This is a genomic window from Pseudomonas khavaziana, assembly GCF_036704165.1.
Lineage (GTDB): Bacteria > Pseudomonadota > Gammaproteobacteria > Pseudomonadales > Pseudomonadaceae > Aquipseudomonas > Aquipseudomonas khavaziana.
The window spans coordinates 1,338,631-1,453,973 of record NZ_CP129946.1 but is presented as its reverse complement, the minus strand read 5'-3'; the positions used below and the strand labels follow the sequence as shown (position 1 = coordinate 1,453,973).

General features: G+C 59.1%; 100 protein-coding genes (2 of these 100 only partly in view). 43 read left to right on the top strand and 57 right to left on the bottom strand.

What is annotated here, in order from left to right; translation table 11 throughout:
- Window positions 1–37, top strand: the end of a protein-coding gene (locus tag QYQ93_RS06390) for a siderophore-interacting protein (RefSeq protein WP_338476552.1). Its footprint begins 731 nt before the window's first position; only the last 37 of its 768 coding nucleotides appear in the window; its start codon lies beyond the left edge, outside the window; it ends in the stop codon at window positions 35–37.
- 505 nt (window positions 38–542) lie between these two features.
- On the opposite strand, the gene QYQ93_RS06385 is transcribed toward QYQ93_RS06390, so the two are convergent.
- The gene (locus QYQ93_RS06385; protein WP_338476551.1) at window positions 543–1,172 is read right to left on the bottom strand and encodes a Pr6Pr family membrane protein; all 630 of its coding nucleotides are present in this window, start codon (window positions 1,170–1,172) and stop codon (window positions 543–545) included.
- 4 nt (window positions 1,173–1,176) lie between these two features.
- A complete protein-coding gene (locus QYQ93_RS06380) occupies window positions 1,177–1,410 on the bottom strand; it encodes a VF530 family DNA-binding protein (protein ID WP_043048686.1) in 234 nt (77 codons plus the stop codon).
- 68 nt (window positions 1,411–1,478) lie between these two features.
- Here QYQ93_RS06380 and QYQ93_RS06375 point away from each other — a divergent pair, with 68 nt between their 5' ends.
- The 4 genes from QYQ93_RS06375 to QYQ93_RS06360 all read left to right on the top strand — a co-directional run bounded on the left by QYQ93_RS06375 (window position 1,479) and on the right by QYQ93_RS06360 (window position 7,025).
- The gene (locus tag QYQ93_RS06375) at window positions 1,479–1,643 is read left to right on the top strand and encodes a hypothetical protein (RefSeq protein ID WP_161796512.1); all 165 of its coding nucleotides are present in this window, start codon (window positions 1,479–1,481) and stop codon (window positions 1,641–1,643) included.
- A 437-nt stretch (window positions 1,644–2,080) separates the two neighbouring features.
- A complete protein-coding gene (locus QYQ93_RS06370; protein ID WP_043048685.1) occupies window positions 2,081–4,498 on the top strand; it encodes a glucose/quinate/shikimate family membrane-bound PQQ-dependent dehydrogenase in 2,418 nt (805 codons plus the stop codon).
- A gap of 222 nt (window positions 4,499–4,720) precedes the next feature.
- Window positions 4,721–5,566 carry a 2OG-Fe(II) oxygenase gene (locus QYQ93_RS06365; RefSeq protein ID WP_043048684.1) on the top strand — a complete coding sequence of 282 codons (846 nt, stop codon included), beginning with the start codon at window positions 4,721–4,723 and terminating at the stop codon, window positions 5,564–5,566.
- Window positions 5,567–5,600: 34 nt separating this feature from the next.
- Complete coding sequence (locus QYQ93_RS06360) at window positions 5,601–7,025, top strand: pyridoxal phosphate-dependent decarboxylase family protein (RefSeq protein WP_338476550.1); 1,425 nt, start codon at window positions 5,601–5,603, stop codon at window positions 7,023–7,025.
- Here QYQ93_RS06360 and QYQ93_RS06355 read toward each other — a convergent pair.
- Window positions 7,018–9,354 carry a putative bifunctional diguanylate cyclase/phosphodiesterase gene (locus QYQ93_RS06355; RefSeq protein WP_338477239.1) on the bottom strand — a complete coding sequence of 779 codons (2,337 nt, stop codon included), beginning with the start codon at window positions 9,352–9,354 and terminating at the stop codon, window positions 7,018–7,020. The genes QYQ93_RS06360 and QYQ93_RS06355 overlap by 8 nt on opposite strands.
- A gap of 351 nt (window positions 9,355–9,705) precedes the next feature.
- Between QYQ93_RS06355 and lon the strand changes: the two genes are divergently transcribed.
- The 5 genes from lon to cmoB all read left to right on the top strand — a co-directional run bounded on the left by lon (window position 9,706) and on the right by cmoB (window position 15,107).
- On the top strand, window positions 9,706–12,126 hold the full coding sequence (lon, locus tag QYQ93_RS06350) for an endopeptidase La (RefSeq protein WP_225923948.1): 2,421 nt from the start codon (window positions 9,706–9,708) through the stop codon (window positions 12,124–12,126).
- A 200-nt stretch (window positions 12,127–12,326) separates the two neighbouring features.
- The gene (locus QYQ93_RS06345) at window positions 12,327–12,716 is read left to right on the top strand and encodes a protease inhibitor I42 family protein (RefSeq protein WP_043048680.1); all 390 of its coding nucleotides are present in this window, start codon (window positions 12,327–12,329) and stop codon (window positions 12,714–12,716) included.
- Between the two features lies 1 nt (window position 12,717).
- On the top strand, window positions 12,718–13,374 hold the full coding sequence (locus tag QYQ93_RS06340; protein WP_043048678.1) for a lysoplasmalogenase: 657 nt from the start codon (window positions 12,718–12,720) through the stop codon (window positions 13,372–13,374).
- Window positions 13,375–13,410: 36 nt separating this feature from the next.
- Window positions 13,411–14,154: a carboxy-S-adenosyl-L-methionine synthase CmoA gene (cmoA, locus tag QYQ93_RS06335; RefSeq protein WP_043048677.1), complete on the top strand. Its 744-nt coding sequence runs from the start codon at window positions 13,411–13,413 to the stop codon at window positions 14,152–14,154.
- Window positions 14,151–15,107: a tRNA 5-methoxyuridine(34)/uridine 5-oxyacetic acid(34) synthase CmoB gene (cmoB, locus tag QYQ93_RS06330; protein WP_338476549.1), complete on the top strand. Its 957-nt coding sequence runs from the start codon at window positions 14,151–14,153 to the stop codon at window positions 15,105–15,107. The genes cmoA and cmoB overlap by 4 nt, the downstream gene beginning before the upstream one ends.
- A gap of 132 nt (window positions 15,108–15,239) precedes the next feature.
- On the opposite strand, the gene tadA is transcribed toward cmoB, so the two are convergent.
- From tadA to lptF, 10 genes are all read right to left on the bottom strand, one after another.
- Entirely contained in the window at window positions 15,240–15,737 is a 498-nt protein-coding gene (gene tadA, locus QYQ93_RS06325; protein ID WP_217880185.1) for a tRNA adenosine(34) deaminase TadA, read from the bottom strand.
- Window positions 15,737–17,119, bottom strand: coding sequence for a multicopper oxidase family protein (locus QYQ93_RS06320; RefSeq protein WP_043048671.1), 1,383 nt, complete (start codon window positions 17,117–17,119; stop codon window positions 15,737–15,739). Before QYQ93_RS06320 ends, tadA begins: the two co-directional genes overlap by 1 nt.
- A gap of 250 nt (window positions 17,120–17,369) precedes the next feature.
- Window positions 17,370–18,113: a pyridoxine 5'-phosphate synthase gene (pdxJ, locus tag QYQ93_RS06315; RefSeq protein ID WP_148853384.1), complete on the bottom strand. Its 744-nt coding sequence runs from the start codon at window positions 18,111–18,113 to the stop codon at window positions 17,370–17,372.
- A 51-nt stretch (window positions 18,114–18,164) separates the two neighbouring features.
- Entirely contained in the window at window positions 18,165–18,854 is a 690-nt protein-coding gene (gene recO, locus QYQ93_RS06310) for a DNA repair protein RecO (protein WP_043048669.1), read from the bottom strand.
- 163 nt (window positions 18,855–19,017) lie between these two features.
- Window positions 19,018–19,920, bottom strand: coding sequence for a GTPase Era (gene era / locus QYQ93_RS06305; RefSeq protein WP_029297473.1), 903 nt, complete (start codon window positions 19,918–19,920; stop codon window positions 19,018–19,020).
- Entirely contained in the window at window positions 19,913–20,602 is a 690-nt protein-coding gene (gene rnc, locus QYQ93_RS06300; protein WP_043048668.1) for a ribonuclease III, read from the bottom strand. The genes era and rnc overlap by 8 nt, the downstream gene beginning before the upstream one ends.
- 152 nt (window positions 20,603–20,754) lie before the next feature.
- A complete protein-coding gene (gene lepB / locus QYQ93_RS06295) occupies window positions 20,755–21,609 on the bottom strand; it encodes a signal peptidase I (RefSeq protein ID WP_043048667.1) in 855 nt (284 codons plus the stop codon).
- Window positions 21,610–21,614: 5 nt separating this feature from the next.
- Complete coding sequence (gene lepA, locus QYQ93_RS06290) at window positions 21,615–23,414, bottom strand: translation elongation factor 4 (protein WP_043048666.1); 1,800 nt, start codon at window positions 23,412–23,414, stop codon at window positions 21,615–21,617.
- Between the two features lie 258 nt (window positions 23,415–23,672).
- Window positions 23,673–24,752, bottom strand: coding sequence for an LPS export ABC transporter permease LptG (gene lptG / locus QYQ93_RS06285; protein WP_043048665.1), 1,080 nt, complete (start codon window positions 24,750–24,752; stop codon window positions 23,673–23,675).
- Entirely contained in the window at window positions 24,745–25,863 is a 1,119-nt protein-coding gene (gene lptF, locus QYQ93_RS06280; protein WP_338476548.1) for an LPS export ABC transporter permease LptF, read from the bottom strand. Before lptF ends, lptG begins: the two co-directional genes overlap by 8 nt.
- 282 nt (window positions 25,864–26,145) lie before the next feature.
- On the opposite strand from lptF, the gene QYQ93_RS06275 reads away from it, so the two are divergent.
- The 5 genes from QYQ93_RS06275 (at window position 26,146) to rlmF (ending at window position 32,871) form a co-directional block, all read left to right on the top strand.
- Window positions 26,146–27,636 (top strand): leucyl aminopeptidase, encoded by a 1,491-nt coding sequence (locus tag QYQ93_RS06275; RefSeq protein WP_043048663.1) that lies wholly within the window; start codon window positions 26,146–26,148, stop codon window positions 27,634–27,636.
- Window positions 27,637–27,780: 144 nt separating this feature from the next.
- Window positions 27,781–28,209: a DNA polymerase III subunit chi gene (locus QYQ93_RS06270; protein ID WP_043048661.1), complete on the top strand. Its 429-nt coding sequence runs from the start codon at window positions 27,781–27,783 to the stop codon at window positions 28,207–28,209.
- A gap of 7 nt (window positions 28,210–28,216) precedes the next feature.
- Entirely contained in the window at window positions 28,217–28,588 is a 372-nt protein-coding gene (locus QYQ93_RS06265; protein WP_043048659.1) for a hypothetical protein, read from the top strand.
- A gap of 212 nt (window positions 28,589–28,800) precedes the next feature.
- A complete protein-coding gene (locus QYQ93_RS06260) occupies window positions 28,801–31,647 on the top strand; it encodes a valine--tRNA ligase (RefSeq protein ID WP_338476547.1) in 2,847 nt (948 codons plus the stop codon).
- Between the two features lie 204 nt (window positions 31,648–31,851).
- Window positions 31,852–32,871: a 23S rRNA (adenine(1618)-N(6))-methyltransferase RlmF gene (rlmF, locus tag QYQ93_RS06255; protein ID WP_338476546.1), complete on the top strand. Its 1,020-nt coding sequence runs from the start codon at window positions 31,852–31,854 to the stop codon at window positions 32,869–32,871.
- Between the two features lie 105 nt (window positions 32,872–32,976).
- On the opposite strand, the gene QYQ93_RS06250 is transcribed toward rlmF, so the two are convergent.
- Complete coding sequence (locus QYQ93_RS06250) at window positions 32,977–33,366, bottom strand: hypothetical protein (RefSeq protein ID WP_338476545.1); 390 nt, start codon at window positions 33,364–33,366, stop codon at window positions 32,977–32,979.
- 259 nt (window positions 33,367–33,625) lie between these two features.
- A complete protein-coding gene (locus tag QYQ93_RS06245) occupies window positions 33,626–33,907 on the bottom strand; it encodes an HU family DNA-binding protein (RefSeq protein ID WP_005785131.1) in 282 nt (93 codons plus the stop codon).
- Window positions 33,908–34,304: 397 nt separating this feature from the next.
- Here QYQ93_RS06245 and yejK point away from each other — a divergent pair, with 397 nt between their 5' ends.
- A complete protein-coding gene (gene yejK, locus QYQ93_RS06240) occupies window positions 34,305–35,309 on the top strand; it encodes a nucleoid-associated protein YejK (protein ID WP_003171997.1) in 1,005 nt (334 codons plus the stop codon).
- Window positions 35,309–35,659, top strand: coding sequence for a glutaredoxin family protein (locus tag QYQ93_RS06235; protein WP_043048652.1), 351 nt, complete (start codon window positions 35,309–35,311; stop codon window positions 35,657–35,659). Before yejK ends, QYQ93_RS06235 begins: the two co-directional genes overlap by 1 nt.
- Before the next feature lie 89 nt (window positions 35,660–35,748).
- Here the strand turns inward: QYQ93_RS06235 and QYQ93_RS06230 are convergent, their stop codons facing one another.
- From QYQ93_RS06230 to QYQ93_RS06205, 6 genes are all read right to left on the bottom strand, one after another.
- Window positions 35,749–37,989, bottom strand: coding sequence for a TonB-dependent receptor (locus QYQ93_RS06230; protein WP_338476542.1), 2,241 nt, complete (start codon window positions 37,987–37,989; stop codon window positions 35,749–35,751).
- Between the two features lie 154 nt (window positions 37,990–38,143).
- Entirely contained in the window at window positions 38,144–39,121 is a 978-nt protein-coding gene (locus QYQ93_RS06225; RefSeq protein WP_338476541.1) for a FecR family protein, read from the bottom strand.
- Window positions 39,118–39,696: an RNA polymerase sigma factor gene (locus QYQ93_RS06220; RefSeq protein WP_043048649.1), complete on the bottom strand. Its 579-nt coding sequence runs from the start codon at window positions 39,694–39,696 to the stop codon at window positions 39,118–39,120. Before QYQ93_RS06220 ends, QYQ93_RS06225 begins: the two co-directional genes overlap by 4 nt.
- A 7-nt stretch (window positions 39,697–39,703) precedes the next feature.
- Complete coding sequence (locus tag QYQ93_RS06215) at window positions 39,704–40,030, bottom strand: DUF3325 domain-containing protein (RefSeq protein WP_338476540.1); 327 nt, start codon at window positions 40,028–40,030, stop codon at window positions 39,704–39,706.
- Complete coding sequence (locus tag QYQ93_RS06210; RefSeq protein ID WP_338476539.1) at window positions 40,030–41,604, bottom strand: PepSY domain-containing protein; 1,575 nt, start codon at window positions 41,602–41,604, stop codon at window positions 40,030–40,032. The genes QYQ93_RS06215 and QYQ93_RS06210 overlap by 1 nt, the downstream gene beginning before the upstream one ends.
- A complete protein-coding gene (locus QYQ93_RS06205) occupies window positions 41,601–41,903 on the bottom strand; it encodes a DUF3649 domain-containing protein (RefSeq protein ID WP_043048646.1) in 303 nt (100 codons plus the stop codon). Before QYQ93_RS06205 ends, QYQ93_RS06210 begins: the two co-directional genes overlap by 4 nt.
- 170 nt (window positions 41,904–42,073) lie before the next feature.
- Here QYQ93_RS06205 and QYQ93_RS06200 point away from each other — a divergent pair, with 170 nt between their 5' ends.
- The 3 genes from QYQ93_RS06200 to fecA all read left to right on the top strand — a co-directional run bounded on the left by QYQ93_RS06200 (window position 42,074) and on the right by fecA (window position 46,036).
- Window positions 42,074–42,562 carry a sigma-70 family RNA polymerase sigma factor gene (locus tag QYQ93_RS06200; RefSeq protein ID WP_338476538.1) on the top strand — a complete coding sequence of 163 codons (489 nt, stop codon included), beginning with the start codon at window positions 42,074–42,076 and terminating at the stop codon, window positions 42,560–42,562.
- On the top strand, window positions 42,559–43,500 hold the full coding sequence (locus QYQ93_RS06195) for a FecR domain-containing protein (protein WP_338476537.1): 942 nt from the start codon (window positions 42,559–42,561) through the stop codon (window positions 43,498–43,500). Before QYQ93_RS06200 ends, QYQ93_RS06195 begins: the two co-directional genes overlap by 4 nt.
- Window positions 43,501–43,699: 199 nt before the next feature.
- Window positions 43,700–46,036: a TonB-dependent Fe(3+) dicitrate receptor FecA gene (fecA, locus tag QYQ93_RS06185; RefSeq protein WP_338476536.1), complete on the top strand. Its 2,337-nt coding sequence runs from the start codon at window positions 43,700–43,702 to the stop codon at window positions 46,034–46,036.
- 135 nt (window positions 46,037–46,171) lie between these two features.
- Here fecA and QYQ93_RS06180 read toward each other — a convergent pair whose 3' ends face one another.
- Window positions 46,172–47,044, bottom strand: a complete 873-nt coding sequence (locus tag QYQ93_RS06180; RefSeq protein ID WP_043048642.1) for a LysR family transcriptional regulator — start codon at window positions 47,042–47,044, stop codon at window positions 46,172–46,174.
- A 105-nt stretch (window positions 47,045–47,149) separates the two neighbouring features.
- Here QYQ93_RS06180 and QYQ93_RS06175 point away from each other — a divergent pair, with 105 nt between their 5' ends.
- Complete coding sequence (locus tag QYQ93_RS06175; RefSeq protein WP_338476535.1) at window positions 47,150–48,661, top strand: MFS transporter; 1,512 nt, start codon at window positions 47,150–47,152, stop codon at window positions 48,659–48,661.
- A 220-nt stretch (window positions 48,662–48,881) separates the two neighbouring features.
- Here QYQ93_RS06175 and QYQ93_RS28520 read toward each other — a convergent pair whose 3' ends face one another.
- The 3 genes from QYQ93_RS28520 to QYQ93_RS06165 form a co-directional block, all read right to left on the bottom strand.
- Entirely contained in the window at window positions 48,882–49,625 is a 744-nt protein-coding gene (locus QYQ93_RS28520) for a DUF2797 domain-containing protein (RefSeq protein WP_419178673.1), read from the bottom strand.
- 119 nt (window positions 49,626–49,744) lie between these two features.
- Window positions 49,745–50,866: a DegT/DnrJ/EryC1/StrS family aminotransferase gene (locus QYQ93_RS06170; protein WP_043048638.1), complete on the bottom strand. Its 1,122-nt coding sequence runs from the start codon at window positions 50,864–50,866 to the stop codon at window positions 49,745–49,747.
- Window positions 50,832–52,124, bottom strand: a complete 1,293-nt coding sequence (locus QYQ93_RS06165) for a hypothetical protein (protein WP_338476534.1) — start codon at window positions 52,122–52,124, stop codon at window positions 50,832–50,834. Before QYQ93_RS06165 ends, QYQ93_RS06170 begins: the two co-directional genes overlap by 35 nt.
- Window positions 52,125–52,992: 868 nt before the next feature.
- Here QYQ93_RS06165 and QYQ93_RS06160 point away from each other — a divergent pair.
- Genes QYQ93_RS06160 through QYQ93_RS06150 form a run of 3 tightly spaced genes read left to right on the top strand, consistent with a single transcriptional unit; the run spans window position 52,993 to window position 56,068 of the window.
- The gene (locus QYQ93_RS06160; protein ID WP_043048636.1) at window positions 52,993–54,087 is read left to right on the top strand and encodes a hypothetical protein; all 1,095 of its coding nucleotides are present in this window, start codon (window positions 52,993–52,995) and stop codon (window positions 54,085–54,087) included.
- Between the two features lie 2 nt (window positions 54,088–54,089).
- Window positions 54,090–54,767, top strand: coding sequence for a dTMP kinase (locus QYQ93_RS06155; protein ID WP_043048635.1), 678 nt, complete (start codon window positions 54,090–54,092; stop codon window positions 54,765–54,767).
- Between the two features lie 5 nt (window positions 54,768–54,772).
- Window positions 54,773–56,068, top strand: a complete 1,296-nt coding sequence (locus tag QYQ93_RS06150; protein WP_338476533.1) for a hypothetical protein — start codon at window positions 54,773–54,775, stop codon at window positions 56,066–56,068.
- A gap of 83 nt (window positions 56,069–56,151) precedes the next feature.
- Here the strand turns inward: QYQ93_RS06150 and QYQ93_RS06145 are convergent, their stop codons facing one another.
- The 3 genes from QYQ93_RS06145 to QYQ93_RS06135 form a co-directional block, all read right to left on the bottom strand.
- On the bottom strand, window positions 56,152–56,811 hold the full coding sequence (locus QYQ93_RS06145) for an HD domain-containing protein (protein WP_338476532.1): 660 nt from the start codon (window positions 56,809–56,811) through the stop codon (window positions 56,152–56,154).
- Between the two features lie 534 nt (window positions 56,812–57,345).
- Window positions 57,346–57,756, bottom strand: a complete 411-nt coding sequence (locus tag QYQ93_RS06140) for an HPF/RaiA family ribosome-associated protein (protein ID WP_032877636.1) — start codon at window positions 57,754–57,756, stop codon at window positions 57,346–57,348.
- A gap of 213 nt (window positions 57,757–57,969) precedes the next feature.
- Window positions 57,970–58,917 carry a LysR substrate-binding domain-containing protein gene (locus QYQ93_RS06135; RefSeq protein WP_043048632.1) on the bottom strand — a complete coding sequence of 316 codons (948 nt, stop codon included), beginning with the start codon at window positions 58,915–58,917 and terminating at the stop codon, window positions 57,970–57,972.
- A 137-nt stretch (window positions 58,918–59,054) separates the two neighbouring features.
- On the opposite strand from QYQ93_RS06135, the gene QYQ93_RS06130 reads away from it, so the two are divergent.
- Window positions 59,055–60,431 carry an L-serine ammonia-lyase gene (locus QYQ93_RS06130; protein WP_043048630.1) on the top strand — a complete coding sequence of 459 codons (1,377 nt, stop codon included), beginning with the start codon at window positions 59,055–59,057 and terminating at the stop codon, window positions 60,429–60,431.
- A gap of 272 nt (window positions 60,432–60,703) precedes the next feature.
- A complete protein-coding gene (locus QYQ93_RS06125) occupies window positions 60,704–61,021 on the top strand; it encodes a DUF3509 domain-containing protein (protein WP_043048629.1) in 318 nt (105 codons plus the stop codon).
- On the opposite strand, the gene QYQ93_RS06120 is transcribed toward QYQ93_RS06125, so the two are convergent.
- Together QYQ93_RS06120 and QYQ93_RS06115 are read right to left on the bottom strand one after the other, a co-directional pair.
- Complete coding sequence (locus tag QYQ93_RS06120; RefSeq protein ID WP_043048628.1) at window positions 61,018–61,506, bottom strand: phosphate-starvation-inducible protein PsiE; 489 nt, start codon at window positions 61,504–61,506, stop codon at window positions 61,018–61,020. The genes QYQ93_RS06125 and QYQ93_RS06120 overlap by 4 nt on opposite strands.
- Window positions 61,507–61,678: 172 nt before the next feature.
- Window positions 61,679–61,924: a DUF6124 family protein gene (locus QYQ93_RS06115; RefSeq protein WP_338476531.1), complete on the bottom strand. Its 246-nt coding sequence runs from the start codon at window positions 61,922–61,924 to the stop codon at window positions 61,679–61,681.
- Window positions 61,925–62,346: 422 nt separating this feature from the next.
- On the opposite strand from QYQ93_RS06115, the gene QYQ93_RS06110 reads away from it, so the two are divergent.
- Complete coding sequence (locus QYQ93_RS06110) at window positions 62,347–62,607, top strand: YebG family protein (protein ID WP_003188807.1); 261 nt, start codon at window positions 62,347–62,349, stop codon at window positions 62,605–62,607.
- A gap of 55 nt (window positions 62,608–62,662) precedes the next feature.
- Here QYQ93_RS06110 and QYQ93_RS06105 read toward each other — a convergent pair whose 3' ends face one another.
- Entirely contained in the window at window positions 62,663–63,682 is a 1,020-nt protein-coding gene (locus tag QYQ93_RS06105) for a Glu/Leu/Phe/Val dehydrogenase family protein (protein WP_043048625.1), read from the bottom strand.
- A gap of 187 nt (window positions 63,683–63,869) precedes the next feature.
- Between QYQ93_RS06105 and QYQ93_RS06100 the strand changes: the two genes are divergently transcribed.
- The gene (locus tag QYQ93_RS06100; RefSeq protein WP_338476530.1) at window positions 63,870–64,673 is read left to right on the top strand and encodes a SirB1 family protein; all 804 of its coding nucleotides are present in this window, start codon (window positions 63,870–63,872) and stop codon (window positions 64,671–64,673) included.
- A 102-nt stretch (window positions 64,674–64,775) separates the two neighbouring features.
- Here the strand turns inward: QYQ93_RS06100 and QYQ93_RS06095 are convergent, their stop codons facing one another.
- From QYQ93_RS06095 to hmgA, 4 genes are all read right to left on the bottom strand, one after another.
- Window positions 64,776–66,140 carry an aromatic acid/H+ symport family MFS transporter gene (locus tag QYQ93_RS06095; RefSeq protein ID WP_338476529.1) on the bottom strand — a complete coding sequence of 455 codons (1,365 nt, stop codon included), beginning with the start codon at window positions 66,138–66,140 and terminating at the stop codon, window positions 64,776–64,778.
- A gap of 154 nt (window positions 66,141–66,294) precedes the next feature.
- Window positions 66,295–66,930, bottom strand: a complete 636-nt coding sequence (gene maiA, locus QYQ93_RS06090) for a maleylacetoacetate isomerase (RefSeq protein ID WP_043048620.1) — start codon at window positions 66,928–66,930, stop codon at window positions 66,295–66,297.
- 12 nt (window positions 66,931–66,942) lie between these two features.
- Window positions 66,943–68,229: a fumarylacetoacetase gene (fahA, locus tag QYQ93_RS06085; protein ID WP_338476527.1), complete on the bottom strand. Its 1,287-nt coding sequence runs from the start codon at window positions 68,227–68,229 to the stop codon at window positions 66,943–66,945.
- A gap of 3 nt (window positions 68,230–68,232) precedes the next feature.
- Window positions 68,233–69,516 (bottom strand): homogentisate 1,2-dioxygenase, encoded by a 1,284-nt coding sequence (gene hmgA, locus QYQ93_RS06080; protein WP_043048617.1) that lies wholly within the window; start codon window positions 69,514–69,516, stop codon window positions 68,233–68,235.
- A 121-nt stretch (window positions 69,517–69,637) separates the two neighbouring features.
- On the opposite strand from hmgA, the gene QYQ93_RS06075 reads away from it, so the two are divergent.
- Window positions 69,638–70,417 (top strand): IclR family transcriptional regulator, encoded by a 780-nt coding sequence (locus QYQ93_RS06075; protein WP_043048616.1) that lies wholly within the window; start codon window positions 69,638–69,640, stop codon window positions 70,415–70,417.
- A gap of 1 nt (window position 70,418) precedes the next feature.
- On the opposite strand, the gene dacB is transcribed toward QYQ93_RS06075, so the two are convergent.
- From dacB to QYQ93_RS06040, 7 genes are all read right to left on the bottom strand, one after another.
- On the bottom strand, window positions 70,419–71,876 hold the full coding sequence (dacB, locus tag QYQ93_RS06070) for a D-alanyl-D-alanine carboxypeptidase/D-alanyl-D-alanine endopeptidase (protein WP_338476526.1): 1,458 nt from the start codon (window positions 71,874–71,876) through the stop codon (window positions 70,419–70,421).
- Between the two features lie 157 nt (window positions 71,877–72,033).
- Window positions 72,034–74,448 carry a TonB-dependent receptor gene (locus QYQ93_RS06065; protein ID WP_338476525.1) on the bottom strand — a complete coding sequence of 805 codons (2,415 nt, stop codon included), beginning with the start codon at window positions 74,446–74,448 and terminating at the stop codon, window positions 72,034–72,036.
- 109 nt (window positions 74,449–74,557) lie between these two features.
- The gene (locus tag QYQ93_RS06060; RefSeq protein WP_043048612.1) at window positions 74,558–74,830 is read right to left on the bottom strand and encodes a GIY-YIG nuclease family protein; all 273 of its coding nucleotides are present in this window, start codon (window positions 74,828–74,830) and stop codon (window positions 74,558–74,560) included.
- Between the two features lie 36 nt (window positions 74,831–74,866).
- Window positions 74,867–75,337 (bottom strand): nuclear transport factor 2 family protein, encoded by a 471-nt coding sequence (locus QYQ93_RS06055; RefSeq protein ID WP_043048610.1) that lies wholly within the window; start codon window positions 75,335–75,337, stop codon window positions 74,867–74,869.
- A gap of 101 nt (window positions 75,338–75,438) precedes the next feature.
- Window positions 75,439–76,083 (bottom strand): DUF1120 domain-containing protein, encoded by a 645-nt coding sequence (locus QYQ93_RS06050; RefSeq protein ID WP_043048609.1) that lies wholly within the window; start codon window positions 76,081–76,083, stop codon window positions 75,439–75,441.
- A 226-nt stretch (window positions 76,084–76,309) separates the two neighbouring features.
- Window positions 76,310–76,945, bottom strand: a complete 636-nt coding sequence (locus tag QYQ93_RS06045) for a response regulator transcription factor (RefSeq protein ID WP_043048608.1) — start codon at window positions 76,943–76,945, stop codon at window positions 76,310–76,312.
- 190 nt (window positions 76,946–77,135) lie between these two features.
- Complete coding sequence (locus QYQ93_RS06040; protein WP_338476524.1) at window positions 77,136–77,909, bottom strand: response regulator; 774 nt, start codon at window positions 77,907–77,909, stop codon at window positions 77,136–77,138.
- Window positions 77,910–78,373: 464 nt separating this feature from the next.
- Here QYQ93_RS06040 and QYQ93_RS06035 point away from each other — a divergent pair, with 464 nt between their 5' ends.
- The 7 genes from QYQ93_RS06035 to QYQ93_RS06005 all read left to right on the top strand — a co-directional run bounded on the left by QYQ93_RS06035 (window position 78,374) and on the right by QYQ93_RS06005 (window position 85,465).
- Window positions 78,374–78,994 carry a DUF1120 domain-containing protein gene (locus tag QYQ93_RS06035; protein WP_043048606.1) on the top strand — a complete coding sequence of 207 codons (621 nt, stop codon included), beginning with the start codon at window positions 78,374–78,376 and terminating at the stop codon, window positions 78,992–78,994.
- 36 nt (window positions 78,995–79,030) lie between these two features.
- The gene (locus tag QYQ93_RS06030; protein WP_043048605.1) at window positions 79,031–79,654 is read left to right on the top strand and encodes a DUF1120 domain-containing protein; all 624 of its coding nucleotides are present in this window, start codon (window positions 79,031–79,033) and stop codon (window positions 79,652–79,654) included.
- A 4-nt stretch (window positions 79,655–79,658) separates the two neighbouring features.
- Window positions 79,659–80,372 (top strand): DUF1120 domain-containing protein, encoded by a 714-nt coding sequence (locus QYQ93_RS06025; RefSeq protein ID WP_080889052.1) that lies wholly within the window; start codon window positions 79,659–79,661, stop codon window positions 80,370–80,372.
- Window positions 80,373–80,402: 30 nt separating this feature from the next.
- Complete coding sequence (locus tag QYQ93_RS06020; RefSeq protein WP_043048603.1) at window positions 80,403–81,095, top strand: fimbria/pilus chaperone family protein; 693 nt, start codon at window positions 80,403–80,405, stop codon at window positions 81,093–81,095.
- Between the two features lie 117 nt (window positions 81,096–81,212).
- Complete coding sequence (locus QYQ93_RS06015) at window positions 81,213–83,651, top strand: fimbria/pilus outer membrane usher protein (protein WP_338476523.1); 2,439 nt, start codon at window positions 81,213–81,215, stop codon at window positions 83,649–83,651.
- 11 nt (window positions 83,652–83,662) lie between these two features.
- The gene (locus QYQ93_RS06010; protein WP_043048601.1) at window positions 83,663–84,802 is read left to right on the top strand and encodes a DUF1120 domain-containing protein; all 1,140 of its coding nucleotides are present in this window, start codon (window positions 83,663–83,665) and stop codon (window positions 84,800–84,802) included.
- A 12-nt stretch (window positions 84,803–84,814) separates the two neighbouring features.
- On the top strand, window positions 84,815–85,465 hold the full coding sequence (locus QYQ93_RS06005) for a DUF1120 domain-containing protein (protein ID WP_043048600.1): 651 nt from the start codon (window positions 84,815–84,817) through the stop codon (window positions 85,463–85,465).
- On the opposite strand, the gene QYQ93_RS06000 is transcribed toward QYQ93_RS06005, so the two are convergent.
- Entirely contained in the window at window positions 85,462–86,727 is a 1,266-nt protein-coding gene (locus QYQ93_RS06000; protein ID WP_338476522.1) for a CynX/NimT family MFS transporter, read from the bottom strand. The two genes, QYQ93_RS06005 and QYQ93_RS06000, sit on opposite strands and share 4 nt — an antisense overlap.
- Window positions 86,717–87,376, bottom strand: coding sequence for a FadR/GntR family transcriptional regulator (locus QYQ93_RS05995; protein WP_043048597.1), 660 nt, complete (start codon window positions 87,374–87,376; stop codon window positions 86,717–86,719). The genes QYQ93_RS06000 and QYQ93_RS05995 overlap by 11 nt, the downstream gene beginning before the upstream one ends.
- A gap of 159 nt (window positions 87,377–87,535) precedes the next feature.
- On the opposite strand from QYQ93_RS05995, the gene QYQ93_RS05990 reads away from it, so the two are divergent.
- Together QYQ93_RS05990 and QYQ93_RS05985 are read left to right on the top strand one after the other, a co-directional pair.
- The gene (locus tag QYQ93_RS05990; RefSeq protein WP_124399435.1) at window positions 87,536–87,847 is read left to right on the top strand and encodes a type II toxin-antitoxin system MqsR family toxin; all 312 of its coding nucleotides are present in this window, start codon (window positions 87,536–87,538) and stop codon (window positions 87,845–87,847) included.
- On the top strand, window positions 87,844–88,338 hold the full coding sequence (locus QYQ93_RS05985; RefSeq protein WP_057013005.1) for a type II toxin-antitoxin system MqsA family antitoxin: 495 nt from the start codon (window positions 87,844–87,846) through the stop codon (window positions 88,336–88,338). Before QYQ93_RS05990 ends, QYQ93_RS05985 begins: the two co-directional genes overlap by 4 nt.
- A gap of 51 nt (window positions 88,339–88,389) precedes the next feature.
- Here QYQ93_RS05985 and QYQ93_RS05980 read toward each other — a convergent pair whose 3' ends face one another.
- From QYQ93_RS05980 to QYQ93_RS05965, 4 genes are all read right to left on the bottom strand, one after another.
- A complete protein-coding gene (locus QYQ93_RS05980) occupies window positions 88,390–89,154 on the bottom strand; it encodes an amino acid ABC transporter ATP-binding protein (RefSeq protein WP_003171943.1) in 765 nt (254 codons plus the stop codon).
- A gap of 11 nt (window positions 89,155–89,165) precedes the next feature.
- On the bottom strand, window positions 89,166–90,263 hold the full coding sequence (locus QYQ93_RS05975) for an amino acid ABC transporter permease (RefSeq protein ID WP_043048592.1): 1,098 nt from the start codon (window positions 90,261–90,263) through the stop codon (window positions 89,166–89,168).
- A 10-nt stretch (window positions 90,264–90,273) separates the two neighbouring features.
- On the bottom strand, window positions 90,274–91,455 hold the full coding sequence (locus QYQ93_RS05970) for an amino acid ABC transporter permease (RefSeq protein WP_043048591.1): 1,182 nt from the start codon (window positions 91,453–91,455) through the stop codon (window positions 90,274–90,276).
- Window positions 91,456–91,527: 72 nt separating this feature from the next.
- Window positions 91,528–92,559, bottom strand: coding sequence for an amino acid ABC transporter substrate-binding protein (locus tag QYQ93_RS05965; RefSeq protein ID WP_005785045.1), 1,032 nt, complete (start codon window positions 92,557–92,559; stop codon window positions 91,528–91,530).
- Window positions 92,560–92,904: 345 nt separating this feature from the next.
- Between QYQ93_RS05965 and QYQ93_RS05960 the strand changes: the two genes are divergently transcribed.
- Entirely contained in the window at window positions 92,905–93,561 is a 657-nt protein-coding gene (locus QYQ93_RS05960) for an alpha/beta hydrolase (protein ID WP_043048587.1), read from the top strand.
- Window positions 93,562–93,656: 95 nt separating this feature from the next.
- Window positions 93,657–95,123, top strand: coding sequence for an ATP-dependent RNA helicase RhlB (gene rhlB / locus QYQ93_RS05955; protein WP_043048586.1), 1,467 nt, complete (start codon window positions 93,657–93,659; stop codon window positions 95,121–95,123).
- Window positions 95,124–95,343: 220 nt separating this feature from the next.
- Here the strand turns inward: rhlB and QYQ93_RS05950 are convergent, their stop codons facing one another.
- From QYQ93_RS05950 to QYQ93_RS05910, 9 genes are all read right to left on the bottom strand, one after another.
- The gene (locus QYQ93_RS05950) at window positions 95,344–100,101 is read right to left on the bottom strand and encodes an RHS repeat-associated core domain-containing protein (RefSeq protein WP_338476521.1); all 4,758 of its coding nucleotides are present in this window, start codon (window positions 100,099–100,101) and stop codon (window positions 95,344–95,346) included.
- 60 nt (window positions 100,102–100,161) lie between these two features.
- Window positions 100,162–101,136 (bottom strand): hypothetical protein, encoded by a 975-nt coding sequence (locus QYQ93_RS05945; protein ID WP_043049796.1) that lies wholly within the window; start codon window positions 101,134–101,136, stop codon window positions 100,162–100,164.
- A 22-nt stretch (window positions 101,137–101,158) separates the two neighbouring features.
- Entirely contained in the window at window positions 101,159–103,114 is a 1,956-nt protein-coding gene (locus QYQ93_RS05940) for a hypothetical protein (RefSeq protein ID WP_124421677.1), read from the bottom strand.
- A 174-nt stretch (window positions 103,115–103,288) separates the two neighbouring features.
- The gene (gene moaE, locus QYQ93_RS05935) at window positions 103,289–103,741 is read right to left on the bottom strand and encodes a molybdopterin synthase catalytic subunit MoaE (RefSeq protein WP_338476520.1); all 453 of its coding nucleotides are present in this window, start codon (window positions 103,739–103,741) and stop codon (window positions 103,289–103,291) included.
- A 2-nt stretch (window positions 103,742–103,743) separates the two neighbouring features.
- Complete coding sequence (moaD, locus tag QYQ93_RS05930) at window positions 103,744–103,986, bottom strand: molybdopterin converting factor subunit 1 (RefSeq protein ID WP_338476519.1); 243 nt, start codon at window positions 103,984–103,986, stop codon at window positions 103,744–103,746.
- Window positions 103,983–104,456, bottom strand: coding sequence for a cyclic pyranopterin monophosphate synthase MoaC (gene moaC / locus QYQ93_RS05925; protein WP_043049793.1), 474 nt, complete (start codon window positions 104,454–104,456; stop codon window positions 103,983–103,985). Before moaC ends, moaD begins: the two co-directional genes overlap by 4 nt.
- 115 nt (window positions 104,457–104,571) lie before the next feature.
- Entirely contained in the window at window positions 104,572–108,300 is a 3,729-nt protein-coding gene (locus QYQ93_RS05920; protein WP_338476518.1) for an autotransporter domain-containing protein, read from the bottom strand.
- A 300-nt stretch (window positions 108,301–108,600) separates the two neighbouring features.
- Entirely contained in the window at window positions 108,601–109,995 is a 1,395-nt protein-coding gene (locus QYQ93_RS05915; RefSeq protein ID WP_032877681.1) for a PhoH family protein, read from the bottom strand.
- Between the two features lie 340 nt (window positions 109,996–110,335).
- Window positions 110,336–111,460 carry a polysaccharide deacetylase family protein gene (locus QYQ93_RS05910; RefSeq protein ID WP_338476517.1) on the bottom strand — a complete coding sequence of 375 codons (1,125 nt, stop codon included), beginning with the start codon at window positions 111,458–111,460 and terminating at the stop codon, window positions 110,336–110,338.
- Window positions 111,461–111,580: 120 nt separating this feature from the next.
- On the opposite strand from QYQ93_RS05910, the gene yaaA reads away from it, so the two are divergent.
- The 3 genes from yaaA to alg8 all read left to right on the top strand — a co-directional run.
- Window positions 111,581–112,360: a peroxide stress protein YaaA gene (gene yaaA / locus QYQ93_RS05905; protein ID WP_338476516.1), complete on the top strand. Its 780-nt coding sequence runs from the start codon at window positions 111,581–111,583 to the stop codon at window positions 112,358–112,360.
- 903 nt (window positions 112,361–113,263) lie between these two features.
- On the top strand, window positions 113,264–114,580 hold the full coding sequence (locus QYQ93_RS05900; protein WP_043049799.1) for a nucleotide sugar dehydrogenase: 1,317 nt from the start codon (window positions 113,264–113,266) through the stop codon (window positions 114,578–114,580).
- A gap of 83 nt (window positions 114,581–114,663) precedes the next feature.
- On the top strand, window positions 114,664–115,343 hold the beginning of the coding sequence (gene alg8 / locus QYQ93_RS05895; RefSeq protein ID WP_161796517.1) for a mannuronan synthase. 802 nt of this gene lie beyond the right edge of the window; only the first 680 of its 1,482 coding nucleotides appear in the window; its start codon is at window positions 114,664–114,666; its stop codon lies off the right edge, out of view.

Genomic DNA, 115,343 nt, shown 5'->3' with positions numbered 1-115,343 from the left:
GGGCTACTGGCGGGCCGAGGGTAGCGAAGAAGAATAAATAGCCATGGATATCTACAACATTGGGTAGGCCCTGGACCTGTGGGATGGGGCTTGCCCCCGATGAGCATGGGTATCTATACAACTGCGCCGTAGCGACCATCAGTAACCACGATGCGAAGCGAGTCGCTCTTGATCTGCTTTTGATCTTGATCTTAGGCGCCCCGTTAAACCACGCTGGCCCAAATCCGTGTCGGATTACGGGCACACCGAGCCTGGGCGAGGTGCCGAGTGGTGGGGCATGCGTTTTGCTTACTTTTGCGCTTTTCAAAAGTGAGCCGCTGTAAAAGCGGAACCCTAAGTGGCCGTTACCGCAGCAATGGATATGTACTCGCTCTGATCCAACATACTGGTCGGCCCTGAGGCCGCCATCGGGAGCAAGCCCCCTCCCACAGGTACAGCGCCATACCAGAAGTTGTGTAGATACCTATGCCCCGATGAGGAAGTATCAGTAAATACATCCAAGGCTGACCCACCGCCATCGGGGGCAAGTCGAATCAGCTATATCAGTTGGAGTGCGCCCGGCCCAGGCGTTTATCCAGCCCTACCACCACCAACGCCACCAGCACAAACCCCGCCAATAGTCCCCCGGCATTCACAAACACCTGTGGGTAACCCAGAGTCAGCACATCAATGAACGGGTACTGATACTGCCCGAGTAAATCCCCGCGCAGCAGTGCATAACCGAAGTACACCAATGGGTAGATCACCCAGGCGCCAATATGCCTGAAACGCAGCTGCCCCTTGGGCACGCACTGCCACCAATAAATCACAAACAGCAACGGCATCACGTCATGCAGCAATTCATCCGCAATAAATTGAAAGCCTTCGGGGCTCCACAAATGCCGCAACAGCAGGTTGTACGCCAGGCTCACCACAATGATGCTCACGGCGATTGCGCTGCTGACCACCGGCGCCAGGAAAAAGCGTTTCATCGCTGAGTCGCGCTTGACCCCTGCATAACTGAGCACCACCACCGCCAGGGTGTTGGTCAGCACCGTAAAGAAACTGAAAAAGCTGATCAGCCCGCCCAGCAGGCTGGCATCGATAATCCAGCGTGAATAGAAGATCAGGTATTGCTGGATCGCCAGCCCCACCCAACCGGCCAGCGCCGCTGCCGCCACAAAGCGCTTCATGGCCTCAATCCAGCGGGCGTTTGGTACGCATCAGCTTGACGTAAAGGCTTTCGACTTTCTCCCGCGCCCACGGGGTCTTACGCAGGAAGGTCAGGCTCGACTTGATGCTCGGGTCGCTCTTGAAGCAACGGATATCAATGCGCTCGGCCAGGCCGCTCCACTCATAATGCTCCACCAGGGTAGTGAGCACGTGTTGCAGGGTCACACCGTGAAGCGGGTCGTTGCTTGTCGCGGTCATGCCGGGCCTTTTGCAAATAGAGGAAACACAGCCGCGCACCTTAGCCGACGAGGCGTACAGGTGGAAGCATGGCATTTAATAATAGCCAGCAAGAAAAAGGCAGCCTCGGCGCCGGGGAGTTGCGCTGCGGCGGCACCGACACCACTTGCAGCAGCGCGGGGTATGACTTCAATTATGCCAGTTTGATCCTGCGCGACATCGCGCCTGCACCGGGGCATAGTGTGCAGTCCTGACCAATACAGCAAATCCTCTGTGGGAGGGGGCTTGCCCCCGATGGCGGTGGGTCAGACATAAATAGATCGACTGACCGCTATCGGGAGCAAGCCCCTCCCCCTTCGATTTTGCAGCGACACTCAGTCACTGTTACAAAAACTGAAATGATGCATCTTGCGATTCACCCTTTCTCAAAACGTCCCGCCGCATTATCCTTTGCAACAATCTGAAACGCTTCACCTCCTGGTCAATCCCCTTTGCCAATTTTACCTATACGCAAAGACAGCGCTGTCTTACCTCGACCAGCGCTGGAGGGGTTATTGCCCGCCTGTGGATAACTCAGTTATCCACAGAAAAAACCAAAAATAACGATGAACCAAGCCCGAGCTGAATCGTCATCTACAGTGAGTGAAGCACGGGGTTACATAATTATTCCAACGTCACGGAGAAACACACTATGAGCACTGATGGTGCTTCAAGCCCAAGCCGCCTGCTGCCCAGGCTGCTGGGGATCTTGCTGCTGATCATGGGTCTGGCCTTGCTGGCCGGTGGCGTCAAGCTGAGCATGCTCGGCGGGTCGCTGTACTACCTGCTGGCCGGTATCGGCATCGCCTTGACCGGCGTGTTGCTGCTCGCCACCCGCCGCGCCGCCCTGGGCCTGTACGCACTGGTGTTGTTCGCCAGCACCGTGTGGGCACTGTGGGAAGTCGGCCTGGACTGGTGGCAACTGGTGCCGCGCCTGGCGCTGCTGTTCGCCCTGGGCATCGTCATGTTGCTGCCGTGGTTTCGCCGTCCGTTGTTGCGTGGCCAAGCCGCGCCGCTGGGCACTGGCGCGCTGAGCGTAGCCGTGGTGCTGGCCGGTGCTACCGCCCTGGCCAGCCAGTTCACCAACCCAGGTGAAATGGTCAAGACCGGCCAATTGGACCGCGACGCGGTGCCGGGCATGGCCAGCGCTGCACCGGCCCAGGCTGATGGCGACTGGAATTCCTATGGCCGTTCCGCCCACGGTGATCGTTATTCGCCACTGGCGCAGATCACCCCGGAAAATGCGCATAAGCTGGTACCCGCGTGGACCTTCCGTACCGGCGACATCCCTGGCCCAGGCGATCCCGGTGAAACCACCGCGGAAAACACCCCGCTGAAAGTCAACGGCATGCTTTACGTGTGCACACCGCACAGCCAAGTGATTGCCCTGGACCCGGACACCGGCAAGGAAATCTGGCGTTTCGACCCGAAGATCACCACCCAGGGTGCTGAAAGCTTCAAGGGTTGGGCGCACATGACTTGCCGTGGCGTGTCGTACCACGATGACGCTGCCTACGCTTCCGAGCAGAGCCCCACCGGCAGCGCCAGCCCGGCTGCCGCGCCGAATGCCTGCCCAAAACGCATCTTCGTCCCTACTGCTGACACTCGCCTGATCGCCCTGAACGCCGACACCGGCAAGATGTGCGAAGACTTCGGTGACAAAGGCCAGGTCGACCTGCGTGCCAACATCGGCAGCTTCGCCCCGGGCGGTTACTACTCCACCTCGCCACCGGCCGTGACCAAGAACCTGGTGGTGATCGGCGGTCATGTGACCGACAACGTTTCCATCGACGAACCAAGCGGCGTGATCCGTGCGTTCGACGTGCACACCGGCAAACTGGTGTGGAACTGGGACAGCGGCAACCCGGACGACACCACCCCGTTGGCCGAGGGCAAGACTTACACCCGCAACTCGCCGAACATGTGGTCCATGTTCGCCGTGGATGAAAAACTCGGCATGCTCTACCTGCCGATGGGCAACCAGATGCCCGACCAGTACGGCGGCGACCGTACCGACGATTCGGAAAAATACGCCGCTGGCCTGACCGCCCTGGACATCGACACCGGCCACGTGAAGTGGACCTTCCAGTTCACCCACCACGACCTGTGGGACATGGACGTCGGCGGCCAGCCTTCGCTGATCGACATCAAGACCGAAGCCGGCGTCAAGCAGGCCGTGATGGCGTCGACCAAGCAAGGCAGCATCTACGTGCTGGACCGCGCTACCGGCCAGCCGGTGGTGCCAATCCACGAAGTTGCCGTACCCCAAGGCGCAGTGGCGGGCGACCGTACCTCCCCTACCCAGCCCAAGTCCGACCTGAACTTCATGCCGCCGCCGTTGAAAGAACGCGACATGTGGGGCGTTACGCCGTTCGACCAACTGATCTGCCGGATCGACTTCAAGTCGATGCGCTACGACGGCCCGTTCACCCCGCCATCGCTGCAAGGCTCGATCGTTTACCCGGGTAACTTCGGTGTGTTCGACTGGGGCGGCATCTCGGTGGATCCGGTCCGCCAGATCGCCTTCGTGAACCCGAGCTACATGGCGTTCAAATCGAAGCTGATCCCGGCTGCCGACATCGCCAAGCAAGGCCCACGCGTCAGCGAAACCGAAGGCGTACAGCCGAACAAAGGCGCGCCGTACGGCGTGATCCTCGAAGCGCTGCTGTCACCGATGGGTCTGCCGTGCCAGGCACCAGCGTGGGGCTACGTGGCAGCGGTCGACCTGACCAACCACCAGACCATCTGGATGCACAAGAACGGCACCGTGCGTGACAGCTCGCCGGTTCCGATCCCGCTGACCATGGGTGTGCCGAGCCTGGGCGGTACGTTCACCACCGCCGGTGGCGTCGCGTTCCTCAGCGGCACCCTCGACCAGTACCTGCGTGCCTATGACGTGAAAAACGGCAAGCAACTGTGGGAAGGCCGCCTGCCTGCAGGCGCGCAAACCACACCGATGACCTACACCGGCAAGGACGGCAAGCAATACGTGCTGGTCATGGCTGGCGGTCATGGTTCCCTGGGTACCAAACAGGGTGACTATGTGATGGCGTTCAAACTGCCGGATTAAGTGGAACCGGCGGTAAAACAAAGGCGGCTACCTGATGGGTAGCCGCTTTTTTTTCGTCTGACAAAAATTAACGATCGTTAAAGCGCGATTCATCAGCCGGCTAAAAAACCGGCGGTTCAAGAAAAGTCCTATCGGTCCCCTGCGCCCTTAAAACTAATTTAGTGCACACGCCCTGCGTACCCTATACGCACACTGATAAAACTTTAAAGGGAGCTTTTGAACATGATGGACCATGCTGCGACAAAACCAACCACGTCCAAATCAGCAAAAATTATAGAACTTGAATACCTCGACACTTTAAGTCTGAAACAACTGATCAGTGGAGAAGTACTTGCCATCCGAATACCTGAGTTTGCGAACGCCAAAACCAGCGAGCGGTTAAATCAAATCATCGGTGAGGCCGACACGCTGGAACAATACAGCCATGAAACCTACGAGGATGGCCACGTCGTACAACACTTCTATGGCGTGCATCGCTGGGGCACCCCGTTCAACTCCACCTACGGCAAGGCTGCCGGCAGCGATGCCCAAGCCAAATATTATGCTGACGCGGCCCATATGCGCAGGGTGATCGACAGCATCTGCGCCCCTGAAAAACCGCCCATTCAACACCTGATGGACCAGCTCCAGGAGATCTGGCCGCAAGGCGCAGTCGCTGCGGCTTTTCAAGGCCAACCGATGTTCAGCGGAATTATCCGCGCCATGTTTCCCGAGACCGCGCACCTCTCGGAAACGGTTCCCCATGTTGATTGCCTCCCCCTGTCGATCGCGGAACTGGAACACCAATTCAGCGCCAATATTTATCTGGAAACGCCGCCGTCAGGCGGAGAGTTGATCATCTGGGATACCGAAGCCTTTGCCTATGACGAGGTCAAGCGTTTCGAAGGAGCCCAACTGCCCGAGGACCGTTTGCAGAAGCCGTTGCGTATCCAACCGCGCAACAACGAATTGGTGATCATCAATACCCGCCGGCCCCACGCCATTTGCGGATTCGAGTCGGGGAAACGTATCAGCATGCAGTCGTTTATCGGCTATACCGCTGGCGAACCGTTTTATTTCTGGTGCTGATACTTTTAACCCGCTTGCAAATGGATATTTTTTTATGACTCCCGAAGAATTCCGTCGCCATGGCTACGCCATGATCGATCTGATCGCAGACTATCGACAAAACATCGAGCAACGCGGCGTGCAGCCCACGACTGTTCCTGGCGAAATCAAAGCCGCTCTGCCGGTGAGCCCGCCTGAAAGCGCCGAACCCTTTGAACAGATCATGGGTGATGTGGAAAAACTGATCATGCCCGGGCTGCTGCACTGGCAACATCCGAGTTTTTTCGGATTCTTCCCCTCCAACGTGGAACTGTCTTCGGTACTGGGCGATTGCCTGAGCACCGGCTTGGGTGTGGTGGGATTGTCTTGGCAATCCAGCCCGGCGCTTACCGAAATTGAAGAAGTGACCACCGATTGGCTGCGTGACATGATCGGCCTGAGCCGCGAATGGAGCGGCGTGATCCAGGATTCCGCATCCATCTCCACCTTAGTGGCACTCATCAGCGCCAGGGAACGCAGCTCCCAGTACGCGCTGATGCATGACGGCCTGCAAGACCGCGGCGCGCCCCTGATCGTCTACACCTCAGCCCACGCCCATAGTTCAGTGAACAAGGCGGCTATTCTCGCCGGATTCGGCCAGAACAATATCCGCACGGTCGCCACTGACGAACGCAACGCCATGTCGCCCCAGGCATTAGCGCAAGCCATCGAGCAGGACCTGGCCGCCGGCAACCGCCCCTGCGTGGTGATTGCCACCACCGGGACCACGGCCGCCATGGCGATCGACCCCCTGGATGCGATTGGCGAACTGACCCAACGCCATGGCTTGTGGCTGCATGTCGACTCGGCCATGGCCGGCGCTGCGATGATCCTGCCGGAATGCCGGGCGCTGTGGCGTGGTATCGAAAACGCCGACTCCATGGTCCTCAACCCGCATAAATGGCTGGGCGCGGCCTTCGATTGCTCGGTGTACTACGTTCGCGACCCCGAGCATCTGATTCGCATCATGACCACCAACCCGAGTTACCTGCAGTCCAACGCCGACGGCCAGGTTAGAAACTACCGCGATTGGCGAATTTCCCTGGGCAGCCGCTTCCGCGCCCTGAAGCTGTGGTTCCTGATCCGCGAGCAAGGCGTCAGCGGCCTGCAAGCGCGGCTGCGGCGAGACCTGGCCAATGCACGTTGGCTGGCCGAGCAGATTGAAGGCAGTGCGCATTGGAAACTGGTGGCCGCACCGGCACTGCAAACCCTGTGCATTCGCCATGAACCGCCAGGGTTGAACGGCGAAGCGCTGGATAAGCACACCCGCGCCTGGGCAGAAGAGCTCAACCAGTCAGGCCGTGCCTACGTCACCCCTGCGATCCTCGATGACCGCTGGATGGTGCGCGTATCCATCGGCGCGCTGGGCACCGAACGCCAGCATGTCGAAGGGTTATGGGCGCTATTGCAGTCCCTGGTGACTGAGATGCCTGCTAAGTAGGCATCCGTTCACGCCTCATCCACATCTCAAACGCCATGGCATTCAAGGGCCGGCTGATCAGGTAGCCCTGGGCTGTGTCGCATTTCCAGCGTTTGAGCAGGGTGAGGCTGTGCTCGAATTCCACGCCTTCGGCCACCACCTTGAGGCCCAGGTTATGGCTCATCTCGATGGTGGAACGCACGATCACCCCATCGCCGCTGGTGCTGTCGAGGTTGCGCACAAAAGACTGGTCTATCTTCAACTCCTGCACTGGCAGGCGCTGCAATTGGGCGAGGGATGAGTAACCGGTGCCGAAATCATCCACCGACAGGCTGATCCCGCAGTCGCGCAGTTGCTCCAGTACGCTGAGAGCTTGCTGTGGGTTGTGCATGATCGCGCTTTCGGTAATCTCGAAAATCAAGTGCTCGGCCGCCACGCGGTATTGAGCCAATAGCGCAGTGACGCGAATGGCCAAGTCGTCATCGGCCAAGTCGTTTACGGAAATATTCACCGACAGCTGGATAACCAGTCCACGCTGCGCCCATTCGGCGATCTGGCGGATAGCCTCTTCGATCACCCACAACGTCAGCCCGCCCATGCTGCCAGTGCGTTCGGCCAGAGGAATGAACTCATTGGGTAACACCTGCCCAAGGGTCGGATGTTGCCAACGCAGCAAGGCTTCGGCCTGGTCGACATGGCCGTGCGTGAGGTCGAGTTTGGGCTGGTAGCACAGGAACAGTTCGCCCTCCACCACCGCACGGCGCAGATCGCGGATCAGGGTGATCTGGCGCTGGTGAGCAAGGTCGCGATCAGGCTGGTAGATCTGCAAATGTCCCGGCAGGTTGGCCGCGTCATGCCGGGCGATGGCCGCGCGACTGATCAGCTCTTCCACCTGCTGCCCGTGTGCGGGGTAGGCGGCAATGCCGATGCTCACTTCATGGCGCACTTCGTCGTTGCCGATGCGCTGGGGCTCGGTCAGTAGCCCATAGAGACGATCGGCGCGGGACACGGCGCAGTCGACCCCGGTGTTCTCCAGCAACAGCAAAAACTCACTACCGGCGATGCGTGCCGCAGTGTCGCTGGCCAGCAGGCTCATGGACAAGCAACGACTGGCTTCGCACAACATATCCTCGACGCCTTGGGGGCCGAAGCCTTCATTGATGACCCGATAGTTTTCAATCCCCAGGTACAGTAACACCACTGGCCTGCGTGCGCTGATCGCACTGCCCAGGCGCTCCATGGCCAGGGCACGATTGGGCAGGCCGGTGAGCGGGTCATGCAAGGCATTATGGGCCAACTGCCGTTCGCGCATGGCGATGCCGCTTTGCATGGCATTGAAGGCCCGGGCCAGCAAACCGAATTCATCGTGACTGCGTACCCGTACCGGCGTGCGGTAGTCACCGGCACCGATGCGTTCAGCGGCCTGCACCAATGCATTGAGCGGGCGTGAGACACGCCGTGCAAGGAACAACGCCGCCGCCAGCGAGACCAGCAGTACCGCCAGGGCGATCCCGAGGAATTGTCGGTCCAGCGGCGCAAAGGATTCCAGGGCATGGTCCAGGGGGCGTTGCAGCAGCACCCGCACCTCGTCGCCCTCACCGCTGTTGGCCAGGGATAACACCTGGCTGAGCACGCGCTGGCCATGGAAAGGGTGGATGTGCCCGTCGGGATTGGTGGATGGACCATGCAGGAGGCCGATGATACTCGGCTGGAAAATGCCCGGCTGGGTGCTGAAAAGTTGCCCCACAAGGCCGTCCTGCACGCTGAGGAACGACACCTCAAGGTTGCTCATGGAGCGCAGTTCATAGGCAAATTGCGTGTCCATGGGAAAGCCCATGATCACCCGGGCGACAGGTGCAGGGCCGAGCACCTCTTTTTGCACCAGCAAATAGGGACGCCCGGCCATGGCAACTATCAACATCTGCTGGCCGCTGCGCCGCGCCTTGCGCAAGGCATCGGCATAGGGGAAGGATTGGCCTTGACTCAGTACCGGCAAGGTACTGACCGTGACTTTGTCATCCAGGCCCAGCACAAACACTTCGCTGGAACTGACACCGTTACTATGTCGTCCCAGGGCCTTCAGGATCGGTACAGTTGCGCCAGCAGCCACAGCCCGCTTGAACGGGCCATCGGTGGTCAGCCAATCCAACCCGTATTGCAAGCGGCGCCCGCGCAGGTCCAGCAGGCGCTCGAATACTTGCCGCCCAGTGTCCAACTGCACCTCGGCCTGGTTCTCCACCGCGCGGGTGGTGGCGGCCTTGACGGCAAAATAGGTGCCGCACACGACCCCCAGCAGCAACAATGCAAGCACCCCCGCGATGCGGGTTTGAAAGGTGTGGCGCCACTGCATCGCCGCGCCCGCGGGCAGCATTCGTCGCTCTGTGCTGTACCTGACTTTTGTCATACGCGTCCCTGCCGACCGCTAGGCTGGCGTCAAAAAAACGTCCATTCTCATGCAGTACTTTGCTAAAGCAGATTAGCTGGGACTATGGATAAGTAAAACCAATAAACACTGGGCGCGCGCCGCCATATTATTGACACTCCAGCCATTGGGCTCGCACACTGCCAGGCACGCGCAGTTCAGAATATCGCAGGCGCCATTCCGGACATTTCATGCAATATGTTGCTAATGCACCCGCACCATTGAAACCACCGCAACCCCGCCCCATCTAACCTGCATACTTCCTTATGCAGGTGCCCCATGAGCGACCAGCAAGACGTCCCTGATTACGACCTCAACGACTACGCCGATCCCGAAAACGCTGAAACCGCCTCGTCCAACACCGGCCTGGCCCTGCCAGGGCAAAACCTGCCGGACAAGGTCTACATCATCCCGATCCACAATCGGCCGTTTTTCCCGGCACAAGTGTTGCCGGTGATCGTTAATGAAGAGCCCTGGGCCGAGACCCTGGAGCTGGTGAGCAAATCCGACCATCACTCTCTTGCCCTGTTTTTCATGGACACGCCGCCCGAAGACCCACGGCATTTCGACACCTCGGCCCTGCCGCTGTACGGCACCCTGGTCAAGGTGCACCACGCCAGCCGCGAGAACGGCAAGCTGCAATTCGTGGCCCAGGGCCTGACCCGCGTGCGCATCAAGACCTGGCTCAAGCATCATCGTCCACCCTACCTGGTGGAAGTCGAATACCCGCACCAGCCCAGCGAGCCGACCGACGAGGTCAAGGCCTATGGCATGGCGCTGATCAATGCGATCAAGGAACTGCTGCCCCTCAACCCGCTGTACAGCGAAGAGTTGAAGAACTACCTCAACCGCTTCAGCCCCAATGACCCATCGCCGCTTACCGATTTCGCCGCCGCGCTGACCTCGGCGACCGGCAACGAGTTGCAGGAGGTGCTGGACTGCGTGCCCATGCTCAAGCGCATGGAAAAAGTCTTGCCGATGCTGCGCAAGGAAGTCGAAGTTGCGCGCCTGCAAAAAGAACTCTCCGCCGAAGTGAACCGCAAGATCGGCGAGCACCAGCGCGAGTTCTTCCTCAAGGAACAACTCAAGGTCATCCAGCAGGAGCTGGGCCTGACCAAGGACGACCGCAGCGCCGACGTCGAGCAGTTCGAGCAGCGCCTGGAAGGCAAGGTGCTGCCGGCCCAGGCGAAAAAGCGCATCGATGAAGAACTGAACAAGCTATCGATTCTCGAGACCGGTTCGCCGGAATACGCAGTGACGCGCAACTACCTGGACTGGGCCACCTCGGTACCGTGGGGCGTGTACGGCGCGGACAAGCTCGACCTCAAGCATGCGCGCAAGGTGCTGGACAAGCACCACGCAGGACTGGACGACATCAAGAGCCGCATCCTCGAATTCCTCGCCGTCGGCGCCTATAAAGGCGAAGTCGCCGGCTCCATTGTGCTGCTGGTGGGCCCGCCGGGCGTGGGCAAGACCAGCGTGGGTAAATCCATCGCCGAATCCCTGGGCCGACCGTTCTACCGTTTCAGCGTCGGCGGCATGCGCGACGAGGCCGAGATCAAGGGCCACCGCCGCACCTACATAGGCGCACTGCCCGGCAAGCTGGTGCAGGCGTTGAAAGACGTGGAAGTCATGAACCCGGTGATCATGCTCGATGAGATCGACAAGATGGGCCAGAGCTTCCAGGGCGACCCGGCGTCGGCGCTGCTGGAAACCCTGGACCCTGAGCAGAACGTCGAATTCCTCGACCACTACCTGGACCTGCGCCTGGACCTGTCCAAAGTGCTGTTCGTGTGTACCGCCAACACCCTCGATTCGATCCCAGGCCCGTTGCTCGACCGTATGGAAGTGATTCGCCTGTCGGGCTATATCACCGAAGAAAAAGTCGCCATCGCCAAGCGCCACCTGTGGCCCAAACAGTTGGAAAAAGCCGGCGTGGCCAAAAACAGCCTGACCATCAGCGACGGCGCCTTGCGTGCGTTGATCGACGGTTATGCGCGGGAAGCCGGCGTGCGCCAGTTGGAAAAACAACTGGGCAAACTGGTGCGCAAGGCGGTGGTCAAGCTGCTGGATGAGCCCGACCGCGTGATCAAGATCGGCAACAAGGACCTGGAAAGCTCCCTGGGCATGCCGGTGTTCCGTAACGAGCAAGTCTTGTCCGGCACCGGCGTGATTACCGGCCTGGCCTGGACCAGCATGGGCGGCGCTACGTTGCCGATTGAGGCGACGCGGATCCACACGCTCAATCGCGGCTTCAAGCTCACCGGACAGTTGGGTGAGGTGATGAAGGAGTCCGCCGAAATCGCCTACAGCTACATCAGCTCGAACCTGAAGTCATTTGGCGGTGATCCGAAGTTCTTCGACGAAGCCTTCGTGCACTTGCACGTACCGGAAGGCGCCACGCCGAAAGACGGCCCGAGCGCGGGCGTGACCATGGCCAGTGCATTGCTCTCCCTGGCGCGCAACCAACCGCCGAAGAAAGGCGTGGCGATGACCGGTGAACTGACGCTGACCGGGCATGTGCTGCCGATTGGCGGGGTGCGCGAGAAGGTGATTGCGGCGCGGCGCCAGAAAATTCACGAGTTGATCTTGCCGGAGCCGAACCGTGGCAGCTTTGAAGAATTGCCCGATTATCTGAAGGAGGGCATGACGGTGCACTTCGCCAAGCGCTTTGCGGATGTGGCGAAGGTGCTGTTCTGATAGAGCTCTAGCGCCTGAACCGGCCTCATCGGGGGCAAGCCCCCTCCCACAGGGGACCCGCGTCGTGAATGACAACGCGGTCAAATGTGGGAGGGGGCTTGCCCCCGATGGCGTCAGTGGCCGCAACACATATCCTGCTTGTCACACCCTGTCTCATCTTCGGTTATGCTCGCCCTTCGTCGTGTATAAACGGAGCCCCCATGACCGCTGCCCGCCTGCTTCTCCCCTTGAGCCTTGCCCTGCTGGCCGCTTGCGCCAGTGCTCCCAAGCAAAACATCAGCGTGGAAAACCAGAGCAGTTGCCCAATCCTGCTTAAAACCGGACAAAACCTGATTCTCACCCTGCCAAGCAACCCCACCACCGGTTATCGCTGGGCCATCCAGGATTCCGCTGGCGGTGTACTGCGTGCCTTGAGCCCCGAGGTCTACAGCAGCAGCGAATCCGGTGTGATCGGCGGTGGCGGGCAGTCCACCTGGCGCTTCCAGGCGTTTGCCGCGGGCAAGGGCCGTTTGCGACTGACCTCCCAGCAACCTTGGGAGCCGGAAGCCGAGCCCGTCGAAACCTTTGACTGCGCCATTACGGTGAACTGATATGCCATGGCTGATCCTTGCCTTGATGGGCGCCGGCACCTTCATCTACGGCCTGGCGACCCATGCGACGCTGCTGTGCCTGCTGGTCAAGCCGCTGCCGGTACTGGCGTTGCTGGGTTGGCTGCATGACGCACCGCCCACTGACTATCGGCGCTGGATCAGCCTGGGGCTGATTTTTTCCCTGGTGGGCGATGTACTGCTCGCCTGGCCGGGGGACCTGTTCATCTTCGGCCTGGGCGCATTCCTGTGCGCGCACCTGGCCTATCTCAAAGCCTATCTCAGTGATTGCCGGCGCCTGGCGGTGCTGGCGCTGATGCTGGCCCTCGGCGTCGGGACGATCCTGTTGAGTGTTCTGATTGCCCATGGCCTGGGCGACCTGTTGGTACCGGTAGTGGTTTACGCGCTGGTGATCAGCGCCATGCTCTGGCGTGCATTGGCGCGCTTGGGCAGCGCTGTGCCGAAACGCTCGGCACTGCTGGCGGCGGCGGGTGCAGTGTCGTTTGTGTTTTCCGACACGTTGATCGGTATCAATCGGTTTGTACTGGCGTTCGATGCGGCCCCCTATCTGCTGATCACCACCTATTGGCTCGGGCAATGGGGCATCACCGCCTCTGCTTTCCATCAGACAACCCGCGCATCCGAAGACCAACTTGGCTAAAATGCCGGCCTTTCCCCCATCGTCGCCGGAACAGCCGTGAGCAAAGAACCCGATCGCCTATTCGCCCAGCCCCTGCCCCAGGTGCCGGACTTCGCCTTTAACGAGGATGTGGTGCGGGTGTTCCCGGACATGATCAAGCGCTCGGTGCCGGGTTACCCGACCATCGTCGAGAACCTCGGCGTGCTGGCCGCGCAATTTGCCCAACCCAACAGTGTGTTGTATGACCTGGGTTCATCCCTGGGTGCCGTCACTCAGGCCCTGCGTCGCCATGTACGCACCGATGGCTGCCGGGTCATCGCTGTGGATAACTCGGCGGCGATGGTCGAGCGCTGCCGGGAATACCTCAATGGCCAGGACTCGATGTTCCAGGAGCTGCTGCCGGTCGAGGTGATCGAGGGCGATATTCTCGCCCTGCAGTTCCAGCCCGCCTCGGTGGTGGCGCTGAACTTCACCCTGCAATTTGTCGTCCCTGACGAACGCCTGGCGTTGCTAGGGCGTATCCGCCAATCGTTGCTGCCGGGCGGGGCGTTGATTCTTTCGGAAAAGCTGCGCTTCAACGATGTCGAAGAACACGCACTGCTGACCGACCTGCATATCGCGTTCAAACGCGCCAACGGCTACAGCGAACTGGAAATCGCCCAGAAGCGCAGCGCCATCGAAAACGTCATGAAGCCCGACAGCCTCGAAGAACACCGCGAACGCCTGCTGGCGGCGGGGTTCTCGAAAGTCGTGCCGTGGTTCCAGTGTCTTAACTTTGCCTCGTTGATTGCCTTGCCATGATTGATTTGTCCCCCCTCGCCCGCCACCTGGTCGGCACTCCCTTGGCCGTGTGGGCCCAAGGTCTGCAAGCGCAGCTCGATAGCAAGATGGAAAAGGGCCACGGCGATCTGGAACGATGGCAGAGCGCGCTGGATGCGCTGCCGCAGATCCAGCCCAGCGAAGTCGACCTGCTCCATGGCCTGGTGCTGGATACCGACTGCGACGACGCCACCCGTGCGCAAATGCACACCGCCCTGATGGGCCTGAGCCCCTGGCGCAAAGGCCCATTCCACCTGTTCGGCGTGCATGTTGATACCGAATGGCGTTCGGACTGGAAGTGGTCGCGGGTCGCGCCGCACCTGGACCTGAACGGCAAGCGCATCCTCGATGTCGGTTGCGGCAACGGGTACTACATGTGGCGCATGCTCGGCGCCGGGGCCGACAGCGTGATTGGCGTAGACCCGAACTGGTTGTTCTTCTGCCAGTTCCAGGCGGTGCAGCGTTACCTGTCCGAGCCCCGGGCCTGGCACCTGCCATTCCCGTTCGAAGATTTGCCGGCGAACCTGGAAGGCTTTGATACGGTGTTTTCCATGGGCGTGTTCTACCACCGCCGCTCGCCCATCGAGCATTTGCTGGCGTTGAAAGACACCTTGGTCAAGGGCGGCGAACTGGTTCTGGAAACCCTGGTGGTGGAAGGCGATCAGCAGCAGGTACTGGTGCCGGAAGATCGCTACGCACAGATGCGTAACGTGTGGTTCCTGCCCTCGGTGCCGGCGTTGATGCTGTGGCTGCGCCGTGCCGGATTCAGTGAGGTGAGGTGCGTAGATGTGAGCGTGACCACGGTTGAGGAACAGCGTGGGACGGAGTGGATGAAGTACCAGTCCCTGAGTGACTTCCTCGATCCAGAGGATCACAGCAAGACCATCGAGGGGCTGCCGGCGCCGATGCGGGCGGTGATCATCGCCAAGAAGTAATCACTGAATAGATGAAGATCCAAATGTGGGAGGGGGCTTGCTCCCGATAGCAGAGTGTCAGCCACCACATTTATGGCTGATACACCGCTATCGGGAGCAAGCCCCCTCCCACATTTTTGTCCTCAGTGTTCTTTAGAGTGGTGGCTTGGCCCGGCGAGCCTTGAAGAACTCACTCAACACCATGCCGCACTCCTCGGCCAGCACGCCGCCTTCAAACAGCACTTTATGGTTGAGAAAGCCCTGGGTAAAAAACTGCCCCTGACTCTGCACGATCCCGGCCTTGGGCTCCAGTGCGCCGTACACCACCCTTGCGATGCGCGAATGCACGATCAACCCGGCGCACATGCTGCACGGCTCCAGGGTCACATACAGCGTGCTGCCCACCAGGCGATAGTTACTGATCGCCTGGGCGGCAGCGCGGATCGCGACCATTTCGGCATGGGCGCTGGGGTCGTTGCCGCTGATCGGGCAATTGAAGCCGCGCCCGATGATTTCACCGTCCTGCACCAGCACCGCACCTACCGGCACTTCGCCCAACGCCGCTCCTTGGGCAGCAAGGGCAAGGGCTTCGCGCATGAAATCCTGGTCGCGGCTGCGATCGATAATCGCCGCGGGGCGAATCTGGCGCATCACACCACCTCGATGGCGGCCATCAGGCCGGTTTCCATATGGTCGATCACATGGCAATGGAACATCCACACCCCCGGGTTATCCGCCACCAACGCCACACGGGCGCGTTCGTTCTTGCCCAGCAGGTAGGTGTCGGTGAAATACGGAATCACCTTGTGGCGGTTCGAAGCGATCACCTTGAAGCTCATGCCGTGCAAGTGGATCGGGTGCTGGTACTGAGTCATGTTCTTCAATTCGAAGATGTAGCTCTTGCCCTTCTCAAGCTTGGCAATCGGGCGGTCGGCGCAGGTCTTGTCGGTGATGTCCCAGGCCTGGCCGTTGATCTGCCACAGGCTTGGCGGCTTGCCGTTGTCGACGTTGACCGACACCGAACCGACCCATTCGAAATTGAAGTTGAGTTTCTCCGCATTGGCCAGGTCCGGCTCGGCAATCGGATTAGCCGGTAATGCCGGAGGCCATTGGGTGGGCGCGTCGGTATTGGCGACCGAACGGAAGGTGCCAAGGCGCACCGGGCCGTTGCGGATCGACAATTCTTCACCCGCCGGCGGTGCCTTAATCGCCAGGCAGATACGCATGCCCGGGCCCAGCCAGTATTCCTTGCCCAACGGGCGCGGCTCGATGGGGTTGCCATCCAGCGCGTAGATCTGCGCTTCGACGCCGGGGATGTTAAGACGATAGGTCAGGGTGTTGTCGAGGTTGAGCAGGCGCACCCGGGTAATCTGCCCGGCGGGGAGATCGACGACCGCCTGGGACACCCCGTTGATTGTCGACAAGCGCCCCGCCGTACCGCCACGCGCTGCTTCACGGGGGATGCTGAAGGCGACGAAGGCGCCCTCTTCGTCCACATGCCAGCTTTTCAGGCTGAGGGTGCGCTCGTAGTTGAAACCGGTGGGCTCGCGCTCTTCGATGATCAGCGGGCCGACCAGGCCACGGCCGAGTTCTTCGCTGCTGTTCACATGGGGGTGATACCAGTAGCTACCGGCGTCGGGCACACGGAATTGGTAGTCGAAGTATTCGCCTGGCAATACCGGCAACTGCGAGACGTAGGGCACGCCGTCCATTTCCAGCGGCAGGCGGATGCCATGCCAGTGAATGGTGGTGGCAACCGGCAGGTGGTTGATGAAGCGTACCCGCAGCCATTCGCCTTGGCGCACACGCAGCTCGGTGCCAGGCGCCGAAGGGCCGAATGCCCAAGCCTCGGTCTTATGGCCCGGCACCAGCTCCACATCCAGGGGCGCGGCAATCAGTTGGTAATCGCTTCCTGCGTTGGCATCGGCAACCTTGCCCAGCCAGTAGCGGTAGGCGCCACCAGCACCCACACCGACTACTGCCAGGCCGGCAAGGCCACCGAGGATCTGTCGACGGGAAAACGATTGGGACACAACAACCTCACGTATTTGCCGCAGGCACGGGGCCTGCAAAGGGCAGATACGATACACCTGCGGGGGCTAAACAGTAAGGGTTCGCATTGCCGCACAGCGCAATTGTGGATGTCGATAAAGATCAACATGTGAGAGGGGGCTTGCTCCCGATGGCGGTGGGTCAGCTAAAAACATGCTGACTGACACACTGCTATCGGGAGCAAGCCCCCTCCCACATTGTGAACTTCATTGTGGCTTATATTGTGTTTGCTTAGGTTCTGGCAGCCGCCAGGATCAGCGCCTTCATCTCAGCAACCGCACCTTTGAAACCAACGAACAACGCATGCGCCACCAGCGCATGGCCGATGTTCAGTTCGTTGATGCCCTTGATCGCGGCCACCGCTTCGACGTTGTGATAGTGCAGGCCATGACCGGCATTGACGATCAGGCCTTCGTTGAGCCCGCAGTTCACGCCGTCGATGATGCGCTGCAGCTCATCAGCCACTTCGGTCGGGGTGGTGGCATCGGCGTAACGGCCGGTGTGCAGTTCGATGGCCGGGGCACCGACACGGCGCGAGGCTTGGATCTGGCGTTCGTCGGCGTCGATAAACAAGGATACTTCGCTGCCGATCTTCGACAGCCGCTCCACCGCGGCCTTGATCCGTGCTTCTTGACCTGCGACATCAAGGCCGCCCTCGGTCGTCAGTTCCTGGCGGGTTTCCGGCACCAGGCAGATATGCGCCGGGCGGATGCGTTCGGCAAACGCCATCATTTCTTCGGTAACGCCCATTTCGAAATTCATGCGCGTTTGCAGCACGTCCTTGAGCAGCAACACATCGCGCTCCTGGATGTGGCGACGATCTTCGCGCAGGTGCACGGTGATGCCGTCAGCACCCGCTTCTTCGGCGTCCAGCGCAGCTTTGACCGGGTCAGGGTAACGGGTGCCCCGGGCCTGGCGCAGGGTGGCGACGTGGTCGATGTTGACGCCAAGAAGAATGCGATTGCTGGTGGTCACGGAAGCGCTCCTGAAAAGGGAAAGAATCGGTGCACAGCATACACGGGGATGTCAGGGCTTTCGAAACAACTCGCGACTGACCAGCGGCCGCCCGCCCAGATGCACGGCCAGGGCCTGGCGCATCAAACGCTTGGCGGCGGACAAGGCACCCGGCGCGGTCCAATCCGCTTCGCTCATGGCCAGCAGCTCGCAGCCCTGGAACAGGCCCGGTTGCAGCAGGAACACGCGCTCCAGGCCAGCGTCCACTTGCAGGCGGTACATGCCATCGGCGGCGATGGGCTCGCCGTGCATGTCATTGCTCAACTCAAAGCCGTAGCCAAGGTCGTCGAGCAAGCGCCATTCGAAGGCGCGCAGCAACGGCTCCAGGGGCCGGCCTTCGGCCAGGGCCAGCAACGTGGCGGCGTAGTGATCGAAGACCGCCGGGTGCGGGTCTTCGGCGGGCAACAGGCGGATCAGCAGTTCATTGAGGTAAAGGCCACTGAACAGTGCATCGCCGTTGAGCCAGGCAGAGGTGCCGACGCTTTCCAGGCGGCCGACGTTTTTCAGCTCGCCTTTGCCACGAAACTCCACATCCAGGGCCACGAATGGCCGCGCCAACGTCCCCGCCTTGCCTCGCGCACTGCGCAACACCGCACGCAGGCGGCCCTGGGGCGTGAGGAAGTCCACCAAAGCGCTGGTCTCACGATAGGCGCGGCTGTGCAGCACGTAGGCGAGTTGGCTGGGAGGCGGGGATTGAGACATGGATGCTCACTGTTGGAATGCATTTTTGAAAACGACACAAACCCAATGTGGGAGGGGGCTTGTCCCCGATTGCAGTGTGTCAGTCACTTAATGGTTAACTGACCCACCGCTATCGGGAGCAAGCCCCCTCCCACATTTTCAGCCCTGTGGTGCATTCGAGACCTTACAGGTCGCCATAGCCCAGGGAGCGCAGTGCACGCTCGTCATCGGACCAGCCGCCCTTAACCTTCACCCACAGGTTAAGCATGATCTTGGAGTCGAACAGCAATTCCATATCCTTGCGCGCTTCGGTGCCGATGCGCTTGATGCGCTCGCCCTTGTCGCCAATGATGATTTTCTTCTGGCCGTCACGTTCGACGAGGATCAGCGCATGGATATGCAGGGTCTTGCCCTGCTGCTTGAACTCTTCGATTTCCACGGTGATCTGGTACGGCAGCTCGGCGCCCATCTGGCGCATGATTTTCTCGCGCACCAGTTCGGCGGCAAGGAAGCGGCTGCTGCGGTCGGTGATCTGGTCTTCCGGGAAGAAATGCTCGTTCTCCGGCAGGTAACCGGCGATCACACGCTCCAGGGCTTCGAGGTTGTGGCCGTGCTGGGCCGAGATCGGCATGATCTGGGCGTTCGGCAGTTGTTCCTGCAGCCAGCTCAGGTGCGGCATCAGCTCGGCTTTGTCTTCGATACGGTCGGTCTTGTTCAACGCGACGATCAACGGGCCGGTGACGTACTGCACGCGTTCGAGGACCATCTGGTCTTCGTCGGTCCACTTGGTGCGGTCGACCACGAAGATCACCACGTCGACGTCTTTCAACGCCGCCGAAGCGGTCTTGTTCATGTAGCGGTTCAGGGCTTTCTCGCCGCCTTTGTGCATGCCCGGGGTGTCGACGTAGACCGCTTGCACGTTGCCTTCGGTCTTGATGCCCAGCATGTTGTGGCGGGTGGTCTGGGGCTTACGCGAGGTGATCGCGAGCTTCTGGCCGAGGATGTGGTTGAGCAGCGTGGACTTGCCCACGTTCGGGCGGCCGACGATGGCAACATAGCCACAGCGTGTTGCGGTTGAATCAGTCATGGCCATTCTCCACGCCCAGGGCAATCAGTGCTGCAGCGGCCGCTACCTGTTCGGCAATACGACGGCTCACACCCTGACCTCGGCTTTTTTCGTTCAATAAGGTGACTTCACATTCCACGAAGAACACGCGGCAATGAGGCTCACCCTGGATATCCACCACTTCGTAGCGTGGCAGTTCGCAACCGCGGGACTGCAGGTATTCCTGCAGGCGGGTCTTGGGATCTTTGTTGGTGTCGACCAGTGTCAGGCTTTCGATTTCCGAAGCCAGCCAGGCAACCACGCGCTCCTTGGCCGTCTCCATGCCTGCATCAAGGTAGATCGCACCGATCAATGCTTCCAGGGCATCGGCCAGAATCGACTCGCGACGAAAACCGCCGCTTTTCAACTCACCGGAGCCCAGCCGCAGGTACTCGCCCAGGCCGAACCCCCGGGCCAGCACGGCCAGGGTCTCGCCTTTCACAAGGCGAGCCCGCAGGCGCGAAAGCTGGCCTTCACGTGCTTGCGGAAAACGCTCGAACAGCGCCTCACCGGCGGCGAAATTGAGGATGGCATCACCGAGGAATTCCAGGCGCTCGTTATTGCGCCCTGCAAAGCTGCGGTGTGTGAGGGCAAGGACCATCAATTCCTGGTCCTTGAAGGTATAGCCGAGCTGGCGCTCGAGACGGCTTAGAGAAACGGTCACGGTTTACCCATATCTAGTTGGTGGCACCGGCGGCCATCGACGATTGACGCAATGTTCAAATTCACATCCTGATTGGTGCTGCATGAGGCCGGACGGTTAATTGTCCAAGCCCCAGAAAAGCATTCGGCGCTGTGTTCACAGCGCCGCCTGTATTACTTGATCAGCCCGACCCGCGAGAAGTTCGGCAGGTGGCTGAGCTTGGGTTCCGGCCAACTCATCCAGACCGCGAAGGCTTTGCCGACGATATTCTCGTCGGGCACCATGCCCAGCAGGTCCTTGGGAATATTGGGATCGTCCCAGTAACGGCTGTCGTTGGAGTTGTCGCGGTTGTCGCCCATCATGAAGTAGTGCCCGGCAGGCACTTTCCACTCGCCATCAGGCATCGCGCGGTAGCGGCTCATTTCCTTGCGGATTTCATGCTCTACCGTACCGAGTTTTTCCTGGTACAGCTCGGCGCTGCCCAGGGTGTTGGGCTCGGCGCCCAGCAGCTTCTCGGCCACCGGTTCACCGTTGATCAACAGGCGCTTGTCGCTGGTGTAGCGCACCACGTCGCCCGGCAAGCCGACGACACGCTTGATGTAGTTGACGTTCGGGTCGCTTGGGTAGCGGAACACCATCACATCGCCGCGCTGCGGGTCACCGACCGGGATGACTTTCTTGTCGATCACCGGCAGGCGAATCCCGTAGGAAAACTTGTTCACCAGGATGAAGTCACCCACGTCCAGGGTCGGTTTCATCGACCCCGAAGGGATCTGGAACGGCTCCACAAGAAACGAGCGCAGCACCAGCACGATGAACAACACCGGGAAGAACGACTTGCCGTATTCAACCAGCAAGGGCTCTTTGTTGAGTTTCTCGACCACCACCGCATCGGGCTGGCTGACGCTGCCCTGATAGGAAGCGATGGCTGCCCGCCGACGCGGGGCGAAGAACACCAGATCGAGCAACGCCAGGAAACCACAGACGGCAACGGCGATGACCAGCAACAGCGGGAAATTTAGTGACATAGGACCTAACTATCCAACCTGAGCACCGCAAGGAAGGCTTCTTGTGGAATTTCCACGTTGCCCACTTGCTTCATGCGTTTTTTACCGGCCTTTTGCTTCTCAAGCAGCTTGCGCTTACGGCTAACGTCACCGCCGTAGCATTTGGCCAGTACGTTCTTTCTGAGAGCCTTGACGGAAGTCCGCGCAATGATCTGCCCGCCAATGGCGGCCTGGATCGCGACGTCGAACATCTGGCGCGGAATCAGTTCTTTCATCTTCTCGGTCAACTGGCGACCTTTGTAGTGCGCGTTGTCCTTGTGCACGATCAGTGCCAGGGCATCGACCTTGTCGCCGTTGATCAACACATCCAGTTTCACCAGATTAGCCGATTGGTAACGGTCGAAATGGTAATCCAGCGAAGCATAGCCGCGACTGGTGGATTTGAGTCGGTCGAAGAAGTCCAGGACCACTTCGTTCATCGGCAAGTCGTAGGTCACTTGCACCTGGGTACCGAGGAACAGCATGTCGTGCTGTACGCCACGCTTTTCGATACACAAGGTAATCACGTTGCCCAGGTGTTCCTGTGGCACAAGAATATTGGCGCGCACGATCGGTTCGCGCATGTCTTCGATGGAAGACAGGTCTGGGAGTTTGGACGGGTTGTCGACGTAAATCGTTTCACCGGTTTTCAGCGCCAGCTCAAAAATAACGGTCGGTGCCGTGGTGATCAGGTCCAGGTCGTATTCGCGCTCGAGGCGCTCCTGGATGATTTCCATGTGCAGCATGCCCAGGAACCCGCAGCGGAAGCCGAAGCCCAGGGCATCGGAGCTTTCCGGGGTGTACTGCAACGACGAGTCGTTGAGGGTCAGCTTCTGCAGGGCTTCACGGAAGTCTTCGAAGTCGTCGGAGCTGACCGGGAACAGGCCGGCGTAGACCTGCGGCTGGATACGCTTGAAGCCCGGCAGCATGGCGACGTCGGGGGTAGAGCTCAAAGTCAGGGTGTCACCTACCGGCGCACCGTGGATGTCCTTGATACCCGCGATGATGAAGCCTACTTCACCGGCTTTCAGATCAGTGGTGGCGGTGTGCTTTGGGTTGAATACACCGACGCTGTCCACCAGGTGGATCTTGCCGGTGGACTTGACCAGGATCTTGTCGCCCTTCTTCACCCGGCCATGACGCACGCGTACCAGGGAAACAACCCCCAGGTAATTGTCGAACCAGGAATCGATGATCAACGCTTGCAGCGGATCTTCGTAGTTGCCGGTTGGCGCGGGAATGGTCTTGACCAGGCGCTCGAGCACTTCGTCGACGCCCAGGCCGGTCTTGGCGCTGCACTCGACGGCGTCGGTGGCGTCAATACCGATGATTTTCTCGATTTCTTCCTTGACGCGGTCAGGATCGGCCTGAGGCAGGTCGATCTTGTTCAGTACTGGCATGACCTCCAGGCCCTGCTCGATGGCTGTGTAGCAGTTGGCCACGGACTGGGCTTCAACGCCCTGACCCGCGTCAACTACCAGTAATGCACCTTCGCAGGCTGCCAGGGAGCGGCTGACTTCATAGGTGAAGTCGACGTGGCCTGGGGTGTCAATGAAGTTCAGCTGGTACTTGATACCGTCTTTGGCGGTGTAGTACAGCGTCACGCTGTGGGCCTTGATGGTGATGCCGCGCTCGCGCTCAAGATCCATGGAGTCCAGGACCTGGGCTTCCATTTCACGCTCGGCAAGGCCGCCGCACATCTGGATAAACCGATCGGCCAGCGTCGACTTGCCATGGTCAATGTGGGCGATGATGGAGAAATTGCGGATATGACTCAAATCACTCACGGATCAACACTCAAAAAGGCTGCAGGCAGATTGCCCGCTGAAAAATAGCCGGGAATTGTACCTGATGCTCGGGCCAGGCGTCATCTTTGGTGACCGATACAAAAAAGCCCCACTTTAATGGGGCTTAAGACTGTAGGAGCGAGCTTGCTCGCGAAAATCGCCAACGATAACGCGCTTATTCTGGATAAACGCGGCGTTTCGCAGACTTTCGCGAGCAAGCTCGCTCCTACAGTCAGTGGCATCTCGAGAGCTCGGCTTTCAACCGGCCCGGCGCAGCAGCCAGAACCCGGCCAGGGTACAGATGGCCGTCGGCACCAGCACCGCAAACAGCGGCGAGAAACCGAACACCAGGCTCGAGGGCCCGAGCAAATCCTGGGCGATGCGGAAGGTAAAGCCCACCAGCACGCCGGTGAATACCCGCTGGCCCAGGGTCACGGAGCGCAACGGCCCGAAGATAAAGGAGATCGCCATCAACACCAGCGCGGCGGTAACCACCGGCTGCAGCACCTTGACCCAGAACGCCAGCCAGTAGCGGCCGTTGTTCAGGCCCTGGTCCTTGAGGTAATGGATATAGCTCCACAAACCAGAGATCGGCAGGGCTTCCGGAACCATGACCACCGTATTGAGCAATTCCGGCTTCAGGGCGATATCCCATTGCTCGGTCGGCACGTTGATCACTTCGGTGCTGGACTTGGTGCCCTGGCCCACATTACGGAAATAAGTGGTGGTGACATCGCTCAACTGCCATTGCTCGGCGCTGTATTGCGCGCGCTTGGCAAAGCTGGAGGACAGCATGTGCCGCTCTTTATCGAACGTGTAGCGGGTCACCCCGATCAGCAGGCCGCCTGGCTGCACGGCGTTGATGTGGATGAACTCGTCACCCTGGCGGTGCCACAGGCCGTGCTTGGCGCTTTGCGCATCGCCCGACCCCTGGGCCAGGGCGCGATTGGCCTGGGCGGTGGCTTCCGCCGGAGGCGCGACGTATTCGCCGATCAGCACACTGCACGCCATCAGCAGCAGCATCGGCTTCATCACCGCCCAGACGATACGACCAATGGAAACGCCAGCGGCGCGCATGATGGTCAGTTCGCTGTTGCTGGCCAGGGTGCCCAGGCCGATCAGACAGCCAATCAGCGCGGCCATCGGCATCATGTCGTAGAGGCGACGCGGCGCAGTCAGTGCCACGTAGCTCAGTACATCCGAGACCGTGTAGGTGTCGGTGACGTTGCCCACTTCATCAATGAAGGCGAACAGCAAGGCCAGGCCGAGGATGATGCCCAATACCGCCAGGATGGCGATCAGTACGCTGCTACCAATGTAGCGATCAAGCTTAGCCACGAGCCAACTCCTTCAGGCCACGACGGCTCTTCATTTTCAAACGGATAGGTTCCCAGTAGAGCAGCCCCAGGCCGATCATCAGGAAAACCCCGTGTACCCACCACAGGCCCAGGGCCGGCGGCAACTTGCCCTTCTCCAGGGAACCACGGGCAGAAATCAGGATGGTCAGGTAGGCCATGTACAGCAGGATCGCCGGCAGCAACTTGAGGAAACGCCCCTGGCGCGGATTGACGCGCGACAGCGGCACGGCCATCAGGGTCACGATAAACACCAGCAGCGGCAGAGACAGGCGCCATTGCAACTCGGCGATGGAGCGCAATTCCGGGCTGCCGAACAGCGATGAGGTGGGCAGCGCGTCGCGGTCGGTGACCTCGTCACTGATCTCGGCCTTGGGCAGCATGACGCCGTAGGTGTCGTACTTGATCGCCCGATAATCCGCCAGGCCAGGGCTGCCGTCGTAGCGGTAGCCATTTTCCAGGATCAGGTAGCGGTTGCCATCGGGGCGGATTTCCTGGCGCCCGCTGTCGGCCACCAGGATCGAAATGCCACGGTCCTTCTGATTCTGGCCGAGGTTCTTCTGGGAGATGAACACGCCGCCGAGGTTGGAACGGTCATCGGTCATGGTTTCGGTATAGGTCACCCGCGTGCCATCGTTGAGCGCCTGGAAGCGGCCGGGCTCGAGGGTGTCGAACTCAGTCATCGCATCCTGCTTGTTCAGCAGCAACTGGAATTGCATGGCCCCCTGGGGCGCCAGGCTCATGCTCAACCAGGCGACCACCAGGGCAACGCCGGCGGCCGGCACCATGGTCATGGCCAGCAGGCGCTGCTGGCTCATGCCGGTGGCCGACAGCACGGTCATTTCACTCTCGAGGTACAGCCGGCCATAGGCCAGCAATATGCCGAGAAACAGCCCGAGCGGCAGGATCAGCTGCAGCATGCCGGGCATCCGGTAGCCCATGATCAGGAACAGTGAACCTGGATCCAGGGCGCCAGCGGCGGCCTGGGCCAGGAACTTGACGAAACGACCACTCATGATGATGACCAGCAATACCGCACTCACGGCACTCAGGGTCAACAGGACTTCGCGGGACAGATAACGGAAGACGATCAAACCAGACACTCCAGGGTTGTCAGGCTAAGGCGGCCAAACAAGCAAGCATACCGAGTCAGCCCGTTTGCGCGGGCCGGCTAAAAAGATGGGGCATTATCCTGTGATTGTTCGCGCCTGTCACGGAGCTTACTCATGCGCACGCACAAAGCGTGCGCCAAGGGTTGTCAGGCTCCGCTGGCGAGGTTCAAACTGCGGCCTTTGTCGCGGGCGGCTTACAACGCCGCCAAGCTTTAAAGCCTGGGTACAAACGCCAGGCTCACCGACCTTATAAGGGACCCGAAAATGGAATTGGTTGTAAAAAGCGTTAGCCCCGAAACGTTGAAAACCGCCACCCTCGTGGTCGCTGTCGGCGAAGGCCGCAAACTCGGCGTCGCCGCCAAGCAACTGGACGAACTCAGCGGTGGCGCGATCAGCGCCGTGCTCAAGCGCGGCGACCTGGCCGGCAAGGTCGGCCAGAGCCTGCTGTTGCAGAGCCTGCCGAACCTCAAGGCTGATCGCGTTTTGCTGGTGGGCGTGGGCAAGGACGCCGAACTGGGCGACCGTCCATTCCGCAAGATCGTCAGCGGCATCCTCAGCACCCTCAAGGGCCTGGGCGGCACCGATGCGGCACTGGCACTTGACGAAATCATCGTCAAGGGCCGTGACAGCTACGGCAAGACCCGCCTGTTGGCCGAAAGCCTGGTGGACGGCGGCTATACCTTCGACCAGTTCAAGAGCCAGAAGGCCGAACCCCGTGCGCTGAAGAAGATCACCCTGCTGACCATCAAGGCGGCCCAGGCTGAAGTCGAGCGCGCCGTGACCCACGCCCAGGCCATCGCCAAGGGCATGTCGTTCACCCGCGACCTGGGCAACCTGCCGCCGAACATCTGCCACCCGACTTTCCTCGGCGAACAGGCCAAGGCGCTGGGCAAGGAGTTCAAGGGCCTGAAAGTCGAAGTGCTCGACGAGAAGAAGATCAAGGAACTGGGCATGGGTTCGTTCTATGCCGTGGGCCAGGGCAGCGATCAGCCGCCACGCCTGATCGTGATGCAATACAACGGCGCCAAGAAGTCCGAAAAGCCTTATGCCCTGGTGGGTAAAGGCATTACCTTCGACACCGGCGGCATCAGCCTCAAGCCGGGCGCCGGCATGGACGAGATGAAGTACGACATGGGCGGCGCCGCCAGCGTATTCGGCACCCTACGTGCGGTGCTGGAACTCAAGCTGCCGGTCAACCTGGTGTGCATCCTGGCGTGCGCCGAGAACATGCCGAGCGGCGGCGCGGCCCGCCCTGGCGATATCGTCACGACCATGAGCGGCCAGACCGTGGAAATCCTCAACACCGACGCTGAAGGCCGCCTGGTGCTGTGCGATGCCCTGACCTATGCCGAACGCTTCAAGCCACAAGCAGTGATCGACATCGCGACCCTGACCGGTGCCTGCATCGTTGCCCTGGGCTCCCACACCTCGGGCCTGCTGGGCAACAACGACGAACTGATCGAGCAACTGCTCAGCGCGGGCAAGGCCGCCGATGATCGCGCCTGGCAACTGCCGCTGTTCGATGAGTATCAGGAACAGCTGGACAGCCCGTTCGCCGACATCGCCAACATTGGTGGCCCGAAAGCCGGCACCATCACGGCGGCCTGCTTCCTGTCGCGTTTTGCCAAGAACTTCAACTGGGCGCACCTGGACATCGCCGGCACGGCCTGGACCAGCGGCGGCAAGGACAAGGGCGCCACTGGCCGCCCAGTGCCGCTGCTGACCCAGTACCTGCTGGACCGCGCCAAAGCCTAAGCGCCACCGGCCCATCTGTAGGAGCGAGCTTGCTCGCGAAGATCGCCAACGATAACGCGCCCATCCCGGATGAACGCGGTGTCTCTGGTTTTTCGCGAGCACGCTCGCTCCTACAGGACTGGCGGGCCAGCACCAGGAACTGCAATGACCCAAGTCGACTTCTATATATTGCCCAGCGCCGATCCCCTCGCGCGCCTGGACTTTGCCTGCAAGCTCACCGAAAAAGCCTGGCGCATGGGCCACCGCATCTACCTGCATTGCAGCGATGCAACCCAACGTGACGAACTGGATGCCCGCCTGTGGCGCTTCAAGGGCGAAAGCTTCGTGCCCCACGGCCCCGCCGAATCCGAACCCGAAAGCCCGATTGTCCTGGGTTTGGGGGACAGTTGCGGCGATCACCAGGACCTGCTGGTCAACCTTGACCTGAAAGTACCGGCCTTTGCCAAGGCGTTTGCCCGCGTGGCGGAAGTGGTGGTGGAAGACCCGGCTATTCGTCAGGCCGCGCGGGAGAGTTTCCGTTTCTACCGTGAACAGGGCTATTCTTTGCAGGATCACCGGCTACAACGACTCTGAGTACACGATGGACACTCCCAACCCGCTGAAAAAAGACGACCACCTGCTGGACGACCTTGAGTCGATCCGCCAGTTGCTGGGTGATGACAACTTGCAGCCGCCGCTGCTGACCGACACGGTGGACGGCGAGGTACAGATTCCGCTGTTGTTCGATATGGTCAGCGGCAAGCCCGCCGCGCCGGAGCCTGTCGCCGAGCCCGCGCCAGCAGCTGAAAAAGCACCCGACGCCCTGCTGCTGCACCTGGACAACGAACTGCGCGCTGCCGCCCAATTGATCATGCAGGACGTGATCGATGATTTTGCGCCGCATATCGAAACCGAGATCAAGCGGCGGATGGATGCGCGCATGGAACGGTTGCTCAGCCAATACCAGTCCTGAGCCACACTGATATTTCCTGTGGGAGGGGGTTTGCTCCCGATAGCGGTGTATCAGCCGATGATTCGGTGGCTGACACTCAGCAATCGGGAGCAAGCCCCCTCCCACATTAGTTTTGCATCAGCCTTAAGTCCGTCTTCAACTCGCCCTCCTCGTCCTGCCCCGTTATACTTGCCGGCTTTCCTGAATAAATGCCAACTAGGGTCCCGCCGCGCATGGATAAGACCTATCAGCCCCACGCTATCGAAACTTCCTGGTACAACACCTGGGAGTCCGAGAACTATTTCGCCCCACAAGGTGCCGGCGATTCCTACACCATCATGATTCCGCCACCGAACGTCACTGGCAGCCTGCACATGGGCCATGGCTTCAACAATGCGATCATGGATGCTTTGATCCGTTTCCGCCGCATGCAGGGCCGCAACACCCTGTGGCAACCGGGCACCGACCACGCCGGTATCGCCACCCAGATGCTGGTGGAACGTCAACTCGAAGCCACCGGCCAGAGCCGCCACGACCTGGGGCGCGAGAAATTCCTGGAAAAAATCTGGGAATGGAAAGACCAGTCCGGCGGCAATATCAGCCGTCAGATCCGTCGCCTGGGTTCGTCCGTAGACTGGAGCCGCGAGCGCTTCACCATGGACGATGGCCTGTCGGAAGCCGTTAAGGAAGCTTTCGTGCGCCTGCATGAAGACGGCCTGATCTACCGCGGCAAGCGCCTGGTCAACTGGGACACTAAGTTGCACACGGCCATTTCCGACCTCGAAGTGGAAAACCACGACGAAAAAGGCTTCCTGTGGAACCTCAAGTACCCGCTGGCTGACGGCGCCAAGACCGCCGAAGGCAACGACTACCTGATCGTCGCCACCACGCGTCCGGAAACCATGCTGGGCGACGCCGCCGTCGCGGTTAACCCAAACGACGAGCGCTACCAGGCGCTGATCGGCAAGTTCGTCGAACTGCCGCTGGTTGGGCGTCGCATCCCGATTATCGCCGACGACTACTGCGACCCTGAATTCGGCACCGGCTGCGTGAAAATCACCCCGGCCCACGATTTCAACGACTACGAAGTCGGTAAGCGCCACAACCTGCCGCTGCTGAACATCTTCGACAAGAACGCCGCCGTGTTGCCGGCCTGCCAGGTATTTAACCTGGACGGTACGCTGAACGACAGCGTCGACGGCAAGATCCCGGCCGAATACGCCGGTCTCGACCGCTTCGAAGCGCGCAAGCAGATCGTTGCCGCGTTCGACGCTGCCGGGTTGCTGGTCAGCGTTGACGACCACGGCCTGAAAGTGCCGAAGGGCGACCGCTCCGGCACCGTGATCGAGCCGTGGCTGACCGACCAGTGGTACGTATCCACCAAGCCGCTGGCCGAGCCTGCGATTGCCGCCGTGGAAGATGGCCGTATCCAGTTCGTGCCCAAGCAGTACGAAAACATGTACTTCTCGTGGATGCGCGACATCCAGGATTGGTGCATCAGCCGCCAGCTGTGGTGGGGCCACCGCATCCCGGCCTGGTACGACGAGTCGGGCAAGGTCTACGTTGGCCGCGACGAAGCCGAAGTACGTGCCAAGCACAACCTGGGCCCGGACATTGCACTGCAACAGGACAACGACGTACTCGACACCTGGTTCAGCTCGGGCCTGTGGACTTTCTCCACCCTGGGCTGGCCGCAGCAGACCGAGTTCCTGAAGAAATTCCACTCCACCGACGTGCTGGTTACCGGCTTCGATATCATTTTCTTCTGGGTTGCCCGGATGATCATGCTCACCATGCATTTGGTGAAGAACGAAGACGGCACCCCGCAGGTACCGTTCAAGACCGTGTACGTGCACGGCCTGGTACGCGACGGCCAGGGCCAGAAGATGTCCAAGTCCAAGGGCAACGTCCTGGACCCGCTGGACATCATCGACGGCATCGACCTGGAAACCCTGGTGCAGAAACGCACTTCGGGCCTGATGCAGCCGAAGCTGGCGAAAAAGATCGAGAAGCAGACCCGCGATGAGTTCGCAGATGGCATCGCCAGCTACGGCACCGACGCCCTGCGCTTCACCTTCTGCTCCCTGGCCTCTACCGGTCGCGACATCAAGTTCGACATGGGCCGCGTCGAAGGCTATCGCAACTTCTGCAACAAGATCTGGAACGCTGCACGCTACGTGCTGGACAAAGGCGAAGACTGCGGTCAGAACGGCGAAGCCTATGAGCTGAGCCTGGCCGACCGCTGGATCATCTCGCAGCTGCAACGCACTGAAGCCGAAGTGACCCGCCAGCTCGACCAGTTCCGTTTCGACCTGGCCGCACAGGCGCTGTACGAGTTCATCTGGAACCAGTATTGCGACTGGTACCTGGAACTGTCCAAGCCCGTGCTGTGGGATGAAAACGCACCGGTCGAACGCCAGCGCGGCACCCGTCGTACCCTGGTGCGCGTGCTGGAAGTCGCGTTGCGCCTGGCGCACCCGTTCATGCCGTTCATCACCGAAGAAATCTGGCAGCGCCTGGCGCCGCTGGCCGGTATCGAAGGCAAGACCATCATGCTGCAACCTTGGCCGGTGGCCAATGAAGCACGCATCGATGCGGCCGCCGAAAGCGATATCGAGTGGCTCAAGACCCTGATGCTCGGCACGCGCAACATCCGCGCCGAGATGAACATCGGCCCGGGTAAGCCATTGGCGGTGTTCGTCAAAAACGCCAGCGCTGAAGATCAGCGTCGCCTCAGCGAGAACGACGCGCTGCTCAAGAAGTTGGCGAAGCTGGAGTCGATCACCGTATTGGCTGCCGATGCCGAAGCACCGTTGTCTGCCACCGCGTTGGTCGGCGATATGGAAGTGCTGGTGCCGATGGCCGGGCTGATCGACAAGGACGCGGAACTGGCCCGTCTCGACAAGGAAATTGCTCGCTTGCAAGGCGAAGTACAGCGCGTGGGCGGCAAGCTGTCCAACGCGGCGTTCGTCGACAAGGCACCGGCCGAAGTGATCGACAAGGAACGCGCCAAGTTGGCCGAAGCTGAACAGGCTTTGGGCAAGTTGGCCGAGCAACATGCGCGGATCTCCAGCCTGTAAGGTTTGACTCGCGTGAAAAAAGAGACCTCCGGGTCTCTTTTTTTTGCCTATGCGGGAGGGGGCTTGCTCCCGATAGCGCTGGATCAGTCTCAATATTCTTGACTGTCACACCGCTATCGGGAGCACGCCCCCTCCCACATTTGACCGGGTTGAGCTCAGGATGTGTGACAATGGCCGCCACTTTGAGCCAACACCAGAATCAACATGACCGCCCCCACTACGCCTAAACCTCCGCGCAAGAAGCCCAAATCCGCTACCCCGGCCAAGCCCGTGGCTCCGCGCAAAGAGGCTACCCTGCACCCGCGCAACCGCCACACGGGCCGTTACGACTTCCCGGCGTTGATCAAGACCACGCCAGAGCTGGCGCAATTCGTGATCATCAATCCCTATGGCAAGGAGAGCATCGACTTTGCCAGCCCGGATGCAGTGCGCGTGTTCAACCGGGCCTTGCTCAAGTCGTTCTATGGCATCGAGCATTGGGACATCCCGGCCGATTACCTGTGCCCGCCGGTGCCGGGGCGTGCCGACTATGTGCATTTTCTCGCCGACCTGCTGGCCAGCGTCAACGACGGCAAGATCCCGCGCGGCTCCATCGTCAAGGTGCTGGACATCGGCATGGGCGCCAACTGCGTCTACCCGCTGATTGGGTATATGGAGTACCGCTGGAACTTCCTGGGCTCGGAAGTCGACCCCATCGCCGTGGCCGCCGCCAAGGCCATTGTGCAGTCCAATGACCTGGGCAAGGTCATCCAACTGCGCCAACAGCCCAACCCCAAGCAGATCCTGCTGGGCTTGCTGGAGCCGGGCGAGCGCTATGACCTGACCATGTGCAACCCGCCCTTCCATGCGTCCATGGACGAGGCCACCAAAGGCAGCGAGCGCAAGTGGCGTGCCCTGGGCAAGGCCGATCCGAAACGCAAGTTGCCAGTGCTCAACTTCGGTGGCCAATCGGCCGAGCTGTGGTGTGAAGGCGGCGAAGCGCGCTTTGTGACGCAGCTGATCGCCGAAAGTGCGCATTTTGCCCACAAGGTGTTGTGGTTCAGCACCCTGGTGTCAAAAGCGTCAAACCTGCCCGCGATCCAGACCGCACTGAAAAAAGTCGGCGTGCTGGAAAGCCAGGTGGTGGAGATGTCCCAGGGGCAGAAGCAAAGCCGGTTTGTGGCGTGGACGTTCCAGACCAAGAATGAGCAGCAGATCTGGCGAGCATCTCGGTGGGTCAGGTAGAACATTGAGTATGGCGTTCAGTTGAAACGCCCAAAGTGCCAGCAAATCGATTAAACGCGCCCTTACTCGATCACACGATAGACCGGTAAGGGCGCTGGAGGCCAGTTAGGAGAATTCGCAAATTCCACCGCTAGACAAAGTCAGGTCAAGACGCACCGTTTTAACAGGCGAATGAGCGACATTACCGCTCGCGTCGGCATACGAATAACTTAACTTCAACTCACCACGCCGCACCGGGGCAAGTATCTCGCTATAAGGCCCCAGGAATATCTGATTATTAGCGTCTGGCTTTGCAGGAATGTCGCTGTTGACGTTCGTCCCTCCTGACGCTGAGTCTGCGGTGGCCTTCCAATGGAATGCCACCTCGTGCTCGATGCCGGGCACCTGAACCAAGATACCGAAAGCAGCATCTTCTTTTCTAATGGTGGCACAGGAAATAAAGCCGCTTTCACTCAGATGCAAAATTTCGGGTACAGGAAGCTGTTCGTTGGACATGTTCGCCTCTCAAATAAGCGGTTGTCAGCCCCGCTCATCTTCAAGCAGGGCATTGATCCATAGGACTTAAAAGCACCGGTCGCGACTTGATTAACTGCTTTTGATCGGCACGCGTCTACTGTGAACCTTGACAGTGGTGAACCATCCAAATAGCTGTTACCCCGACTCATCCGGTTGAATATCCCTGCTTGCACTTTCCATCAGGCAACAAAAAACCGTGCCCGGATCACTCCGAAGCACGGTTTTTTTTTACTGCGTCTTACTTGTTAACAGCGTCGGTCAGGCCTTTAGCCACAACCAGCTTGATAACTTTCTTGGCAGCGATTTCGATGGCAGCGCCAGTCGAAGGGTTACGGCCAGTACGGGCAGGACGCTCGGTCACTTTCAGCTTGCCAATGCCTGGCAGAGTGATTTCGCCGCCGTTTTCCAGCTGATCAGCAACGATCTGGCCCAGTTGGTCCAGAGCAGCACGCGCGGTGGTTTTTGGCGCGTCGATAGCTTCAGCGATATCAGCGATCAGTTGGTCTTTAGTCAAAGCCATTGTGGTGTTCCTTCCCTATCAAATTCATATGGATTGCAGAGTGCAGTGTCAGCCGTCGAGCCTGGCCGTCATGGCCTGGCATCCCCGGCCATAACCACGGAGATCGGGGTTATAGATGCTTGAAACGGGGATTGGTTCGACCTGACAAATGCTGAATGCACGCTTAACGCCGAGACTTGGCGTAAGACCGGGCAAAACTAGCACAGAGACGGGGAAATATCCGCCTCAACATACCCATTTGGTCAGCTTTATCGCTCTAAACCGTGAAAAAAAGGCATATGGCCGGTCGGACGTCGTCCAAAACGCCCTTCGAGGCACGTCTTGACCAATGGGTGCGGTACACTGGGCGACTTTTCGGGGAGGCCAACCGCTCCCCCTTCAACCAGCCGAGAAGCCTATGCCGATCCGTCATTGCATCGTCCACCTGATCGACAAAAAACCCGACGGCACACCCGCAGTTCTCCACGCCCGCGACTCCGAGCTGTCCGAGTCGGCCGCCATCGAGAACATGCTTGCCGACCTCAACGAGAGCTACAACGCCAAACAAGGCAAGGCCTGGGGTTTCTTCCATGCCGAGTCCGGCGCGCACCCGTTCAGCGGCTGGTTGAAGGAATACTTTGACGGTGGCCAGGATTTCACCACTTTCAGCCGTACCGCCGTGGAGCACCTGCAGAAGCTGATGGAGGAATCCAACCTCTCCACCGGCGGCCATGTGCTATTTGCCCACTACCAGCAAGGCATGACCGACTACCTGGCGATCGCCCTGCTGCACCACAGCGAAGGCGTGGCGGTGACCGACGAGCTGGACGTGACCCCCTCGCGCCACCTGGACCTGGGCCAGTTGCACCTGGCAGCACGCATCAACGTCTCCGAGTGGCAGAACAACAAGCAGTCCAAGCAATACATCTCCTTTATCAAAGGCAAGAACGGCAAGAAGGTCTCGGAATACTTCCGCGACTTTATCGGCTGCCAGGAGGGCGTCGACGGCCCGGGCGAAACCCGCACCCTGCTCAAGGCATTCAGCGACTTCGTCGAAAGCGAAGACCTGCCTGACGAATCCGCCCGCGAAAAGACCAAGACCCTGGTGGACTACGCCAGCAGCCAGGCCAAGCTCGGCGAGCCCATGGGCCTGGAAGAACTTTCCGGCCTGATCGATGAAGATCGGCCAAAAGCGTTCTACGACCATATCCGCAACAAGGACTACGGCCTGTCGCCGGAAATCCCGGCGGACAAACGCACCCTCAACCAGTTCCGCCGTTTCACCGGGCGCGCCGAGGGCTTGTCCATCAGCTTTGAAGCACACCTGCTGGGCGACAAGATCGAGTACGACGAAGCTGCCGGCACCTTGATCATCAAGGGCCTGCCGACCCAACTGACCGACCAGCTCAAGCGCCGTAATTGATGCTGGGCGGGGTCTTCAAGAAAGTCCTGCTGGTATTGCTGGTGGTGGTGGTGATCCAGAACTGGGGCAAGGTCGAGCGGCTATTCAACCCGTCCCAGGTGGTTTCGGAACAGGTACGCAGCTCGGCGCGTGTGGTGCTTTATTCCACTGACTGGTGTGGATACTGCAAACAGATCCGGCGTTTTCTGGACCAGAAAGGCATTCCTTACCAGGCGCTGGATATCGAGAAAGACGCTCAGGCGCGCAAGGCGTATGAGGCGTTGGGTGGTGGCGGAATTCCATTTGTGGACGTCAATGGCACGTTGATCCGCGACTACAACCCGGATGCGATCATGGCGGCGCTGAAATAACCCAGTTCCTGAAACACCGTGGATCAAATGTGGGAGGGGCGGTGCGACGATTCGACTTGCTCCCTCCCACATTTGGTTTTGTGGTGGTCTTAGAAGTTGGCCTCTAGAGACACCATCGCCGTGCGCTCCTCCCCTACGTTGTAATACGCCGTGCTCGGCGCCAGGCCGTTGACCGGTGTCGAGTTGAACGCCACGGTGCGGGCCGAGCTGAGGTATTCCTTGTCGAAGACGTTGAGCATCGACAAGCGCAGGGTCGCCGACTTGATGACCTTCTTGTCCACCGGCAAATAGATACCGGCATTGAGGTCAAACACCGTACGGCCTTCGATCTTCTCCTTGTTGGTCAAATCACCGTAGAAGCTGCCGACATACTTGCCCGCCACGTTGCCGTAGAACCGCGAGTCGTCATAGCCAAACACCAGGTTGAACATATTTTCCGGTACGTTGGCCAGTTGCTTGCCAGAGGTGGGCAACAGCACATTCTTGCTGAGCAGGTCGTCCTTCTGCTCGGACTGGGTGTAGGTGTACGAGGCGTAGTAGTTGAAGTTGTGGGGCAACAAACCACTCCATTCCAATTCCAGGCCTTTGTTAGCGACGCTGCCTACGTTGAGCACCATGTAGTCGCCGCTGGCATCGGTGGTCGACACCTGACGATCCTTGAAGCTGATGTAGAACAGGGTCGCGCTCAAGGCCATGTCGTCTTCGGTGTAGCGCCAGCCCAGCTCCTGGTTCCAGCTCAACTCGGACTTGAGGCTGACGGAATCGCCCTTGTTGTACAGCACGTAGTTGGGAGGCGTGCGCATGTTGCGGGTGACGTTATAGAACGCCTGGTTGCTCTCGTCGACCTGGTACTTGGCGCTGAAGTTGGGCAGGAATTGGTGGTAACGGGTGTTACGTTTTTCCGGCTTGTCGTACAGGCTGCCGAGGTTGTTGCCGTCACGTTCGACGTATTGGTAGGCCACGCCGCCGACAAAACTCAGGTCCGGCGTGGCTTGCCAACTGTCCTGTACCCAGAGCTTCTGCGATGGGGTGACGGTGTAGTAATGACGACCTTGTACCGTCGCACCGTTCTTGTCGACCACCTGGCCGCCGCTGTTGTAGTCGCCCCACACATCATCCGGCGCGCCCTCGCCGTTAATGCCGATAAACGGCTGGGTCTGGCGCTGGCGTGCGCGTTCATACCAGTAGCCGTAGTCCAGGCTGTGTTCTTCGTTGATGTCCCACTTCATTTTGGCCGTGACGCCGGGGCGCCAGGTCTCGGTCCACGAAGGGCGATAGTAGTTGGCCGATTGCAGGTTGCCGAGGTCGTAATTGCCGGCTTTGTCGGATCTCGGCCCCAGGTTGGAGGCCGTCTGGCCGCTGAAGCTGCCACCGTTGGACCAGTAGTAATACGGCGTGACCGTCAGCGACAGATTGTCTTGAAGCTGCCAGCGCTGGGTCAGCGTGGCGTTGACGCTTTCAAAGGGGTTGCGATTGAGCTTGTAGGACGCAGATAACAAACCGGCTTTGTACACTGGGCTTTCAGCGTAGTCCTTGCGCCGTCCTTCATTGTCGAATTGCGACTTGCTAAGGCTGTTGTAATTGTAGTTTTCCTGCTTGTTGTACTTGACCGTGGCCAACGTGGAATTGCCGTTGTCACCTTCGAACAGGCTGCTCCACTCGATTTTATCGCTGCGCAGGGTGCCCTTGCCGCGCCACTTGTCACCTTCCAGGTGCGATGCCGAGACCCAGGTCTTGAGGCCACCGAAATCACCGGTATTAGCCCGCACGAAAGTTTTGCGCAGGTTATTGGTCCCCATAGTCTGCTTGGCAAAAAACCCCGCCTCCTTGGTTGGCCGCAGCGTAATCATGCCGATGTTGCCGCCGCTGGAACCGATGTGCGGGCCGTCGGCCTCGGAGGAGCCCTGGGTGGCGAACACTTCGGCGAGGTTTTCCGGGTCGCCCAGCTGGTTGGAATACACGCTGTAGTTGCCAGAATCGTTGATCGGCACGCCGTCCACCGACACCCCGACCTGGTCCGAACTCATGCCGCGCATAGTGAAGTTGGTGCCGCTGGTTCCGCTGGCGTCATCGCTGGAAACGTTGATGCCCGGGGTGTATTTGAGCTTGTCGATGGCGTTGGCGGTGGCCGACATTTCGTCCATGGCCTCCTTGGTCACCGTCGAGCGCGCCTTGGCACTTTCTTCGCGAATCATGTGGCCGTTGCCCAGGGTCTGCTTGCCGGCAACGTTCACCGAACCTACGTCCTGGGTGTCATCGGCCATCACCAGCGGTGCAAAGCCGCCCAGGCCCGATGCCAGAAGCAAGGCATAAAGAGAGTTGTAGTTCACGTGTAGATCCCTTACTGACATTGTTGTGTTGTATGGGGCAGAAGTGCTCTTCCTGACCACTTGCTCAGGAACCCAGGGATGATCCACGGCACGTGTAACCGTTTGGTGACAGGTTTTGGCGATTGCGATGAAGGTTCGGTGAACGGCGCTGCGACTAGCGCAACACGATGATGCGACCCAGCAGCCTGTGTTGTTCAAAGCCCAGCACCGCTTGCAAGGCGTTCAATACCGCCAACGGGTCCTTGCTCGGGAAACTGCCGCTGACGCGTTTGGCGCCCATCTCTTCATTGAGCAGAAGCAAGCGGCCAGGGTAATAACGACCCAAGTCCCGGACCACGTCGGCCAGCGGTGCCTGGTAGTAGTTGAGCCAGCCATCGCGCCAGGCCAGGCGGGATTCGCTGTCGACAGCTTGCATGGCATCGGCAACGCCATCGGCGTAGGCCACTTGCTGGCCTGCTGTCAAAACCTGCTGCCGGCCCTGTTCCGATGGTGTCACGCCCACCCGGCCGGACAATACGGTGACCTCGGCTCCAGCCGGTTGCAGGCGCACTTCAAACTGGGTGCCCAGCACCTGCGCTTGACCACCGCCCGCCTCCACCACAAAGGACTGGCCGGTGTGTGCCACGCTGAAAAATCCCGCGCCACGCCGCAGCTGGATATGCCGTTGACCATGGCTGAAATCCACGGCAATGGCGCTGTCGGCGTCAAGGGTGACCACAGATCGATCGGCCAGGGTGAAGGCCTTCACCTCCCCCGGCGCCGTCACGTAGTCAGCACCCAACTCATCGACCCAGCGCGACGGCTGCCAACCGGCGCCCATCGACACCATCACCAGCAGGCAGGCGGCCAGGGCCAGGGCGCCGGGCCAGCGCAGTGCACGGGAGCGCCTGGAGGAATTCATCTTATTGAGGTAGGCCTGCAAGGCCAGCGCGTCTTCATCGGCCAGCTTGCGCGCCGGCTCTTCGCTCAACTCCCACAGTACCTGAGCCTTGGCGTACGCCTCGGCATGCGCGGGATCGGCGCGCAGCCAGCGGCTGAACGTGGCCTGGTCGCCGCTGCTGGGCTGGTCATGCAGCAGGCCCAGCCAGTCAAGGGCGGCCTGTTCCTGGGCGGGTGTCGGCGGGATGTTCACGGTGCTTTCCCTGGCGTGCGTGGTGACGATGGTTCACGAAGGCTGGCCTTGCAGGCTTGGAGGGCGCGCATCATATGTTTTTCCACGGCACTTTGGGACAACCCCATGGCCTTGGCAATTTCTGCATACTTGCGCCCGTGGATACGGTTAAGCAGGAAAATCTGGCGGGTACGCTCTGGCAAACTGCGCAGGGCGGTTTCCACGTGTCGCAGATCGTGGCCTGCCTCCAGTGCGGCCTGGGGTTCGCAGACTTGGTGATCTGATTGCTCGGGCAACCAGCCTTCGCTGCTGCGTACTCGTGCACCTTCGCTACGCAGGTGATCGATGGCGATATTGCTGGCGCAGCGCAGCAGATAGGTGCTGAGTTCTTCAACCTGCACCAAGGGGCGACGCCAGAAGCGCAGGAACAAATCCTGCACCAGGTCGGCTGCCGTGGCGCGGCACCCGACGCGGCGGCTGACCAGCGCTTCCATCTGCGAACGCTGGGACAAAAACACCTGCAGGAAATGCGCACGCCCACCGGGCGCATCGGTGTGCGGGCTGTCCTGGGGCTCCGGCGGTGGGCTGATTATCATGGCAGGCTCAGGACAGTGCGAATGCTGCAACAGGGCTGGCCAGCAGGCTGAGGCCTGCCAGAATCAGCGCCAGCCTTGGCCGATATGGCAACAGCAGTACCAGCAACAAGGCGCTGAGCATCAACACTGCGCACCACTCGACCAGGCCCTGGCTCCAGCCTGCGGCCAGCACCGCCGGCCAGATCGCGGCAATCAGCAGCAACCAGCCACCCAGCCGCAGCCCCAAGCGCCGCTTCGACGTGAGTTTGCTGTGCAGCAGCTCGCCGTGATGACGGTCGGTGGACAGGCACAGCGCGGTAAACCCGGCGTAGCACATCAGCAGCGCGAGGAGCATCAGCCAGCCTCCTGCTTGAGCGTCAACCCACGCGCACGTTCGGCTTTGGGTTGCGGCGCGGTACGGCGTTGCATCTTCCACGCCGCCCAGGCAAGGAACACACCGCTGGCCAGGCAGGTCAGGTCGAAGCCGGCCATGGCCCAGTCGCCGTTCATCAGCGAGACGCCCAAATGCTGCGGGGTGGTCATTGCGTTAAGCAGCGGGATCGCCACAAACAGCAGCGCGCCGATGCTCAGTTGTTCGACCCAGCCTCGGCGACCGCGACGCAGCATCGCGTGTAACAAGCTCAGGCCCCAGGCGACAAAAAAGGCTTGCACCTCCCAGTCGGAGCGCGCGGCGAAACTTACCGGCAACAGGCGGTTGGCCCAGAAAAACGCGGCGATGGCGATCATCAAGCCAGCCATGCTGGCGATATTCAGCACCTCGACCAGGCGCAATTCAAACGGCATCGCTGCGCTCTTGACGTGTTTGAGCTGACGCTTGCCAAGCCAGATCACCAGTCCTGTGCCGATCATCGCCGTGCCCGCCAACCCGCAGATAAAGTACAGCCAGCGCAGCACCGGGCCGGCGAAATGGCCCATGTGCAGGCCGTAGAAACTGCCACCGATGGCCGACGGCAAGGACGGTTCACCACTGACTCGCAGCAACTCGCCCGTGGTGCCGTTGAATGAAACGGTGCTGCCGAAATCGTGCACCACGCTATCGGAGCTGGCGCGGAACACATTGACCGACGCGTTCACATCCCCAGGGTTGTTGACCGCCACCCGTCCCACATGACCGCCAGCCCACTGCTCGCGCGCCTGCTGGTACATCGGCAATAACGGCAGCAACTGGCCCGATTGGCCGAGGGCCGGCGCGTTGTCAGTGTTGGGGAACAGCTCCTTGAAGAACGCCCTGCTGTCGTCGCCGTAGGACGCCATGATGGGCGCTGGCATGACCATGCTCATGAAAATCACCAGGCTGCTGTAGGTGATCATCAGATGAAACGGCAGCACCAGCACACCCACCGCGTTATGCCCGTCCAGCCAGGAACGCTGGCCTTTGCGCGGGCGGAAGGTGAAGAAATCCTTGAAGATTTTCTTGTGGGTAATGATGCCGGTGATCAGCGCGACAAACATCACCATGGCGGCGATGGTCGACAGCCAGCGGCCCCACGGGTAAGGCATTTGCAGCTGGAAGTGGAAGCGATAGAAGAACTCGCCGCCCTTGCTGTCGCGGGCCTGCACCGGTTGGCCGCTGACCGGGTCGAGGACTTTCTGGATGAAGGTGCCGCGCTTGCCGGGCTCGACCTTGTCTTGCCACATAACCGACAGACCAGGATCGCGCTGGGTCGGCAGGGTAATGAACCAGCGTGCGGCCGTGGGCGCCTGTTGTTGCAGGTAATTCTGGGCCACGGCAAGGCTGCGCCCGTCATCCAGGGGATGGGCCTGCACTTCGGGCTGCATCCAGTGGGTGATTTCGTCTTTGAAATAGGCCAGGGTGCCGGTCAGGAAAATCGCGAACAGCAGCCAGCCGAAGATCAACCCGGCCCAGGTATGCAGCCAGGCCATGGCTTGGCGAAAACCCTCTTTCATGTGCGCACCATCCACAAACCTACGCCGGCCAGGGTGGCAAACAGCGCGCTTGGCAGCATCACCCCCGCCCAGGCACGCCACGCAGTGCGGCAGGCAAAGCACCACAGCACCGCCAGCAGGTAGAACACAAACGAGCTCATCATGCCGGTGACCACTGCGTCGGCACGCGATGTGGGCATCCACAACGCCAGGCAGATGGCGGCCAGGGACGCCATCAGGTAGCCGCCGATAACAGCCGCCAGCACACGCGAGGTGACGGCGAGGCGGTAGGAAACGGGCAATGAGGTTTTGCTTTTCATGCGGCAGACGCCAAGCTGATCAGCGCGCAATATTAATGATAAATATTCTCATAAGCAAAAGAGAACGGATGAATCACCTGCCGTGACGGATTGCCGAACCTCGTCGCCGCCCCTACAATGCGAACAATTCTTGTTCTCTAAAGCATGGCGATGCTTACGGAGTGATCGCGTTGCAGCCGTCCAATACTGTCGAAGTTTTGTACAACGACCATCACCACTGGCTCACCGGCTGGTTGCGACGCAAACTCGGCTGCCCGGAAAACGCCGCCGACCTGGCGCAGGACACCTTCATCCGCGTGCTCAGCGCACGGGACCCCCCGACGCTGATTGAACCCCGTGCCTTCCTCACCACCGTGGCCAAGCGCGTATTGTTCAACTTCTATCGCCGCCAGGACCTGGAGCGCGCCTACCTCGATGCCTTGGCGCAAATGCCCGAGCACGTCGCACCGTCGGAAGAAGACCGCGCAATCATCCTGCAAACTCTGCTGGAACTGGACCAACTGCTCGATGGCTTGCCCCGGCTGGCCAAGCGGGCCTTCCTGCTCGCCCAGCTCGATGGCCTGACCTACGCGCAGATCAGTGCCGAACTGGGCATCTCCATCGCCACCGTCAAGCGCCACCTGACCAAGGCGGCCATGCGCTGCTACTTCGCGTTATGAACGTCTCCAGCCAGGTCGCCGAGCAGGCCGTGCACTGGTTGCTGGAGATGCAGCAAGGCGCGCTCAACCCACGCCAGCAAGCTGCCTGGCAACAATGGCTGAATGCCCACAGCGAGCACCAGCGCGCCTGGGAACAGATCCAGCAGGTCAACCAACGCCTGCGCGGCATGCCCTCGCCCCTGGCCCACGCGGCGTTGAATGCCCCCACCTTGCGCAGCCGGCGCCAGGCGCTGAAGTTGCTGCTGATCCTGGGCGCCGGTTCGGCAGCAGTTTGGAGCCTGCGCCAGCAACATATCCTGCCGCCGCTGAGCGCCGACTATCGCAGCCCGATAGGCCAGCGTCGCAGCGTGCAACTGGCCGACGGCAGCCAGTTGAAACTCAACACAGGCAGCGCAGTGGATGTGCATATCGATGGGCAGCAACGGCTGATCCGCCTGCTCGAAGGCGAAATTCTGTTGACCTCCCGTGCAGGCGATACGCCGTTGCGCGTGCTGACCGGCCAGGGCCTGCTCAGCAGCCAGACGGCGCGCCTGAATGTGCGCCAGTTCAACGACCATACCCAACTCGCAGTGCTGGCCGGCCAGGTCGAGGTCACGCCCAATAACTACAGTGGCCTGCCACTGACCGTAGCGGCCGCGCACCAAGTGAATTTCACCCGCAAGGGCTGGGACACCCCGCGCTCGACCGACGCCAACAGCGGCGCCTGGGCCGACGGCATGCTGGTGGCCGCGCATATGCGCCTGGAAGACTTCCTCGGCGAACTGGGGCGTTATCGCCGCGGCCAGCTGCATTGCGACCCGCAAGTGGCGAACCTGCTGCTGTCCGGCAGCTACCCGCTGGATGACAGCGAACGCATCCTCGACCTGCTGGAAGTCAGCCTGCCAGTGAAAGTGCGGCGCTTTACCCGCTATTGGGTGACCGTGCAGGCACGTACCTGATGCATTTGTAGGAGCGAGCTTGCTCGCGAAAAACGCCAGCACACCGCGGTAAACCAGGCAACCGGCGTTACCGTTGACGATTTTCGCGAGCAAGCTCGCTCCTACAGTAAATATTTTTTTATAAATGTGAGCCGTTTTCCGCACCTGGCGTGACAGAGAAGGAAAGCCACCTTGATCCTTCCTTCTCAGGACCGCCTTCATGCCCCAGCAACCGACGCTTATTGCCCGCACCTTGCGCCAACTCCTATTGGGCGCCAGCCTCAGCCTGACCGTGCTGCCTCCTGCGATGGCAACCGACGCCAAGGCCTACCACATCGCGCCGACCACCCTGGAAGCGGCCCTGAATCAATTTGGTCGCGAAGCCGGTGTGCTGGTGTCCTTCGGTTCCGAAGTGACGGCCGGCATGCAAAGCCGTGGCCTGTCGGGCAATTACAGCGCGGCCGACGGCCTGCAGAAACTACTGGAAGGCACCGGCCTGCAAGCCCGGGCCGAAGGTGACAATGCCTACAGCCTGCAACCGACCGGCGTCACCGCCCCCCTTCAATTGCAAACCTCCAACGTGGTCGGCGACTGGCTCGGTGACGCGGCGCAAACCAACGTGTTCGAACACCCCGGCGCCCGTGACGTTATCCGCCGTGAAGAGTTTGAACGCCAAGGCGCAACCCAGGCCCGCGATGTGCTCAACCGCATTCCCGGCGTCAATGCTCCGGAAAACAACGGCACCGGCAGCCACGACATGGCGTTGAACTTCGGCATTCGCGGGCTCAACCCGCGCCTGGCGTCGCGCTCAACGGTGCTGATGGATGGCATCCCGGTGCCGTTCGCGCCCTATGGTCAGCCCCAGTTGTCCTTTGCGCCGATCAGCATGGGCAACATGGACGCGGTAGACGTGGTTCGTGGCGGCGGCGCGGTGCGCTATGGCCCGCAGAACGTCGGCGGCATCGTCAACTTCGTGACCCGCGCTATCCCGGATGCGCCCACGGTCAAGGGCGGCTTGCAGACCGAGACCAGCCCGTCTTCCAGCCACGATGGCTTTAAGACCACCGGCAACCTGCTCGCCGGCGGCACTGCCGACAATGGCCTGGGCGGCGCGCTGCTGTACTCCGGCACCCGCGGCGGCGACTGGCGCGAAAACAGCAACACGCGCATCGACGACCTGATCCTCAAGGGCAAATACCAACTGGACGACGCCAACAGCTTCAACGCCATGGCGCAGTACTACGAAGGCCAGGCCGATATGCCCGGCGGTTTGAACGTCAAGGACTACAAGGCCGATCCGTACCAGTCCACCCGCCCCTACGACAAGTTCTGGGGCCGCCGTACCCTGTTCAACGTCGGCTACCGCTACGAGCAGGACCGTCGCGAATTCACGGTCAACAGCTTCTTCACCAAGACCCTGCGCAGCGGCTACCTGGACCAGGGCAGCTTCCTGTCGCTGTCGCCACGCGAATATTGGGTACGCGGCCTCGAGACCCGCTTCGCCCAGGGCTTCGACCTCGGCCTCACAAGCCATGAGGTGGGCGTCGGCTACCGCTACGTCAATGAAGCCGGCCACGAACTGCGCTACCGCACACCAATCGCCGCCAATCAGCAAATCCCCAGCACTGACAGCCGCAACGACCGCGACACGCGCGGTGGCACCGAAGCCAATGCGTTCTTCATCGACGACCGCATCGATATCGGCAAATGGACCATCACCCCGGGCATTCGCTACGAGATGATCGAGTCCCAGCAGACCAACAACCTGAGCAACGTCAAGTACAAGGGCGACTACAACACCGCACTGCCGGCGCTGAATGTGCTTTACCACCTCACCGACGACTGGAACCTCTACGCCAACACCGAAGGCTCGTTCGGCAGCGTGCAGTACAGCCAGATGCCCAACCGCGTGAACAGCGGCGAAGTCAAACCGGAAAAAGCCCGCACCTGGGAGCTCGGCACGCGCTATGACAACGGCACGCTGCGTGCGGAAATCGGCGCCTTCCTGATCAACTTCGACAACCAGTACGACAGCAACCAGACCAACGACACGGTGATCGCCCGTGGGGAGACGCGCCACCAAGGCATCGAGTCGAGCATCAACTACGCCCTCGACGGCCTGAGCCCGGCGCTGGCAGGTTTCGATGTGTATGCCACTTATGCCTATGTTGACGCGACCATCCGCGAAGACGGCCCGAACAAAGGCAACCGCGTGCCCTTCTCGTCCAAGCACAAAGGCACTCTCGGCGTAGGTTACACCGACGGCCCGTGGAAGCTGAATGTGGACAGCAGCTACCAGAGCAGCCAGTTCGCCGACAATGCCAACACCCAGGCCGAAAGCGCCGACGGTGCCAATGGGCGCATCCCCGGCTATATGCTGTTCAGCAGCCGAGCGGCCTATGACTTCGGCCCGCAACTGTCGGATTTGAATGTGGCGGTGGGGGTGAAGAACATCTTCAACAAGCAGTACTACACCCGCTCGTTTGACGATAACAACAAGGGCAAGTACGTGGGTGAGCCGCGTACGGTGTATGTGCAAACCTCTATCGCGTTCTGATCCAAATCTGCAGAACAACACAGAACCTACTGTGGGAGGGGGCTTGCTCCCGATAGCGGTGTGTCAGTCGGTACATTTGCCACTGATACACCGCCATCGGGAGCAAGCCCCCTCCCACATTGGACCTAACCGACTTCAGCTACCCGCCAGGCAACTGGGCGTACCCGCCACCAACGCATCGATGGCACACCGCGTCTTGGCCGGCATATGCACCGCCGTCGGCCAGACCACATGGATCGGCGCGGGTTGCTCGCGGTAGCTAGGCAATACTGCCTGCAATTGCCCACGCAACGCATAGTGGGCGATCAACCAACTCGGTAACCAGGCCAGTCCCACGCCCGCGATGACCGCATCGGCTACCGCTTGGAGATCATCCAGCACCAAAGGCGAGGCCAGGCGCGAGCGATGCGTTGTGTTGCTGCGATACGCAATGCCGCGATGAACGGCCAGGTCTTCGATACTTTCAATGCTCCCCCTGCGCTGCAGATACGCCGGTGACGCCGCCAGCCCCATGACCTGCTGCCCCAGGCGACGTGCACTCAGGCGGTCGGTATCCGGCAACGTGCCGATCCGCACGGCTATATCGAAGCCCTCCTGGGCCAGATCAATCATACGGTCGGAGAAGCAAATCTCGATTTCCAGTTCAGGGTAACGCTCCATCAAGCCCCACAACGCCGGAGCCGCATAGTGGTGCCCGAAAGCCAACGGCACGCTTGCCCGCAACCGCCCGCGTGGTTGTTGCCGACCACTTTCGAGCACCGATTCGGCGGCTTCCAGTTCGGCCAAGGCGCGCAGGCAATGCTCGTAGTACGCCTGCCCGTCCTCGGTCAATCGCTGGCGGCGCGTGGAACGCTGCAAGAGGCACGTGCCAAGCCGCGTCTCCAGGCGCGCCAAGCCTTTACCGACGGCCGAGCGCGTAAGGTTCAGGCGCTCGGCGGCTTCGGTGAGGTTGCCGCTCTCGACGATTTGCAGAAACAGCTCAACGCCATCAAAACGTGGGGTAGCCATGGACCGATTGTCGCCCTTAATTCCCTGATTGCTGGAAAACTTATCACGAATAACGAATCAGATTCCCGCGAGAATAAACTTTCTCTTATTTGAAAGGAACCTGTCATGCCGCCCGCCGCTGCTGTATCGGCCCTCCAATCGCCGAGCACCGCCAGAAATGGCCTGGCCCTCACCGCCGTCTGCCTGGTGGCCCTGATGTTCGGCCTGGAAATCTCCAGCGTGCCGGTCATCCTGCCAACCCTTGAACAGCAACTGGGTACCGGTTTCCAGGACGCCCAGTGGATCATGAATGCCTACACCCTGGCCTGTACCAGTGTACTGATGGCGGCGGGCACCTTGGCCGACCGCTTCGGTCGGCGACGCATGTTGGTGCTGTGCCTGTGGCTGTTCGGATTGGCGTCGCTGGCCTGTGGGTTGGCCGATAGCGCCTCGACGCTGATCGTGGCGCGGTTCATCCAAGGCATTGGTGCCGGCGCAATGATGATTTGCCAGTTCGCCATCCTGTCCCATCAGTTCCGCGATCCGGCGGCGCGAGCGCGGGCATTCGCGATATGGGGAGTGATTGCCGGCGTGGGCCTGGGTTTCGGGCCGATGGTCGGGGCATTGATCCTGGCAGTGGCGGACTGGCGCTGGGTGTTCCTGGTGCACGTACCGCTGACCCTGTTCACCCTGGTGCTGCTGCATGCCAGCGTGCAGGAATCCCGTGACCCGGCCAGTCATCGCCTGGACATCGCCGGTATGCTGACCTTGACGTTGACGGTGTTCGCGCTGGTGTACTTCATCACCCAGGGCAGCGAGTATGGTTTTGGCACCCCGGCGATGCTCGGCTGGGCCGGCCTGTCCTTGATAGGCATGTTGCTGTTCATTTTGATCGAACGGCGCAGCCCACACCCGATGTTCGATTTCTCGGTGTTCCGTATCCAGCGCTTCAACGGTGCGTTGATGGGCTCGATCGGCATGAACTTCAGCTTCTGGCCGTTCATGATCTACCTGCCGCTGTACTTCCAGGCGGGGCTGGGCTACGACACGCTGACCACTGGCGCCGCCCTGCTTGCCTACACCTTGCCTACCCTGCTGGTGCCGCCGCTGGCCGAACGCCTGGCCCTGCGTTTCGGCGCCGAACGCATCATTCCCCTGGGCCTGGCTACGATGGGCGCGGGGTTCCTGGCCATGGCCGCCGTCAATGCCGCCGCACAGCCAAGCACCGCATTGGTGTTGCTCAGTTGCGTGATCGCCGGCATTGGCCTGGCGTTGACCAATTCGCCCACCACCAACACCACCACCGGCGCCGTCTCGGCTGACCGTGCGGGCATGGCGTCGGGCATCGACTTCAGCGCACGACTGATCACCCTGGCACTCAACATTGCGTTGATGGGCCTGGTGCTGTTGCTGGGGATCAGCCACCACCTGGCCAACGTGCTGCCTGACAACACGGCATTGGAGTGGGCAACGCTCAGCCAGCATATAGCGGCAGGCAAGTTAAACGCGCCGGGGCTGACCGCCATTGATGCGCAGACGGCACTGCGCACCGGCGCCGGTTGGGCCATGCTCTTTGCGGGCTTGGGGGCTTGCGGATTAGCCGCGCTGAGCCGGTATTTCTTCAGGCTCCGTGGCTGAACGAAGACGGGCCTGCATGTGTTATTCCCCCACCTCGGAATACATAGTTAAGGCCTTTCCATGGTCTAGCTAAATCAATACCCCTCACTTGAGGCACCCTATGGCGATTGTATGCAGCTGATAGCTGTCGGTACGTTAGCGGACGTCCATATGATCTTCGAGGCTTTGGACTGCTGCAACCGGGAGCAGGCTTGGCGCCGGGCGAGTTGGATGGTCTTTATTAAAATAACGTCAGATTTTGCCGGGGTCGTATAACCGAGTCGAAATGGACCACGTGTGACTTGAACCTGCTCATATCACAAAGATAATAAAGCCCATCGGTCTCGAATATACAAATGCTCCCGACACTGAAGCAGATCCTCCCGGATACCTCGAGCGGTGACTCCCTCGACACATCGATCAAGGTAGAAAACGGTATCCGCTCAGGCTTGTAATAGGTAGTCAGATCCACCGTAAGACCAGCCCGATCGCCCAGGCCAGGGGACTCGGAAATCAGCTTCAAGACTCTTTCAAAACTCGGCTCAGGATCGTATGCAACGCCATACCTGACGAGTGACCTCACCTTTAGAGCGACCGAAACCTGTTCCACAATCGAGGCGCTTGAGGACACAAAAGCCTCCAGCTCCCTAGCCGAAACAGCGTCGGCGCAGTTGAAGATTTCTCGAGCGTATATCGCTCCCTGATCCAACCATCGATCATTAAGCCGTCCCGAATTAGAGATACCGACCTTGATCAAATCAGGCCCAAAGGACGCCAGGTACACGGAATGCGGCGATGCATTGTAATGCCGCTGTTGCTGCGAAATTTGTGTAGCAGGGACATTGTAAAAAAACGGGCTGTATCCGGTCTTTTTTACGCAGGCCTCACAGGAATTGCCATTGGCAGTCAACTGGTTTGAGGTAGGGCATGGATGCGGCGTAAAGCTAGAAAGATCATACCAACCGCTGCAGAACCTTGCACTCATCCGGCGCAAAGTGATGGGGCAGTTCAGAAATGCCACCGTACGCCTCCCGTGGGCGCCAACGTTGTCCAAGATAAACTGCCCACCCTCGGTGGTATAACTCAATCCAGAAAAAATATATCTCATAGAAACTGGCTTACCGCTTTATTAAATAATTCACTCACCGCAGAAATCTGCGATTCTGTTAATTCTGGCAAGCACGGAATCGACGTAATGTTATACGCCATGAACTCTGCATTTTTGCAGAGTCGAAAATAAGGGCTCAGCAGCGGGTACCTATAGCTTGGTTTAATATTATATTTGATCGCATTGCTGGGCACGCCACGCTCATGGCAATAACTAATCAAGCTGGCCGCGCACGCTCTCTCAGCCTTGATAAAAAAGCCCAGATTGTAAAAATTCGGATGCGAGGTAGCCTCAAACTCTATCGGTGCGACGATGGCCGGGAGCGACAGTTGAGCAAGCAAAGCGCTTGCAACTGTTTTGCGAGCGGCTATCTGACTCTCAAGCCGCGTCAATCGGTCCTGCCCAAGCAAGGCCTGTGGCGCTCCCAGCTTGAAATTGAAGCCCATCACGTCGCCCCGACAGTAGCCAAGATGACTATAGGTTTTCATCCTTTCATGCAGCTCAGCGCTGTTTGTTAATACAAACCCACCCTCCCCTGTGGAGAGCAATTTATTATCGTGGGTACTGAAACAGCCGATGCTCCCTACCGTTCCAGAAAACTTGCCCAACTCAATGGAACCGTGCGCGTGCGCAGAATCCTCAATCAACGGTATTACATTATCAGCCAATACATCGATCAATTCGTGCGTTAAGACTGGGTATCCCCACAGCGCTACAGCCAGTAAAGCCTTTGGCTTGAGCTCGATCGCTTTCTTTAGATCCTCTGCGTCGAACCTGAAGCTACCCACCTCAACATCAACAAACAAAGGCTCCGCCCCCAGTTGCAAAATGGGGAGAAGTGAAGGGATCGGGGCCAATGCGCTGACGACGACCTTATCGCCCCTTTGTACGCCACAAGCGTAAAGCGCCAAAAGAATCGCGGCAGACCCTGATGCTACGGGCAGTGCATACTCGGTACCAAACCAAACTTTCAGTTTTTCTTCATAGCTTGAAACTGACGGAGAAGTCCCTGATAACCGCTTGTCGTGAAAAGCACATTCTAAAGTGGATAAATAACTGGCCGACGCCTGATCAAAAAACTTTTCAGGCAATTGCTCTACCAATGTCAGGTCGCTCATAGATTATCGTCCGATTGAAAATCTCTAAAAAATGCCTATGATGATGATTTTTCTGCCGCCGATACTGCAAATTGTCCTTGCTCAGCAAGTGATTGATATCTGAAGTTTCTACGCCATCGTTAAGCTTTTCAAAAATACTCGACGAGGGTTTGTCAGTCACTATGTGCAAGCAGGAAAACGGCACCGGCGTGGAAACTCTCCTGTTAACCAATGCGATGCTTGCGGCGATAAACGAAATTTCATTATCGATCGTTTCTGCGCCATTGACATTGAAGTGATTTAATAAAAAATTCGTTTCCTCGACCAACGTTGGCAATGAAACATGTACCGTTTGGACCACTCCCATTTCCGAGAGTACGGCCTCATCAAAAAACGCCGGCGGCGCCTGAATATGCGTAACCTTATTAGCTTCCCACAGAAGAAACTTACACGGCGAAACCATATCGAACAGATCAAGCTTTTGTGAGATCGCGCCCAACTTGGCGATGTAAACAATACCCTTGGTAGAGCCAAGCTCTGCGCATACCTTTGCTACATTACCGGCGGCGCTGCCCCAGAACGAATGCTTGATCGCTATGATCCTGATTCTGAAAATGGCATCCGGAAGGGCGAGATCGATCACGCTGAACGATGTTGAATCATGCACGTTTTCGACAAACAATCCATCACTTATGACTTGAGCAAATGCTTTGTCACCCTCACCAATGACATAAACATCATCTGGTCCTTTGGTGTGCTCAAGATAGGCAGTCAGCCCTAATCGATCCGAGTAATGTTCTGCAATTTCAGGATAATAAAAAGCCTTCATTGCCTCAGCTGCATGGGCAGCTTTAGTATAGCTGGCTGAACGTTGTCCTCTCGGGCACAAAAAAAGCACTGCGCTTTGAACGATGGAGGCATATTGGAGAAGGTATTCCTTAGTGGGGGAAACACTAATAGTTAATAGAGTTTCTCCTTCCTCATTTTCTACCAACAGCCAAGAAGGTCTCTTATTATTAGCTATTTTCTTGTAGCTGAATGGCATGGGCTGAAGTACATTGAGCATTTTCAGCTTTCTGACAACAAGAAAATCTTCAAGATCTTCAAAGAAAAAAGAATGGCATTCGATTCGAAAATCATTGCACACGGCAATCGATAGTAACGCAAACTGTTCACTGGTTATTTTCGACCGAATGTATCTTAAAAAATTTCGACTTCCCATGGAGTGGTCAGCAGGGAAGACAGGGTTGATGCTTATTTGCCTGGGGTTGAGAAACACGAGCAAATCCTTTTTCATTCCATGAAAAAATGCGCATCAGTCCTTTAGTGGCACATCCATGTGCTCTATTCAGTCCATTATTGACGTGCTATTTAGGCTTTTGCAGCTACGCCACCGCCACCACCACCACCGCTAGCGGTGAACGTGGTCTTAGCACTTACAGCACTTTGCTCTTGCGTGTTCAGAACGCGGATACTAGTCATAAAAAATCCTTCTTAGATTTGTAGATCCGAAGTGCGGTATTGCTCTTCGCAGGACAAAAATTAGCAGCGCATTATTTTTTGTCAATATTTTTTCTCGAAAAAAATTTTCTTTCGGACACTAACATCCCCGCTATCTACGTCACATCCGCTGCGCCCCCAACATATACGGGCTAAGTGTGATCCATGACCCACTAGTCAACTGTCAATCCGCCTTGGTGATTTAAATACTTCAGTCGAAACAGCAGCAACCACCCCTAAAGATCCCTAAAGGCTATTCGTGCTCAACTAACTACCTGCTCCGGCGCGTGGCTTCTTGCCATCATTTTTCGGTATCACAGGCATTCTTTTTTTGCGAGTATTTTCGACACTATTCAAAAATTCAAAACCTTCCTGCCGGAGTTGACAGCTTTTGTTCGGCGTGTGTACTGTGAAAAGGAAGTTGCTTGAAACGGAAATCAGCACGGAACAAGGATGCTCCAGATGCCGCAAAAAATTTTCGTACCCACAATCCCGCCGTCAGCGGTTAATAAGTTACGACGCCTCCCTTTCGTAAATCACTTCTCTCCAACTGTTGCGCGCACTGAACCATGCTCAGTGCTAACCCGTATATCTCTGCAGTGTTATAGCTGGCGGCCTGAATCACAATTCCTGTGAGAGACTTATCGATGACCCACGCCCACATACAAGATACCAAAGTGCTGTCTTCTGCCGATATATCCGCACTTAAAGCCTTCCTGGATAAAAATTATTTCAACAATCAACAACCTCTGTTTACTTTTTTGTCAGGCTCAATCGCGGAAGGTCTATCAACACCTAAATCCGATTACGACATTTATGCTGTTTACGATGAATGCGAAGAAGCTGAAATCCTGCTGACCGACTTTGAACGCCCGATTGAAGTCACCTCCATAAAACTGTCAAAGCTGGTCGGTATATTTGAGTTTGTTCACGCCGGTAAGGATTTGGCGAACATTTCGCCCTATGAGCTGTTGCTCTGTCATCGCGTACATTCAGGTATCGGCTTGACCGGTCAGGCAGCCTTCCAGACACTGAAAAACCTTCTGGATGCGCAAACGTTCGCGCAGCGACTGTCTGAGCTGTGTTTCCTGTATGCGGAGCGCTCGCTAAAGGTCTGCGCCGGGAACCTCCTGGTTAATGATCATGCCTCAGCGCTGCTCAACGCTCACCATGCCGTCAGGCAAACATTCAACCGCTTACTGGCAGTCTTCGGTGCGACATCGCTGCTGGAAAAGTGGCAACTGGCTTACGCTGAAAAATATTTGGGGCTGCAGCACCCAGCCTATAAAGAATTTATCCAGCTGATGTCAGTGGTGCCCTATGAAAATGAGATCACAGGCAATATTTATATAGAGCGGGCATTCCGCTTTCAGCAAGTAGTGGGCGACTACGTTCGCTTTGAGGCCGATGAGTTGGGCGATTTTGACTGGAATGCCAGGTTCCTGCACAAGTCGAATGACACCGAAAATATGATATTGCGCAAGTCTGCGTTAAGTCGCGTTATTGAGATACAGGGCAAATTCTACCTGGTGGTTTCCTCCACTCCCTTACTTGAGCTACCTGCGACGGCTGCCAATCTGTGGGCATTGATTGACAATACGTCATCTATCACCACGCTACAAAAAAAGGCTGAAGACGTATTGAAATTAGCTCCCCAGACCTTCTCCGAATACCTCAAAGCTTTCAGCTCAGTCGATGTGCTGGCTGTTGATAAATTCAATTTCGAACACTATAAGGTCTGACCATGACTGATAAGCAGTTTTTCGTTGCGTTTGAGGGCTTGGATGGTGCCGGCAAGTCGACTGTGTTTGAGGCGCTTGGTCCCTTGTTAAAAAATCGAATCAAGAACAAACTTGTCCTTGTTGATAAAAAATACCCGCCTGCTTTTTCTTCCTACACCGACAATCATATCGCTACTATCCGCAGCATCCTTTGGGAGTACCCGAAGGGTGCGCCGATGGACGAGCTTGGCGATATGCACTGGCTGTATTTGCTGGCAGCCTGGTTTCATGTCATAGACAACACGCAAATCAAGCCCGCTCTGGTTGAGGGCCACAGTGTCATAATGGAAAGCTGGTGTTATAAATACTTGGTGCGCTATCGATTAAAAGCTGACTATATGTATGAAGCCATGCTGACCGCCTTCTACAGCCTCACACGCCCCAGCCCGGTTATATATATAGATGTAGACCCTAAAATTGCCGCAGAGAGAAAGACCTCCTACGGCTTTTCCGAGAGCGGAGGAATGGATGGCTTGAAAGGCTCAAGCAAAAGCGATTTCATTGCCTATCAAAATACACTCAGAGAGATTTATCTGGATCTCGCCGCGCAAAACGGTTGGATGATAATCAAAGCAGACCATAAATCCATTGATTTCATAGCGCACGAGGTCATGGAGTCTTTGTCGGACTTTGGGATATAACATCTATGTATACCCATGCATCCAACTATATCAAGTTTTATATATCCAATATTTTAAAATTCTCCGCCAACCGTTTTTTTCCGTACCTGGGCATTTCGTTGGTAGGCATATTGGTTGCCAATAAAAATTTCGAAGAATTTTCTTTTTTTAGCTACATCTCTTCAGCTTTTATATTCCCCGCAACCATAGCCACCTTTACTTTTTACGCAATCGGAAATTTAACCCCCTCGCCTAAAGACCCTAAAAACAGGGACATCTTTAACTCCATCTTTTTTTTGGCGTTGGTTTTCGCCAGTTTGGTTGCATCGGCCTGCAGTGTTATTCTGCTCTTCTCCTTCACCGAAATTTCCGCCTACCCTACTGATTACAAGGCTAAAGAGCTGGCTGTCTGGTACATTATCTATATCTTCATTTACGTCCTTACCAGCTTTTTCAACTGCTATTACGAGGCCTGGTTCAAAGATCGCAGCAGTAATATCGGAAGAATGATCGGGTTTGTACCACTCATCACCCTTGCCATTATCGGATTTTTCATACACAACCCATTAAACTACTCTTACTCCGTGGTTGTACTAATGACCACCTGTGGTTTCTTTGAATTAATCTACTACCTCTACATCAGCAGAAAAAATCGATTATTCTCCTTACACGTCAATCTCGAAACGATGCGCACGCTCATTGCAATAGGGGCCCCCCAAGGCTTTGGCTTGGCGCTACAACGGCTGGCATTTTTCATGGTAAATAAGCGTTTATTGCTTATCGATAAAGATTTTGTTTCAGTGTTTTCTGTCGCTATCAGTATAGTTTCTCTACTGGCTATTCCCGTTTCAGCATTTACGCAAATCCATAGTATCCATGTCACTCGAAATAGAACTGAGCCTCTTCATGCATACCCTATTCTGTTGTTGTTGGCCAGTGCACTTCCCTCGGCAATACTCATTACATGCTTCGACAACCTGATTCTGCCCTTATACGGTTTGAGAGCGGACTTATTGGGCCAGGATCCATGGATCAGTTTGGGGATTTTGGCAATGTTGCTGTCAACCGCCTCATTGATGTTGGTCACGGCTCACCTTAGAGCCTACGGACAGAGCGTCGCACCACAAATCATAATTAATCTGTCCGTATATGGTGTCTATGTCTCGACCGTTTTCTCCGGCTTTCTGGATAACAGGCCCTTGTCGTATTTACTTTTTACCTACGCAATCACGTTTTTGGTTTGCCTCTTGCTGCTTACAGCACGCGAGCGGCTCAACTTGCTGAAGTTTGGTGTTCCCAAAGGTGCCTTGCACGCGCAGTAAACGATTGATGGTGCATACATCTGTTGCCCTGTATTGCCGGTACAGGATGTCGCAGGCTCGGAGTGTCTCGCTTAGACTGGGCATCAGTACTCCAACGCGCTGACCTCCGCCATGAATGCGCTTAGAAAGTGATCAAGACGTTGATGTCTTTTGGCCGCCATGCGCTCACCTTCATTTGTTCTAAACCCGGAGGCCAGTTTGAGCAGCTTGGTTTGGAAGTGTTCGATAGCGAACTGCTTGTCTTGGTATTCCCTTCCAGATGCCGTTGGGTTGGTCACATCATATAAAGCCGCCCCCATGCGACCCGCTGTATAGAAACACCTGGCGACCCCCACCATGCCAATTGCATCAAGCCTGTCACTGTCCTGGAGTATTTTGGCTTCGAGTGTGAGCGGTTCCAACCCTGCGCTAAAGCTGTGGCTTTCTATCGCGTGCGCCACTGCCATGACCTTCGACTCTGACCACCCCAAGCCGGATAAAATAGTCGACGCTTTTTCCGATGAGAGTGTTGAAGCCTTCGCTCGCAGTGACGAGTTCTTCTCGACAGCAACGCAGTCATGCAGAATGGTCGCCGCCAAAAGAATCTCGAGATCCCCTCCTTCCACGGTCTGAATAACGCTGGCGTTAACCCAAACACGATGGATATGCGAAAGATCGTGCGAGCCATCTCCACTGTCCTCAGGAAGATACTTCAGCAGATCGGTGGCCAGGCTTTGATACGGAAAAAACAGGTTATCCGTCATTTTTTTTCCTCTCTCGGCGAGTGGGGTGAGAACGTAATGTCCGCGCTGATGCAATTTTGACCCCGGTTGCTGATTTTATCTGCCCCAAGGCTAGCAGCTTAAATACTGCACCGAGCCGCTGCCTACTGAGTATTCGAATGGGACAATGATTCTCGGCAGTGTGGGTCAGAATCGCATCAGCGCCCACATCAGTCTCCCGAATGAAGGCATAGGTCGGCCCCGGAATCTTGTTTACTCGGACTTTATTACCCGGCCCCCACGTCACCGAGGCGTGCGCTGGGTAAGTCGATGCATACGGATGGTCTGGCATGCAATGACAGGCCATTGGCGATGCGAATGTGTGGTCAAGTTCATGCGATTGCGCAGAGAGCGGCAGAACGAATAATTCGTTGAACAGCGATGTACTTATGCATACTTTTGAAAGCGGCTTGTAAGACGCTGACAGCGGTGCTTACAAGCCGCCTGGCATTAACTATGGTCCTCTAGGGTAAAGTCGCTACACAGGCCCGTCTTCAGTGGGGTTTTAAAAAACGGTCAGCCGTTGATTGCAGCGTTTTCGTTTTCCAGGAATTCCTCTTCAAGCGCATCTTCATTCACTTTGTTGATTGGCTGGGTTTTCGCGGCAGCGCGGGGCTTGCCTTGCAGTTTGCCAAACAGGTGTTCCAACGCATGGTCCAACTTGGTGGCGGCGCCATCGATCGCTTGTTCCAGCGTATCGGCTTTATGGCACACGGAAACCGGTTGATGGCCCTTTGGCCGTGCTTCCAGGCGGCAACTTAAATCGTGGGGACCGGGCTTGTCGCCGTTCTCATCCCGCAGGTAGACCTCAACGCGGGTCAGGTCCTCTTCGTAACGTTCGAGCGTGCTCTCAATGGTAGTACGTACCCACTCCTCCAGTCGGATGCTGCTTTCAATATGGTTATCGCTATTGACTTGGATTTGCATAGTTCTTCCCTTATTTCAGCTAGCTCGCCAGAGGTCACAAACTGCAACACCAGGGTGGTGAAACCATGACCTCCTGATTACACAATTGAGCACCTGCTGAAACAATTCAACCCCTTTGCAAAGATAAATCCTACATTACAAATTAACCCTGACGACGGGCAAAAACGCTGGTAGGGTGGGGAGTTAGTTACATCTTCTTACGACCTGCCAACCTCATAATTGCGCCTCTGCCAAGGGGTGCAAAACGCGAAAAACCCCTGCTTCCTCCACCAGCCAATCATGCACCGCACGCACGCCCGGATGGTTCAACGCACCCGGCGCATACAGCAGCACGTAGCGTTTATGGTTGGGCACGGCCAGGCCGAATGGCACGATCAGGGTGCCGCGCTCCAGTTCATCATTGAGCAAGGTGCGTCGCGCAATCGCCACGCCCATGCCGGCAATGGCGGCTTCGATGGTCAGGTGATTGCGATTGAAGGTATGCCCGCGCCGCACATCCGCGCCATGGTAGCCGATGGCATTCAGGTAGAACTCCCACTCGGCATATTCATAACTCCCACGCCAGGCGGTGATGTCGTGCAGCAGCGGGAAATGTGCAAGGTCAGCCGGGCCGTGCAATGGTGGCCGACCACGCAACAAGCTGGGAGCGCATACCGGGAATATCTGCTCGTCCAGCAGGGCTGTGGATAACAGGCCGGGGTAGCTGCCATCGTTCAGGTCGATAGCAAGGTCGAAATCACCTTCATGCAAGGCGATGCTGCTGTCTTCGGCGACCAGCCGCAACTGAATATCCGGAAAACGTTGCTGCAAACGCGGCAGGCGCGGGGTCAGCCACTTACCGAGAAACGATGGGATCGAACGCAAGCGTAAGGTGCCGCTGATCATTCCCGCGTCCAGGCGCCGCAATTCCGCATCAATGCTGCCATAGGCCTCCCCCACCACGGCCGCCAGGCGCTGCCCCTCGGCGCTGAGCTCCACCCCGCGCGCACGCCGATGAAACAACCGAAACCCCAGGCGCTCCTCCAACTGGCGAATCTGCTGGCTCACCGCACCGGGTGTGATGTGCAGTTCTTCGGCGCAGCGGGTGAACGACAGGTGCCGTGCAGCGCAGGAGAAAACATGCAACCAGACATAGGTCTGGCCATTGAGGGGGCGAGTCATAGAGTTTAGTCCTGCTAAAGGGTGTCTTAGAACAATTCGTTGGTCAGTATCAATCCATAGGCTCAGTATCGCCCTAATTGCGCTCGTCCTACAAAACATGGCAGCGATTTCTACTCCATTGCTTGTAAGGGTTTAGCATGGCTATCAGTGTTTTCGATCTATTCAAAGTGGGCATTGGCCCCTCCAGCTCCCACACCGTCGGCCCGATGCGCGCTGCGGCAACCTTCGCCCAGGCGCTGGTCGACCAGCATTTGCTCAGCCAGACCCGCCGCGTCGAGATACGCCTGTACGGCTCGCTGTCCGCCACGGGCATCGGCCACGCCACCGACCGCGCCTGTGTCATGGGCCTGATGGGGGAATGGCCGGATAAGGTCGACCCCACCTCGATCAATGCACGCATCCAGCAACTGCGCGAGTCCGGCCAATTGCTGCTCGCGGGTTCCCAGGAAATTGCCTTCAACTGGCAAAACGACCTCCTGCTATTGGACGAAAGCCTGCCTTACCACCCCAACGCCATGTCTTTGCACGCCTATGGCGACAACGGCCTGTTGAGCGAACAAACCTATTACTCCGTGGGCGGTGGTTTCATCATCGACGCTGCCGAAGCCGCCTCGGGCATTGCCCCGACCAGCGATGTGAAATTGCCCTACGATTTTTCCAGCGCGGTGGAACTGCTGGCCCTGTGCAACAAGCACGGCCTGCGGGTTTCCGAACTGATGATGGCCAACGAACGTGCGTGGCGCAGCGACGAACAAATCCGCAGTGGCCTGCTGCACATCTGGTCGGTGATGCGCGAATGCGTGGAACAGGGCCTGCGCGACGAAGGCATCCTGCCCGGTGGCCTGGATGTGCCACGAAGGGCGGCGAAATTGCACCGCAGCCTGTTGGAAATCGGCAAGCCCAACGTCATCACCTCGACTTTGTCTGCGATGGAATGGGTCAACCTGTTCGCCCTCGCCGTCAACGAAGAAAACGCCGCCGGTGGGCGCATGGTCACCGCGCCGACCAACGGCGCTGCTGGGATCATCCCGGCGGTGCTGCATTACTACATGAAGTTCAACCCTGACGCGTCCGATGACGACGTAGTGAATTTCTTCCTGGCCGCCGCCGCCGTCGGCATCCTGTGCAAGAAAAACGCCTCGATCTCCGGCGCCGAAGTCGGTTGCCAGGGTGAAGTCGGTTCGGCCTGCGCCATGGCCGCCGCCGGGCTGGCCGATATCCTCGGCGCCACTCCGGAGCAACTGGAAAACGCCGCCGAAATCGGCCTGGAACATAACCTCGGCCTGACCTGCGACCCGGTTGGCGGCCTGGTGCAAGTGCCGTGCATCGAGCGCAACGCCATCGCCGCGGTCAAGGCGATCAACGCCACGCAAATGGCCCTGCGCGGTGACGGCAAGCACTTCATTTCCCTCGACCGGGTGATCCGCACCATGCGCGATACCGGCGCCGACATGCATGACAAATACAAAGAAACGTCACGGGGCGGCCTGGCGGTCAGCTGGGTGGAGTGCTGAATGGAGCACTGCTACCCGAGCATCCTGATTGCGCTGTCTGCGATCGTTTTCTCAGCGTTGCCCTGAAACAGGTCACCGGCCCCAATAGCCGCACAGAACCAATGTGGGAGGGGGCAAGCCCCCTCCCACATTAAAACTTCAGCGCCTGTACGGCACGAAGCTTGCTGTAGAACTTACGAGGAAAACGGACTTTGGCCGATAGTCAGGCGATGCGAACTAATCCAGACACCGGCCGTCAATGACTGCATGTTCTTATCAGGCGGTAACGCACCATGGACAATCCTTTTCAGATCATCACCGATACCTTCAGCCCCCAATACCGCGTCAACCTGAGCATCCAGCGGCTGGACGGCAGCATCATGCTCACCCTCTCGGATGACACCGGCGTGGTGGCCAAGCGCATGATCAGCGCCGAACAACGCAACGACCCACAACGCCTCAAGCGCCTGGTGCAGAGCATCCAGTTCGGCATCGCCATCGAACAGGGCCATAGCGCCGTGGAAATCCTCGAACTGATGACGGACGGCGACAGCCACAAACTCCTGCAGCAACCGCCCGCCCGTACCCTGCCGTTCAGCGTCGGGCTTTAAAGCTCACCCTTCTCGGTTTCCAGGCTCGCCTCGCCCTTGCGACGCGGGCCGTCAACCTTCACCGAAGGGAAAGCGGACGACGCATAGCGCACCACCAGGATGGCAAACGCCAGCAGCAGGATGCCACCGCACAGGTAGATGATGCCGATGTCCGGCGGATTGTGGTGTGACACGTTGGAGATCAGCAGGCGCGTCAGCGCGGTGATCGCCACGTAGATCAGGAAGCGCACCGGCATGTGGTTGGTCTTGAAGTAAATCCCCACCATCGCGCCCAATTCCAGGTAGATGAACAACAGCAGGATGTCATCGATCTTGATGTGCCCGTTCTCCAGCATCCCCAGAAATTCCATCACCGCTGCCCAGGCGGTCACCGCTCCGATGGCAAATAGCGCCAGGTAGTGGAACGACTCTACAAACAGATTGCCCAGGGACTCGGCCAGCCCATGGACTTGCTGGCGCAGCCTTTCGGCCCAGTTGATTTTCACGATGGTGTTTCCTTAGGTCGGCTCGACCGGATAATGCGGGTTGGACGTGACGGTTGTTCTTTATGCAGAAACAAGGCCATAGGCAGGATAGTGAGATGGTGGCCGAGTGACACGAGGCACTTAATTGTGCTCGGATCGTTCCCACGAGTGTGAGAACGATCGGGCCTTAGCATCAAGTTGGTGCGACTTGCTCCAGCGCGCGCTCGACCAGCAGACCGCCTATTTCAATCAACTGATGAATTGCCAGGACCAGGCTTCGCTGCGGACCTTCAAGGTCGAATGCCAGCTTATTGGCCATCTCACAGGCACTGCTCAGGGTTTCGCTGGCGTTTGCGAGTAAGGTCTCTGTGTCTGCCTCAGGTGTGACACTGAATAGCACCGACTCAGTAGGCGGGGGGTTGGGTGTATGTTTTTTCATGGCCTAGTTCCTTAGTTAAGAAACCATCACCGGCTGCCGCCAAGCAGATTGGGTGACGGATTGCACAAGGTTGGCGGACCGGCAAGGAACACCCCGGCACCCCGAAGGGTCCATGCGCAACCCGCCATGGCAGAAGAATGCTAATGCAAAAATCCAACATTCTTACAGGGGGGGTCGTTGCGCTTCCTTGTTGGGCCGCCAAGCCCACTCGCCGCAAATGCAGCGCCCGAGGAAGGTAAGCCACCGGACAATTCCAGCGCAACCCCGGCAAGTTGTCAGAAATTTCCGGTGTAGCAAACCCCCATTTCCCAACTACATTAAAAACCTACTATCCAAACCCCAACGTTTGGCTTATCCTTTTCGCTGTATATAAATACAGTAGTCGCAAAAGACAACTATCGTGAAGGCATGTGAGGTGGTGAATGGCCGTCGAAGTGGTATACCGCAGCAGCCGAGATCTGGAGCGTTTGTTCATGGATAAAGCCGAAGCTGACCGTCATGACAAGATGCTTGAACTCGCTGAGTTGCTGGCAGAGGTGTTGCAAAAAGCCGTGCCGTCGTTGAGCGAGCAGCAGGTGGAGGAAGCCGGGATCTACATGGCGAAGAACCGCGATGTATTTGCCAAGGCGTTCAAGAGCCAACCGGACGCACTGTCCGAGTTGCTGAACCCGGCGGCAGAGTAAAGCCCGAATTGAACAGGCCCTGAATCATGGATTCAGGGCCTTTTTAATGCCTGGGCTATTTGTACAGCAGGCGCTCGGCCAACTCGTCGGCCACCCGTGCCGGGGAGCGTTTTTCGGCTTGGGCGTGGGCGAAGATTTCGGTCAGGCGCGTGCCGATGTTCGACAGGTGCGCGGTGATGCCGGGCAGGTCCGTGCCGGCGTGTTTGAGGGCGACGTAGATCAGGCCACCGGAGTTGATCACGTAGTCCGGGGCGTAGAGGATGCCACGGCCTTCCAACTGGTCGGCGATGTCCAGGTTGGTCAGTTGGGCGCTGGCCGAACCGGCCACCGCAGCGCAACGCAGCTGGCCAACGCTGCTGCGGTTGAAGACGGCACCCACGCCGCAGGGCGCGAGGATGTCGCAGGGGGTGCTGAGCAAGGCGTCGTTGGCGATCGGGTGGGCGCCCAGTTGCTCCATGGCCAGTTGCACCTTGCCGTGGTCAATGTCGCTGACCAGCAGTTCGGCTCCGGCGGCGTGCAATTGCTCGGCCAGGGCATAACCGACGTTGCCCAGGCCCTGCACCGCGACGCGCAGGCCCTCGAGGTTGTCGCTGCCCAGGCGCGCCATGGCGGTGGTACGGATACCGGCGAAGACGCCCATGGCAGCGTGTGGCGCAGGATCGCCGGCGGCCGTGGTGCTGGTGACGAAGCGGGTGTGCTGGGCAATGCAGTCCATATCGGCGACTGAGGTGCCGCTGTCGATGGCAGTGATGTAGCGGCCGTCGAGGTTTTCGATACAGCGGCCAAATGCTTCGAACAGCGCCGCACGACTTTCCACGTGCGCAGGACGCATGATTACCGCAGTAGCGCCGCCCACCGGCAGCCCAGCCAACGCAGCCTTATAGCTCATGCCTTGGGCCAGCCGCGCAGCATCGGCCACGGCACTTTCATCATCGGGGTAAGCGAGGTAGCGACAACCGCCCAAGGCAGGCCCGCGACGACTGTTGTGAATGGCAATGATCGCCTTCAGCCCCGTTACCGGATCGACGCTCAGGTGCAGCGATTCAAGGCGGGTGCTGTGCATGAGCGCAAACATCTTCGAGCTCCCGAATCACTTTTAGTGTTGGCCCAATTATAGGCTTACGTCAGAAAACTGCTGGATCGCACTGGAATAAGCGGCTCGGTTTCGTGGGCTCCAAGACATAAGAAAGTGGGATATTTCTCAAGATGCTGGACGAAAATTCCCAGCAAGGCTAAAACAGGGGCATCCGCCGGAGAACGCAATGAATCCCCGCACCGCCTTTTTTGCCTGCCTGGACCGTTCACCCCCTGCGCTGTTCGAAGCGGCGCTGTGGATTGCTGCCGAACACGACGCCAGCGTGCAGCCACTGTTGATCCTGCAGGATCTCACCGCGTTGCAACAACAGGTCAGCCTGGGCATGCCCATGTTGCCGGCGGACGAGCTGGGCCAACCCCTGCTGCGGCGCATGAATGACCTGGGGTTTGCCCAGGATGACCACACCCCGTTGCGTCCCGCCGCCGCATTGCTCGACAAAGTGCTGCAACGCAAACGCGGGCAGCCCTTGGCCATGGGCCTGATCGCATTGGAAATGGCGCGGCGCCTGGAGATCCCTATGGTCGGCGTGAACTTCCCCGGTCACTTCCTGCTGCGGGTGCCCGGTGCCGATCACCTGTTGGACCCGTGCGGCGGCCGCCGCCTGTACCCCAACGACTGTCGCGACCTTCTGCACCGTCAATACGGGCCGAAACTCAAGTTACAGGCCGACCACCTGCACACGGCCGAACCTCGGGCGATCCTGCAACGGCTGTCGCGCAACCTGCGCCAACTGCATCTTTCCAACGACGAACCACTTGCTGCCCTGGTGGACGCCGAGCGCGTGCTGGAACTGGGCAGTGCCAACGCCGCCGACTACCTGGCGCGGGCCAGCCTGTATCAGCGCCTGGACTGCCCGAGTGCCGAACGCTTTGACCTGGAACATGCCCTGCTGCTCTGCGATGACCCGATCCAGCGCCTGCGCCTGACCGAGCGGCTGGGGCACCTGCCGCCCAATTCAGTGGTGCACTGAGCCCCCCTGTAGGAGCGAGCTTGCTCGCGAAAAACGTCAACGATAACGCGGGCATCCTGGTTTAACGCGGTGTCCTTGCGGCCTTCGCGAGCAAGCTCGCTCCTACAGTGAAGGTTTGAGAATGTCGTTGTGCAGCGGCCCTTGAGGCGTAGTAGGCCCCGGCGCCCGAACTTGAATAATCAGCAACGCTGCAATTACCGCCGGAACCGCGCAGAAGAAGAAAATCTGCTGCACCGGTATGTGCATCGCCAACAACAGGCTGCCGAACAACGGCCCCAGAATTGAACCGAACCGCCCCACCCCCAATGCCCAGCCCGTGCCGGTGGCGCGCACCTGCGCCGGGTAGAAATTGCTGGCAAACGCGTTGAGGGTCAGTTGCCCACCGATGATGCAGAACCCGGCGGCAAACACGCAGGCCACCAGGTAGCGTGGGTTGTCGTGGTTCAAGCCCAGCAGGACGGTGCACAACGCCGCTGCCGCCAGTACGCCGGAGAGCAGTCGTACTTTGCTTTTCAGGCGGTCGGCAAACCAGGCCATGAGGATCGCGCCCAAGGTGCCGGCGAACAGGAACATGGAGGTGACCAAATTGGCTTCATTCAGTGCCAGGCCGCTTTCAAGCAGCAGCGAAGGCAACCAGCTGATCATGAAATACAGCAGAATCAGGCTGACGAAAAAGGTCGCCCAGATCAACAACGTCGGGCGGGCGTAGCCGTGGCGGAACAGCTCCAGCACCGTCAGTTTGCTGCCCTGCTCCTGGCGGTTTTCGGCTTCGCTCGCAGACGGCGGCTGCCAGTCGGGCAGCATGCGCGCCGTGACCTTGCGCAAACGCAGATACGGCGGTGCATCGCGCAGCAAACGCGGCAGCGATTCGGGCAACAGCCACACCAGGAATGGGAACAGCAGCAACGGCGTCACCCCGCCGGCCAGGAACACCGCCTGCCAACCAAAGCCGTCGATAAACCCGGCGGCGACAAACCCGCCCGCCGCACCGCCGAATGAGAAGCCACACGCTGCCAGGGTCACCATCAAGGTGCGCAGGCGTGGCGGCGAATATTCGGACATCAACGCCATGGCACTGGGCATCGCGCCGCCCATGCCGATACCGCAGATAAACCGTGCCGCCATCAGGGTGGTCAGGGAATTGGCAAACACCATCAGCACTGTGAGGCTGGCGTAGATCAGCACACAGGCCAGCAGGATACGCCGTACGCCAAACCGATCTGCCAGCGGCGTCACCAGCAGCGAACCCAGGGTCAGGCCCAGCAGGTTGGCGCTGAATACGGGGCCGAACGCGGATTTTTCAAGACCCCAATCCTGGGCCAGGGTCGGCACCACGTAGCCCAGTACCTGGGCGTCATAGCCATCGGTGACCAGCAGCAGCGCCAGCAGCAAGAGAATCAACCATTGATAGCGCGACACCGGGCGGGCGTCGAGTGCCGCGCGAAAGCTGGCAATCTGATTGTGCATCGCAAGGGACCTTTATTTTTTTTATGTTGGCACGATCAAATGTGGGAGGGGGCTTGCTCCCGATAGCGGTGTGTCAGTTGACAAACTTATTGCTGATACACAGCAATCGGGAGCAAGCCCCCTCCCACATTTGGATTTAGGCAGTTTCTGAAAACTAAGGGGTGTCAGGTTGGTTGGCAGGATGAGCCTGCACAAACGCTGGATGCTGCGCCGCCAACGCCGCTACTCGGCCGATACGCGGGTACGCGCCCAACGGCACCTTGAAGCGCTCGGCCGCATACAGCTGCGGTATCAGAAACGCATCCGCCATGCCCGGCTGCGCGCCGAAGCAAAACCCATCATCGCCAATCAACTGTTCCACCGCACCCAAGCCCTGGCTGACCCAATGGGCGATCCACTCGAGCAGTTGCGTTTCATCATGCCCCCACTTACGCAACAGGTTTTGAGTGCTGGAGTTATGCAACGGGTGGATATCGCAGGCGATGATCGACGCCACTGCGCGCTGGTGGGCACGGGACGCGGGATCTTTCGGAAGCAGCGGTACCTGTGGATAACATTCCTCCAGGTACTCAACGATCGCCTGTGACTGAATCAGCAGCGCGCCTTCATCAGTGCGCAACGCCGGCACGCGCCCTTGCGGGTTGATCGCCAGGTACTCAGGCTGGTGATTGGCGCCGCCTGCCGGCACCAGCAGGTTGACCGGCAACGCGGTGAAGTCCAGGCCCTTGAGCGCCAGGGCAATCCGTACCCGATACGAGGCGGTGGAACGGTAGTAGGTATAGAGTTCCATTGCCCTGCCCTCTCAACGCGCCGCGACCACGGTGCCGCGGCATTCACCAAAGCCAATGCTGGCAAACCCTTCGCGGATGCAACGGCCACGCAAGATGATTTCGTCGCCGTCCTCGAGGAATTTACGCACCTCCCCGCTGGGCAATTCGATTGGCTTCTTACCGCCTTCGGTGATTTCCAACAGGCTGCCAAACTGCCCAGGTTGCGGACCGGACAAGGTGCCCGAACCGAACAGGTCACCGGCCTGCAACTGGCAGCCGTTGACGCTGTGATGCGCAACCATTTGCGCCACGGTCCAGTACATGTGCTCGGTGTTACTCAAGGTCAAGCGATGAGCGGGCAGGTTCTGCTCACGCATCGAAGCCGTGGTCAACAGCACCTCCAGTTCGATATCAAAGGCACCCGCGTTCTGATCGCGCTTATCCAAGAGATACGACAAGGGTTGTGGATCACCCTCGGGCCGCGCCGGTTGTGCTTTACGGAATGGCTCCAGCGCTTCGGCCGTCACTACCCATGGCGAGATGCTGGTGATAAAGCTTTTGGACAGGAACGGCCCCAGCGGCTGGTATTCCCAAGCCTGGATATCCCGCGCCGACCAGTCGTTGAGCAAGCAGAAGCCGGCGATATGCTCGGCGGCATCGCCGATGGCAATCGCGTCGCCCATGGCATTGCCGTGGCCGATCCAGATGCCCAGTTCCAACTCATAGTCCAGGCGCGCACAAGGACCAAATGTCGGCTCGGTTTGGCCGGCCGGCAGGGTCTGGCCTTTAGGGCGCCGTACATCCGTACCTGAAGGGCGAATGGTCGAGGCACGGCCATGGTAGCCAATCGGCACGTACTTGTAGTTCGGCAGCAGTGGATTATCCGGGCGGAACAATTTGCCAACATTCTGCGCGTGCTCGATGCCGACGTAGAAGTCGGTGTAGTCATTGATCCTGGCCGGCAAGTGCATCTGGCAATCGATAGCACGGTGCAGCACCTGCGCCTCGCGGGTTTGCAGCTTGCTGCCTTCGGCCAGCAGCTCCAACAGACGCTCGCGCAACGCCACCCGTGGGCCCCGGCCGAGTTCGAAGAAGGCGTTCAGTTGCCCACCCGCCGTGGCTTCGACGGCACGTCGGGCTTCACCGTCAAACTCGTCCAGCGCTGCGTGCAGGTCGAGGATCGCGTCTCCAATCGCCACGCCACTGCGCGGTGCCGAGCCATTGATGCTGAATATGCCCAGGGGCAGGTTTTGCAGGGGGAAATCTGCGTGGCCGTTGGCGGAGGCCACCCAGCTACGGGTAAGCGTCGGTTGCGTCATGAGTTATCTCCGATTCGGGTTGAAGGTGGCGGGCAACGAGGCCCAGCACGCGTCGTAAGCAGGTTGCAGTTGCGGGCACTCCAGGGCGAACTGGGTCGGGCGCAGCACTTGGCTGGTCTCGAACATGAAGGCCATGGTGTTATCGATCTTGTGCGGCGCCAGGTCTGCATTGATGGCTTTGGTGCAGGTCTCGCCGTCCGGGCCGTGGGCGCTCATGCAACTGTGCAGCGACGCGCCGCCGGGCAGGAAGCCTTCGGCCTTGGCATCGTAGGCGCCCTGGATCAAGCCCATGTATTCGTTCATCAGGTTGCGGTGGAACCACGGTGGACGGAAGGTGTTCTCGGCCACCATCCAGCGCGGCGGGAAGATCACGAAGTCGAGGTTGGCCAGGCCATGCACGCTGGTGGGCGAGGTCAATACGGTGAAGATCGACGGGTCAGGGTGATCGAAACTCACCGTGCCGATCGTGTTGAAACGCCGCAGGTCGTATTTGTACGGCACGTTGTTGCCGTGCCAGGCGACCACGTTGAGTGGCGAATGATCGAGCTCGCAGGCCCACAGTTCACCGAGGAATTTCTGCACCAGCGTTGTAGGTTGCTTGAGATCTTCATAGTGGGCAACGGGTGTAAGGAAGTCGCGAGCGTTGGCCAGGCCGTTGCTGCCGATAGGCCCCAGATCCGGCAGGCGCAGCGGCGCACCGTGGTTTTCCGCGACGTAGCCGCGTGCTTGCGCATCCAGCAGCTCGATACGGAATTTCAAGCCACGGGGCAGCACGACGATTTCCAGCGGCTCGACATCCAGCACGCCGAGTTCGGTGGCGATACGCAAGCGGCCTTGCTCGGGGACGATCAACAGTTCGCCGTCAGCATTAAAGAACACGCGCTCCATCGAGCGATTGGCGCGGTAGTGGTAGATGCTGATGCCCGAAGGTTTTTCCGACCCCGAGTTGGCCACCATGCCGACCAAACCGTCGATAAAGTCCGTCGGTTCACTCGGAATGTCCAACGGGTTCCAACGCAAGCGATTGGGCGTCACCGCGCCCAACGGGCCACCCGCCAATTGCCGTTCCAGCTTGATGAACGCCGGGTGGTTGGCCGACGGCTGGATGCGGTACAACCAGGTGCGCCGCGCTTCGCTGCGAGCCATGGTGAAAGCGGTGCCGGAAAACAGTTCGGTGTAGAGCCCGTAGGGGGCTTTTTGCGGCGAGTTCTGCCCGACGGGCAGCGCGCCAGGCAAGGCTTCGCTGGCGAATTCATTGCCGAAGCCCGACAGGTATTCGAGGTCCATGGATCTTCCTCTGTACACACGTTATTTTTATCGTAATTCAGTTACGCATAACGTAATTTGATCGCTTTCGAGCGTCAAGCTATAAAGACGCCCATTCATCTCTCGGATTCTCGCCCTTCCCATGGAAAAGCCCCGCGACACCGGTAAACAGAAAGTCCGCTCGGCGGAAGTTGGCACCGATATCCTCAAGGCCCTGGCCGAACTGTCTCCCTCCACCTCGTTGTCACGCCTGGCCGAACATGTGCAGATGCCGGCGAGCAAGGTCCACCGCTATTTACAGGCGTTGATCGCCTCGGGTTTTGCCGAACAGAACGCCGCCACCAACCATTACGGCCTGGGCCGCGAAGCGTTGCGCGTGGGCCTGGCGGCGCTGAGCAGCATGGATGTGTTGAAAGTCGGGGCGATGCCCCTGGCGGAGCTGCGCGATGAATTGAATGAAACCTGCTTTCTGGCGGTGTGGGGCAACCAGGGCGCGACGGTGGTGCAGATCGAGCCGGCGGTGCGTGCCGTCACGGTGGTGACGCAGTTGGGATCGGTATTGCCATTGCTCAGTTCGTCCACCGGGCTGGTGTTCAGCGCCTACCTGCCATCGCGGGAAACCGTGGAATTGCGCGAACGCGAGATTCAAGCCGGCACCGCCCACTCACTGGCGGACGATCAGGCCTACGCCACGGTGTGCGAGCAGATCCGCAGCCGTGGCCTGCATTTTGTGCATGGCTTGCTGATGCCCGGCGTGGATGCGTTGTCGGCGCCGGTGTTCAATGCGGTCGGGCACGTGGCGGCGGTGATGACCGTAGTCGGCCCGACATCACTGTTTCACGCCGATGAAGATGGCCCGGCGGCGCAGCATCTACTGGCAGCGACCCGGGCCGTGAGTTGGCGCATGGGCTATCAGCCCTGAATCAATCCTCGCTGCGTGACAGGGACACGGCCACGCGATCCTCCAGCGCCTTGACCTGCGCGCCGGCCACCACATAGTTGTTGGTCAGCATCGAGAACACCAGCTTGCGCCCTTGGGCGTCGGTGATATAGCCGCTCAATGACGACACGCCGCCCATGGAGCCGGTCTTGGCATGCAGGTTGTTTTGCGCTGGGGTGGCGCGCAAGCGATGCCCCAGGCTACCGCCGGTCATGCGGTCAGTGTTGCCGGCAATCGGCAGCGCGTTGTACCAGGCGTTGAACCACGGTTGCTTGCTCGCCGCCAGCAACAGGTCGGTGAGGGCTTGCGAAGACACCAGGTTACGTCGCGACAGGCCGGAGCCATCCACTTGATTGAGTGCGGCCGTGTCCATTCCCTGGCGCTTGAGGAACCCGCCCACTGCCACCACGCCCGCCGCCGCCGTGCCGCGATTGGCGGTCTGGCGCCCCATGGCCTTGAGCAAGGCTTCGGACATGTTGTTGTTAGAGAGCTTGAGCAGCGGCACGATCAGCTCCTGCAATGGCGCCGATTGGTGCTCGGCCAGGACCGTCACTGCTGCCGGACTCGCCCCGCCCATCACCCGGCGCCCCAATACCATAATCCCCTGCTGCGCCAACGCCTGCTCAAACAGATTGGCCACCAGTTGCGTCGGTTCCCAGACGCTGACCAGTTGCTGGCTCTGCCGACCCGGTGCCACTGCGCCACTGAGTTGCAGCAGGTTGGTGCCATGGCGACGGTTGATCCCATAGCTGTTGCCCGGCCCGCTCACGGCACGGTTGCTCAGTTGCAGGTAATCAGTGGACGGGAAGATATCGACACTCACTGGCGAGCCGGCCCGCAACGGCGCCTTGGCCGTGACCAGCACGCTGCCCGCATCGAAATCCGTATTGGGTGACACGGTCAGCGCTGAAATCTGCGCGCCGTAGTAGGTGGTTTCATCGTCGTGGGACCAGTCGACACCCAGCCGCTCGGCATCGAACCAAGTGTCGTCGAACACCAGGTCGCCCTGCACCTGGCGCACGCCCTGGCTGGCCAACTGCGCGGCAAGGGCCTGATAGTCGGCGAACTGGATGCTCGGGTCGCCGAGGCCACGCAGATAAAGGTTGCCGGTCAGGCGGTCGCCCTGGCGTATGCCATTGCTGAGCAACTGGGTAGAGAAACGGTACTGCGGCCCCAGCACATCCATCGCGGCCGCAGTGGTCAGCAGCTTGAGGTTTGAAGCCGGCACCAGCCGGGTGCGCGGGTTGTGCTGGTAGAGCGTGCTACCCGTGCGGGCATCGCGCACCATCAGCGACACCGTGGCGCCGTGCAGCGCCGGGTCGCTTAACAGTTTGTCCAGGGCGGCAGGCGTGGACATCTGCGAAACGCTGGCGCAGCCGCCCAGCAACAAGCTCAAACCGACCAGCAGGGCGCTGGTGTGAAACCATTTTGCAAAGTGCATCAGTGTGCCGTTCCCGCAAAATCAACAATAACGGCAACGCTAACACTGTAGGAGCGAGCTTGCTCGCGAAGAACGCACAGGCAACGCGTTAAACCAGGCAGCCCGCGTGAGCGTTGACGTTTTTCGCGAGCAAGCTCGCTCCTACAAAGGGATGGCGTTAGAAGGTAAGTGTGCTGGATACCGACACCTGCCGCGCATCGCCTATGGACACAAACTGCGTATTCACCGACGAGGTGTAGTAAGTACGGTCAAACAGGTTCTTCACATTGAGCTGGAACTTGACCTTCTGCGCCTCGATCTTGGTGTCATAGCTGGCGAACACATCGGCCACGGTGTAACTCGGCAGTTCGAAGCTATTGGCCGCGTCCCCGGCGCGCTTGCCCACATAGCGGGCGCCCGCACCGAGCCGCAATTGATCACCGCCGAAGATGCTGCCGAAGTCATACACCGCCGACAGCGAGCCGGTATTTTTAGCCACGTTCTGCAGGCGGTTGCCTTTAAGCGTCGGGTCTTCGGTGACCTCGGCATCGGTGTAGGCATAGCTGCCGATCAGGCTCCAGTTGTCGGTCAACTGGCCGCTGGCATCCAGCTCCAGGCCACGGGAACGCACCTTGCCTGCCACGCTGTAGACCGAGGTCAAGCCTTCACCGACCTGCACCAGCACATTGCGCTTGTCGATGGTGAACAGTGCCGCACTCGCCGTGATACGTCCCGGCATATCGAACTTGGTGCCCAGCTCCCAGGCCTTGGACTCCTCCGGTTGCAGGCTGCCGTCCAGCACGGTTTTATTCGCCAGTGGCGCGATGGTGGAGTTGGGCTTGAACGACTCGGTATAGCTGCCGTAGAACGACAGTTCATCGGTGTAGCGATACACCAGCCCGGCACGCGGCACCCATTTCTGGCCGTTACCGTCAGTGTTGGCGGTGAACGGCACGCCTTTGCCCGCGTATTGGTCGTACATCTGGTAGCGCGCGCCGCCGACCAGGATCCACTGATCAGTGAGGTGGATCGCATCCTGCAAGAACAGCGAGTCGCTACGCAGCAGGTCGGTCTGGTTGCTGTCCGGGGCGCTGACCCTGGACCCCGCCACTTCGTTGCCGTACACCGGGTTGTTATAGTCGAACGTGCCACGTGGTGCCTGGCGGATCAGGTCGGCGCGGTAGATCTTGCGGTACTCGTCGTCCAGGCCGAACACCAGGTCATGTTGCATGCCGGCCACGTTCACCTTGCCTTCAAGGCTGGCGGTGGCGAAGCGGTCGGTGGTCAGTGCGCCCTGGGTGCCATCCATGCTACGGGTCAGGGTGCCGTTGGTGTTGACCTTGACCACGCGCACCTGGCTGGCATCGTAGGTCTCGCGGTTCCAGCTGTAGCCAAAGTGGGCCTTCCAGTCGTCGTTCAGGTCGTGGTCGACGGTGAGGCGGTACAAATCCGAGCGGCCTTCCATATTGTTGAATGGCTCATCCAGGCGACGGGTGGCGGGAATGTTCAACGGGTGGTTGGTCTTGGGGTCGATGGCGGTGCCACGGTCGAACGGCGCGAGAAATTCGCGGTGCTCATAGGCCACTGCCACTTGGGTGGTGTCGCCATACCAAGCCAGGGACGGCGCCACCAGCGTCTCACGATGGGTGCCGTAGTTGCGCCAGTAGTCTTCATCTTCATGATCGACGATCAGTCGATAGGCCAGGCCGCTGTCACCGAGCGGGCCGGTGGTGTCCAGGTTGCCACCGCTGCCGTGCTTGCCGCTGCCGAAGCTCGAGCCACGGGCGGTCAGGGAAGTGGACTGCACCAGCTCGGGCTTCTTGCTGACGATATTGACCACGCCGCCCGGGTCCTGGATGCCGTACAACAGCGACGACGGGCCCTTGAGCACTTCGACACGCTCGGCGGTCGCGTTCATGGCACGGCCCTGCACCACCGGCATGCCGTCCTTCATGATCGAGCCGTTACGGTTGTCGCCGAAACCGCGCAACATCACCGCGTCCTGGGTGCTGCCGAGGGTGTTGGACTGGGTGATGCCGCTGATATTACCCAGGGCGTCATCCAGGTTGCGCGGCTGCTGGTCGCGTAGCACCTGGGCCGGCACCACGTTGACGGTTTGCGGGGTTTCCAGCAGCAGGCCGTGGGAACGCATCACCGAGCTGGTGGGCGGCGGCTGGTAGCTGGTGCTGTCCTGGGTCGGGTTGGCGGCGCTGATAGTGGTGGCACCGAGGTTCAACGCCCCCTCGCTAGGCACCGGCTCCAGGGCCAGGGTGCGGGGGTCGATCTGGCGGAAGGTGAAGCCTGACTGGCTCAGCAGACGTTGCAGGGCCTGGGTCGCGCTCATCTGTCCGCTGACCGCCGGGGCATAGAGACCGTAGGGCGCTTCATCGGTGTAGATCACGCTGAGCCCGGTGACCCGGCTGAAATCGCTCAGGGCCTGGGGCAACGGTTTGGCGGCCAGGGCAAACCTGAATTGGGCGCTTTGCTGCTCCTGCGCCTGGGCGATGCCAAGCGGCAGCAATGCCAGCCCCGACATTGCCATTACCGAGGCTCCCAGCCACTGTTTTACCCAACCGCCCGCCGCTGACTTCATGCTGTGAGAACCCGTGTAGAAAACGCTGTTAACGCGAATAGATCGCAGTTTCATGCACTACACGGATGGGCCGGTGTTTTACCTCACCTGAATCCGCAAATAATTTTGATCATTGAGCGCCACTCGCCGCCAGACACTCCTTGGCGCTCTTCTTCAGCTTCTTGATCAGCCGTTCCTGGCGCAGCGCTTCGCCCTTGCTCGCACATTGCTCGGTGTACACCAACGCCACCGCCGGGCTGGACAGGAAGAATCGCGCGCCTTTGCCGCTTTGATGGGAAGCAAAGCGGCGCACCGGATCATTGCTGATGCCGCAATACAGCGAGCCATTGGCGGCGCGCACCAGGTAGACAAACCAGGGTTTGGATTCAGAAGGATCAGTCACAAGTCGTTTCGGCAAACCGCAGGGAGGCCAATCTTATCAACGACCGGCCTGGAATGCCTTCAAGCCTTTGCGTGCCTGGGCACGCACGGCGTTTTTCAGCGCTGGCGACCAGCCGAGCAACAGGCCCTTGAGGCCCAACGCCTGGCGCGACCAACGCCACAGGTCGAAGTGGTCATGGTGTTCGCAGATCTTGCCGTCGCGAAACACAAACCTGGCGCCGATATCGTTGACCACAGTATTGCCGGTGGCGCTGAACAGGTACGTCGCCACCCAGTGCGCGCTGCCGGTGGTTGCATCACTGCGCACCTGGTCGAACGTCAGGGAAAAGTCCTTGGCGCGGGTGGTGAGCATGCGCCACATGTCGCCGGCATCGCGCCCGCGCAATTCACCGAAGGCCGGGTCGCTGAATACCACGTCATCGGTGTAGCAGGCGGCCATGGCTTCGGCGTCCAGACGCTGGAAGGCCTGGTAGAACTGGGTGATCAGGGCGTTATGGGCATCACTCATGGGCAGGTTTCGCACGTGGTTCAGGAAGGACTGAACGATAGTCCGCACGGCGTGGGAAAGCCATGGCTATTCACCACGTCGATAAGTGATGCCCGACCGCGTCAGAGGTAGATCACATCCAGAGTAGCGCTGCCGTCGATCTGGATCTCTTCGGTAATCGGCAGATTTCTCTTGTGGTTAAGCTTGCCGACCACCTCCAGCACCCCCTTGAAGGTGGTCATCGCCAGCGGCGTCGGGATGGAGTTACCTGGGTCCTTGATGGTACGCATAAAGCCCGGCTGCCAGGCTGTGTCCCCTGAAGCATCGAGCCACGTGCCGCCATTGGCCGACTCAATCGGGATTCCCGGTACGTCGTCAGCGCTCACTTCAGCCATCCTCAGGAAGTACCTGCCGATTTTTGCATTGTTACTGGCCAGGCCAAGACCGAACACTGAGGCCGACTCATAGCCGGGGTCTGTCGCAGTACCGGGACGGTTATCGGCGCTCTTGATCGCCATCAACGTCGGCGCATCGCAGATCACCGACACCTGCAAAGAGGCATTGGGAAGATCGGTCTCCAGCGAGGAGTGCAGGTCCTGAGCGGAGATCTTGCCATGGTCTACCACGCCGCCATTGGACAGGGTGGGCGTACAGGCTGCCGGGGTGATCTTGCCGACCACACTGAGGTCCACACTGGACGCGGCCATTACATTGGAAACACCCGCCCACAACAAGGCGGCGGTCATAAGTGCACGAGACGGTTGCATATCAATGCTCACTTTCGGCCGATTACCAAAGGGTCGAACAACGCACTCCGGCGTTTTGCCAACCTGCAGTTCGGCTCAACTAATTAGACTAGGAATGTCAGACTTCATCGCAATAACGACGAGAAGACCGTGACAACTTAGAGCAGGCCGACTTTAATCTGAATACAACTAATACGAATCAAAACTCACACTAGTTAATTCATCCCTGTCATAAAACTGCAACTTTCTACGGCACCATTCCCGCCGCACGCGCATAAGCGAACAAGTCCACGTCAGTGGATATGCACAATCGGTGCATGGCGGTGCTTTTCTGTTTGCTGATAGTGGAAATACTGCGATTGACTCGCGCCGCAATCTGGCTGACGGTCATGCCGCTGGCGAGCATGCGCACCACCTCGCGCTCCTTGCCCGACAGCTGCGGCTGTTGCGATTGATCACCCGGCCCCGCCTCTAACAACTGCTCGCGCAGGGACTCGCTGGCGAAGTTCTGGCCGGCGCACACCGCCCTGATTGCCAGGGGTAACTCCTTGGCCGAAGCGCTCTTGGCAACGATGGCGCGTGCGCCATGGGCAAACGAGGCACGCAAGGTGGCGACGTTGGCGAACATGGTCACCAGGATCACCGGCAGCCCCGGGTATTGGCGATGCAACAGGCTCAGCAGGCCGTAACCGTCGGCCTGCTGGCCCCCAGGCATCGCAAAGTCAGTGACGAGCACATCGCAAGGCACCTCGGCCAGCAAGTTGAGCAGCTCATCGGGACCGTTGGCCTCCGCAACCACTTTGCACCTGCCGCCCGCCTCAATCACCACTCTCTGCCCAATACGTACGATGGGATGATCGTCAGCAATAATTACACGAAGCATAGATACCCACGGATGATGGCAAATTGAATGCACGCAAAATAACCCTGCTGGCGATTGGTAACAACCGGTAACAGCAAGTGAAGTTCAGCTGCACCCCATGTTTTGAAGGGGGTAGTTTTGAACTTACAAAACAAAAGGAAAATTCTTACACGCCAAAGTCACTACAAAACCGTTCAATTTCAACAATTCGTCATAAACCACGCAAGTAGTCGAGATAAGCCGCCAGGTCGCTCTGGAAAAGCTCCAACTTCCGCTGGTTGACTGCTACGCCATGGGCACGTACCTCGCTGATCAAGGCGCTGCCTCTGGACTCCAGCCCCGCGCCCCCCAAAAAGGCCAGGCTGCCCACGAGGCGATGCAAGCGCTCGGCGGTCAAGCTGGCATCCTGGGCATTCAGCGCATGCCTCAGCGCCTGGGTGTCTCGCTGCGCTTCCGTGAGCAGGCTGCGCAGCATCTGATCCACGACCCGCGGGCTGCCAAACAACTCGACCAGACTGTCACGGGTCGGCCAATCCAGCGCAGCAACGCCCGGCGGCTGGTTGCAAAGCGCTGCGGGCGCGCCCGGCAGCCAGTGCATCAGCATGTCACGCAACGACTCCAGGGCCAGCGGCTTGAGCAACCAGGCATCCATGCCGGCGTCGCGGCAACGTTGCGGGTCGTCGTGCACCAGGTTGCCGGTCAGCGCGATGATCGGCACCCGCTCACACCCCAGGTCCTGCTCGCGCTGGCGTATGGCACGCGCCAGGCTGTAACCATCCATGACCGGCATCTGGCAATCGCTGATCACCAGGTCAAAACGCCGGCACGCAATGGCCGCCATGGCACTGCTGCCATTTTCGACCAATTGGTGGCTCAGCCCGAGCTTGTCTAACTGCCAGCCCATCATTGCCCGGTAGGCGGAATGATCCTCCACCACTAACACACGATGATGCCGCCAATGTGCCGGTGTCGTAACCTGACGCATCAGTTGTTCTGCGCAGCGACATTGCTCGAAAGCACGCCCGCTTACCTCATCAGGTGCTCCTTTGCAGTACTACTTAGGTTCGGGCAGCACTGACGTAACAGTCAGGAACAACCATTCAAGGCACTGCATGGCGCAGCGCTTAAAGCCATTCAAATAACTGTAATCGCACTGTCAAAATATCCTTTTGACCACACAGCTGACGATACAACAACTACGAAAAACAACTTTCTAGCCTAAATAACCTCGCCACCCCATCGCTCTACTCGCCTCTGGGCCAATGTCGTAAAAGTTGTATGTCCGCGCATACCGGCGATCACTAAATTGTGTGCACCCCGCCAGAGGGTAACGATCCGCCACATTTATCAGGGCGGCTATAAACCAGACCTGACAGCACTTGCCTTGCTGCAGTGGGTCGCCATGGGTCTGTTTTCGCCTGTTGGCCACACACCGGAACAACACATTCTATGAACAAGCATTTGGTTGCCCTTGGCAGCGTCCTGTTGATCACCTGTGCGCCGCCCGTCGTCGCGGCCAGCTCCCAAGACCTCACCGTCAGGGGGGTGATTACCCCCAGTGCCTGCGACACCCTGATTACCGGCGGCGGCGTGGTCGATTTCGGAAAAATGTCGGCCAGGGAACTCAACGCCGAGCAGTACACGCCTCTGCCTCGGCAAACCGTGCAATTGAGCGTGAACTGCGAAGGGCCGACGCTGTTCACCCTGAACACCATCGATAACCGGCCAGGCTCCAGCGCCAATCACCCACATTGGCACGGCCTGGGCATGACTTCAGAAGGCGAGAAGATTGGCGGCGCCGGCTTCAACCTGCATAACCCGCTGGCTGACAACCTACCCGCCCAGACCATCAATTCGAGCGATGGCGGCACGACCTGGCAGTTGGGCACCCAGCTCAACCCCACCGTATTGACGGCGGTGGCGATCAACAACGTGCCGGTGCCGGTAGCGGTGCGCCAGTTTCAGGCCAACCTCCGGCTCAACACCCATATCGCGCCCAGCGGCAGCCTGACGCTGCTCGACGAAGTGCCGGTTGACGGACACGCCACCGTACAACTCATGTACCTGTAATTGCCGTACACAGCCCCTATCGAAGGAACACGTCCCATGAACAAACTATTCGTTGGCGCACTGACCAGCGCAACGCTGCTGCTCGCCAGCACTACCACTTTCGCCGCCTCCACCGTGGACCTGACGGTCACGGGCCTGATCGTCCCCAGCGCCTGCACGCCGAGCCTGTCCAGTGGTGGGGTGATCGACCACGGCAAGATTTCCGCCAAGGATCTGAACACCGACAACCCGACGGTGATTGGTAATCACACCCTGACGATGACGGTGCTCTGCGAAGGCCAGACCCTAATTGCGCTGCAATCGGAGGACAACCGCAAGGGTTCTTCAATCAGTAATAGTGACTACGGCCTGGGCCTGATCAATGGCACCGAGAAACTCGGCCACTATCACCTCAGGATCGCCAATCCGATTGCCGACGGCGTCCCGGTACAGTCCATTGCATCTCAAAACGGCCAAGACAATTGGTACCTTGAGCGATTCTGGGACCCCACCCTGTACATGTCGGTAGCCGACATGAGTGACCCTGCCCAGCCGGTGCCGGTGCAGGAACTGCTGCTGGACCTGCAGGTGGATACCAGTATCAACCGTACGGACGGCCTGGACCTGAGCAACGAAGTACAGATCGACGGTTCCGCCACCCTGACTGTGATTTATCTCTGACCCGCTGAACGCCCATGCCCGCCTGGAAACCGGCCGTCATGGGCTTTTTTTCGTATCGGCCACCCTCATTCGAACCAGTGACCCTGCACCGATGAATACGCGCCCTCGCCTTTTTGCTGTCGTACTCACACTGACACTGACCGCCCCGGCGCTCGCGGCCTCGTTTGTTGACCTCACGGTGACCGGCCGGGTGACCCCGGACGCCTGCAATGTGGAACTGTCCGACAACGGCTCCATCGATCATGGCCGCATCCCCGCCCACACCCTCAGCAGCGACGAATTCAGCGTGCTGCCGGCCCGGTTGCTGGAGCTGACGGTGCGCTGCAACCGGCCAATGCTGTTTGCCCTGGTAGGCATCGACAACCGTGCCGATTCATCCCTTGCACCGGACTATTTCTACGGCCTGGGCCGAAATATCCATGCCCCGCAGGAGCGCCTTGGCTCCGTAGCGCTGTCCTTGCGTAACCCGGTGGGCGACGCACAGACCATGCAGGTATTGGCCTCATACGACAGCGGCGAAACCTGGGCGACGGAGCCCAATGCCTATCCCAAGTCCTACATGGGGTTTGCCCTGCCCGGCGACCGTCAACCGGACTTCATCCGCCAGTTGAACGTCCAACTGCGGGTCGACACCTCGATCAACTTTTCGCAGTACCTGACCCTGGATCAGGAAGTGCCCCTCGACGGGTCCGTCGTCCTGGACTTGCGCTACCTCTGACCCACTCACTTACCCAATGGAAACTTTGTCATGACGTCGACACGCCTCACACTCGCGACCCTGGCCTTACTGTTGAGCTTCAATGCCCAGGCTGACGGCATGGTGCCCGACACCTCCGTGGTGATCATCCATGAAGCCGATGGCGAGGCGGCTGTCTCGGTCACCAACACCGACAGCAACCTGGCCTTGCTGCACGTAACCTTGCAAGACATTCCCGAGGACACCGAGCCGCTGCTGGTGGTGACGCCACCGTTGTCCCGGGTGGAAAGCGGCAAGTCGCAACTGGTGCGCTTCATCCTGCAGAACCAGGCACCGCTGCGCGCCCAGCGCCTCAAACGCGTGATCTTCGAAGGCATGCCCCAGGGCCGGGCAGCCACCGAAGCCGGACATGCCCGGGTTGGCGTAACCGTGCGCCAGAACCTGCCGGTGATCGTGCATCCCAAGGGCCTGGCGATCAATCGCACGCCCTGGACCGACCTGACCTGGACCCTGCGCAACGGCACATTGCAGGTGCGCAACGATACGCCGTATGTCGTGCGCCTGGCCCAGGAGCTGCGCCTGCTGCCCGGTGATGGCCAGGCGACCCTGCCGCGCACCTATGTGCTGCCCGGCGAAACCCTGAGCGTGCCGGCTACTGGCGGGCCTGCCACGCAGGTGCGGTTGCAGCCGGCCACGGTGTATGGCTTTGCGGTCGCCGCCTACGACGCGCCCATAACCCTTTGAAACCCACAGGCGCCAGGCAGGCGCCTGCATAACGAGTAACGGCTCATCGACCGTTACCAGGACGCCGCCAACGTAGCCAGGGCCGGCACAGGGCGTCCACCAGATTGAGTGCCTTTCGTGAAAACAGTCCTGAGTTACCGTGACGGCGAAGCCGTGCCCGCTGCATCTGTCCGTCAACCGTTGGCGACCCTGGTATTGCTGTGCGCACTGGTGCCGGCCAAGGCGTGGTCCGAGGTTGCGCCACGGCCTGGCTTCGACGCCCAGACCCTGCACCAGCGTGGCATCGACCCACAACTGGCGAGCCTGCTGTTGGACGCGCCGCGCTTCACTGCCGGCCGGCATACGGTCACCCTGCGGGTCAACGGCCAGCGTCGCGGCCGCCTGGAAGCGGCTTTCGATCAACAGGGCCGGCTGTGTTTCGATCGCGCCCTGCTGGACGCTGCCCACCTGTTGATGCCCAACGACAGCGGCCCGTGCCACGACTTTCTCGGGCAGTACCCGCAAAGCCTGGTGGAGCCGGATCCAGCCACACTCTCGGTAGCCCTGGTGGTGCCCACCGAAGCCTTGCGCCCGACGCCCCAAGATGTCTCGGGGTATGAAACCGGTGGTTTCGCCGGCCTGCTCAACTACGACCTCAGTGGTTTCTATAACCGGTACGGCGATGACGCCAGCCGGTTCGGCTCGGCCAATACTGAAATCGGGTTCAATGCCGGCGACTGGATCGTGCGCAGCCGCCAGGTTCAGACCTGGCAGGATGGTCTGTCGCGCAGCACCCATCTGGAAGCTTATGCCCAGCGGACCTTCGCCAGCCACCAGGCGGTGCTGCAGGCCGGGCAGATCAACCTCTATAACCCGGTGCTGGCTGGCGCGCAGATCAACGGGGTGCAGGTGCTCACCGAGCAAGCGCTGCAGGAGCAAGGCCAGGGCGCAGTGATCGAAGGAATCGCCAACAGCCCGGCGCAAGTCGAAGTGCGCCAGAACGGTGCGTTGATCCATTCCACGGTAGTGCCGGCCGGGCCGTTTGCCCTGAGCGATGTGCGTCGCCTCAACACCCGTTCGGATGTGGAGGTCACGGTCAAGGAAAGCGTCGGTGGTGAACGCCGCTTCACCGTGCCAGCGGCGATGCTGGGCCTCGGTTTGCCTGCGCCGGGCTATTCCCTGGCGGCAGGCCGCGTACGCAATATCGGCGATGCGCAGGGCACCGATCCCTGGGTGGTCAGCGCCGGCTGGACCGGCCCTGTGCACCCGCAACTGAGCGTCGGCGGCGGTGTGACGGTGGCCGACGACTATCGTGCCAGCGGCGTCAGCCTGAGCTGGTTGCCGTGGCTGGACAGCCAAGTGCAACTGACCAGCCAAGTCTCGGACGCCAGCGGCTGGGAACAGGCGTCTGGCGTGCAAACCGATCTGTCCTGGTCACAGCGCCTGAATGAGCGATGGTCGTTCAGTGCCGCCAACTCCTGGCGCAGCCCGGGTTATCGCGAGCTGGAAGAAAGCACCTATCGCCAGGTCACCAGCGAGCACAGCAGTTCGCGTTACCGCGACCAGCAAAGCGCCACCCTGGGCTGGTCCCATCCCTGGCTCGGCGCCTTCAGTGCCGGGGTGTCCCGCTCGGCCAGCTTCGACGGACGCAGCAGCAGCCGCGCTTTGGCGTCCTGGGGCACCAGCGTAGGCGGCGTCTCGCTGTCTGCCAGCGCCGAATGGCAGATGGGCGGGCAGGATCAACAGGACAATGCCGTGTACCTGAATATCAGCCTGCCCCTGGGCGACAATCGCCGGATGCGCGCCTGGGCACGTAATTCCGGTGGCGAACATCGCACCGGTGTCGGCATGAACGACCAGCTCGACGACCAATTGAGCTATCGCGTCAGCGCCGAGCACGACACCCGCGATAACCAAGTGGAAACCACCCTGGGCCTCTCCGCCCTGCCGCGCTACACACAGCTCGACTTAAGCTACAGCCGCTCCGATGCACAGCGTTCCAGCTACCAGGGCGGCGCACGCGGCGGCGTGGTGCTGCATGGCGACGGAGTGACATTCTCGCCCTACCCGGTGCGCGACACCTTCGCCCTGCTCTCGGTAGGCGATATGAGCGGGATCAAGGTCAGCACCCCCAGCGGGCCGGTGTGGACCGATTGGCAAGGCCAGGCCGTAGTGCCTCAGGTCGCCGCCTATGGACGTAGCCCGGTGGAGGTCCAGACCCGTTCGCTGCCGCGCAACGCCGATATCAGCAACGGCCTGGCGGTGATCGCCGCAGGTCGCGGCGCGGTGGAGCGGGTCGAATTCGGCGTAGGCCTGACGCGTCGCGCATTGCTCACCGTCAGCACCGATGGGGGCGCGCCCTTGCCAAGGGGCGCCTCGGTCAGCACCGCAGAGGGTGAATTCGTCACCCTGGTGCAGGACTCCAGCCAAGTGTTCCTGCCCAATGTGCTGGAGCAGCCGACGCTGTGGGTCACTTTGCCGGGCGGCAGCCGCTGTGTGTTGCGCTTCGAGTTGCCGGAGAAAGCCGACCCTTCGGTGTATTTCGAAACTGCCCCTGCCCGATGCCAAACACCTTGAGGATCACCGTGATGTCCCGTATGAATTTCCTGCGCCCTATCAGCCTGTGGCTACTGCTAGGCCTGGCCGGCAACGCCGTGGCTGCGGATGAATGCCAACTCACGCTCAGCGAATCGCTGCTCGATTTCGGCTTGATGAGCCGTATCGCCCAGAACGACAGTGCGCCACAACGCCTGCTCGGAGAACGGCGCCTGAGCCTGACTTTCAATTGCCCCCAGCCCCAAGACCTGAGCCTGTTCTATCGCGCCCTGGCCGCCGATGCGCAGCAACTGCGCTTTACCGAGCATGGGCACTACCAGATTGAAGCCAGCAACGGCGTGGTCGATGGCAAGGCGGTGGAACTGGGCCTGCTCGCCGCCCCTGGACAACCACCGCTGAGCAACGCCAGCGTGCAGGACTGGCGCGCTGGTCATGGCATCGCACCGACTTTGCAGGGCAGTGTGGTCAGCGGCAGCACCCTGTCTCTGCAACTGACGTTGCGCGCCTGGGCCGACAGCGCCGCCACCCGGGTGCGAGACGCCACCACCTGGGAAGTGTCCGGGACATTTTACTCACCCTTGCAGGGGCGCTATCGCGAACTGACCTTGCGCGCACACTTTGCCCCGGCTGCCTGCCAACCGTCGCTGTCTGACCATGGCGTGGTGGATTACGGCATCCTGCCGGCAAAAAGCCTGAACGCCACCACCGAAACCCCGATGCCCCTGCGCACCCTGGGCTTTGCCGTCAGTTGCGATGCGCCGACTCCATTCGCCCTGCGCATGCTTGACAACCGCGAAGGCTCGGCCACTGGCGGCCTCGACGAGACTGCCTACGGCCTGGACCTGGATGCCAGTCGCAATAAAATCGGCGTGTATTTCGTCACGGTCGACCCGGCGGAATTCACCGCCGATGCCTTCACGTCGCTGTATCGGACTGACTCCACCAGCAACGGAATAGCCTGGAGCAGCTCCAGCCAGCGCCAGATCCCCATGGCCGCCAACAGTATCCTGGGGTTCACCGACAAGCTCGGCAGCACCGAGGGGCCGGTCGCCATCCAGAACCTGAGCGGCACCGTGCGCATCAAGACCTACCTGGCCCCCACGCAATCGCTGGACCTGCGTGAAGTGGTGCGTATCAACGGCTCCGGCACCATCGAAATCATCTACTTATAAGGAGTACGCCTGATGAATATCCTCGGCACCGCGCTGCCCGCTCTGCTGCTTGCACTGGCCGGGGCGCCGGCCCAAGCCACCTCCAGCATCGACCTGAGCGTGCTGGGCCGCATCATTCCTACGGCCTGCACGCCACTGCTGTCCGCAGGCGGAGTAGTCGACTACGGCAAGATCTCCCACCAGGACCTGAACCTGGAGCAAGGTACGCGCCTGCCCATCAAGACCCTGCAAATCAGCATCGACTGCAATGCGCCCAGCCGCTATGCCCTGCGCATGCGCGACAATCGCGACGGCTCGGCCACGGTCAACAGTGAGATTTACTACGGGCTGGGTTTCGACCACAGCGGCAACCGTCTCGGCCTTTACTCCATGAGCTTCGACCCACGACAAACCCAGGCGGACACCAGCGCGTCGATCTACGGCACCGAGTCAACCACTGGCGGCGTAGCCTGGCGCACCGCCAACCTCAACCCGATCGACATCGGCGCCAATAGTTACCTGGGCTTTACCGACATCGAAGGCAGCGTCGCCGGCCCCTCGGCGATTGGCACGCTGACCGGCATCGTGAGTGTGCACACGGTGATCAATGCCAGGCGCAACCTGGACCTGAGCGTCGACACCCCCCTGGATGGCTCGGCCACACTGGAAGTGGTTTACCTCTAGACCTTCTCGCTGATGACCTGCACATAGCGCGCCCGCCCGGCACCCAGGCCCGCCGTGATCGCGCCCAGGCCGATCACGGCGAAGATCCAGCCGGTGGCGCCCCAGCCCCCGGTCCAGTCATGCACCAGGCCGACCGCGAATGGGCCCATGGAGGCCAGGGTGTAACCGAAGCCCTGGGCCATGCTCGACAGGTTGGCCGCGACGTGGGAATCGCGCGAACGCAGCACGATCAAGGTCAGCGCCAGGCTGAAGGTGCCGCCCTGCCCCAGGCCAAGCAGAATCGCCCAGCCCCACAGGCCATCCAAGGGCGCATAGAGACAACCGAACAGGCCAGCCAGGGTCAGCAGCATCACCACCACGATGGCCAGGCGCTGGTCTTGGCCACGGGTGGCCAGCCAGGGCGCGGCGAGCGAACTGAACAACTGCACGATGATCGAGCCGGACAGCGCCAACCCGGCCTCAGTAGCACTCAAGCCGCGCCCGATCAGGATCGATGGCAGCCAGCCAAACACGATGTAGGCCAGGGAGGATTGCAGGCCCATGTACAAGGTGACCTGCCAGGCCAGCGGGTCGCGCAGCAGTCCTTTGACCCGATAAGCAACCTGATGCGCACCGTGTTTCGACCCGACCTGCGGCCACCAGAACAACGCCGCCAGCAGCGCCGGCAGGATCCAGAAGCCCAGGCCGATGTTCCAGCTGTCGTCGAAGTAATGGCTCAACGGCACCGTAGCTCCCGCCGCCAACGCGGCGCCCAGGCACAGGGCCATGGTGTAGACGCCGGTCATGGTGCCGGCGTGCCTGGCAAAGTCGCGCTTGACGATCCCTGGCAACAACACGCCGATGATGCCGATACTCGCGCCGGCGATCAGGCTGCCGGCGAACAGGCCAACCTCTCCCAGCGCGCTGCGCAGAATGATGCCGGCGGCCAGTGTCAGCAGAATGCCCAGCACCACGCGCTCAGCACCAAAGCGCCGCGCCAGCACCGGCGCCAACGGCGCGAACAGGCCCAGGCACAGCACCGGCAAGGTGGTCAGCAGCCCGGCCTTGGCCGCCGACAACCCCAGGCTCGCGGACACCTCGCTGAGCAGCGGCGCCATGCTCGACAGCGCCGGGCGCAGGTTCAGCGCCACCAGGATAAGGCCCAGCAGCAACAGCCACGGGCGGGTGACGAGCGGGGATGTGCGTTGCACCACCTCGTCATCGGCTTCGGCGTCGATCAACAGCTCTTCGACTTCAGTCTTGCGTTGGGTTTCAGGGTTCATTGATCAACTGCCGGCAGAGGGATTTGGCGCGTTCGGGGTCTTGCTGTTCCACCGCGTCGAGCAAGGCGCTGTGCAGGTCGAACACGGCCTGACGACGTGGTGAAATGTTCAAGGTCTGGCGCAACTGCGCGCCGACGATGGCGGAAAAGTAGTGGTACAGCTCGCTCAACGCCGGGTTATGTGCGGCGTCTACCAACCGACGGTGGAACATCAGATCGGCGTTGATGTAAGCCTCCAAGTCACCGTGATACAGCTCGGCGCTGGCCTGGAGCGCCTGGCGCAACGCGTCGAGGTCTTCATCGGTGCGCCGTACTGCGGCGAGGCCGATAGCCTCCACCTCCAGGATCTGCCGCGTCTCCTGCGCCTGCTCCAGGGAGCAATGGGACAGCGCACGCATTGTGCCCAACGGATCGGTCATCGAGCGCAAATAGCTGCCGTCACCCTGGCGGATTTCGATCAGGCCAGAGAACGCCAATACACGCATGGCCTCGCGCACGGTATTGCGGCTGATGCCCAGCTCGGCAGACAGCTCCGGCTCGGTAGGCAGGCGTTCGCCGATGGCCCACACGCCTTGGGCAATACGTAGGCGCAGTTGCTCCAAGGCCTGGTCGACCAGGGAACGTTTGATCAGTGGAGCGATATCTGTCATGGATTTTGCACTTTCGTCCAATCATAGGATGAATTTTCCTACAGGCTATTCGGAGTTGCCTACAAAGGCAACGCACTAGGGTTCTTAGGCAGGAAAAGGAGCAGTATTTTCGATTGGTAAAATTACCCTTAGAGGGTAATTATTGGACTCAGGTGTCTTATGGAAAAGTACACACCTCATTACGATTTGGCGGGGATCAAAGCAGACGTCAGGCGGCTTGGAAGCAAGGCGTTTACGAGGACAGCAAAGGACTCTGGTGAGGACCTCGGCTTTAGTATGGAAGATATGCAGATCGTAATATACGAACTACAGAACAGGATGCTGTACAAGTCGATGACGACCTATGGGGATCATCGAATCTGGCAAGACGTGTATTACACGCACGCAAAAAACATGGAGATTTACATCAAGGTCACTTACCGCCCCAACGGTAGACCGCCGGTAATCTCCTTCAAGGAGAGGCAATCATGAAAAAAACCGAGCTTTGCTATATTTGCGGCGCTCCAGACGCATTGAGTTACTTCGAAGGCCGCAGCGAAACCATTCGCATCAAAGGCATGGAGCGCCGGGTCGACAATCTTTCCGGCTGGGAATGCAAGGTCTGCGGCGACGGTTTCTGGGACCCGGACAACGACAGCACCGACCGCTACGACGCGGCAAAAAATGAACTGACCCTCGCTGCCCGTAAAATGATCGGCGCCGAAATAAAACGCACGCGGCGCAAACTGCACCTTACGCAAAAAGAGGCGGTGGATTTGCTGTCAGGTGCCGGGCACAACGCGTTCTCTCGCTATGAACGCGGCGAACTGCTTGCTCCCAGGTCCTTGGTAATACTGATGCGGTTACTGGATCGTCATCCGCATTTGCTTGCGGACGCAAAAGCCTTGGCAGAAGGCGCAGATATGCGCGGTGCCTTCAGCTATACGGTGAATAACGATACTGAAACACTCAAAGCGTCCTAGTTCAAAAAATAAACCCGGCACCAAGGCCGGGTTTATTTGTTCAAACACCGATCAATGCAAAATCTGGCTCAAGAACAACTTGGTCCGATCATTCTGCGGGTTGTCAAAGAAGTCATTCGGCGCCGCCTGCTCCACGATCTCGCCCTTGTCCATGAAGATCACACGGTTGGCCACGGTACGCGCAAAACCCATTTCGTGGGTCACGCACAACATGGTCATGCCGTCTTCGGCCAGGCCGATCATGGTGTCCAATACCTCCTTGACCATTTCCGGGTCCAGCGCCGAAGTCGGTTCATCGAACAGCATGATTTTCGGTTTCATGCACAAAGCACGGGCAATCGCCACACGCTGCTGCTGGCCGCCGGACAGTTGCCCCGGAAACTTGTGCGCCTGTTCCGGGATGCGCACGCGCTCCAGGTAATGCATGGCGATTTCCTCGGCCTTGCGCTTGGGCATCTTGCGCACCCACATCGGCGCCAACGTGCAGTTCTGCAGGATGGTCAGATGCGGGAACAGGTTGAAGTGCTGGAACACCATGCCGACTTCGCGGCGGATCGCTTCAATCTGCTTGAGGTCATTGGTCAGTTCCACGCCATCGACCACGATGCGGCCCTGCTGGTGCTCTTCCAAACGGTTGAGGCAGCGGATGGTGGTGGACTTGCCCGAACCCGACGGCCCACACAGCACGATGCGCTCGCCTTGCTTGACGTTGAGGTTGATGTCTTTCAACACGTGGAACTGGCCGTACCACTTGTTGACGCCCTGCATCTGGATAATGCCCTCAGGGCTCACAGGCTGCTTGATTGCTTCGCTCATAAAAACCACTCCTAACGCTTGTGGCCGGTGTCGAGCTTGCGTTCCAGGTGCATGGAATAGCGCGACATGCCAAAACAGAAAATCCAGAACACCAGGGCGGCGAACACGTAGCCTTCGGTGGCCATGCCCAGCCATTTGGGGTCGGCGGCGGCTTGCTTGACGCTGTTGAGCAGGTCGAACAGGCCGATGATGATCACAAGGCTGGTGTCCTTGAACAGTGCGATGAAGGTATTGACGATCCCCGGGATCACCATCTTCAGGGCTTGCGGCAGAATCACCAGGCCCATGCTGCGCCAATAACCCAGGCCCATCGCTGCGGCGGCTTCGTACTGCCCCTTGGGAATCGCCTGCAAGCCACCACGCACCACTTCGGCCACATAGGCCGACTGGAACAGGATCACACCGATCAGCGCCCGCAGCAGTTTGTCGAAGTTCATGCCTTCGGGCAGGAACAACGGCAACATCACCGAGGACATGAACAACACGGTGATCAACGGCACGCCGCGCCAGAACTCAATGAAGGTCACGCAGACCACACGGATCGCCGGCATGTTCGAGCGCCGGCCCAACGCCAGCACAATGCCCAGTGGCAAGGCGCCAGCGATGCCGACCGTGGCGATCACCAGGGTCAGCATCAGGCCGCCCCATTGGCTGGTCGCCACGTTGGTCAGGCCGAAGACGCCGCCGTGCAGCAGGAAGTAGGCGATGATCGGGTACAGCACCAGGAAGCCCAGGCCGTAGATCGCCTTGCGTTGGAAACGCGAGATGAACAACGGTGCCACGCCGACAATGGCCAGCCACACCGTCAGGTCCACGCGCCAGCGCAGTTCGCCAGGATAGTAGCCGTACATGAATTGTCCGAAGCGTTGCTGGATGAACACCCAGCAAGCGCCCTCTTTCGTACAATCGGCGCGGGTAGTGCCAACCCAGTTGGCGTCGAGAATGGCCCAATGCAGGATCGGCGGCACCACCAGGTACACCAGGTAGATCGCCAGCAGGGTCAGCAGGGTGTTGAGCCAGCTTGAGAACAAGTTGGCGCGCATCCACGCCACCGGCCCGAAGACTTTGCTCGGCGGTGGCATATCAGGTTTGAACGTATGCGTCGTCATGGGCGTTTCCTCACCGCTCGATCAGCGCAATGCGCTTGTTGTACCAGTTCATCAGCAGCGAAATGCTTATGCTGATCGCCAGGTATACGCTCATGGTGATGGCAATGACCTCGATGGCCTGCCCGGTCTGGTTAAGCACCGTGCCGGCAAACAGCGAAACCATTTCCGGGTAACCGATACCGGCGGCCAGGGACGAGTTTTTCGCCAGGTTCAGGTATTGGCTGGTCAGCGGCGGGATGATCACGCGCAGCGCCTGCGGGATGATGACCTTGCGCAGCGTTGGCCCAGGGCGCAAGCCCAGAGAACGCGCGGCTTCGGTCTGGCCGTGGCTCACGGACTTGATCCCCGACCGCACGATCTCGGCGATAAACGCCGCTGTGTACACCGTCAGCGCCAGGGTCAACGCCAGCAGTTCAGGGATTAATACCCAGCCACCGACGAAGTTGAAGCCTGCAAGCCGGGGCATCTCCCAGTGCAACGGCGCGCCGAAGATCAACGCACACAACGCCGGAATCACGATGAGCAGCGCCAGGCCGGCCCAGAATTTATGGAAAGGTATGCCAGTGGCTTCAAAACGCTTGTTGGCCCAGCGGGTCATCAGCACGATGGCGACAATGGCGATCACCAGGCTGGCGACAAATGGCCAGAACCCGTCGGCCGCCAGGGCCGCCGGCATGTTCAGGCCACGACTGCTGACGAAGAAGGTGTCACCGAAGTTATGGCTGTTGCGCGGCCCTGGCATGGTCAGGAACACCGCGAAATACCAGAACAGGATTTGCAGCAACGGCGGGATATTGCGAAAGACTTCTACGTAGACCGTCGCCAGCTTGCTGATCATCCAGTTGGGCGACAGCCGCGCCACGCCGATGATAAAGCCCAGCATGGTTGCCAGCACCACGCCGATCACGGTCACCAGCAAGGTATTGAGCAAGCCGATCACAAACACCCGGGCATAGCTGTCCGATTCGGTGTAGTCGATCAAATGCTGCGCGATGCCAAAGCCGGCACTGCGTTCAAGAAAGTCGAAACCCGAGGTAATACCCCGGTGTTGCAGGTTGGTCTGGGTGTTATGGAACAGGTACCAGCCCAGTGAGACCACCGCCACGATTGTGATGATCTGGAATAGCCACGCGCGCACTTTGGGATCGCTGAAGCTGAGCTTCTGCTTGGGTGCGCCGATTTGATTTTGCATGAAGTGCCCCGCAAAGAATGGAACAGAACATCACCCGGCGGTTGGCCCACCGGGTGATAGAACCATCAGCGATCAGCGCACAGGGGGTGCGTATTGGATGCCGCCGTTGTTCCACAGCGCGTTCAGGCCACGGTCGATTTCCAGTGGCGTGCTCTTGCCCAGGTTGCGCTCGAACATTTCGCCGTAGTTGCCCACTTGCTTGACGATCTGTACGACCCAATCCTTCTTCACTTTCAGGTCTTTGCCGTATTCGCCGTCGGCACCGAGCAAACGCGCGACGTCGGGGTTCTTGGTGGATTTGGCTTCGGCTTCAACGTTTTTCGAGGTCACACCGGCTTCTTCAGCGTTGAGCATGGCGTAGCCCACCCAGCGCACGATGGCCAGCCATTCATCGTCGCCGTTACGCACGACCGGGCCCAGTGGTTCCTTGGAAATGGTTTCCGGCAGCACCACGTAGTCTTTCGGCGCGGCCAGCTTGCTGCGCTGGGCAAACAGTTGCGACTTGTCGGACGTCAGCACGTCGCAACGCCCGGATTCCAGCGACTTGGCGCTTTCATCGGAGGTGTCGAAGGTGATTGGGGTGTACTTGAGGTTGTTGGCGCGAAAGTAGTCGGAAACGTTCAGCTCCGTGGTGGTACCGGCCTGGATGCAGATGGTTGCACCGTCCAGTTCCTTGGCGCTTTTGACTCCCAGCTTGTTGTTGACCAAAAAGCCGATGCCGTCGTAGTAGGTAATGAAGCCTGGGAATTTCAGGCCCATGCCCGCATCGCGAGAGCTGGTCATGGTGGTGTTGCGCGACAGGATGTCGACTTCGCCCGATTGCAGCGCGGTGAAACGCTCCTTGGCATTCAACTGGCTGAACTTGACCTTGGTGGCGTCACCGAAAACCGCAGCGGCCACGGCGCGGCAGTAGTCGGCGTCGATACCGAGGATCTTGCCGCTGGCATCCGGCACCGAGAAGCCCGGCAGGCCATCACTTACGCCGCATTGCACAAAGCCTTTCTTCTGCACGGCATCCAGGGTGGCGCCCGCCTGGGCAAACCCGCTGACACCCAATACAGCCGCCGCGGTGACGATGGCCAGGGTGGATTTCAATACCTTCATTCAAACCTCCAGTTGCTCTTGTTGTGTCCAAGCTCCAACCCCAGCGCACCCTTATGAGGCGATATCGACCCGTGTTGGCTTTTTTTGGGGTCAAGCGGCATGAGGTTTTCGCGATCATTCCAGCGGCTATCCCCTGAACGGCGGTCACTGATAGTGTTACCGTCCCGGGAGAGTTCTGACATCGACCTACACATAGCAAGGCGCGTACCAGAGTGCCGGCCAAGGGGTTGCAACCCTGGGTTAATGGCAAAAGATTCACCCTTGCGACATTCTCTTAACAGATCAACCTGTCGCGCACCGTTCCGACGCCCCCTATCGGAGCGCACGCACATATATGGAGCAGACATGACCGAACCCTTGATTCTTCAGCCCGCCAAGCCCGCAGACGCCTGCGTTATCTGGTTGCATGGCCTGGGTGCCGATCGCTACGACTTCCTGCCGGTGGCCGAGGCGCTGCAGGAAAGCCTGCTGACCACGCGCTTCGTTTTGCCCCAGGCGCCGACACGCCCGGTGACCATCAACGGCGGCTATGAGATGCCGAGCTGGTACGACATCAAGGCCATGAGCCCGGCGCGTTCGATCAGCCTGGAAGAACTGGAAGTCTCGGCGAAAATGCTCACGGATTTGATCGAGGCTCAGAAGAGAACCGGGATAGACGCCTCGCGAATTTTCCTCGCGGGTTTTTCCCAAGGTGGCGCGGTGGTTTTCCACACCGCATTCTTAAATTGGGAGGGGCCACTGGGTGGCGTTATCGCCCTCTCCACCTACGCGCCAACCTTTGATAATGAGCTGGAATTATCCGCCAGCCAGCAGCGCATTCCGACGCTGTGCCTGCATGGCCAGTACGACGATGTAGTGCAGAACGCCATGGGCCGCAGCGCCTATGAGCATTTGAAGGGCCGTGGTGTCACCGTGACATGGCAGGAATACCCAATGGGCCACGAAGTGTTACCCGAAGAGATACGCGACATCGGCACCTGGCTGGCTGAACGCCTGCGCTGAAACCTGCATTTATGTAGCCGTATGACAGACGCACTACGCCGCGCCCGATTCTTGCATTACACTGGCCGGCGTATATTCCTTAACCAATTAATGAGATGACCGTGCTCAAAGCACTCAAGAAGATGTTCGGCAAAAGCGCGGCTGAGCCGCTCGCGCCTGTTCCCAGTGCTCCTGCCCCCAAGCCCGGCAACCGCAATGACGGTCAACAGCCTGGCCGGACCGCGCCCGCCGCCGCACCGAAACAACCCTCGGTGACGCCGCCTGAACAGGCCCAGCCTGCCGAGGTCGCTGCGGCGCCCGCGGCCAAACCACGTCGCGAACGCGCGCCCAAGCCGCCGGTGACCCCGTGGAAACTCGAAGACTTCGTCGTCGAGCCCCAGGAAGGCAAGACCCGCTTCCACGACTTCAAGCTGGCCCCGGAACTGATGCACGCCATCCAGGACCTGGGCTTCCCGTACTGCACACCGATCCAGGCGCAGGTGCTGGGCTTCACCCTGGCAGGCAAAGACGCCATCGGCCGCGCCCAGACCGGTACCGGCAAGACCGCCGCATTCCTGATCTCGATCATCACCCAGCTGCTGCAGACGCCACCGCCGAAAGAGCGCTACATGGGTGAGCCGCGCGCCCTGATCATCGCACCGACCCGGGAGCTGGTGGTGCAGATCGCCAAGGACGCCGCCGACCTGACCAAGTACACCGGCCTCAACGTAATGACCTTCGTCGGCGGCATGGACTTCGACAAACAGCTCAAGCACCTCGAAGCCCGCCACTGCGACATTCTGGTCGCCACCCCGGGCCGCCTGCTGGACTTCAACCAGCGCGGCGACGTGCATCTGGACATGGTCGAAGTGATGGTGCTGGACGAAGCCGACCGCATGCTCGACATGGGCTTTATCCCGCAAGTACGGCAGATCATCCGCCAGACCCCGCCCAAAGCCGAGCGCCAGACCCTGCTGTTCTCCGCGACCTTCACCGAAGACGTGATGAACCTCGCCAAACAGTGGACCACCGACCCGTCCATCGTCGAGATCGAGGCACTGAACGTCGCCAGCGAAAACGTCGAGCAACACATCTACGCCGTAGCCGGTGCCGATAAGTACAAGCTGCTCTACAACCTGGTCAACGACAACGGCTGGGAGCGCGTGATGGTCTTCGCCAACCGCAAGGACGAAGTGCGCCGCATCGAAGAACGCCTGGTGCGCGACGGCGTCAACGCCGCGCAACTGTCCGGCGATGTGCCGCAGCACAAGCGCATCAAGACATTGGAAGGCTTTCGTGAAGGCAAGATCCGCGTGCTGGTGGCCACCGACGTGGCGGGGCGCGGCATTCATATCGATGGCATCAGCCACGTGATCAACTTCACCCTGCCGGAAGTGCCGGACGACTACGTGCACCGCATCGGCCGTACCGGGCGTGCCGGGGCTGCGGGTGTGTCGATCAGCTTTGCCGGGGAAGATGATTCGTATCAGTTGCCGTCGATCGAAGCCCTGCTGGGGCGCAAGATCAGTTGCGAGACGCCGCCGACGCACCTATTGCGGGCAGTGGAGCGCAAGCGCTCTTAAGCTGAAATACGCTCAAAATGTGGGAGGGGCAAGCCCCAATGCCTGTCAGTTAAGCGTACATCGTCCTCTGTAGGAGCGAGCTTGCTCGCGAAATACGTCAACGATAACGCGTGCTTCCTGAATGCGCGCGGTGCCTGTGAGTTTTTCGCGAGCAAGCTCGCTCCTACAAAAAGCCTTAACTGACTGGCATTAGGGTCTTCCCCTCCTACATTCGCTTGCATCAAGCGTCACCTCCCCCCTGTATCAGCTCACTCAGAATAGGTTGGCGAATACGCCAGGCCTCGTCCCTGAATGCCTGGTAGTAATCGGCGCTGCTGCCAGCCATATCGGTAAAGCGGCTGCCAATCGATTGGGGTTGAGGTTGAGGTTGAGCCGAAGCAGGAGCGCTGGAATCAGTCCCAGAAACCCCGGGTTGGGCGATCTCAGTAAAAGCGCTCGGCGGTGCCGCGTTGATTCTGGACGCGATCGCCTGACCAAAACCGGTTGCCCCCAGTGCAAAACGAGTAACTCCGAAAGCTCTGCTGAAATTGCTGGGATCCTTTCCGAAGCTATAACCAAAGCCGGTAAAGGCCTTGGCGCCCCCTTTCAGACCGCTGCCAGCCGCAGAAAGAGTGCTGGCACCAACCTTCACAGCCGAGCTGTAGGCTGCGCCTGCCGCCCGAATAGTACCAACCCCACCACCTACCCACGCGGCACTACCGAATATGAAAGACGCTGTTCCAAGGTTTTGGACATGATGTGAGCGGTCCCAGCCCATGTTTTTATCAACCTCGGCAACCACTTGCCCTGCCGCGCCCAATACATTGCTGACAAAACCAGCTGTCGAGGCGGCCAACGCAATCGACTTGCTGATCAACACCGCGGTCGCAGCCTTGGCGGCGACCGCGGCTGCCGCCGCAGGCGCCGCAAAACCAAGCGTCACCGCCGAAAGCGCCAGCATCACCGCTGTCAATACCCAACTCAACCAACTCGGCCATAACCCGGTGGGATCCGCCATGTTGATCGGGTTCCCCGCACAGTATGCATAGCCATTAATACCACCCTCATCGAATGGGCTCAGTGAGTCACGCTGCAGGAATATCATCAGGTCCGGGCAATACGCACGCAGGCCGCTCCCTATAAAGTAGAGCCCGGTCGCAGCATCGAGCCGCTGGCCATTGAGCGCCGGCTGCTGCAGGTCCGCCAAGGTCCGGGGCTTGCCATCATCCTCAATGACTCGTGCGTGGCCATAGGGTGTGTAGTGTCGGCGTGTATGCGCCTGGCCCGAGGCCGATACCCCACGCACGCTGCCGGAGGCATCGTTGGCGTACAGTTGCGGCCCCTCCACCCCACCCGTGCGCGCAAACACTTTGTCCTCGTCCTCGAAATAGCGGATCTGTTTCTGACCTTCATCCAGGATTTCGAGACGGTCGTTCGCATATCCCAGCATCACTTTCGGTTCAGCGTCACGGCCAGCCAGCACCTGGCGTGAGTCGGCATCGTACTCGTAGCGGTACTCATGCGTACCGAGCCGCACCCCGGTCAACTGATCCAGTTCGTTATAGGTATATACCTGACCCTCAGGGCCGGCCTGCAAATTGCCCGCCGCATCATAGGTCAGGGTGACGTCCTGTGCCGGCAGAGTATGGGTCAGGCGTGTCAACTGGGAGGGGTCGACGCCGGTGAAGTAGCGCTCACAAGTGTCGTGCGTGCCGTCGGCAAACCTGGTGACAACCCGTGTGATGTTATTGAGGCCGTCAAAGCTGAAATCCTGCCCGACGATGCCACGGCCCAGATGATCCTCGGGGCGTTCCTGCCCTTCGCAGCGGTAGGTCTTGAGCCGCAGGTAGGCGTCATAGGTGAATGTCTCACCGATCACCACGCGCGAACCCGCATCACGCAGCACGCGAGTCGCCAGCATGCCATTGGCGTGATAGGTGCTGGTCATGACTTGTAGCAGCGAACCGTTCTGTTCGAAGCGACGTTCGGCTTCCCGTCCCAGTGCGTCATAAGACAACTGCGTAACCACTTGTGCGCTTTCATAGGTAGACGTCAACCGATGCACCCGCCCCAGGCCGTCATAGCTCTGTTCAATCACCATCCGGCCCGTGATCATCCGGTAAAAGCGTCCACGGACGTCGTAATCGAAGGTGCTGCGTTGACCATCGGCAGCGATTTGATGAAGCAGGCGCCCGCCGGGGGAATAGCCATATACTGTCGTCAATGTCCTGCCATCGGCAGTTTCCACTTCCTTCTCGGGATGACCATTTACATCCCGGTTGATCTCGTGAACCAATCCATTGGTCGAGCTCACCAGTGTTCCGGCGATGGGATCGTATGCATAGGTCGTCTCCGGACGTCCTGGCACTTCAACCTTGCGCAGCACATCCAACTCTTTGTCATACGTCAGGGTCTGGATAACGTTCCGAGGTGAAACCAGGGTGACCGGCCTCATGCCCCCGGACCCGTATGTCCAGGTCATGGGCTGCCAGGCGCCATGTCCCTGGCTGGTCATGCGGCCCAGGCTGTCATAGGTGCGGGCGCCCATGAGTTTGCCATCGACCGTCATTGCAGTGGCTGATTCGCTGCTGATGCCGCGTGCGTATTCGATTTTACGCAGGCGCTGCGCGGTGCCATCGGCTGGTTTTTGCAAAATGGTCACCTGCCGATTGAACGCATCGTAGGTGAACTCGGTGAGAGTTTTGCCCATATCCAGCACCGAAAGGCATCGGCCCAGCCCATCGTAGGTGCGCGACTCAATTTCGACACTGTTGTCATTAACGTCGAGGCGATCGACCTTCGCCGGCTTGTTATGCTCATTGAACCAGGTCTTCAGGCGTTCGCCACCTTCCACCCCCTCGATCTTGAGGTTCAGCAGGGGATCGTACTCATCGATCAACACACTGCCATCAGAACGCCCCACACGGCTGAGGTTGCCCCAGCGATTATAGGTGTAGGTCGTCTTGAGCTTTCGAGGCCCGTCATTCAGGTAGTCGGTACGCACCTCTTCAACACGTTGCCCAAGGGCGTCATACCGCCATGTCCCGATGACACGCTCCTGCCCGCCCAGCAAGTGAGCTTCGGATATTTGGCGCCCGAGACCGTCGTAGTAGGTGATGACCTGGGTGCCCTGGGCATCGGTGGTGATCAAATGCGCCCGTTGGGTGGGCGTCGCAAAATGGTAAGCGTAACGGCGCCCGGCCTGTTCTGGTTTACCGGCTGACACCGTTTCCGCTGTCATTCGGCCATTGACGTCGAACGCCATGGTCAGCGTGCTGCCGCCATCACGGGTCATAGACAACAGGCGACGGTTGACCAACGAGAGTATGCGCACTGACTCAAGCCACTGCCCCTCGCGTCCGTTGAGACGCCGGGTTTCAATCAGGTTGTCACCGGTAATGGCGTAGCTGATTTCGCTGACTGACGTGAGTCCGTCAATGGTGCTGGAAATACTCTTCAACCGGCCCGCCAGCTCGACAGGGGTTTGGTAATAGGTGTTCCGAGTGCTGTATACAGTGGCCTGGGTACTCGATTCCTGCATGACAAAATAACCAGTACCGGCCCGTTGTATGCTTGTGTAGGTGTACTCGGTGGGTGGTGGCACAGACGTGCCTCCTGCGGGAATAAGTCGTTCCTGCTTCACATAGCGCTGGAATAGACCGTGGGGGTCGGCAGGGCATTTATCTGGCTGGCCAGTGATCGGGTAATAGCTGTATTCAGTGCGAACACCGGAAGCCTCGGTGCGGCTCAGCTCATTGCCGTAGTCGTCGGTCTCGATATGTTGGACTTCCTCTCTCGGAGCCCCTCCGCTCCCCTGTTCAAAACTTTTGGTGATGGTTTTGGGAATCTGCAGGTTGGCGGGCTGTTCGGGGAAAAAGCCGGGGCGGGTATTATAGGCAATAGTCGTCGTGACCAGTGTGCCTTCTCGCCGGACCTGCTCTTCGGTTAATAAATGAAAGTTGTTGTAGGTGGTGCGGGTCATACTCAGCGCAGCAACGGTAGCGGTGTTATCGATGGTGCTCTCTTCTGTCCAGTAGGCGTAGGGCGAGGGCACCAGGTAAAGGTTATCGACGCCTTCGGTGAAGCCCCCCCTAAAGGGGTAACCGGTAAAATTCCGATCCGGGCTGTAGCTGTAAGTTCGCGCTATATCAGGCTGACCTGCGGCGGCGGTCTGTATCCAGCTCGCAACCCTTGGAAGGTACTGGCCATTACCATACTGATGCCCCATTTCGACATAGCTGATTGACTCAACGCCGCCCATGGGCGTGCCCACGCGATTGATGGCAACCAGACCATTACGAAATGGCAGGGTGTAGCCAAAGGTATAACTCTGAGTGCCAGGCGGTTCAGTACGGTCATAGGGCACCGTGACACTGGTCAGCCGGCCATTGGTATAAGTAAAGCGAGTACGCGCATAACGATTGCCGTCGACGCGGGTATCGGCCATCGCCAGGCGGCCACCCGAATACGTCAACACCAACAGTTCCTCCTGGTTGTGGTTGAGAATTCGCTCAAGGGCATCACCCGTATCGTAGTGCCAGGAAAAGCGCTCGCCGTTTTCAAATAGGAGGGCAACGATTCGATAAGGTGTCGTACTGCTGGTACGGCGCAGGATTTCGACAGTGCCATCTTTGTAGATGACATGCAGCGTGTTGGTATCCACGCGCTTGACAACCAGATCCTCGAGCTTGCGATCCTTAATCACCAGTCTTGCACCTACCGAAGGCAGACCCTGGGTTTGATACCGCTCGCCCGTGAGTAATGTCAGCCGGGACTTTGCGCTATCAAACTGGGTATTACTCAGATGCCAATTCAAACCATAGAGGCCGCCGACATCCCCCAGCATTGAAAACCCGAGGATGACCTCCCGGCTCACCTCTAAAGGCCCTTGGGGGGATAAGGCTGCCAACTTGATCTGGCAACCAAACTGACCGGTACGCACATCCACCGAACCTGCGATATAGGAGCGGTAGTTAAAGGCATTAGAGTAAACATCCATAACGAAACTCCAGGAATACAATCTATCCGCTCAAGGTAATACGCAACAACGCACAGCTATTTAATCCGTGAGTTTTACCGGGTCGCCAAAGGTGCCAAACACCATTCGGTAACTGTGTTCACAGCCAAAATTATCGACCACTCGCCATGTTCCCGCGCTTTCCCTATGGTCGAAATAATCAGTAAATAAAACGACCGCTCGCATCGCTGTGGGTTGAAGATTGAACTCAATCTCGGTATCTTTACCCGGTGCAATGATCCGTTTGACGTCAGAAAGAAACAACGGCGTGCCTAGCACATTTTTATCGCGTGCCACGCCGCCCCTCCCCGCCCAAAACACAAACGCCGTCTGAAAGCTTGCTCCCTCATCAGGTACATCTAAAGGCGCTGTAAGACCTAAACTTTCAACAAAATAAAGAGAGGCTGGCGGTTGCCAATAACAAATCTGAGCGCGCAATTTCTCTTGCACGTGCGAAAGATCGACAATGTCGGTGAATCGTTGCAGTTGCGCTACCCTGAGTACATAAGGCTTCACGGGGGTGATATCGACGAAGGAATTAGACAAAACATTATCGTCATTGTAGTAAGTCGTATAGACCTTTCCGTCAATCACGATACTTGCCATAAATCGCTTAGTATCGGTAATTGCGTTTTGCGCCACGCGCACATAGCGCTCCAACAGCTCCAGCGGTGCACCACTGGGCGGATTTATAGCAATTTCTTGTACCTCTGCCTCTGTCTGACCGCTTTGAGGCCATAACCCGCAATCAAACTGATTTTTCTCTACATCACAACTCCAACCTGCTGGTAATCCGATGGCGGGATTGGGCGAAAACGATTGGACAGTGGCACTGGCCTTTTCAGCAGACGTTAGCGGGACAACGTCCCATCCCCCTAATGCATTTTCCAGCTTTTTGATAAGCCTTATGTATAACTTGCATTGATGCCGGCCGTTTGCATATAACTCGCTTGTATAAACAGCACCGAGATCCGACTCTATTGCAAATTCCTCCAAACGCACATTTCTACTATTCATGGTAGCCTCCTCAAAGCAGTTTTCAGCCCGTCAACCGCGCGCCGGTCGATACATATGCAGCCATAAATGACAGCCGAAATCGATGATCACATCCGTTAGAGTCTCTGAACGTCACGTAATTGGGGGGGAGCGCCTCACTCGGATACCAACCCGCCCAATAAAAACTAAAAGCACGCATTATCGTTTGTCGTTCATTGATCTTGATACTTGGATTTGAACCGGAGTAAACCCCGCGTTGAACGCTATTCATATACAGAACGGATCCTGCTAGGTCGTGGTTCACCACAATGCCAATTTTTACACCATTCCCACCCGGTATTCTAAACACCCCTGCAGTTTTGAAATGAACCCCCTCACTCGAGATAGGGACCGGGCGACTCAACCCAACCGTTTCAATTATTTGAGTCGATGACGGAGCCGTATAGTAATGAACAGAAACCCGCACAGAATTTCCATCTCGATATGCATTAGTGTCAATATGCTCAAGCAGATCGTATTGACGAAGCGCATAGGGGCGTGTGGGCCGTATGGCAATGCATGAATTGAAGATCAGACTGCCATCTACAGAGTTGGTAGTGTAGACCTTACCTCCCACCGTGATGCGTGCCATGAACCGTTGAGTCTCGATAGTACCTGGGCTAACCCGCATATAGCGCTCGATAGTGTCGAAACGGGTCGCATCCGGCGCATGTTCGCTGCTGTTTTGCGGGCTTGTCGATATACCAGTATTGTAGCGATTTTTGAGAACATCACAGAACCAACCCTTGGACAACGATTGATTAGGATCATTGGAGAAAAAAGTGACGGTCGCACTCCGAGATTCATCGAAGGATAAATTCACACGTTGCCAAAATCCGTCATCCTGACGTTCTAGTACAATGACCTCTATAAATACCTTGCATTGATTGTGGCCACTGGAATAGAGCGCTTGGGTGGACGAATTCCCAGCGGCCAGTTTAATTTCAAAGAGTGAGACTCTACGCAACTTTGGCCCTGCAGCATCTCTTAGAACCAAAGTTCCCGTATCAGACATTGAGAGATAATAGGAATGCTCGTTACCAACATTATCCAGTAGGCGCCAGACACTGTTCGTGTCTGATGGAGTGGATCTGAACTCACCCGACACAATCATCGCATTCATTATGGAGGTTGTGAAGGGCAACCACGGGTTGGGCTCACTTAATTCAAGCCCTTTATGAATATCATTCATATACAGGGGCGAGTTCGGCGCTTTTGTTCCCACTCCAACTTTACGTGAAATTGTCGGAAACATCGGCACACCACTAACTAACGAGGTCTCAAAGTAATCACCCTCATCCGTTAATTTAATAGGTGCCTCTAACCCCTGATTCTCTATAAAGTAGATCCCTGTATTTCGGGGTTTCCACTCATAGAGATTTATTTTGACTAGCCCTTGCTGAAACGCACCAGGCGTCACCTTAAGTTCAAGATCTGCAGCGCCCAAACGCAAAGGGGCCGTGGGCTCTATGACCACTGATGAATCGCCCTCCCTGCCAAAACCATGAGTGGTAAAAACTTGCCCAGCAAGGGTAACCCTGGCCATTAAAGTAACTGGTGCGAGTGCGATAGCTGAATCAACACGGATATAGCGTTTGATAGATTCCACGCTAGAATCAAGTGCTTTTATCTCTGGCTGTTTTTTTGTCGTTTTGATTGAGTCTTTCTGAGATACCAGCCCTAAAGTAAATTTGTTTTTTCTGGCATCGCAGTTCCAACCCGGAGGCAAATCTGCATCAGGGTCAGACGAATAAGCCACGACATTTATATTAGTGCGCTCATGTGCAGTCAAGGCAACAGGGTGCCAGACACCGTCATCGCCTCTCATCTCTTTGACAATGTCGATGATCACCAGGCACTGATGTCGGTTATTGGCGTACAGCGCGGACGTTGAATTTAATCCATCGGGCAAGCGAATCTCCAAGTGAGATAATCTGACACTATCCGTCTTAATAACCATCACGTTCTCCCACTCGTAAACATCCAGTGCCGCATACAAAATATGAGGCCTATCAATATCCAAGACTGGTAATGATTAAGACTGGAATAAAGGGAAGAAACAACTGTCAGAATTGACAGTTGTTTAGATCATAAAAGAATTGGCGTGCCCACTTTTAATAGGAAAACCGTTTTCCTATTCTTCCCACCTCTCCGCCGACACTTGATCGCTTTCCCGCCCCTCTACCCAAAGCGGCCCTTGCGCAGTAACTTCCTTCTTCCAAAACGGCGCCCGCGTCTTCAAGTAATCCATCACAAACGCACACGCCTCAAACGCCGCCTGGCGATGCGCACTGGCCACTGCAACAAACACAATCGGCTCGCCCGGCTCCAGCGCGCCGATACGATGCAGCACCTCCAGCTTGAGCAACGGCCAGCGCTGTTCAGCCTCCAAGGTAATCTTGGTCAAAGCCTTTTCGGTCATGCCGGGGTAGTGTTCCAGAAACATCCCCGACACATCGCGCCCGTCATTGAAGTCGCGCACATAGCCGACAAAACTCACCACCGCGCCCACGCCGACATTGGCGGCGTGCATGGCGTTGACTTCAGCGCCGGGATCAAAGGCTTCGACCTGCACACGAATAGCCATGGTCAGCCTCCGGTCACGGGTGGGAAAAACGCGACTTCATCACCGGCTTGCAGTGGCTCGTCGAGACCACATAGCTCCTGGTTGCGGGCGCACATCAGGCTGGTCTCGTTGAGCACTTCGAAGCCCGAATCGACCGCCAATGCTTGGCGCACGGCGTCGACGGTGGCGAACTCACCTTCCATCTCCAGCGAATCCAGGCCAATCGCTTCGCTGTAACGCGCAAAAAACAATACGTTGATGCTCATGCCTGGTCCGCCTTGAAGTGCCCGCTTTTACCGCCCAGCTTTTCCAGCAGGCGAATGCTTTCGATGGTCATGCCACGGTCCACGGCCTTGCACATGTCGTAGATGGTCAACGCCGCAACGCTGGCGGCAGTCAGGGCTTCCATTTCCACGCCGGTCTGGCCGGAGAGTTTGCAGCGCGCCAGGATATGCACGGCATCCACGCCATCGGCGCGTAGCTCGACCTTGACGCCGGTAAGCATCAGCGGGTGGCACAGGGGGATCAAGTCACTGGTTTTTTTTGCCGCCTGGATCCCGGCGATGCGGGCCACGGCGAATACGTCGCCCTTGGGGTGGGCGCCGTCGACAATCATTGTCAGGGTTTCGGGCAACATGCGCACCCGCGCTTCGGCCACCGCCTCACGGAACGTCACGGTTTTGTCGGTGACGTCGACCATATGGGCGCGACCTTGGGAATCGAGATGAGTCAGCACAGGGGTACTCCTGATCAGAAGCGGCAATTGTAAACCCGTGGGTCAAATTTGCGCAGGGCTGTTTATTGCATAAATAAAGGGGTGCAGTGCCCCCCTTTAATCACAACATCCAAGGTTAGAAACGAAAGGTAAACCCGGCAGTAATCCCGTTGTTGTTACCACGGTTGGACAACAAGCCGCTGTAGTTCAACGACACCAGGGTGTCTTTGGTCAAGGCCATTTCCGCACTGGCCTTGATCACCGCGCCATCCCGGGCCACGGGCACGCTGTTGACGGCAAAGGCGCTGTCGCTGCCGGCAAACTTCAGCGAGGCTTCGCGTTCGGTGTCACCGAACTGATGCTCCCAACCCAACTCACCGCGCAAGGTCACCGCCGAGGTGGAGCTGATCGGCAACTGCGTATGTGCACGCAGGCCCAGGGTCGACAGCGTCGCGTCCTGGCTTTGCTGACTGGCGTGCAAAGCAGCGGCGCCGCCTTTCTCCTTGAACGAGTCGCTTTGATAGTTCAGGTACGTAAGGTTGGCGAAGGGTTCGAATTGGCTCCATTGGGTGTAGCCGATCTCGGCGAACACTTGGTCGGTGCGTGCGCTGTAGTCGGCCTTGGCATAGTCCGACTGATTGGCATAAGCGACTCGCCGCGAGGTGTCCAGACGGTGCCAGGTGGTGGCGCCACCCAGGCGCAGGGCAATGGCTTCGAAGCGTTTGCCGCCATATACCGACAGGTGATAGTTGTCGCTGTCCGCCGAAGCCGACTGGCCATTGAGGTGGCTCTGGGTATAACCGGTCGCCGCCCCCACCCGCCAGCCATCACTCACCTCGGTGTCCAAACCCAGCAGCACGCCGCTGGTGGACGACGAGTAGCCACTGGCGTTGTTGTCACCGCTGACGTTATTACGCCCGCCCAGCAGTTGCACCCAGCCGCCGTTGTCGCTGGCCTGAATCTGCGCGCTGGAATCCAACGCCTGGGCCTGCTGCAGGCGCCCATTGACCGCTTCGCGCAGGTAGCGGCTGTCGGCCATTTGCGCCGCCGCCACATCCGAGTGCAGTTGCCCCGACAGTTGCTTGAACGCGTCCCGTGCCTGGTCGGCAGAATCCGAAGCCAACAGGCTTTCGTAGACCGGGCTGCCGACACCCAGCGTCTCGGCCGCCGTCGCCACCGCCCGTTCGTTGCGGGTTTGTGCGACGCTGGCGAAGCTGTTCTGATTGCGCGCTATCGCCAGGGTCAGCTGGTTGGGTTGGTAGTTGAGCTGCGTGGCAATGAACAAGTAGTTGGGCGCGAACGCCGCAAACTGGCCATTGATGCCCTGGCTGGCGCTGAGGATGCTGAACTGCTGGCCCAGCAAGCTGCGCGCCTCACTGGCGGACAGCAGGTTGGGGCTGTTCTCCAGGGACACGCTCACCACGCCGCCATTGAGGGTCGCCACACCGCTGCTCTGGATCTGGTCGCTGCGGCCATTGGCACCCACTTCGACGGCATACACCGAGCCCGGATTGAAGGTCACATCGCCGGTGTGCAACGTGCCAATCGAATGCCCCGGCGCCACACGTCCGCCGTTGTTGACGCTCAAAGCCCCTACCGTGCCGTTGCCGGCCAGGGTGCCGCCCATGGTGGTCAGCACGCCGTTATCCGTATTGCGCGTACCCACGGCGCTGCCATCCACCGTCACGGCAGAGGTCAAGGTGCCGTCCACCGACAGTTTGCCACCGCGCAGCCAGGTGCTGCCTGAATAGGTGTTCTGGCCCTCCAGCACCAGTTCACCGTCCCCCGATTTGACCAGGCTGCCAACGTAGGTGGCGCCGGTGAGCAGGTCCTGACCACGGGTGAGCGTCGCCTGCTCGCGGGCATGACCGATCTCGTATTCGAACTGATCATCGGCCGACGCATTGGTGGGCAGGCCATTGAGCCAGCCCTTCTGTTGCTTGGTGGCCGCCCAGGTCGCCTGCTCTGCAGCGTCTTCCACGCGCCGGGCGCGAATGGCTTCATCGGATATTGGGTTGGCCCAGATATCGCGGGTGCCCGTGGGCAAGGCCACCGCCATTGAACCAAGGATCTGCCCCGGCCCTTGCATGGCTTTTTGCAGGTTGGGCAAGCCCCAGCCGCTGACCACTCCCGGCACTTGCGGCGTTCCCGGCGCGGCATCGTGCACCGGCTGCAGGTTGTCGTAGGTGCGGCCACCTGTCAGCGCACCGACAGGCGTGTCCGGACCATCCGGCGCCTGCAGGCTGGAGGTGGTGAGCAATACGTCCCGAGCCTGGCTGGCGGTCATGTAGGGAAAGCGCTGGAGCACCAAGGCCAAGGCGCCGGAAACGCTCGGCGCGGCGGCAGAGGTGCCGTTGGCGTTGGGGATGATTTCACCCTCCGGCCCTGCGGACGGGATGCCCGACACCCCCATCACGCACCACCACTTCGAGGTGCCGCAACGGTTGTAGACTTGGGCGCTGGTCTCGTCATAACCGGTGATCGTGAGGAATTTGCCTTCGATGTCCGGCTTGAAAAACGGCAGGTTGGCGTTGGTATCCGGGTTGGCACCATGGCTGTCGTTGCCCGCCGAGATGATCTGGATGAAGCTGTTTTGCCGTGCGGTGTCGGCCATGGCGTCCATCCAGGTCTTGTGACCGGCGTGGGCCTTGTCCCAGAACGGGCGATAGGCCGCGGTCATGTCGCGCAGGTTTTGCGCGGCGCTGTCGCCGACATTACCGAAGTGGTTCTCCACGTCATCGCGCGAGCTTTGCCCCCAGCTCTGGTTGACGATCGACACGTTCTTCGCTGCCAGGGCGTTGTAGCTGGCCATGAACGCGTTGTAGTCGAGGTCGTTGGAGCCCTGGTACCGATCGTTGTCGCTGCCGCCGGTGTTGGCGACAAAGATATTCGCATCGAAGGCAATGCCGTGCATACCGGTGCCGTTGCGGCTGGCCCCGAGCACACCGGACATTTCCGTACCGTGACCATCGTTGAACGCCGGGTCGTATTCCCCGGGAATACTGAAATGCTCACCCTGCTTGAACTCGCCGCTGGGCACTTCAAGACGGTAGCGCGGATGGGTGGCGTAGTACTCGCCGGTGGAGGTCACCGCCTGCACGCGGTCCTGGCCCTGGGCGTTCTTGCCCTGAAACTCGAAGTGCCTGGTAAGGATGCCCGAGTCGAGCACGCCGACATTCACCCCCTTGCCGGTGATGCCCAGGGCATAGGCGTAGTACGCGTTGGTGCGGTCCAGTCCAGAGTTGACCTGGGCTTCCGGGGTCTTCCAGGTTTGCGCGTTGGCGCTCCAGTCACGGGTTGCGCCAGCCCAGGATTGCCCGGCGTTCAGTTGCCCATTGAGATTGCTGCTCACGCCCGGCTCTACGTAGGTATAGGGCTTGGCGGTCGGCAGGTTGGCGATGATCGCCTTGGAGAGATCGAGAATATTGCTGGTGTAGCGACCATTGTTGCTGAACAGCCGGCTGCGGTAGTAATCCAGGCGCGAGGTGTAGTCCAGCGGTCGCCGGGTATCGCCGAGCATGGCGCCGATGGTGAGGTTTTCAGGTTGCAGTTCGTAGTTCTGCTTGAGGGCCGAGTCGAACTTGCCGGACTGGGCAGCGAAGTCCTTGGCCGCCAGGTCGACGATATCTGCGTAGGCAAACCGCAGGTTCTTGTACACGTCAGTGCCGGGGCCGAAGGAGGCGACAGCTTTGCGAAACGCCGATTCCAGCACCTGGGAGGTGTAGGGATTGTCTTCGGCCCAGGCCATGGAACCCTGGCCCAGCCAGAGGGCCAGGCCGAGCGCAATGGGTGTCAGGGGTATCTGCTTGAAACGAGTGGCGTGCTTGTGTTGCGACACAGTGAAGCCATTACCTGCTACGTCCATTTTCCTTTCCCTTTGGATATGTGCGTCGTCAATGAGCGATGTATCGGGCTTTTGTAATAGGCAGGGTCACGGTGAAAACCCTGGATAGGTCTTCAAAACGTACGTCGAATCAAGGAAGCGGCGTTCCGACGGGGTCGTGGAGTGTTCTTATTGTTTTTACCGCGAGAAAAAATGTAACAAAATAATTACAAAAACCACAAGCACCCAGGGCGCGTTATCGCAGGCAAATGTCGCCCACAACAAAAACCCCGGATTTCGTGAAAAATCCGGGGTGGTTCGTGGCATTTAGCCACTTATTGCTTACAGGTGGGATTCGGCGTATTCGGCCAGGATCGAACGAGGTACCCCTTGCAGCGCGATATGCACGCCGTTGGGGAAGTCTTTGAAGCGTTCCGTCAGGTAGGTCAGCCCGGAGCTGGTCGCGGACAGGTAAGGGGTGTCGATCTGTGCCAGGTTGCCCAGGCACACCACTTTGGAACCGGCGCCGGCACGGGTGATGATGGTTTTCATCTGGTGCGGGGTAAGGTTCTGGCACTCATCGATCAGGATCAGGCTCTGCTGGAAGCTGCGCCCGCGGATGTAGTTGAGGGATTTGAACTGCAACGGCACTTTGCTGAGGATGTAATCGACGCTGCCATGGGTGTTTTCGTCATCCATGTGCAAGGCTTCGAGGTTGTCGGTGATCGCTCCCAGCCACGGCTCCATTTTTTCCGCTTCGGTGCCGGGCAGGAAGCCGATTTCCTGGTCCAGGCCCTGCACGCTGCGGGTGGCGATGATGCGGCGATAGCGCTTGGTCACCATGGTCTGTTCGATGGCGGCCGCCAGGGCCAGGATGGTTTTCCCCGAGCCGGCAGCGCCAGTAAGGTTGACCAGGTGGATGTCCGGGTCGAGCAGCGCATACAGCGCCAGGCTCTGGTAGATATCACGCGGTTTCAGGCCCCAGGCTTCCTGGTGCAACAGGGGTTCCTGATGCAGGTCGAGGATCAGCAGCTTGTCGACCTGGATCTCTTTGATCCAGCCCACGAAGCCCTGTTCGTCGACGATGAATTCATTGATATGCACGGCCGGCAGGTTGTCGATCAGCTGCACCTGGTGCCAGGTGCGGCCGTGGTCCTGGCGGGTCTCGACCTTGCTGACACGGTCCCAGAACGAGCCGGTCATCATGTGATAACCACGGGAGAGCATCGACACGTCGTCGACCAGTTGGTCGGTGCTGTAGTCCTCGGCAGCGATCCCACACGCTCGTGCCTTGAGGCGCATATTGATGTCTTTGGTCACCAGCACCACGCGCAGGTCCTTGTCGCGGGCGTGCAGGTCGATCAATTGGTTGATGATCTTGTTGTCGTTGAGGTTTTCCGGCAGCAGGCTGTTGGGCTCGCTGCGCTTGCTCATCAGGATCGACAGCAAGCCCTTGGGCCCGCTCTTGCCACGCTGGATCGGCACGCCGACCTCAACATCCTCGGGCGAGGCTTCGCCCAACGTCTTGTCGATCAGGCGGATGGCCTGGCGGCATTCGGCGGCAACGCTGTGGTGGCCGCTTTTGAGTTTGTCGAGCTCCTCAAGCACGATCATCGGAATGGCGACGTGGTGTTCTTCGAAGTTAAGCAGTGCGTTTGGATCGTGGATCAATACGTTGGTATCAAGCACATAAAGGATTGGCTGGTCGGAAGAAGGGGTGCGTCCATGATCATCCATACTCGGTCACCTTTGTGGGAGCCAGTCGACGCAATACCTGGGCGGTGCTGCGCCTCGATTCGACCACCGACCACACCTGAGTGACGTCAAGTGCAGTGCCCACATGAGGAGTCTTGGAAGACGCCACCTGTGTTGCAGGGTTCGGCGGTCTGACTTCGTAATACCGCAAAACCCATGACAGGAAAAAGCACTTTGACGCTTTTTTGAAATTTATTTTTCAGGATGACGAATAGCACTAGCCGAGTGCCAGCTGCCCCGTTAAAGTCGGAAGTCCGCCTGCATCGAAATGTCGCAGCAAATTACCCCGAAAATCCCTCATCCCTAACAGGGCCGGGCATTCTCAGCGAAATGCCTCGCGGCACTCCTGCCAACCCAAGCCACTCTGCGCCGTTGCCTGCAACAACATCGGTATTGCCACCCGCGCCTTGTCCTGGGTGTCGTGAAAGGCAATCACACCTTTGCGCCACAGCAGCATCAGCGTCAGCACCCGCTGTGCCGACTCATCGGCCTTGAGCTTGCCCGGCTCGTCTTGGGAATCGATATCCCACAACGCCACCTGCAAACCCTGCTGCTGGAAAAAACCCTGACTATCCGCACGGCGCTGCCCATAGGGTGGGCGGAACAGCGGCAGATAGTTTTCCGGCATCAGGTTCTGCACCAGCGCGGCACTGCGGGTGATGGAGCTTTGCCAGTCGACCCAATGGCTGTGGGAACGGTACTCCCACCCCTGGATACCTACGCACTGCCCCTGGTACAGCGCCTGCACATCGGCGGCAGAACTACGCTCTACCCGGGTTTGCAAGCTGCTGCCAAGGGTGAAGAAGGTGGCGTTCATCTTCTGCTTGCGCAGGTAGTCGGTGAGCCAGTCGGTATTGCCGCCAACCGGTGCCGGGCCGCCATCGAAGGTCAGCAGGAACATGCGGTCATTGAGCTCGTCGCCATTGCGCTCATGGTCGCCAAAGCGCGCCACTTCACTGCTGATCTGCGGAAACAGCGCGGCCTTGCGCAGCAGTTCGTCGAGATAGCGCTCGTGGAAGTGCCGGCTGGGGGCGGCCCAGCCTATATAGAAAGAATTGTCGCTGACCTCGAACTTGCCAGCCTGCTCACGCAGGTCGTCCATGTTGTCCACCAGGAAGCAAAACGAGGCATCTTCTTCGCAGCTCTGCTGGGCGAGACTGTAGTTCTCCAACAGCCGTTGCCACAACTGGCGACGCAGGTCGTCAATAGCCGCCAGGTTGATGATCTTCAAGCCCAGGCGCTGCCTGAGCCCGCTGTCGTCCAGGGCCTCACTGGCCAACAGGCCGTGGGCAAACATCAGGATTTCGGCCCGCGAAGCCACATCGAACAGCGCCGGGCTGCTGAGTTTTTCCGGCCAGGTGCTGCGGTCGAGGCTGGCTACGTCAACCGGCGCGGCCTGGGCGGTGACGCACAGCAAACAAGCCGACAAAAAAAGCGCTAATCGCACACGGGGTCTTCCTTTCCAGAGTTACCGGCCATCATAGCGGATCGCACCTATCACCATCATAGGTGGAGTCAAAACGCCCCACCCCCTAGAATCTCGCCCACGATTAAAGGAGCCAACTTCATGCTGATGGTGATTTCCCCCGCCAAAACCCTCGACTTCGAGTCAAAGCCGGTCACTGCGCGCTTCACCCAGCCGCTATACCTGGACCATTCCCAGGAACTGATCGAACAGCTACGCGAACTGAGCCCGGCACAGATCAGCGAGTTGATGCACGTCTCCGACAAGATCGGTGGCCTCAACGCCGCGCGCTTCGGCAGCTGGACGCCCGCCTTCACCCAGGCCAATGCAAAGCAGGCCCTGTTGGCATTCAAGGGCGATGTCTACACCGGTCTCAATGCCGAGACCTTCAGCGATGCCGATTTCAGCTACGCCCAGGACCATCTGCGCATGCTCTCGGGCCTCTATGGGCTGCTGCGCCCCCTGGACCTGATGATGCCGTATCGCCTGGAGATGGGTACCAAGCTGGCCAATGCCCGTGGCAAAGACCTCTATGCCTTCTGGGGCACGCGCATCAGCGAGTGGTTGAATGAAGCACTGGCCGAGCAAGGCGACGATGTGCTGCTCAACCTGGCGTCCAATGAGTATTTTTCGGCGGTCAAGCGCACGGCCTTGAAGGCGCGGATCATCAACACCGAGTTCAAGGACCTGAAGAACGGCCAGTACAAGATCATCAGCTTCTACGCGAAAAAGGCCCGGGGCATGATGAGCCGCTTTGTGATCGAAGAGCGCATCAACGACCCGGCCCAACTCAAGCAGTTCGATGTACAGGGCTATCGCTTCAATGCGGAGCAGTCCAAGCCGGATAACCTGGTGTTCTTGCGCGATCACGCACCGGAATAAGGCTTTGCCCCCCCTCTTTCAGACAATGAGATCCAAATGTGGGAGGGGGCTTGCCCCCGATTGCGGTATTTCAGTCAACATTTCAGTGACTGACGCACCGCTATCGGGAGCAAGCCCCCTCCCACATTTTGTTTGTATTCCAAATCCAGAATCGTCATTTATTTGGCGCCAGAAAAACATCCAGATACAACCCTAACGATTTCTTCACTCGACACTCGTCGGTTTTTTTCGTAGTGGCACCACTTTTTTTAATCAGTAGTGGCACAAAACTATCCCCGCGCACCAACTCCCCACAACTACTGGCCTAAATAGCAAGTGCTATCACTATAGTACCAGTGCCATCTTTTCTAATATTTCAAGAAATTTCCGGAAACAGGATGAGCGGCCAGGAACTTCATCCTGAAGCGCCGCTCATACCACCGGTAACGAAATTCTCTGTTTACGTAAGAGATGACTTACACAGCGACCAACGGAAGTAGTCAAGTTGTCATAAAACACTTTGACTCTATGGTCATAACATCAACTGTTTGAGTTGAGGGTAGCGATAAGCACTTATTGCCAACCCCTGAAGGCCAAGGCAGCGCTGACCTAAATGAGCCAGTGGTGAAGACCCAAGGCATTGATATCAAAAGGCTTATGGCCTGTATCAAAGCCCTGCGGCACTGGCGCCGGAGCCCTCCGCCAAGGAAGCCCGGCTGCATTTCAGGGCAAGCCCCAATAAAAAGGCCAAGTTGCGCACAACTTGAGTGCAATAGTTAGTCACTCACTATTCAACATGCCTGCACGCGGCAAGTCGGCGTCTATTCGTCTAACTTTCGCGGCATCAGTGACGCTTGCAAACATGAACTCCGGCCATCTATTGGCATGATTAAGAACGTCTTCAGTGACAAAGAGGTAAATGCGATGCGTATCAGCATATTTGGTTTGGGTTACGTTGGTGCAGTCTGTGCCGGTTGCCTGTCTGCCCGTGGCCACGAAGTGGTTGGCGTAGACATCTCCAAGGAAAAGATCGACCTGATCAACGCGGGTAAATCGCCAATCGTTGAACCGGGTCTGGGCGAACTGTTGAGCCAGGGTATCGAGACTGGCCGGCTGCGCGGCACCACCAACTTCGCCGAAGCTATTCGTGACACTGACCTGTCGATGATCTGCGTCGGTACGCCAAGCAAGAAAAACGGCGACCTGGAGCTCAACTACATCGAATCGGTGTGCCGCGAGATCGGTTTTGTGCTGCGTGACAAGACCACCCGCCACACCATCGTGGTGCGCAGCACCGTATTGCCAGGCACCGTGGCCAACGTGGTGATCCCGATTCTCGAAGACTGCTCCGGCAAGAAAGCCGGCGTCGACTTCGGCGTTGCGGTCAACCCGGAATTCCTGCGTGAATCCACCGCTATCGCTGACTACGACCTGCCACCGATGACCGTCATCGGCGAGTTCGACAAAGCCTCCGGAGATGTCCTGCAGTCGCTGTACGAAGAACTCGACGCCCCGATCATCCGCAAGGACATCGCCGTTGCCGAGATGATCAAGTACACCTGCAACGTGTGGCATGCCACCAAGGTCACCTTCGCCAACGAGATCGGCAACATCGCCAAGGCCGTCGGCGTCGATGGTCGCGAAGTGATGGAAGTGGTGTGCCAGGACAAGACCCTCAACCTGTCCCAGTACTACATGCGTCCAGGCTTCGCCTTCGGCGGTTCGTGCCTGCCAAAAGACGTGCGTGCCCTGACCTACCGCGCCGGTTCCCTGGACGTGGAAGCGCCGTTGCTCAACTCGCTGATGCGCAGCAACGAGTCCCAGGTACAGAACGCCTTCGACATCGTTTCCAGCCACGACAAACGCAAAGTCGCGCTGCTGGGCCTGAGCTTCAAGGCCGGTACCGACGACCTGCGTGAAAGCCCACTGGTGGAACTGGCGGAAATGCTGATCGGCAAGGGCTACGACCTGAGCATCTACGACAGTAACGTCGAGTACGCCCGTGTGCACGGTGCGAACAAGGACTACATCGAAGGCAAGATCCCCCACGTGTCGTCCCTGCTCAACTCGAACTTCGACGACGTGATCAACAACTCCGACGTGATCATCCTGGGCAACCGTGATGAGAAGTTCCGTGCCCTGGCGCAGAACGCCCCGCATGGCAAACAAGTGGTCGATCTGGTGGGCTTCATGTCCAAGGCCACCAGCGTGAGCGGCCGTACCGAAGGTATTTGCTGGTAACAGCAACGGCAAGTTTCAGGCTGCAAGTGTCTTTATCCCCAGCGCTTGCAGCCTGAAGCCTCCTCCCCCTGCGGATGACGCTTATGTCCAAGTTAAAACATGTATTTCTGCAAGCGGCCGGCTGGTTGTTCTTCCTCAGCCTGCTGATGGGTCTCGCCCTGCTGTTGCCGGCGAGCACCTTCGACTCGCAATCGAAGAATTTTATTTTCCTGATTGGTGCCGTGGGTATCTGGCGCTACTCCATGGGCGCGACGCATTTCTTTCGCGGCATGCTGTTCCTGTACGTGGTCTACCCGCACCTGCGCCGCAAAGTGCGCAAGCTGGGCAAGGCCGCCGACCCGTCCCATGTGTTCCTGATGGTCACCAGCTTTCGCATCGACGCGCTGACCACCGCCCAGGTCTACAGCTCGGTGATCCGTGAAGCCATCGAATGCGGCTTCCCTACTACCGTGGTCTGCTCGCTGGTGGAAATGTCCGATGAGCTGCTGGTCAAGAGCCTCTGGGAAAAAATGAACCCGCCGGCCCACGTCAAGCTCGACTTCGTGCGCATCGCTGGTACCGGCAAGCGTGACGGCCTGGCCTTCGGCTTCCGCGCCATCTCTCGCCATCTGCCGGATGACCGCGCCGTGGTAGCCGTAATCGATGGCGACACCGTGCTCGCTGAAGGCGTGGTGCGCAAGACCGTGCCTTGGTTCCAGTTGTTCGGCAATGTCGGCGGCCTGACCACCAACGAATTCTGCGAAGTGCGCGGCGGCTACATCAT

Excerpts from the sequence above, each read along its gene's own strand:
- QYQ93_RS06050 (WP_043048609.1), bottom strand. The coding sequence starts at position 76,083 with ATGCAACCGTCTCGTGCACTTATGACCGCCGCCTTGTTGTGGGCGGGT.
- QYQ93_RS05900 (WP_043049799.1), top strand. The coding sequence starts at position 113,264 with ATGCGTATCAGCATATTTGGTTTGGGTTACGTTGGTGCAGTCTGTGCC.
- QYQ93_RS06065 (WP_338476525.1), bottom strand. The coding sequence starts at position 74,448 with ATGAAGTCAGCGGCGGGCGGTTGGGTAAAACAGTGGCTGGGAGCCTCG.
- QYQ93_RS06035 (WP_043048606.1), top strand. The coding sequence starts at position 78,374 with ATGAACAAGCATTTGGTTGCCCTTGGCAGCGTCCTGTTGATCACCTGT.
- QYQ93_RS06215 (WP_338476540.1), bottom strand. The coding sequence starts at position 40,030 with ATGCTCCTCGCGCTGCTGATGTGCTACGCCGGGTTTACCGCGCTGTGC.
- rhlB (WP_043048586.1), top strand. The coding sequence starts at position 93,657 with ATGACCGTGCTCAAAGCACTCAAGAAGATGTTCGGCAAAAGCGCGGCT.
- QYQ93_RS06075 (WP_043048616.1), top strand. The coding sequence starts at position 69,638 with ATGGAAAAGCCCCGCGACACCGGTAAACAGAAAGTCCGCTCGGCGGAA.
- QYQ93_RS06345 (WP_043048680.1), top strand. The coding sequence starts at position 12,327 with ATGACCGCTGCCCGCCTGCTTCTCCCCTTGAGCCTTGCCCTGCTGGCC.
- QYQ93_RS05920 (WP_338476518.1), bottom strand. The coding sequence starts at position 108,300 with ATGGACGTAGCAGGTAATGGCTTCACTGTGTCGCAACACAAGCACGCC.
- QYQ93_RS05945 (WP_043049796.1), bottom strand. The coding sequence starts at position 101,136 with ATGAATAGTAGAAATGTGCGTTTGGAGGAATTTGCAATAGAGTCGGAT.
- QYQ93_RS06355 (WP_338477239.1), bottom strand. The coding sequence starts at position 9,354 with ATGCAGTGGCGCCACACCTTTCAAACCCGCATCGCGGGGGTGCTTGCA.
- QYQ93_RS06175 (WP_338476535.1), top strand. The coding sequence starts at position 47,150 with ATGCCGCCCGCCGCTGCTGTATCGGCCCTCCAATCGCCGAGCACCGCC.
- QYQ93_RS05965 (WP_005785045.1), bottom strand. The coding sequence starts at position 92,559 with ATGAAGGTATTGAAATCCACCCTGGCCATCGTCACCGCGGCGGCTGTA.
- QYQ93_RS06135 (WP_043048632.1), bottom strand. The coding sequence starts at position 58,917 with ATGACTCGCCCCCTCAATGGCCAGACCTATGTCTGGTTGCATGTTTTC.
- QYQ93_RS06010 (WP_043048601.1), top strand. The coding sequence starts at position 83,663 with ATGTCCCGTATGAATTTCCTGCGCCCTATCAGCCTGTGGCTACTGCTA.
- QYQ93_RS06145 (WP_338476532.1), bottom strand. The coding sequence starts at position 56,811 with ATGACGGATAACCTGTTTTTTCCGTATCAAAGCCTGGCCACCGATCTG.
- QYQ93_RS06125 (WP_043048629.1), top strand. The coding sequence starts at position 60,704 with ATGGACAATCCTTTTCAGATCATCACCGATACCTTCAGCCCCCAATAC.
- QYQ93_RS28520 (WP_419178673.1), bottom strand. The coding sequence starts at position 49,625 with ATGAGTGCAAGGTTCTGCAGCGGTTGGTATGATCTTTCTAGCTTTACG.
- QYQ93_RS06235 (WP_043048652.1), top strand. The coding sequence starts at position 35,309 with ATGCTGGGCGGGGTCTTCAAGAAAGTCCTGCTGGTATTGCTGGTGGTG.
- QYQ93_RS06040 (WP_338476524.1), bottom strand. The coding sequence starts at position 77,909 with ATGCGTCAGGTTACGACACCGGCACATTGGCGGCATCATCGTGTGTTA.
- lepB (WP_043048667.1), bottom strand. The coding sequence starts at position 21,609 with ATGTCACTAAATTTCCCGCTGTTGCTGGTCATCGCCGTTGCCGTCTGT.
- moaD (WP_338476519.1), bottom strand. The coding sequence starts at position 103,986 with ATGAGCATCAACGTATTGTTTTTTGCGCGTTACAGCGAAGCGATTGGC.
- QYQ93_RS06360 (WP_338476550.1), top strand. The coding sequence starts at position 5,601 with ATGACTCCCGAAGAATTCCGTCGCCATGGCTACGCCATGATCGATCTG.
- QYQ93_RS05980 (WP_003171943.1), bottom strand. The coding sequence starts at position 89,154 with ATGAGCGAAGCAATCAAGCAGCCTGTGAGCCCTGAGGGCATTATCCAG.
- QYQ93_RS06045 (WP_043048608.1), bottom strand. The coding sequence starts at position 76,945 with ATGCTTCGTGTAATTATTGCTGACGATCATCCCATCGTACGTATTGGG.
- QYQ93_RS06000 (WP_338476522.1), bottom strand. The coding sequence starts at position 86,727 with ATGAACCCTGAAACCCAACGCAAGACTGAAGTCGAAGAGCTGTTGATC.
- QYQ93_RS05940 (WP_124421677.1), bottom strand. The coding sequence starts at position 103,114 with ATGGTTATTAAGACGGATAGTGTCAGATTATCTCACTTGGAGATTCGC.
- QYQ93_RS05950 (WP_338476521.1), bottom strand. The coding sequence starts at position 100,101 with ATGGATGTTTACTCTAATGCCTTTAACTACCGCTCCTATATCGCAGGT.
- QYQ93_RS06265 (WP_043048659.1), top strand. The coding sequence starts at position 28,217 with ATGGACACTCCCAACCCGCTGAAAAAAGACGACCACCTGCTGGACGAC.
- QYQ93_RS06095 (WP_338476529.1), bottom strand. The coding sequence starts at position 66,140 with ATGCACAATCAGATTGCCAGCTTTCGCGCGGCACTCGACGCCCGCCCG.
- QYQ93_RS06195 (WP_338476537.1), top strand. The coding sequence starts at position 42,559 with ATGAACGTCTCCAGCCAGGTCGCCGAGCAGGCCGTGCACTGGTTGCTG.
- QYQ93_RS06055 (WP_043048610.1), bottom strand. The coding sequence starts at position 75,337 with ATGAGTGATGCCCATAACGCCCTGATCACCCAGTTCTACCAGGCCTTC.
- tadA (WP_217880185.1), bottom strand. The coding sequence starts at position 15,737 with ATGCGCCAGATTCGCCCCGCGGCGATTATCGATCGCAGCCGCGACCAG.
- QYQ93_RS06370 (WP_043048685.1), top strand. The coding sequence starts at position 2,081 with ATGAGCACTGATGGTGCTTCAAGCCCAAGCCGCCTGCTGCCCAGGCTG.
- QYQ93_RS05995 (WP_043048597.1), bottom strand. The coding sequence starts at position 87,376 with ATGACAGATATCGCTCCACTGATCAAACGTTCCCTGGTCGACCAGGCC.
- QYQ93_RS06385 (WP_338476551.1), bottom strand. The coding sequence starts at position 1,172 with ATGAAGCGCTTTGTGGCGGCAGCGGCGCTGGCCGGTTGGGTGGGGCTG.
- QYQ93_RS06260 (WP_338476547.1), top strand. The coding sequence starts at position 28,801 with ATGGATAAGACCTATCAGCCCCACGCTATCGAAACTTCCTGGTACAAC.
- QYQ93_RS06110 (WP_003188807.1), top strand. The coding sequence starts at position 62,347 with ATGGCCGTCGAAGTGGTATACCGCAGCAGCCGAGATCTGGAGCGTTTG.
- QYQ93_RS06160 (WP_043048636.1), top strand. The coding sequence starts at position 52,993 with ATGACCCACGCCCACATACAAGATACCAAAGTGCTGTCTTCTGCCGAT.
- fahA (WP_338476527.1), bottom strand. The coding sequence starts at position 68,229 with ATGACGCAACCGACGCTTACCCGTAGCTGGGTGGCCTCCGCCAACGGC.
- era (WP_029297473.1), bottom strand. The coding sequence starts at position 19,920 with ATGACTGATTCAACCGCAACACGCTGTGGCTATGTTGCCATCGTCGGC.
- moaE (WP_338476520.1), bottom strand. The coding sequence starts at position 103,741 with ATGGCTATTCGTGTGCAGGTCGAAGCCTTTGATCCCGGCGCTGAAGTC.
- QYQ93_RS05915 (WP_032877681.1), bottom strand. The coding sequence starts at position 109,995 with ATGGATGATCATGGACGCACCCCTTCTTCCGACCAGCCAATCCTTTAT.
- QYQ93_RS06250 (WP_338476545.1), bottom strand. The coding sequence starts at position 33,366 with ATGTCCAACGAACAGCTTCCTGTACCCGAAATTTTGCATCTGAGTGAA.
- QYQ93_RS05960 (WP_043048587.1), top strand. The coding sequence starts at position 92,905 with ATGACCGAACCCTTGATTCTTCAGCCCGCCAAGCCCGCAGACGCCTGC.
- QYQ93_RS05990 (WP_124399435.1), top strand. The coding sequence starts at position 87,536 with ATGGAAAAGTACACACCTCATTACGATTTGGCGGGGATCAAAGCAGAC.
- maiA (WP_043048620.1), bottom strand. The coding sequence starts at position 66,930 with ATGGAACTCTATACCTACTACCGTTCCACCGCCTCGTATCGGGTACGG.
- lon (WP_225923948.1), top strand. The coding sequence starts at position 9,706 with ATGAGCGACCAGCAAGACGTCCCTGATTACGACCTCAACGACTACGCC.
- QYQ93_RS06275 (WP_043048663.1), top strand. The coding sequence starts at position 26,146 with ATGGAATTGGTTGTAAAAAGCGTTAGCCCCGAAACGTTGAAAACCGCC.
- QYQ93_RS06205 (WP_043048646.1), bottom strand. The coding sequence starts at position 41,903 with ATGAAAAGCAAAACCTCATTGCCCGTTTCCTACCGCCTCGCCGTCACC.
- rlmF (WP_338476546.1), top strand. The coding sequence starts at position 31,852 with ATGACCGCCCCCACTACGCCTAAACCTCCGCGCAAGAAGCCCAAATCC.
- QYQ93_RS06245 (WP_005785131.1), bottom strand. The coding sequence starts at position 33,907 with ATGGCTTTGACTAAAGACCAACTGATCGCTGATATCGCTGAAGCTATC.
- yaaA (WP_338476516.1), top strand. The coding sequence starts at position 111,581 with ATGCTGATGGTGATTTCCCCCGCCAAAACCCTCGACTTCGAGTCAAAG.
- QYQ93_RS06155 (WP_043048635.1), top strand. The coding sequence starts at position 54,090 with ATGACTGATAAGCAGTTTTTCGTTGCGTTTGAGGGCTTGGATGGTGCC.
- QYQ93_RS06140 (WP_032877636.1), bottom strand. The coding sequence starts at position 57,756 with ATGCAAATCCAAGTCAATAGCGATAACCATATTGAAAGCAGCATCCGA.
- QYQ93_RS06340 (WP_043048678.1), top strand. The coding sequence starts at position 12,718 with ATGCCATGGCTGATCCTTGCCTTGATGGGCGCCGGCACCTTCATCTAC.
- QYQ93_RS06210 (WP_338476539.1), bottom strand. The coding sequence starts at position 41,604 with ATGAAAGAGGGTTTTCGCCAAGCCATGGCCTGGCTGCATACCTGGGCC.
- cmoB (WP_338476549.1), top strand. The coding sequence starts at position 14,151 with ATGATTGATTTGTCCCCCCTCGCCCGCCACCTGGTCGGCACTCCCTTG.
- QYQ93_RS06150 (WP_338476533.1), top strand. The coding sequence starts at position 54,773 with ATGTATACCCATGCATCCAACTATATCAAGTTTTATATATCCAATATT.
- recO (WP_043048669.1), bottom strand. The coding sequence starts at position 18,854 with ATGTCTCAATCCCCGCCTCCCAGCCAACTCGCCTACGTGCTGCACAGC.
- QYQ93_RS06170 (WP_043048638.1), bottom strand. The coding sequence starts at position 50,866 with ATGAGCGACCTGACATTGGTAGAGCAATTGCCTGAAAAGTTTTTTGAT.
- dacB (WP_338476526.1), bottom strand. The coding sequence starts at position 71,876 with ATGCACTTTGCAAAATGGTTTCACACCAGCGCCCTGCTGGTCGGTTTG.
- QYQ93_RS06105 (WP_043048625.1), bottom strand. The coding sequence starts at position 63,682 with ATGTTTGCGCTCATGCACAGCACCCGCCTTGAATCGCTGCACCTGAGC.
- QYQ93_RS05985 (WP_057013005.1), top strand. The coding sequence starts at position 87,844 with ATGAAAAAAACCGAGCTTTGCTATATTTGCGGCGCTCCAGACGCATTG.
- QYQ93_RS06380 (WP_043048686.1), bottom strand. The coding sequence starts at position 1,410 with ATGACCGCGACAAGCAACGACCCGCTTCACGGTGTGACCCTGCAACAC.
- hmgA (WP_043048617.1), bottom strand. The coding sequence starts at position 69,516 with ATGGACCTCGAATACCTGTCGGGCTTCGGCAATGAATTCGCCAGCGAA.
- QYQ93_RS06270 (WP_043048661.1), top strand. The coding sequence starts at position 27,781 with ATGACCCAAGTCGACTTCTATATATTGCCCAGCGCCGATCCCCTCGCG.
- QYQ93_RS05975 (WP_043048592.1), bottom strand. The coding sequence starts at position 90,263 with ATGACGACGCATACGTTCAAACCTGATATGCCACCGCCGAGCAAAGTC.
- QYQ93_RS06030 (WP_043048605.1), top strand. The coding sequence starts at position 79,031 with ATGAACAAACTATTCGTTGGCGCACTGACCAGCGCAACGCTGCTGCTC.
- QYQ93_RS06005 (WP_043048600.1), top strand. The coding sequence starts at position 84,815 with ATGAATATCCTCGGCACCGCGCTGCCCGCTCTGCTGCTTGCACTGGCC.
- fecA (WP_338476536.1), top strand. The coding sequence starts at position 43,700 with ATGCCCCAGCAACCGACGCTTATTGCCCGCACCTTGCGCCAACTCCTA.
- yejK (WP_003171997.1), top strand. The coding sequence starts at position 34,305 with ATGCCGATCCGTCATTGCATCGTCCACCTGATCGACAAAAAACCCGAC.
- QYQ93_RS06375 (WP_161796512.1), top strand. The coding sequence starts at position 1,479 with ATGGCATTTAATAATAGCCAGCAAGAAAAAGGCAGCCTCGGCGCCGGG.
- QYQ93_RS06180 (WP_043048642.1), bottom strand. The coding sequence starts at position 47,044 with ATGGCTACCCCACGTTTTGATGGCGTTGAGCTGTTTCTGCAAATCGTC.
- QYQ93_RS06100 (WP_338476530.1), top strand. The coding sequence starts at position 63,870 with ATGAATCCCCGCACCGCCTTTTTTGCCTGCCTGGACCGTTCACCCCCT.
- QYQ93_RS06220 (WP_043048649.1), bottom strand. The coding sequence starts at position 39,696 with ATGATAATCAGCCCACCGCCGGAGCCCCAGGACAGCCCGCACACCGAT.
- QYQ93_RS06130 (WP_043048630.1), top strand. The coding sequence starts at position 59,055 with ATGGCTATCAGTGTTTTCGATCTATTCAAAGTGGGCATTGGCCCCTCC.
- QYQ93_RS05970 (WP_043048591.1), bottom strand. The coding sequence starts at position 91,455 with ATGCAAAATCAAATCGGCGCACCCAAGCAGAAGCTCAGCTTCAGCGAT.
- QYQ93_RS06020 (WP_043048603.1), top strand. The coding sequence starts at position 80,403 with ATGACGTCGACACGCCTCACACTCGCGACCCTGGCCTTACTGTTGAGC.
- QYQ93_RS06365 (WP_043048684.1), top strand. The coding sequence starts at position 4,721 with ATGATGGACCATGCTGCGACAAAACCAACCACGTCCAAATCAGCAAAA.
- QYQ93_RS06115 (WP_338476531.1), bottom strand. The coding sequence starts at position 61,924 with ATGAAAAAACATACACCCAACCCCCCGCCTACTGAGTCGGTGCTATTC.